At 63.7% G+C, this 115,343-nt stretch carries 101 protein-coding genes, 3 rRNA genes, 3 pseudogenes and 1 riboswitch (2 of these 108 cut by a window edge); of the genes and pseudogenes, 67 read left to right on the plus strand and 40 right to left on the minus strand.

Translation table 11 applies throughout. The features are described 5' to 3' along the window. The 4 genes and pseudogenes from KY499_RS07430 to KY499_RS18125 form a co-directional block, all read left to right on the plus strand. A protein-coding gene (locus tag KY499_RS07430) for a bifunctional diguanylate cyclase/phosphodiesterase (RefSeq protein WP_258191006.1) crosses the window boundary here: on the plus strand, positions 1-219 show its end. The gene continues 1,896 nt to the left of window position 1, outside the view; only the last 219 of its 2,115 coding nucleotides appear in the window; its start codon lies off the left edge, out of view; it ends in the stop codon at positions 217-219. A gap of 150 nt (positions 220-369) precedes the next feature. Then, positions 370-657: pseudogene (locus tag KY499_RS18745) on the plus strand (PAS domain S-box protein); the annotation flags it as partial. 112 nt (positions 658-769) lie between these two features. Further along, positions 770-2,092 carry a bifunctional diguanylate cyclase/phosphodiesterase gene (locus tag KY499_RS07440; RefSeq protein WP_219886664.1) on the plus strand — a complete coding sequence of 441 codons (1,323 nt, stop codon included), beginning with the start codon at positions 770-772 and terminating at the stop codon, positions 2,090-2,092. Then, a complete protein-coding gene (locus KY499_RS18125; protein WP_258191007.1) occupies positions 2,076-2,198 on the plus strand; it encodes a hypothetical protein in 123 nt (40 codons plus the stop codon). The genes KY499_RS07440 and KY499_RS18125 overlap by 17 nt, the downstream gene beginning before the upstream one ends. Before the next feature lie 100 nt (positions 2,199-2,298). Here the strand turns inward: KY499_RS18125 and KY499_RS07445 are convergent, their stop codons facing one another. From KY499_RS07445 to KY499_RS07480, 8 genes and pseudogenes are all read right to left on the minus strand, one after another. Beyond that, positions 2,299-2,601 (minus strand): excalibur calcium-binding domain-containing protein, encoded by a 303-nt coding sequence (locus tag KY499_RS07445; protein WP_219886665.1) that lies wholly within the window; start codon positions 2,599-2,601, stop codon positions 2,299-2,301. A 100-nt stretch (positions 2,602-2,701) separates the two neighbouring features. Further along, the gene (locus KY499_RS07450; protein WP_219886666.1) at positions 2,702-3,550 is read right to left on the minus strand and encodes an SDR family NAD(P)-dependent oxidoreductase; all 849 of its coding nucleotides are present in this window, start codon (positions 3,548-3,550) and stop codon (positions 2,702-2,704) included. Between the two features lie 277 nt (positions 3,551-3,827). Further along, a 5S ribosomal RNA gene (rrf, locus tag KY499_RS07455) occupies positions 3,828-3,944 on the minus strand. A gap of 228 nt (positions 3,945-4,172) precedes the next feature. After that, positions 4,173-7,309 (minus strand): 23S ribosomal RNA (locus KY499_RS07460). A 559-nt stretch (positions 7,310-7,868) separates the two neighbouring features. Beyond that, a 16S ribosomal RNA gene (locus tag KY499_RS07465) occupies positions 7,869-9,396 on the minus strand. The 16S, 23S and 5S rRNA genes sit together here, the layout of an rRNA operon. Before the next feature lie 582 nt (positions 9,397-9,978). After that, positions 9,979-11,610, minus strand: a pseudogene (locus KY499_RS07470) (alkaline phosphatase D family protein). A gap of 107 nt (positions 11,611-11,717) precedes the next feature. Then, complete coding sequence (locus KY499_RS07475) at positions 11,718-12,002, minus strand: DUF1540 domain-containing protein (protein ID WP_219886667.1); 285 nt, start codon at positions 12,000-12,002, stop codon at positions 11,718-11,720. 280 nt (positions 12,003-12,282) lie between these two features. Beyond that, positions 12,283-12,486, minus strand: coding sequence for a cold-shock protein (locus KY499_RS07480; RefSeq protein WP_011690916.1), 204 nt, complete (start codon positions 12,484-12,486; stop codon positions 12,283-12,285). A gap of 331 nt (positions 12,487-12,817) precedes the next feature. Between KY499_RS07480 and KY499_RS07485 the strand changes: the two genes are divergently transcribed. Together KY499_RS07485 and KY499_RS07490 are read left to right on the plus strand one after the other, a co-directional pair. Continuing rightward, positions 12,818-13,270, plus strand: a complete 453-nt coding sequence (locus KY499_RS07485; RefSeq protein ID WP_219886668.1) for a DUF4383 domain-containing protein — start codon at positions 12,818-12,820, stop codon at positions 13,268-13,270. A 191-nt stretch (positions 13,271-13,461) separates the two neighbouring features. Further along, entirely contained in the window at positions 13,462-13,839 is a 378-nt protein-coding gene (locus KY499_RS07490; RefSeq protein ID WP_219886669.1) for a TfoX/Sxy family protein, read from the plus strand. Positions 13,840-13,870: 31 nt separating this feature from the next. Here KY499_RS07490 and KY499_RS07495 read toward each other — a convergent pair whose 3' ends face one another. Then, the gene (locus KY499_RS07495) at positions 13,871-14,191 is read right to left on the minus strand and encodes a putative quinol monooxygenase (protein WP_219886670.1); all 321 of its coding nucleotides are present in this window, start codon (positions 14,189-14,191) and stop codon (positions 13,871-13,873) included. A 93-nt stretch (positions 14,192-14,284) separates the two neighbouring features. Beyond that, positions 14,285-14,551, minus strand: coding sequence for a hypothetical protein (locus KY499_RS07500; protein WP_219886671.1), 267 nt, complete (start codon positions 14,549-14,551; stop codon positions 14,285-14,287). A 91-nt stretch (positions 14,552-14,642) separates the two neighbouring features. On the opposite strand from KY499_RS07500, the gene KY499_RS07505 reads away from it, so the two are divergent. The 3 genes from KY499_RS07505 (at position 14,643) to KY499_RS07515 (ending at position 17,133) form a co-directional block, all read left to right on the plus strand. After that, on the plus strand, positions 14,643-15,008 hold the full coding sequence (locus tag KY499_RS07505) for a metalloregulator ArsR/SmtB family transcription factor (RefSeq protein ID WP_219886672.1): 366 nt from the start codon (positions 14,643-14,645) through the stop codon (positions 15,006-15,008). Beyond that, positions 15,005-16,153, plus strand: coding sequence for a cation diffusion facilitator family transporter (locus KY499_RS07510; protein WP_219886673.1), 1,149 nt, complete (start codon positions 15,005-15,007; stop codon positions 16,151-16,153). Before KY499_RS07505 ends, KY499_RS07510 begins: the two co-directional genes overlap by 4 nt. A gap of 290 nt (positions 16,154-16,443) precedes the next feature. Further along, complete coding sequence (locus KY499_RS07515; RefSeq protein WP_219886674.1) at positions 16,444-17,133, plus strand: hypothetical protein; 690 nt, start codon at positions 16,444-16,446, stop codon at positions 17,131-17,133. 608 nt (positions 17,134-17,741) lie between these two features. On the opposite strand, the gene KY499_RS07520 is transcribed toward KY499_RS07515, so the two are convergent. Then, complete coding sequence (locus KY499_RS07520) at positions 17,742-18,524, minus strand: NlpC/P60 family protein (RefSeq protein ID WP_219886675.1); 783 nt, start codon at positions 18,522-18,524, stop codon at positions 17,742-17,744. Between the two features lie 3 nt (positions 18,525-18,527). Then, positions 18,528-18,739: riboswitch (cyclic di-AMP (ydaO/yuaA leader) on the minus strand. Between the two features lie 951 nt (positions 18,740-19,690). Between KY499_RS07520 and KY499_RS07525 the strand changes: the two genes are divergently transcribed. The 16 genes from KY499_RS07525 to KY499_RS07590 all read left to right on the plus strand — a co-directional run bounded on the left by KY499_RS07525 (position 19,691) and on the right by KY499_RS07590 (position 32,757). After that, on the plus strand, positions 19,691-20,125 hold the full coding sequence (locus KY499_RS07525; protein ID WP_308813086.1) for a DUF305 domain-containing protein: 435 nt from the start codon (positions 19,691-19,693) through the stop codon (positions 20,123-20,125). Next, entirely contained in the window at positions 20,049-20,300 is a 252-nt protein-coding gene (locus KY499_RS18545; protein ID WP_308813087.1) for a DUF305 domain-containing protein, read from the plus strand. The genes KY499_RS07525 and KY499_RS18545 overlap by 77 nt, the downstream gene beginning before the upstream one ends. Positions 20,301-20,378: 78 nt before the next feature. Beyond that, positions 20,379-21,281: a F510_1955 family glycosylhydrolase gene (locus KY499_RS07530; RefSeq protein WP_219886676.1), complete on the plus strand. Its 903-nt coding sequence runs from the start codon at positions 20,379-20,381 to the stop codon at positions 21,279-21,281. Positions 21,282-21,358: 77 nt separating this feature from the next. Continuing rightward, positions 21,359-21,526, plus strand: coding sequence for a multicopper oxidase domain-containing protein (locus KY499_RS18750; RefSeq protein WP_258191008.1), 168 nt, complete (start codon positions 21,359-21,361; stop codon positions 21,524-21,526). Between the two features lie 12 nt (positions 21,527-21,538). Then, positions 21,539-22,483: a prolipoprotein diacylglyceryl transferase gene (lgt, locus tag KY499_RS07540; protein ID WP_219886677.1), complete on the plus strand. Its 945-nt coding sequence runs from the start codon at positions 21,539-21,541 to the stop codon at positions 22,481-22,483. Beyond that, complete coding sequence (locus KY499_RS07545; protein ID WP_219886678.1) at positions 22,476-23,111, plus strand: DUF3105 domain-containing protein; 636 nt, start codon at positions 22,476-22,478, stop codon at positions 23,109-23,111. The genes lgt and KY499_RS07545 overlap by 8 nt, the downstream gene beginning before the upstream one ends. Positions 23,112-23,236: 125 nt before the next feature. Beyond that, positions 23,237-24,106: a potassium channel family protein gene (locus KY499_RS07550; RefSeq protein ID WP_219886679.1), complete on the plus strand. Its 870-nt coding sequence runs from the start codon at positions 23,237-23,239 to the stop codon at positions 24,104-24,106. 91 nt (positions 24,107-24,197) lie between these two features. Beyond that, positions 24,198-24,548 carry an NADH-quinone oxidoreductase subunit A gene (locus tag KY499_RS07555; RefSeq protein WP_258191009.1) on the plus strand — a complete coding sequence of 117 codons (351 nt, stop codon included), beginning with the start codon at positions 24,198-24,200 and terminating at the stop codon, positions 24,546-24,548. Next, a complete protein-coding gene (locus KY499_RS18555) occupies positions 24,539-25,831 on the plus strand; it encodes a hypothetical protein (protein ID WP_219886680.1) in 1,293 nt (430 codons plus the stop codon). The genes KY499_RS07555 and KY499_RS18555 overlap by 10 nt, the downstream gene beginning before the upstream one ends. Then, entirely contained in the window at positions 25,828-26,766 is a 939-nt protein-coding gene (locus tag KY499_RS07565) for an NADH-quinone oxidoreductase subunit H (protein WP_219886681.1), read from the plus strand. The genes KY499_RS18555 and KY499_RS07565 overlap by 4 nt, the downstream gene beginning before the upstream one ends. A 3-nt stretch (positions 26,767-26,769) precedes the next feature. Beyond that, a complete protein-coding gene (locus tag KY499_RS07570) occupies positions 26,770-27,438 on the plus strand; it encodes an NADH-quinone oxidoreductase subunit J (RefSeq protein WP_219886682.1) in 669 nt (222 codons plus the stop codon). Continuing rightward, positions 27,438-27,740: an NADH-quinone oxidoreductase subunit K gene (locus tag KY499_RS07575; RefSeq protein WP_219886683.1), complete on the plus strand. Its 303-nt coding sequence runs from the start codon at positions 27,438-27,440 to the stop codon at positions 27,738-27,740. The genes KY499_RS07570 and KY499_RS07575 overlap by 1 nt, the downstream gene beginning before the upstream one ends. Further along, complete coding sequence (locus tag KY499_RS07580) at positions 27,737-29,764, plus strand: proton-conducting transporter membrane subunit (RefSeq protein ID WP_219886684.1); 2,028 nt, start codon at positions 27,737-27,739, stop codon at positions 29,762-29,764. Before KY499_RS07575 ends, KY499_RS07580 begins: the two co-directional genes overlap by 4 nt. A 6-nt stretch (positions 29,765-29,770) precedes the next feature. Beyond that, positions 29,771-30,250 (plus strand): hypothetical protein, encoded by a 480-nt coding sequence (locus KY499_RS18140; RefSeq protein WP_258191010.1) that lies wholly within the window; start codon positions 29,771-29,773, stop codon positions 30,248-30,250. 38 nt (positions 30,251-30,288) lie between these two features. Continuing rightward, on the plus strand, positions 30,289-31,257 hold the full coding sequence (locus KY499_RS07585) for a NuoM family protein (protein ID WP_258191076.1): 969 nt from the start codon (positions 30,289-30,291) through the stop codon (positions 31,255-31,257). 15 nt (positions 31,258-31,272) lie between these two features. Beyond that, the gene (locus tag KY499_RS07590) at positions 31,273-32,757 is read left to right on the plus strand and encodes an NADH-quinone oxidoreductase subunit N (RefSeq protein ID WP_219886685.1); all 1,485 of its coding nucleotides are present in this window, start codon (positions 31,273-31,275) and stop codon (positions 32,755-32,757) included. Between the two features lie 105 nt (positions 32,758-32,862). On the opposite strand, the gene KY499_RS07595 is transcribed toward KY499_RS07590, so the two are convergent. From KY499_RS07595 to KY499_RS07615, 6 genes are all read right to left on the minus strand, one after another. Further along, positions 32,863-33,495, minus strand: coding sequence for a hypothetical protein (locus KY499_RS07595; protein WP_219886686.1), 633 nt, complete (start codon positions 33,493-33,495; stop codon positions 32,863-32,865). Positions 33,496-33,584: 89 nt separating this feature from the next. Further along, on the minus strand, positions 33,585-33,968 hold the full coding sequence (locus KY499_RS18145) for a sortase domain-bontaining protein (protein ID WP_258191077.1): 384 nt from the start codon (positions 33,966-33,968) through the stop codon (positions 33,585-33,587). After that, positions 33,904-34,263 carry a hypothetical protein gene (locus tag KY499_RS18150; protein ID WP_258191132.1) on the minus strand — a complete coding sequence of 120 codons (360 nt, stop codon included), beginning with the start codon at positions 34,261-34,263 and terminating at the stop codon, positions 33,904-33,906. The genes KY499_RS18145 and KY499_RS18150 overlap by 65 nt, the downstream gene beginning before the upstream one ends. Before the next feature lie 23 nt (positions 34,264-34,286). Beyond that, positions 34,287-35,060 (minus strand): hypothetical protein, encoded by a 774-nt coding sequence (locus tag KY499_RS07605; protein ID WP_219886687.1) that lies wholly within the window; start codon positions 35,058-35,060, stop codon positions 34,287-34,289. Positions 35,061-35,183: 123 nt separating this feature from the next. Then, positions 35,184-35,582, minus strand: coding sequence for a hypothetical protein (locus KY499_RS07610; RefSeq protein WP_219886688.1), 399 nt, complete (start codon positions 35,580-35,582; stop codon positions 35,184-35,186). An 86-nt stretch (positions 35,583-35,668) separates the two neighbouring features. Next, positions 35,669-36,109: a cupredoxin domain-containing protein gene (locus tag KY499_RS07615; RefSeq protein WP_219886689.1), complete on the minus strand. Its 441-nt coding sequence runs from the start codon at positions 36,107-36,109 to the stop codon at positions 35,669-35,671. Positions 36,110-36,409: 300 nt separating this feature from the next. On the opposite strand from KY499_RS07615, the gene KY499_RS07620 reads away from it, so the two are divergent. Further along, a complete protein-coding gene (locus tag KY499_RS07620; RefSeq protein WP_219886690.1) occupies positions 36,410-37,123 on the plus strand; it encodes a hypothetical protein in 714 nt (237 codons plus the stop codon). Positions 37,124-37,346: 223 nt separating this feature from the next. On the opposite strand, the gene KY499_RS07625 is transcribed toward KY499_RS07620, so the two are convergent. Next, on the minus strand, positions 37,347-38,588 hold the full coding sequence (locus tag KY499_RS07625; RefSeq protein WP_219886691.1) for a S8 family serine peptidase: 1,242 nt from the start codon (positions 38,586-38,588) through the stop codon (positions 37,347-37,349). A gap of 366 nt (positions 38,589-38,954) precedes the next feature. Beyond that, positions 38,955-39,272, minus strand: a complete 318-nt coding sequence (locus KY499_RS07630) for a hypothetical protein (RefSeq protein ID WP_258191011.1) — start codon at positions 39,270-39,272, stop codon at positions 38,955-38,957. Between the two features lie 362 nt (positions 39,273-39,634). On the opposite strand from KY499_RS07630, the gene KY499_RS07635 reads away from it, so the two are divergent. From KY499_RS07635 to KY499_RS07645, 3 genes are all read left to right on the plus strand, one after another. Next, a complete protein-coding gene (locus KY499_RS07635; protein WP_219886692.1) occupies positions 39,635-40,333 on the plus strand; it encodes a TetR/AcrR family transcriptional regulator C-terminal domain-containing protein in 699 nt (232 codons plus the stop codon). 137 nt (positions 40,334-40,470) lie between these two features. Continuing rightward, on the plus strand, positions 40,471-41,160 hold the full coding sequence (locus KY499_RS07640; RefSeq protein WP_219886693.1) for a hypothetical protein: 690 nt from the start codon (positions 40,471-40,473) through the stop codon (positions 41,158-41,160). Positions 41,161-41,306: 146 nt separating this feature from the next. Next, positions 41,307-41,966: an HNH endonuclease gene (locus tag KY499_RS07645; RefSeq protein ID WP_258191012.1), complete on the plus strand. Its 660-nt coding sequence runs from the start codon at positions 41,307-41,309 to the stop codon at positions 41,964-41,966. A 262-nt stretch (positions 41,967-42,228) separates the two neighbouring features. Here the strand turns inward: KY499_RS07645 and KY499_RS07650 are convergent, their stop codons facing one another. Continuing rightward, entirely contained in the window at positions 42,229-42,504 is a 276-nt protein-coding gene (locus KY499_RS07650) for a DUF4230 domain-containing protein (RefSeq protein WP_219886949.1), read from the minus strand. Continuing rightward, positions 42,471-42,614 (minus strand): hypothetical protein, encoded by a 144-nt coding sequence (locus KY499_RS18755; protein ID WP_375141139.1) that lies wholly within the window; start codon positions 42,612-42,614, stop codon positions 42,471-42,473. Before KY499_RS18755 ends, KY499_RS07650 begins: the two co-directional genes overlap by 34 nt. 316 nt (positions 42,615-42,930) lie before the next feature. Between KY499_RS18755 and KY499_RS07660 the strand changes: the two genes are divergently transcribed. Then, a complete protein-coding gene (locus KY499_RS07660; protein WP_258191013.1) occupies positions 42,931-43,062 on the plus strand; it encodes a hypothetical protein in 132 nt (43 codons plus the stop codon). Between the two features lie 44 nt (positions 43,063-43,106). Here the strand turns inward: KY499_RS07660 and KY499_RS07665 are convergent, their stop codons facing one another. Continuing rightward, positions 43,107-43,451, minus strand: coding sequence for a hypothetical protein (locus KY499_RS07665; protein WP_219886694.1), 345 nt, complete (start codon positions 43,449-43,451; stop codon positions 43,107-43,109). A gap of 155 nt (positions 43,452-43,606) precedes the next feature. Here KY499_RS07665 and KY499_RS07670 point away from each other — a divergent pair, with 155 nt between their 5' ends. Then, positions 43,607-44,827: a transposase family protein gene (locus KY499_RS07670; RefSeq protein ID WP_219886695.1), complete on the plus strand. Its 1,221-nt coding sequence runs from the start codon at positions 43,607-43,609 to the stop codon at positions 44,825-44,827. Positions 44,828-45,015: 188 nt separating this feature from the next. Here the strand turns inward: KY499_RS07670 and KY499_RS07675 are convergent, their stop codons facing one another. Further along, positions 45,016-46,071, minus strand: coding sequence for a 2,3-butanediol dehydrogenase (locus KY499_RS07675; protein WP_219886696.1), 1,056 nt, complete (start codon positions 46,069-46,071; stop codon positions 45,016-45,018). A gap of 247 nt (positions 46,072-46,318) precedes the next feature. On the opposite strand from KY499_RS07675, the gene KY499_RS07680 reads away from it, so the two are divergent. From KY499_RS07680 to KY499_RS07720, 9 genes are all read left to right on the plus strand, one after another. Further along, positions 46,319-46,780, plus strand: coding sequence for an HNH endonuclease (locus KY499_RS07680; RefSeq protein ID WP_258191014.1), 462 nt, complete (start codon positions 46,319-46,321; stop codon positions 46,778-46,780). A 151-nt stretch (positions 46,781-46,931) separates the two neighbouring features. Then, on the plus strand, positions 46,932-47,453 hold the full coding sequence (locus KY499_RS07685) for a hypothetical protein (RefSeq protein WP_258191015.1): 522 nt from the start codon (positions 46,932-46,934) through the stop codon (positions 47,451-47,453). 1,861 nt (positions 47,454-49,314) lie between these two features. Continuing rightward, positions 49,315-50,337 carry a hypothetical protein gene (locus KY499_RS07690; RefSeq protein WP_258191016.1) on the plus strand — a complete coding sequence of 341 codons (1,023 nt, stop codon included), beginning with the start codon at positions 49,315-49,317 and terminating at the stop codon, positions 50,335-50,337. Positions 50,338-50,883: 546 nt separating this feature from the next. Beyond that, a complete protein-coding gene (locus KY499_RS07695) occupies positions 50,884-53,094 on the plus strand; it encodes a sigma factor-like helix-turn-helix DNA-binding protein (RefSeq protein WP_219886698.1) in 2,211 nt (736 codons plus the stop codon). Beyond that, positions 53,091-55,226, plus strand: a complete 2,136-nt coding sequence (locus KY499_RS07700; protein WP_219886699.1) for a DEAD/DEAH box helicase family protein — start codon at positions 53,091-53,093, stop codon at positions 55,224-55,226. The genes KY499_RS07695 and KY499_RS07700 overlap by 4 nt, the downstream gene beginning before the upstream one ends. A gap of 40 nt (positions 55,227-55,266) precedes the next feature. After that, entirely contained in the window at positions 55,267-55,428 is a 162-nt protein-coding gene (locus KY499_RS07705; protein ID WP_219886700.1) for a hypothetical protein, read from the plus strand. Next, positions 55,425-55,802, plus strand: a complete 378-nt coding sequence (locus KY499_RS07710; RefSeq protein WP_219886701.1) for an AAA family ATPase — start codon at positions 55,425-55,427, stop codon at positions 55,800-55,802. The genes KY499_RS07705 and KY499_RS07710 overlap by 4 nt, the downstream gene beginning before the upstream one ends. Before the next feature lie 106 nt (positions 55,803-55,908). Beyond that, the gene (locus KY499_RS07715; protein ID WP_219886702.1) at positions 55,909-57,483 is read left to right on the plus strand and encodes a hypothetical protein; all 1,575 of its coding nucleotides are present in this window, start codon (positions 55,909-55,911) and stop codon (positions 57,481-57,483) included. Then, a complete protein-coding gene (locus KY499_RS07720; protein ID WP_219886703.1) occupies positions 57,480-57,950 on the plus strand; it encodes a DNA phosphorothioation-associated protein 4 in 471 nt (156 codons plus the stop codon). Before KY499_RS07715 ends, KY499_RS07720 begins: the two co-directional genes overlap by 4 nt. A 629-nt stretch (positions 57,951-58,579) precedes the next feature. Here the strand turns inward: KY499_RS07720 and istB are convergent. The 4 genes from istB to KY499_RS07740 form a co-directional block, all read right to left on the minus strand. Then, positions 58,580-59,359 carry an IS21-like element helper ATPase IstB gene (gene istB, locus KY499_RS07725; protein ID WP_219886704.1) on the minus strand — a complete coding sequence of 260 codons (780 nt, stop codon included), beginning with the start codon at positions 59,357-59,359 and terminating at the stop codon, positions 58,580-58,582. Next, positions 59,356-60,897: an IS21 family transposase gene (gene istA, locus KY499_RS07730; protein ID WP_219886705.1), complete on the minus strand. Its 1,542-nt coding sequence runs from the start codon at positions 60,895-60,897 to the stop codon at positions 59,356-59,358. The genes istB and istA overlap by 4 nt, the downstream gene beginning before the upstream one ends. 163 nt (positions 60,898-61,060) lie before the next feature. Continuing rightward, entirely contained in the window at positions 61,061-62,284 is a 1,224-nt protein-coding gene (locus KY499_RS07735) for a DNA phosphorothioation-associated putative methyltransferase (protein WP_219886706.1), read from the minus strand. A 51-nt stretch (positions 62,285-62,335) separates the two neighbouring features. Further along, positions 62,336-63,466 carry an aminotransferase class V-fold PLP-dependent enzyme gene (locus tag KY499_RS07740; protein WP_219886707.1) on the minus strand — a complete coding sequence of 377 codons (1,131 nt, stop codon included), beginning with the start codon at positions 63,464-63,466 and terminating at the stop codon, positions 62,336-62,338. An 82-nt stretch (positions 63,467-63,548) separates the two neighbouring features. Here KY499_RS07740 and KY499_RS07745 point away from each other — a divergent pair, with 82 nt between their 5' ends. The 5 genes from KY499_RS07745 to dndE all read left to right on the plus strand — a co-directional run bounded on the left by KY499_RS07745 (position 63,549) and on the right by dndE (position 68,546). Next, positions 63,549-64,049, plus strand: coding sequence for a DNA sulfur modification protein DndB (locus KY499_RS07745; RefSeq protein ID WP_219886708.1), 501 nt, complete (start codon positions 63,549-63,551; stop codon positions 64,047-64,049). Continuing rightward, positions 64,039-64,683, plus strand: a complete 645-nt coding sequence (locus KY499_RS07750) for a DNA sulfur modification protein DndB (protein ID WP_219886709.1) — start codon at positions 64,039-64,041, stop codon at positions 64,681-64,683. Before KY499_RS07745 ends, KY499_RS07750 begins: the two co-directional genes overlap by 11 nt. Continuing rightward, complete coding sequence (gene dndC, locus KY499_RS07755; protein ID WP_219886710.1) at positions 64,680-66,104, plus strand: DNA phosphorothioation system sulfurtransferase DndC; 1,425 nt, start codon at positions 64,680-64,682, stop codon at positions 66,102-66,104. Before KY499_RS07750 ends, dndC begins: the two co-directional genes overlap by 4 nt. Before the next feature lie 119 nt (positions 66,105-66,223). Beyond that, positions 66,224-68,203 carry a DNA sulfur modification protein DndD gene (gene dndD / locus KY499_RS07760; protein WP_219886711.1) on the plus strand — a complete coding sequence of 660 codons (1,980 nt, stop codon included), beginning with the start codon at positions 66,224-66,226 and terminating at the stop codon, positions 68,201-68,203. Next, entirely contained in the window at positions 68,193-68,546 is a 354-nt protein-coding gene (gene dndE / locus KY499_RS07765; RefSeq protein WP_219886712.1) for a DNA sulfur modification protein DndE, read from the plus strand. The genes dndD and dndE overlap by 11 nt, the downstream gene beginning before the upstream one ends. 93 nt (positions 68,547-68,639) lie before the next feature. Here the strand turns inward: dndE and KY499_RS07770 are convergent, their stop codons facing one another. The 4 genes from KY499_RS07770 to KY499_RS07785 form a co-directional block, all read right to left on the minus strand. Then, positions 68,640-70,481 carry a DUF262 domain-containing protein gene (locus tag KY499_RS07770; RefSeq protein ID WP_219886713.1) on the minus strand — a complete coding sequence of 614 codons (1,842 nt, stop codon included), beginning with the start codon at positions 70,479-70,481 and terminating at the stop codon, positions 68,640-68,642. 10 nt (positions 70,482-70,491) lie between these two features. Beyond that, a complete protein-coding gene (locus KY499_RS07775; protein WP_258191079.1) occupies positions 70,492-73,611 on the minus strand; it encodes a DUF3427 domain-containing protein in 3,120 nt (1,039 codons plus the stop codon). 563 nt (positions 73,612-74,174) lie between these two features. Beyond that, positions 74,175-75,014 carry a hypothetical protein gene (locus KY499_RS07780; RefSeq protein ID WP_219886715.1) on the minus strand — a complete coding sequence of 280 codons (840 nt, stop codon included), beginning with the start codon at positions 75,012-75,014 and terminating at the stop codon, positions 74,175-74,177. A 597-nt stretch (positions 75,015-75,611) separates the two neighbouring features. Then, complete coding sequence (locus tag KY499_RS07785) at positions 75,612-76,283, minus strand: NUDIX domain-containing protein (protein WP_219886716.1); 672 nt, start codon at positions 76,281-76,283, stop codon at positions 75,612-75,614. A 94-nt stretch (positions 76,284-76,377) separates the two neighbouring features. Here KY499_RS07785 and KY499_RS07790 point away from each other — a divergent pair, with 94 nt between their 5' ends. The 8 genes from KY499_RS07790 (at position 76,378) to KY499_RS07825 (ending at position 92,201) form a co-directional block, all read left to right on the plus strand. Beyond that, the gene (locus KY499_RS07790; protein WP_219886717.1) at positions 76,378-77,337 is read left to right on the plus strand and encodes an ARPP-1 family domain-containing protein; all 960 of its coding nucleotides are present in this window, start codon (positions 76,378-76,380) and stop codon (positions 77,335-77,337) included. Then, a complete protein-coding gene (locus tag KY499_RS07795) occupies positions 77,334-78,848 on the plus strand; it encodes an ADP-ribosylglycohydrolase family protein (protein WP_219886718.1) in 1,515 nt (504 codons plus the stop codon). The genes KY499_RS07790 and KY499_RS07795 overlap by 4 nt, the downstream gene beginning before the upstream one ends. A gap of 40 nt (positions 78,849-78,888) precedes the next feature. Then, positions 78,889-81,426 carry a sigma-70 family RNA polymerase sigma factor gene (locus KY499_RS07800; protein ID WP_219886719.1) on the plus strand — a complete coding sequence of 846 codons (2,538 nt, stop codon included), beginning with the start codon at positions 78,889-78,891 and terminating at the stop codon, positions 81,424-81,426. 310 nt (positions 81,427-81,736) lie between these two features. After that, positions 81,737-82,699 carry a hypothetical protein gene (locus tag KY499_RS07805; RefSeq protein ID WP_219886720.1) on the plus strand — a complete coding sequence of 321 codons (963 nt, stop codon included), beginning with the start codon at positions 81,737-81,739 and terminating at the stop codon, positions 82,697-82,699. 2 nt (positions 82,700-82,701) lie between these two features. Next, positions 82,702-84,216: a hypothetical protein gene (locus KY499_RS07810; RefSeq protein WP_219886721.1), complete on the plus strand. Its 1,515-nt coding sequence runs from the start codon at positions 82,702-82,704 to the stop codon at positions 84,214-84,216. A gap of 74 nt (positions 84,217-84,290) precedes the next feature. Next, positions 84,291-87,152 carry a PD-(D/E)XK nuclease family protein gene (locus tag KY499_RS07815; protein WP_219886722.1) on the plus strand — a complete coding sequence of 954 codons (2,862 nt, stop codon included), beginning with the start codon at positions 84,291-84,293 and terminating at the stop codon, positions 87,150-87,152. Further along, complete coding sequence (locus KY499_RS07820) at positions 87,149-90,499, plus strand: exodeoxyribonuclease V subunit beta (RefSeq protein WP_219886723.1); 3,351 nt, start codon at positions 87,149-87,151, stop codon at positions 90,497-90,499. The genes KY499_RS07815 and KY499_RS07820 overlap by 4 nt, the downstream gene beginning before the upstream one ends. 22 nt (positions 90,500-90,521) lie before the next feature. Further along, the gene (locus tag KY499_RS07825) at positions 90,522-92,201 is read left to right on the plus strand and encodes a nuclease-related domain-containing DEAD/DEAH box helicase (RefSeq protein WP_219886724.1); all 1,680 of its coding nucleotides are present in this window, start codon (positions 90,522-90,524) and stop codon (positions 92,199-92,201) included. A gap of 41 nt (positions 92,202-92,242) precedes the next feature. On the opposite strand, the gene KY499_RS07830 is transcribed toward KY499_RS07825, so the two are convergent. Further along, a complete protein-coding gene (locus KY499_RS07830) occupies positions 92,243-92,506 on the minus strand; it encodes a hypothetical protein (RefSeq protein ID WP_219886725.1) in 264 nt (87 codons plus the stop codon). A gap of 287 nt (positions 92,507-92,793) precedes the next feature. Between KY499_RS07830 and KY499_RS07835 the strand changes: the two genes are divergently transcribed. Both KY499_RS07835 and KY499_RS07840 read left to right on the plus strand, forming a co-directional pair. After that, entirely contained in the window at positions 92,794-93,957 is a 1,164-nt protein-coding gene (locus tag KY499_RS07835; protein ID WP_219886726.1) for an ATP/GTP-binding protein, read from the plus strand. Then, entirely contained in the window at positions 93,954-94,331 is a 378-nt protein-coding gene (locus tag KY499_RS07840) for a hypothetical protein (RefSeq protein ID WP_219886727.1), read from the plus strand. Before KY499_RS07835 ends, KY499_RS07840 begins: the two co-directional genes overlap by 4 nt. Before the next feature lie 297 nt (positions 94,332-94,628). On the opposite strand, the gene KY499_RS07845 is transcribed toward KY499_RS07840, so the two are convergent. Together KY499_RS07845 and hisC are read right to left on the minus strand one after the other, a co-directional pair. Then, positions 94,629-96,041: an amino acid permease gene (locus tag KY499_RS07845; RefSeq protein ID WP_219886728.1), complete on the minus strand. Its 1,413-nt coding sequence runs from the start codon at positions 96,039-96,041 to the stop codon at positions 94,629-94,631. A 52-nt stretch (positions 96,042-96,093) separates the two neighbouring features. After that, complete coding sequence (gene hisC, locus KY499_RS07850; protein ID WP_219886729.1) at positions 96,094-97,191, minus strand: histidinol-phosphate transaminase; 1,098 nt, start codon at positions 97,189-97,191, stop codon at positions 96,094-96,096. 93 nt (positions 97,192-97,284) lie between these two features. Here hisC and KY499_RS07855 point away from each other — a divergent pair, with 93 nt between their 5' ends. Then, positions 97,285-97,788 (plus strand): Lrp/AsnC family transcriptional regulator, encoded by a 504-nt coding sequence (locus KY499_RS07855; RefSeq protein ID WP_219886730.1) that lies wholly within the window; start codon positions 97,285-97,287, stop codon positions 97,786-97,788. Between the two features lie 119 nt (positions 97,789-97,907). After that, positions 97,908-99,581 carry a thiamine pyrophosphate-binding protein gene (locus KY499_RS07860; protein ID WP_219886731.1) on the plus strand — a complete coding sequence of 558 codons (1,674 nt, stop codon included), beginning with the start codon at positions 97,908-97,910 and terminating at the stop codon, positions 99,579-99,581. Positions 99,582-99,724: 143 nt separating this feature from the next. Here the strand turns inward: KY499_RS07860 and KY499_RS07865 are convergent, their stop codons facing one another. The 3 genes from KY499_RS07865 to KY499_RS18155 form a co-directional block, all read right to left on the minus strand. Continuing rightward, positions 99,725-100,828 (minus strand): class I SAM-dependent methyltransferase, encoded by a 1,104-nt coding sequence (locus KY499_RS07865; RefSeq protein ID WP_219886732.1) that lies wholly within the window; start codon positions 100,826-100,828, stop codon positions 99,725-99,727. Between the two features lie 401 nt (positions 100,829-101,229). Next, complete coding sequence (locus KY499_RS07870) at positions 101,230-101,550, minus strand: GYD domain-containing protein (RefSeq protein ID WP_219886733.1); 321 nt, start codon at positions 101,548-101,550, stop codon at positions 101,230-101,232. A gap of 175 nt (positions 101,551-101,725) precedes the next feature. Further along, positions 101,726-102,025: a hypothetical protein gene (locus KY499_RS18155; RefSeq protein ID WP_258191133.1), complete on the minus strand. Its 300-nt coding sequence runs from the start codon at positions 102,023-102,025 to the stop codon at positions 101,726-101,728. Between KY499_RS18155 and KY499_RS07875 the strand changes: the two are divergent. Both KY499_RS07875 and KY499_RS07880 read left to right on the plus strand, forming a co-directional pair. Next, positions 101,915-103,173 (plus strand): annotated as a pseudogene (locus KY499_RS07875) (ISL3 family transposase). The gene KY499_RS18155 and the pseudogene KY499_RS07875 sit on opposite strands and share 111 nt — an antisense overlap. Before the next feature lie 301 nt (positions 103,174-103,474). After that, positions 103,475-103,762 (plus strand): serine hydrolase, encoded by a 288-nt coding sequence (locus tag KY499_RS07880; RefSeq protein WP_258191017.1) that lies wholly within the window; start codon positions 103,475-103,477, stop codon positions 103,760-103,762. Between the two features lie 447 nt (positions 103,763-104,209). Here KY499_RS07880 and KY499_RS07885 read toward each other — a convergent pair whose 3' ends face one another. After that, positions 104,210-104,707, minus strand: a complete 498-nt coding sequence (locus tag KY499_RS07885) for a hypothetical protein (RefSeq protein WP_219886734.1) — start codon at positions 104,705-104,707, stop codon at positions 104,210-104,212. Positions 104,708-105,055: 348 nt separating this feature from the next. Between KY499_RS07885 and KY499_RS07890 the strand changes: the two genes are divergently transcribed. Next, positions 105,056-106,645 (plus strand): serine hydrolase, encoded by a 1,590-nt coding sequence (locus KY499_RS07890; RefSeq protein ID WP_219886735.1) that lies wholly within the window; start codon positions 105,056-105,058, stop codon positions 106,643-106,645. Positions 106,646-106,750: 105 nt separating this feature from the next. Then, on the plus strand, positions 106,751-108,340 hold the full coding sequence (locus KY499_RS07895) for an SIR2 family protein (RefSeq protein WP_219886736.1): 1,590 nt from the start codon (positions 106,751-106,753) through the stop codon (positions 108,338-108,340). A 112-nt stretch (positions 108,341-108,452) separates the two neighbouring features. Here the strand turns inward: KY499_RS07895 and KY499_RS07900 are convergent, their stop codons facing one another. After that, positions 108,453-109,076, minus strand: a complete 624-nt coding sequence (locus KY499_RS07900; RefSeq protein WP_219886737.1) for a hypothetical protein — start codon at positions 109,074-109,076, stop codon at positions 108,453-108,455. Between the two features lie 103 nt (positions 109,077-109,179). Between KY499_RS07900 and KY499_RS07905 the strand changes: the two genes are divergently transcribed. The 5 genes from KY499_RS07905 to KY499_RS07925 all read left to right on the plus strand — a co-directional run bounded on the left by KY499_RS07905 (position 109,180) and on the right by KY499_RS07925 (position 112,876). Next, positions 109,180-109,764 (plus strand): histidine phosphatase family protein, encoded by a 585-nt coding sequence (locus KY499_RS07905; protein WP_219886738.1) that lies wholly within the window; start codon positions 109,180-109,182, stop codon positions 109,762-109,764. A gap of 176 nt (positions 109,765-109,940) precedes the next feature. Next, complete coding sequence (locus KY499_RS07910) at positions 109,941-110,786, plus strand: fumarylacetoacetate hydrolase family protein (RefSeq protein ID WP_219886739.1); 846 nt, start codon at positions 109,941-109,943, stop codon at positions 110,784-110,786. A 36-nt stretch (positions 110,787-110,822) separates the two neighbouring features. Next, complete coding sequence (locus tag KY499_RS07915; RefSeq protein WP_308813088.1) at positions 110,823-112,142, plus strand: alpha-hydroxy acid oxidase; 1,320 nt, start codon at positions 110,823-110,825, stop codon at positions 112,140-112,142. A 157-nt stretch (positions 112,143-112,299) separates the two neighbouring features. Then, positions 112,300-112,566 (plus strand): type II toxin-antitoxin system Phd/YefM family antitoxin, encoded by a 267-nt coding sequence (locus KY499_RS07920; protein ID WP_219886740.1) that lies wholly within the window; start codon positions 112,300-112,302, stop codon positions 112,564-112,566. A gap of 94 nt (positions 112,567-112,660) precedes the next feature. Then, positions 112,661-112,876 (plus strand): hypothetical protein, encoded by a 216-nt coding sequence (locus KY499_RS07925; protein ID WP_258191019.1) that lies wholly within the window; start codon positions 112,661-112,663, stop codon positions 112,874-112,876. Between the two features lie 60 nt (positions 112,877-112,936). Here KY499_RS07925 and KY499_RS07930 read toward each other — a convergent pair whose 3' ends face one another. Beyond that, positions 112,937-114,583 carry a serine hydrolase gene (locus tag KY499_RS07930; RefSeq protein WP_219886741.1) on the minus strand — a complete coding sequence of 549 codons (1,647 nt, stop codon included), beginning with the start codon at positions 114,581-114,583 and terminating at the stop codon, positions 112,937-112,939. Between the two features lie 340 nt (positions 114,584-114,923). On the opposite strand from KY499_RS07930, the gene KY499_RS07935 reads away from it, so the two are divergent. After that, positions 114,924-115,343, plus strand: partial view of a TerC family protein gene (locus KY499_RS07935; RefSeq protein WP_219886742.1) — the start only. The gene runs 780 nt beyond the window's last position; the window shows 420 of its 1,200 coding nt (coding positions 1-420); it begins with the start codon at positions 114,924-114,926; the stop codon falls past the right edge of the window.

Consider the following 115,343-nt stretch of genomic DNA (forward strand, 5'->3'; position numbering starts at 1 on the left):
ATCGAGACATCCGCGCAGGCGCGGTTCCTGATGGAGCATCATTGTGATGCTTTGCAGGGGTTCCTCTTTTCACGCCCCCGGCCCGCTACCGAGCTGGAGCATGCGTTACGGACGTCGGTCGCGGGCATCGCCGTCGTCGCGAAGGCTGCCACGGACGCTTTTGCGCCGGACACCGTGGCGGCGCATCCTGCCGCGGCAGGTGCCCTGCCACGGCCCTAACGGCAGGCGCCGCCGACATGTTGGCGTCCCGGCACGTTCGGGATCGTTCTGCTGCGGGCGCACAGCCTATGATTCAGGAACAGCCGCAAACCACGGACATCAGAGTGCGCCGGCTGTCCACATCCGTCGCTTGGGGGACAGAGAATAATCATGGACACCGGATTTGCACTGGCTTTACTGGAGCACAGCCCTGACGCGCTGTTGCTGCTGGATCAGGACGGGTCCATCCGCTTCCTCAATTCCGCCGCCGAGCAGCTCTTCGGCTACTCCCGCTCCCAGCTGATGGGAGCCGAGCACAGCCTGCTGCTCGCTGAAATGTCCCGGGAGCCGTTCCATCTCGTCCTGTCACGTCTGGCCACCGCCGGCGCCGCAGGCTCTGCCACTCCCCCGCCGCGGCCGCGGCCGTTCGAGGGTGCCGGACGCCGGGCAGACGGCACCCATGTCCCGGTGGAGATCACGTGTTCGCTGGTTCCGCTCGAAGCCGGGGCCGCGGTCGCGCTGTCGGTCCGCAGCGCGGCCCCACCGGCAGGACGCGCCCCAGCTGGCCAGTGTGCCGCCCGACGCCGGAACCGCCGCGGGCGGCAACAGCGCCAGCGGCGCCGCACCGGGCCGTCGTCCTTTCACCGCCGATCCCTCGGTTCCCTCGGGCGCGACCGCGCGCGCAGGAGCCGACGACCGCCGGGTCTCCGGCGCCCGGCCGGATCCGCTGACGGGTCTGGCCAATGGTCCGCTGTTCAACGACCAGCTCGCCGCGGCTTTGAGCCGCCCCGAGACGGTCGATGTCCTGATCCTGAATCTGGACGACTTCCGGAACCTCAACGAGCTCCTCGGGCATCCGGCCGGCGACGAACTGCTCATGGAAGTGGCGAACCGGCTACGCAGCTGCATCCGCCCCCATGACAGCATCGCCAGGCTCGGCGGCGACGAATTCGTGGTGCTGCTGGTGAAATGCCTCAACGCGGACGCCGCGACGAAACGGATCGCGGAGTCCCTGCACGAGCCGATCCGCGTCGGCGGTTCCCTGGTGCGGCCCAGCGTGAGTATGGGCCTGGCATCCAGAACGCCGGAGACCGCTGACGGTGCGGAGTTGCTGCGCCAAGCGCACGCCGCCATGGGCGCGGCGAAGGCTGCCGGCAAGAACACCTGGCGGCGCTTCGAACCCAGCATGCTGTATTCGGCCGCGCAGCAGGGCCAGGGCGAATCGGGACTCCGCCGGGCCGTGGAGCTTGGCCAAATTTCCGTGCATTACCAGCCCGTGGTGGCACCGGGCGTCGGCTGCGTGGTGCAGTTCGAGGCGTTTGCCCGCTGGGAACTGCACGGCCGTGTCGTACCACCCAATCAATTCCTGCCGATGGCTGAGCAGAGCGGCCTGATCCGCGAAATCGGTGATGAGGTTCTTCGCCGCGCCTGCACTGAAATCCGTCCCTGGCTGGCCGGCGATGCGGCCAACAGCGTTGCCGTAAACGTCTCCGCGCTGCAGTTCGAACACCGTGACTTTGCCGCGGACGTGCTCGCGATTGTCCGCTCGACCGAAGTGGACCCACGCCAGCTGACGCTGGAACTGACGGAAAGCGTGTTCTTCGACTCGGCCCCTGATGTTTTACGCCAGCTGCGCCAACTGCGCCAGGCCGGCGTCCGGATCGCCATGGACGACTTCGGCACAGGCTATTCCGCGCTCGGCCGGCTCAACGAGCTGCCGCTGGACATCGTTAAGATCGACAGGTCTTTCGTCGCCATGGTCTCAACCGGCCAGGAGCAACTGCCGTTCTTTGACACCATGATCGACGCCGCCCATGCCCTGGGCCTCACCGTGACGGCCGAGGGGATCGAAACCGGCATCCAGGGCCCGCTACCTGATGGACCGCGGCTGTGACTCGTTGCAGGGTTACCTGTTCGCCAAGCCGGCCCCGGCGAGCGAGCTCGCCGGGACCATGGAAACTGCCCTCATGGCCGTCGACCAGGTCGGCGCCGGGCGCTGACCCCATGGGCGCCCCCGGGCGGCACATCCCAGCGGCACATCCGGGCGCGGAAGCCGCTGCCGTGGGCAGCGGCTGTCCGGGACCCTTGACCGGCCTGTACTCAGAGTTTTTCGCAGGCGATGCCGTCGTTGTCACGGTCCAGGTCGCGCTCACCCAGGTGCCGCTTCGCACCGCCGTCGTTGTAGCTGTAGAGCGTATTGCTGACTTTGAAATTCGTGACGGGCTTTCCGGAGGTCCTGTCACGTGCCCCGCTCTTGCCTACCCCGTGCGGGTAGACCTTGTTAAGTTCCGCGCAGTTCTTGTAGGACTTCGGCGAAGGCGCTGCCGTGGCCGGCACCGCCGAGACCGTGAGCAGAAGTGCGGCCGTGGCCAGCGACGAAATTATTACTTTGCTGATGCGCATTGAAAGTTATCCCCAGTATTGAACTCCTCAACCGCTTATCGGTCGAGGGTATTGGCATGCTACCGGAGAATTTGATGCTTTCCGCATTGCGGCAGATATTTCAGCGCCGGGGATCGACCTTATCGAGGTCTTGCGCCACCATGGCCTCGCTGCGCTGCCACAGGCCGCGGGCGAGTCCGGCGTCGTAGGCCTGCTTGTTGGCCTTGGTCAGCTGGCGCTTGGCATAGTAGGCGCCGGAGATCCAGTCGTGCCCCGGGGTGGCGTTGGCGAGCCACACCAAGGTGTCCGCGCCCTGTTCCGGCGTCAGCATAAACCGGTTGAGGACCGTGGTGTAGGCTACGCGCATCAGGCTGGTCGATTCCGCCGCGAAGTTGGTGGCCACGCCGCCCGGGTGGAAGGCCGCCGTCGAGATGCCGGCCGCATTGTAGCGGTTGTGTAGTTCCGTGGTGAACAGGATGTTCGCTAGCTTGCCGTTGCCGTAGGCGCGGTTCGCGGAGTAGCCCTTGGCCAGGTCGAGGTCATCGAGATCGAGCTTGCCGAACAACGAGTTGGCCACGCTGGCGGTGTTGATCACGGTCGCGCGGCTGTCCGTGAGGACGTCCAGCAGTTCGGTGGTCAGCAGGAACGGCGCCAGGTGGTTGACCTGGAAAGTCTTCTCGTGGCCGTCCACGGTAAGCTCACGGTCCCCCATGATGCCGCCGGCGTTGTTGGCGAGGACGTCAATCCGCGGGTATTTTTCCTTGAGCTGCGCAGCCAGGGTGCGCACCTGGGAGAGCACGGCGAAGTCGCTAACGAAGAAATCCGCCCCGATCTCGTTGGCGACCTTCTCGGTCTTCTCCGCGGAACGCCCGACGACGACCACCCGCTCCCCCTGCCGGCTGAAGGTCCGGGCCGCTGAGGCGCCGATCCCGTCACTGGCTCCGGTGATGACGATGGTGCGCTGCGGCATAGGGTGTCCTTTTTTGAAGCCGGGAATGGTATCTCTGGTTCAACGACGGCCGGAGCTTTATTGTTCCGGCCGGCGAGTACGGACGCTCCCGCACATTCTGCAGTGCGGGGGAGTGACGCTTCCGTACATCCTGCCAATTCGGGAGTGACGCTTCCGCGCGTCCTGCCAATTCGGGAGTGACGCTACCGTACATCCTGCAGTTCGGGCTTCCGCGGTGAGGGTTAAAGAGGGAGGGCCTCCAACCTGGTGGTTGGAGGCTCTCGACCTGTTAATGGTTGTCCGGCGGCGTCCTACTCTCCCACACCCTCCCGGGTGCAGTACCATCGGCGCTGTGGGTCTTAGCTTCCGGGTTCGGGATGGGACCGGGCGTTTCCCCCACGCTGTGACCGCCGTAACCTTTTCTCCGTGCCGCCGGTTTTTCGGCGGGTGGGAAGTTTTTGTGGTTACAACATGTTGTCCCGCCCTGGGGCGGGGGTGGTGTTGTTATTTTGTTGTTGGTTCCGGCAACGTGACCCGTGGCGGGTTTGTTGTTTGGGAACCACATAGTGGACGCAAGCATTCTTGTTTCTTTACTTCTCCCGTGGTGTGAACGTCTTTTGAATCCGTTCACGGGGAGGAGTGTGTGGTGTAAGTTATCGGCCTATTAGTACCGGTCAGCTTCACGAGTCGTTAGTCCTCGCTTCCACATCCGGCCTATCAACCCAGTGGTCTGGCTGGGGGCCTCTCACACACAAGGTGTATGGAAATCTCATCTCGAAGCGAGCTTCCCGCTTAGATGCTTTCAGCGGTTATCCCATCCGAACGTAGCTAATCAGCGGTGCACTTGGCAGTACAACTGACACACCAGAGGTTCGTCCGTCCCGGTCCTCTCGTACTAAGGACAGCCCTTCTCAAATTTCCTGCGCGCGCAGCGGATAGGGACCGAACTGTCTCACGACGTTCTAAACCCAGCTCGCGTACCGCTTTAATGGGCGAACAGCCCAACCCTTGGGACCTACTCCAGCCCCAGGATGCGACGAGCCGACATCGAGGTGCCAAACCATGCCGTCGATATGGACTCTTGGGCAAGATCAGCCTGTTATCCCCGAGGTACCTTTTATCCGTTGAGCGACGGCCATTCCACAATGTACCGCCGGATCACTAGTCCCGACTTTCGTCCCTGCTTGAGATGTCTCTCTCACAGTCAAGCTCCCTTGTGCACTTACACTCGACACCTGATTGCCAACCAGGCTGAGGGAACCTTTGGGCGCCTCCGTTACTTTTTAGGAGGCAACCGCCCCAGTTAAACTACCCATCAGGCACTGTCCCTGACCCGGATTACGGGCCGAAGTTAGATGTCCAAAGTGACCAGAGTGGTATTTCAACGATGACTCCACCCGAACTGGCGTCCGGGTTTCAACGTCTCCCACCTATCCTACACAAGCCACTCCGAACACCAATACCAAACTATAGTAAAGGTCTCGGGGTCTTTCCGTCCTGCTGCGCGTAACGAGCATCTTTACTCGTACTGCAATTTCGCCGAGTTTATGGTTGAGACAGCGGGGAAGTCGTTACTCCATTCGTGCAGGTCGGAACTTACCCGACAAGGAATTTCGCTACCTTAGGATGGTTATAGTTACCACCGCCGTTTACTGGGGCTTAAATTCTCAGCTTCGCCTTGCGGCTAACCGGTCCTCTTAACCTTCCAGCACCGGGCAGGAGTCAGTCCGTATACATCGTCTTGCGACTTCGCACGGACCTGTGTTTTTAGTAAACAGTCGCTTCCCCCTGGTCTCTGCGGCCCCTGCACGCTCCGGACAGCTAGTGTCCATCACGATGGGGGCCCCCCCTTCTCCCGAAGTTACGGGGGCATTTTGCCGAGTTCCTTAACCATAATTCTCTCGATCGCCTTAGTATTCTCTACCTGATCACCTGTGTCGGTTTGGGGTACGGGCGGCTAAAACCTCGCGTCGATGCTTTTCTTGGCAGCATAGGATCACCGAATCCCCCCTTACGGGAGTCCCATCAGATCTCAGGCATCATGAACGGCGGATTTGCCTACCGTTCGCCCTACATCCTTAGACCGGGACAACCATCGCCCGGCTCGGCTACCTTCCTGCGTCACACCTGTTAATACGCTTGCCTCCCAGGATCAGGTCCCGCGCTCGGCCAAAACCCTCACACCACAAGGGCGATCGGGCAGGTTTCGGGCGGTTAGTATCCCCTGTTCAGCATGGGCGGTTTTTCGCCGGTACGGGAATATCAACCCGTTGTCCATCGACTACGCCTGTCGGCCTCGCCTTAGGTCCCGACTTACCCAGGGCAGATTAGCTTGACCCTGGAACCCTTGATCATTCGGCGGACGGGTTTCTCACCCGTCTTTCGCTACTCATGCCTGCATTCTCACTCGTGTAGGCTCCACCGCTGGTTTACACCGCGACTTCACTGCCCACACGACGCTCCCCTACCACTCCAGACGCCTGAACCAACCCCACAAGGGAGCGGCTTGGCTATTATCTGAAATCCACAACTTCGGCGGTGTACTTGAGCCCCGCTACATTGTCGGCGCGGAATCACTTGACCAGTGAGCTATTACGCACTCTTTTAAGGATGGCTGCTTCTAAGCCAACCTCCTGGTTGTCTTCGCAACTCCACATCCTTTCCCACTTAGCACACGCTTAGGGGCCTTAGTTGGTGGTCTGGGCTGTTTCCCTCTCGACTATGAAGCTTATCCCCCACAGTCTCACTGCTGCGCTCTCACTTACCGGCATTCGGAGTTTGGCTGACGTCAGTAACCTTGTAGGGCCCATTAGCCATCCAGTAGCTCTACCTCCGGTAAGAAACACGCAACGCTGCACCTAAATGCATTTCGGGGAGAACCAGCTATCACGAAGTTTGATTGGCCTTTCACCCCTACCCACAGCTCATCCCCTCCATTTTCAACTGAAGTGGGTTCGGTCCTCCACGACGTCTTACCGTCGCTTCAACCTGGCCATGGGTAGATCACTTCGCTTCGGGTCTAGATCACGCCACTGCAACGCCCTATTCAGACTCGCTTTCGCTACGGCTTCCCCACACGGGTTAACCTCGCGACGTAACACTAACTCGCAGGCTCATTCTTCAAAAGGCACGCCGTCACAGTAACTAAGACTGCTCCGACGGATTGTAAGCACACGGTTTCAGGTACTGTTTCACTCCCCTCCCGGGGTACTTTTCACCTTTCCCTCACGGTACTGGTCCGCTATCGGTCATTAGGGAGTATTTAGGCTTATCAGGTGGTCCTGACAGATTCACACGGGATTTCTCGGGCCCCGTGCTACTTGGGATACTCTCCAGGCGGTGCACAACATTTCGGTTACGGGGCTCACACCCTCTACGGCCGGCCTTTCAAGACCGTTCACCTATGTCCACACTCTCACCTTCCCAGCCCGGCAGAGCTGGAACGGAAAGTCCCACAACCCCGACCATGCAACGCCCGCCGGCTATCACACATGGAACGGTTTAGCCTGATCCGCGTTCGCTCGCCACTACTGACGGAATCACTATTGTTTTCTCTTCCTGCGGGTACTGAGATGTTTCACTTCCCCGCGTTCCCTCCACGCACCCTATGTGTTCAGATGCGGGTCACCAGGTAACTCGCGTCCCTGGCGGGGTTTCCCCATTCGGACACCCTGGGATCACAGTCCGGTTATCGACTCCCCCAGGCTTATCGCAGATTCCTACGTCCTTCTTCGGCTCCTAATGCCAAGGCATCCACCGTGTGCTCTTAAAAACTTGACCACAAAAGATCAATAAAACGCTATTTTCGAGAGAACCACGAAAACCACCCCAAACACCCCGAAAGGCGCCCGGGACAGATCCAGGTTCATATTCTTGGAAATTGCTTCTTATAAAAGATGCTCGCGTCCACTATGTAGTTCTCAAACAACAACCCCGTACCACACACCCCACACACACCCCCCTCAAAAGGAAAGCAACCATGTGATCGATGCAGCCAGGAAACCAGAAACACCAGCCCCGGACCCCGCAGCCGGCCAGCCCTTCCCCCGAAGGAAAAGAACACACCCGCCACAACATCCGGTCCTGTTGCCTCAGGACCCAACAGTGTGCCAAACACGAAACCACCCATCCGAACACCGCACCGTTCCAGGCCGGACCCTCCCCACAGGGAAGAGACCCACCGTACTGGGTGCCGCAAACAAACACGCGGCCGCTACTTGTTGATATTCCACCCGTGAGCACCCGCCGCAGAACTTGCGTCTGCGCAACGGGCATATACTCCTGACAACCCCCACACCCCGCACACAGCGGAACGCAGAACATTGTAGGTGCTCCTTAGAAAGGAGGTGATCCAGCCGCACCTTCCGGTACGGCTACCTTGTTACGACTTAGTCCCAATCGCCAGTCCCACCTTCGACAGCTCCCTCCCACAAGGGGTTAGGCCACCGGCTTCGGGTGTTACCAACTTTCGTGACTTGACGGGCGGTGTGTACAAGGCCCGGGAACGTATTCACCGCAGCGTTGCTGATCTGCGATTACTAGCGACTCCGACTTCATGGGGTCGAGTTGCAGACCCCAATCCGAACTGAGACCGGCTTTTTGGGATTAGCTCCACCTCACAGTATCGCAACCCTTTGTACCGGCCATTGTAGCATGCGTGAAGCCCAAGACATAAGGGGCATGATGATTTGACGTCGTCCCCACCTTCCTCCGAGTTGACCCCGGCAGTCTCCCATGAGTCCCCGCCATTACGCGCTGGCAACATGGAACGAGGGTTGCGCTCGTTGCGGGACTTAACCCAACATCTCACGACACGAGCTGACGACAACCATGCACCACCTGTGAACCGGCCCCAAAGGGGAAGGACTGTTTCCAGCCCGGTCCGGTCCATGTCAAGCCTTGGTAAGGTTCTTCGCGTTGCATCGAATTAATCCGCATGCTCCGCCGCTTGTGCGGGGCCCCCGTCAATTCCTTTGAGTTTTAGCCTTGCGGCCGTACTCCCCAGGCGGGGCACTTAATGCGTTAGCTACGGCGCGGAAAACGTGGAATGTCCCCCACACCTAGTGCCCAACGTTTACGGCATGGACTACCAGGGTATCTAATCCTGTTCGCTCCCCATGCTTTCGCTCCTCAGCGTCAGTTAATGCCCAGAGACCTGCCTTCGCCATCGGTGTTCCTCCTGATATCTGCGCATTTCACCGCTACACCAGGAATTCCAGTCTCCCCTACATCACTCTAGTCTGCCCGTACCCACCGCAGATCCGGAGTTGAGCCCCGGACTTTCACGGCAGACGCGACAAACCGCCTACGAGCTCTTTACGCCCAATAATTCCGGATAACGCTTGCGCCCTACGTATTACCGCGGCTGCTGGCACGTAGTTAGCCGGCGCTTCTTCTGCAGGTACCGTCACTTTCGCTTCTTCCCTACTGAAAGAGGTTTACAACCCGAAGGCCGTCATCCCTCACGCGGCGTCGCTGCATCAGGCTTGCGCCCATTGTGCAATATTCCCCACTGCTGCCTCCCGTAGGAGTCTGGGCCGTGTCTCAGTCCCAGTGTGGCCGGTCACCCTCTCAGGCCGGCTACCCGTCGTCGCCTTGGTGAGCCATTACCTCACCAACAAGCTGATAGGCCGCGAGTCCATCCAAAACCACAATAAAGCTTTCCACCCCCCACCATGCGATGAGGAGTCATATCCGGTATTAGACCCAGTTTCCCAGGCTTATCCCAGAGTTAAGGGCAGGTTACTCACGTGTTACTCACCCGTTCGCCACTAATCCCCCCAGCAAGCTGGAGATCATCGTTCGACTTGCATGTGTTAAGCACGCCGCCAGCGTTCATCCTGAGCCAGGATCAAACTCTCCGTTGAAGTAAAACAAAAACAGACACAACCACACGCCCCCGGGAAAACGGGAACGCCGGCTGCACAAAATTTGAAACCAGCCAAAAACACCAGACCACACCACGGGGTGGCGGATCCAGCACATTCAACCAATTCAATACAAAAAATTGGTATCAACAAACTTGGCACACTATTGAGTTCTCAAACAACAGACACACCCGGCACCACCACAACCTCAACCGTGGATCGCTCCGGAGCAACCTGACAAACTTACCCGAACCCGGCACACGAAGCAAATCAACGTTTCCGCGACCCGCCAGCACCAGCATCAAGCCCCCACCCGGCACCGGCACGCCACAAAGCGCACCATATCCCAGGCCATTCATCAAAAAAGGGGGATCGCCGCCCGTCCGTGACCAGCATTTCCAGCTGGCCCCCGTCGCGGCGACTCGAATTACTTTACGCACCCCGAACCCCTGACGCAAATCGGCCGAGCCGGCGTCCGCCCGCGCCGGAAATCGCCGGATCGACGCGAATTTGACGCGGATTCGAGGCGCTTTGGAGGGTCAGGGATGCCGTTCCGCCCGTCAGAGAAGGTTGTGAAGCCCGTCACCGTTCCGGCTGCAGCTCCTTGCTCCAAAGAACAGCACCGTTGGCATTGCGCAGACTCACGCTGAAGGTGTCCCCCTCCCCCAACTCCACGTGGCCAAAGTACTGGCTTTCGCCGCTGCGCGGGGATTCGTTGGCGTAGGCGCCCGCCTTGAAGAACGCGACCTCGGGACCGAAGGTGCCATCCAAGGCGCTGGGACCGAACGACCCGGCGTTGATGGGGCCAGCCACGAATTCCCAGAACGGATCGAAATCCTGGTACGCAGCCCGCTCCGGGGAATAGTGGTGGGCGGCGCAGTAGTGCACGTCGGCAGTCAGCCAGACCACGTTCTTCACCCGGCTGCGTTTGAAAGCGGAGAGCACCCGCGCGATCTCGAGTTCCTTGCCCAACGGGGCGCCGGCGTCGTGGTTGGACAGGGACTCCTGATGCACCGCGCCGTCGGGCACGACCAATCCGAGCGGAAGGTCGGCGGCGATAACTTTCCAGGTGGCCTTGGACTTGCTGACTTCCTTGATGAGCCAGTCGGCCTGCTCCTACCCGAGGATATGGGTGAGGTTCGGCTCCTTGCCGTCGGTGTTGGGGTCCTTGAAGCTGCGCATGTCCAGGCAGAAAATCTCCAGCTGCGGTCCGCGGGAAATCTTGCGGTAGATGCGGGCCGGTTCGAAGCCGGCGCTGCCGTCGCCGAGCTGCGCGACGGGCTAATATTCCTGCCAGGCCTGCCGGCCGCGGGCGGCGAGGACGTCCACGCGGCGCTCGGTATACCGGGGGTCGGTGAGGATCTCCCCGGGGTACCAGTTGTTGTGTGTTTCGTGGTCGTCCCACTGGGCAATGACGGGCACCTCGGCGTAGAGTGCGCGGACGTTGGCGTCCAGCATGTTGTAGCGGTGGCGGCCGCGGAATTCGTTGAGTGTTTCGGCCACCTTCGACACTTCCTCGGTCACGAGGTTTCGCCAGACTTGGCCGTCCGGTTCGGTGACCTCCGCGGCGATGGGCCCGTCGGCGTAGATGGTGTCGCCGGAGTGGAGGAAGAAGTCAGGGCGGGTGGCGTGCATGGCCGCGTAGCCACGCATGCCGCCGATCTCCTCGTTGATGCCCCAGCCCTGGCCGGCCGTGTCGCCGCTCCAGACGAAGCTCTGCCGCCGCGCCGTCCGGCCGCTGCGGACGCCGCCCTTGTCCGGGGCGGTACTGAAGGAGCCTTGGGCGGTTTCGCCGGCGTTGCCTTCGGCGTCTTCGAAGTGCATGCTGAGCGCGAACCGGGTCCCTGCCGGCAAGTGCCGGGCGTTGATCTTAGCGGTGAAGTCGGTCGCTTCGCTGGCGGCAGTCCCCCGCAGCACCCGCCGGAAGGCGCGGCCGCCGCGAAGTGGGGCTCCGTCGTCATCGACCGCCAGCAGGCTGGCCACCAGCCGTCCGGGGCCTGATGCCCGGGACCACAACACACCGGAGTCGGTGCCAACGTCGCCGGTGGCAATGCCGGAGGTCAAGGTCAGGCGGTTCCGGACCAGCGCAACTCCCGCCGGGGAGGTGCTGATCCGGGCGGCGCTGGCCGGAGTCATCGCGCCGGGAACGACGGCGGAAGTACCGGCGGCCGCAATGGCGCCTTTGAGCAGTGAACGGCGGGTGAAGGAAGTCATGGACTGATCCTTCACCGCACGCGTGAACTATCAGGATCCGGCAGGTGAACGGACCGGGAACCGGAGCCCGCCGTCGGGTGTCCTCTGGTGATGAGGTGTCCGGCGGCCTACCGGTGGGCGTAGGTGAGGCAGTCGGCGCTGTCGGCGCCCGGGCCGACGTGCACTTCGGCTGCCTGGCACATCAGATGTTCGTTGTGCGCGCATTCGGAACGCTGGCAGGCGCCGACGTCGGCCAAGACCTTGGGCAGGCCGCCGTGGGCGCCGATGTCGATGAAGGTGGCGCAGGCCGCGTGGTCTTCCGTGCCGCCGACCGTGATGGCTGAGGCGTTGCACGCGGAGTGGTCATTGAAGGAACAATTGCTCACGCTGCAGTCAGCGACGTGCGTTGTCATCGGACTCTCCTCCTGGTTTAGCCGGCCCGGGACGGGCCGTTCCCGGATTTCACCGTAAGCCTGCCCAGCCGCAGAAAAAAGACCCAGTTGTGTTCGCTATTAACGGGACGGCCAGTCCGGTTACCAGAGCGTCCAGCGACGGCAGACGGCGTGTTTCGGATAGTTCAGGGCCAGGGTGTCCTGTCACGCCATACCTTGAGGTTAAACAAAAGCAGGGCCCGTCCGAAGACGGGCCCTGCTCGAAACCTAAACCTAAACGGTCCTGGTTATCTAAAAGAAATTAGATAGCCTGGATGTTCGTGGCCTGGGGACCCTTGGGGCCCTGCTCGGTTTCGAAGGAGACCTTCTGGTTCTCTTCGAGGGAGCGGAAGCCGGAGGAGTTGATCGCGGAGTAGTGTGCGAAAACGTCCTGTGAGGAGTCATCGGGGGAAATGAAGCCGAAGCCCTTTTCAGCGTTAAACCATTTGACGGTACCAGTAGCCATTATTTTTTGTCCTTCGTGAAGGTGGAGGAAAAGTCCCGACTTTCGGGTCCTCCGGTGTGGGGTGTTCAAAACCGCTACTTCAGAAGAACAGGGTCTTTCAACCTTGCGTACTGCCTGAACTACGAACTGCATAAACACAACAACAGGCTCCACTCTACATGAGGTTTGCGCAGCTTTTGACCACCAGCCTCAATCCGGCCCACCCCGGTACCGTCTCCCGCCGTTGCAGCGATTCTTTTTGCTTTCTGCGGATCCGACACATCCCTGGCTCCGGCAGCGGCGAATGGCATGTAGCAACTACTGCAAATCAGTCCCAAACAAGGAGTCCATCATGGCTACAACCCACACCACCCGCACCGCCCGGCACACTCTCGTCCAGAAGGCAGCCTTGGCTGTCGGCGCTGTCTTCCTTCTGGTCGGTGTCCTCGGCTTTGTCCCCGGCATCACGAGCAACTTCGACCAGCTCCAGTTCGCCGGCCACCAATCCGAGGCCATGCTGCTGGGCCTGTTCCAGGTCTCAGTCCTGCACAACATCGTCCACCTGCTCTTCGGCGCCGCGGGAATTGCCCTGTCCCGGTCAGCGGCCGGCTCCAAGTCCTTCCTGCTCTACGGCGGCATCATCTACCTGGTGCTCTGGGTCTACGGAATCGTCGTTGACCAGGAGTCGGCCGGGAACTTCGTCCCGCTGAACGCCTTCGACAACTACCTGCACCTCGTGCTCGGTGTCGCCATGATCGCCCTGTCCGTCATCCTCACCAAGGGCCGCACCAGCCACGCACGCTAAGCCACGCGGCGTCCTCCGCGGCGCCGGCACAAGCACATTCGACGTTCGACGGCGGGAATCACCGGAAGGTGATTCCCGCCGTCGGCGTTTAAGCCATCGTTCGAGCACCCCTCGACCGTTCTTCCCGACGGGCATATTCTGCAGGCAGTCCACGCCAGCGATACGGACCCACCAGCGACATTGGAGCTTTCATGCAGATGCCCAAACCGTCCGACGCAGACAAGGAGCGCTTCCGGTCCGCCCTCCCGGCCGACTTGAACATCGTGGTCAAACCGATGTTCGGCAATTTGGGGGCGTTCGTCAACGGCAACATGTTCGCCGGCCTGTTCGGCCCGACCATTGGCGTGCGACTCTCCGAGACGGACCGGTCCGAGGCGGAAGCGACGGGGCGGACGGTTCCTTTCGGACCCGAGGAACGACCGATGCGCGATTACACCGGACTGCCGGCAGCAGGGCAGGACGACGACGGCGGCAGTACCGGAAAGTGGGTGGAGAAGGCCTACTCGTACGTGGCGACTCTGCCGCCGAAGGCCCCGAAACCGCCGAAGCCCCCGCGGGCCGGCAAGTAGCCGGCCGCGAGGGCGTCGCCTGCTCGAAGGACTACGGAACGGTCAGTTCGCCCATCCGGCCCCAGCCGTTGGCCTCAAGCTTCTCGCTGATGATCTGCGGGGTCTCGGCGAGGGCCTGCGGCATGTCCTGCATGGCCTTGGTGAAGTGCGCACTGTTGACGTGGTCGCCGGCGGCGTCATCGTGGAAAGCCTCGACGAGGACGAACTCGTTGGGGTTCTCCACGCTGCGGGACCAGTCGAACCAGAGGTTGCCGGGCTCGCGGCGGGTCGCCTCGGTGAAGTCGCGGGTCAAGTCCAGCCAGCGGTCCGTCCAGTCCGGCTTGACGTTGAATTTGACGACGATGAAGATCATCTCAGGAGTGCCTTCCAGTTCGGTTTTAGTGCCTGGCCAGTCTCTCGCGGAGCGTGCGCCCGGCCAAGCCGGGTTCGGCCGCAGGCGCGTAGGCTAGCTCCCCATCCCCGGGTGGACCGGGACGAACTCGACCTTGTTCCCGGGGTCGATCCGCTGCTTGGAAACGCGGGAGAATCCCTTCGCATCCATGTGGTTCTGTGCCCGGTATTCCGCCAGCGCGCCGTCGTACGCGTGGTTCAACTGCTGGCCGGAGAACTCCTCGGCGGTGCCGTCGGCAAAAGTGATGGAGATGCGGACACTTCCGGGGAAGTGTCGGTTCATCCGAATAAAGCCTTCAGCATCCTGCTGGAGATTGATCAAGGGTTTCCGCCTTTGGTGGTCGAGACTTCCAGTGTCCCCCATGTTTGCCCGCGGCTCACCTTTTCAACCATGCGTATGTGACAATATTCGTATGGATGCAGATAAGCATGTAGCGCCGCCGATGGATGGCGATTTCGTGGAGCTGGCCGTGGAGGTGTTCGCCATGCTGGCCGACGCGACCCGGGTGCGGCTGATTCTGGCGCTGAGCGAGGGCGAGATGTCCGTCAACGAGCTGGCCGAAACGGTGAGCAAGCCCCAGTCCGCGGTCTCGCAGCACCTCGCGAAAATGCGGCTGGCCCGGATGGTCTCCACACGGCAGGAAGGCACCCGGGTGTTCTACCGGCTGGAAAATGAGCATGCCCGCCAGCTCGTGGCGGACGCGATCTTCCAGGCGGAGCACTCCCTGGGCGGCACGCCGCGGCACCACCACGCCAAGACGGAAGGCGGCGCTCTATGACTCAGACCGGCAGCCACGCGCACTCCCCCGGCTCGGGGCACGAGCACGGGCACGTCCATAAGGACGGACAGGAGCACGACGACGGCCACACTCACGTACACGAGCACCACGACGGCGGTCACCCGCATCAACACCACGACCACGGGCACGGGCACGGGCACGGGCATGCTCACGCCCACGACCATCCTCACGCCCACGACCATCCTCACGACCACGAGCATCCCCGGGGGCTGAAGGGCTTCTTCCACGGCCTGTTCGTCCCGCACAGCCACGACGCCGCGGATTCGGTCGACGACGCGATGGAGTCCTCGGCCAAGGGCATCCGGGCCCTGAAAATCTCCCTCGCCGTCCTGGCCGCGACGGCACTGCTGCAACTCGCGGTGTTCCTGTTCAGCGGCTCCGTAGCGCTCCTGGCGGACACCATCCACAACTTCTCCGACGCCCTGACCGCGGTCCCCCTATGGATCGCGTTCATTCTCGGCCGCCGGGTGGCCAACCGGACCTACACCTACGGGTTCGGCCGGGCCGAAGACCTGGCCGGGCTCTTCATCGTGGCCATGATTGCGCTTTCGGCCGTGGTGGCGGCGGTCGAATCAGTCACCCGGCTGTTCAATCCCCAGCCGGTCAGCAACCTGGGCTGGGTCCTCGCGGCGGGGCTGATCGGCTTCGCCGGCAACGAGCTCGTCGCGGTCTACCGGATCCGGGTCGGCCGGGAGATCGGGTCGGCGGCCTTGGTGGCGGACGGCATCCACGCCCGGACCGACGGCTTCACGTCCCTCGCAGTAGTTGCGGGAGTGATCGGTGTGTGGCTCGGCTTCCCGCTGGCGGATCCGATCATCGGCATCCTTATTTCAGTGGCAATTTTCGTTCTTCTCTGGGGCACCGCCCGGGACATCGGCCGCAGGCTGCTCGACGGCGTCGACCCGGACCTGCTGGACCGCGCGGAAGCGGCCATCGCCCCGGTGGCACCGCCGTCGTCGACCGTTCGGCTCCGCTGGAGCGGCCACCGGCTGCACGTGGAAGTCACCGCACCGGTGGACCCGGAATGGACCATGGCAGAGCTCTCCGGACTCAGCCGCTCGGTCGAACAGGCCGTGCGGGCGGATGTACGCAACGTGGGGTCGGTCGTCGTCGTGGCCCGGTAGGGCCGGCGCCCTGTTCCGGGATGACGCACCGAGCGGTCAGTCGGCGAGTGCTCGTGATCGTCTGGCGAACGTGGCTCGGGACGTGACGCTCGCGCTGGCAGCGCGGCAGCAACGGAAAAACTGTGAGTCTGGAGGTAGCCCCGAAAGGCGTGACCCGTCGCAGTGTTGCCGCGGTGAATGATCTGCTTTCAAGGCTCGGCGAGACCGCGGGCTGCGTCGGCGGTCTCGGGGGTGAGGGCGTATGCGTTCGACACCTGTGGACGTTTGGTCAGGCAGGACTAGAATGAGCCATGCCCACGACCGGCCGAGTTGTCTCCGTTGCGGTGCTGCTGGCCGTCGAGGCAGGACTGGCGCTGCTGGCGGTGCTGGTCCACTTCGAATTTATGAGGATTTACGGCATTGTCACCGACACCGCGCTCGAGGGACTCACTTGGGGGTTGACGGCCGGCCCCTCCGGACTCGCACTCGGTCTGGTCGCGGTGGTTGCCATTGTCGGCTTGGTGCTCGCGCCGCGACTGTGGATGCGGCTGACGGCCATGGCCATTCTGGTTCTCATGCTGCTCGGCATGCTCGCCGTCACCCCCGCGGCACTGCAGCGGAAGACTGAGGCGCAGTTCGGCTCCACTCCGCAATGCGTGAGCGAGGGCTCGGCAGAGCCCATGGCCACTGCAGATCGTGAGGCCCAGCGGGCGTTCGACTCCATCAGTCACATCGGGCTGTTCAACGGTGGCGGCGTAAATGGTGTCGGCGGCTGTGAACGCCGGCTAGTGCTCTCAGAAGACATCGACGTGTTGCAGCACTATCGTGCAGCGTTGCCAGCGGCGGGCTGGGAAGTGGTCGAGGACGACGGGCGCCACCTGCGGGCCCAGCGTAATGGCCTGGCGTTCGAAGTGATGCCCTGCTCTGGAGGAGGCGGTGTCGTCTGGGCAGGAAGCGACGACGGCCCCGCGAACGAAATACGAATGGGCTGTGCCCAATAGTGAGATGGGACTGCCCCGGTTTTTGTTGACACAGTGTCTCGAAACCCAGGTGCCTCGAAGAATATGCCACGCCAGACAATGCAAAGCCTGGGAATGCAAGGCTTGGGAATGCGACACCGAGCGTTCAAATAAAACCGCCACGGGGCCCTAAAACATATAGGGTTGGGTCACGCATAGCCCGCAGTGCGATCCGGGCGGAGACCCCTGTCAACCGTCGAACAGGAGCGGTTAGCGCGGTCGTAGCTGATTTTGCCCGTCGTGGCATATATCTGATTCGGGGGCCGAAGGTGCCGCTTTGCGACGCCGCGGCCCATCATCGCAGGCGCTCCGCCCAGGCTTCAATCGGCTCGTGCACCGGACGACCATCCGGACCACCCCGGAATGACGAACCGGACCTGCGAAATCGAAGACCCGTTCTCGCCGATGACCTGACGGCTGACGATGTCGGACTGCCCGTACTTCCCTGCAGTACTGGCTGGCTATCGCCGCGTCCGGCGTGGGCTGCGGGCATCCCGGTGCCAGTGACACACCAAGGGCCGGTGAGCCGCCACCCCCAAGGCAGCGGTTTACCGGCCCTCATGTGGCTGGGTGCTGAGGCGGGTGCGTACTCAGGCGCCCGCGCGGACAAACGTGACAGGCCCGGTGGCGGTCAGCCAGGACAGCGGGTGCACAACAGTCTGGTTCTTGCCGTTCATGCCGGAGCTCAGCACCTGGCCGTTGCCGACGTAGATGCCGATGTGGCCGGGTTGGATTACCATGTCGCCGGGCTGCGCGTTGCCGACGACTTTGCCATAGCCCATGAACTGCATCGGCGCCAGGTCCCCCACTGGAATGCCGGCAGCGCCAAGGGCCTTTTCAACCAGGGCGGTGCAGTCCTGGATCATGCCCAACTGGGCGTACGCGGCGGAGACCATCGCAGCGCCGACTCCGCTTGCTGCGGCCGGGGCTGCGGCCGGAGCGGCCGCGGCAGCCGCGACCTGGCCCTTCGACTGGACGGTTACCCGCGGGGCCGCCTGAACTGCAGCGGCCGCCGTGGCCTGCGGAGCGGGCGCTGCGGCTGCCGGCTTTGGCGCTTCAACAACAGGTGCCGGCGTGGTGCTGACCGCGGTGCGGTCAAACGAAATCGCGACGGACGAGTCGGCGTTGAGCGGCGCCTGCACCTGGCCGGTCACTTCGAGGCTCGAAACGGAGGCCGAGTTCCGCTTGACGGGCGTTTCTGCGGCTTGGGCCGCCATGCCGCCGCTCAGCACGAGGCCAGAGGCGGCCACAACGACGGCGGCCTGCCGCCCTGCTCCCCCGGCGTTGTCGGCGAGAGCTTTGGAGAATACAGCGAGGGGGTTGGTGTGGACGGTGACGGCGCGACGGCGCCCGGAAATTTTTCGTGCGGACATGAAGGAACCTCTCCCTGTGCCTGCGGGGTTAGCTGTCGGATTCGGATGGGAGACACCCGGCCGTGACCTGCAGGAGCGCAATGCTGCTCCTACTGCAAGGGCACGGCTTCACCCCAAGGCCGGCGCTAAGGCCAGCCAAACGTGGTTTCCCCGTCTCTGCCAGACGATGTAGCAATCGGACCCCGGGCAGCGGCAGAGTTAGGCAATTTGCTCGGAGGTGCCAGCCTCGATGAACACCGGCACGTATTCGACCGTAGTCGGATTTTCCGCGGATGTCACATTCGGATAACGACGCCGACCCCCTGGACAGAGGCCACGCAAGCCGTTGTGCACGTATACCCCATGGGGGTATAATCATCACGTCGTCCGATCACCCTGCGGGAAAGGTAACGCCCAGCGCCGGAAGGTACGGTTGGAACTGAATGGGCGCGGCCCGCGTTAGATCTCGTGGGGCAACCGGACCGTCCCGCGGGTACGCTTGAGTGAGTCAATTTCGGCTGGAAGGAGGAAACCTGATGTCCGTTGCCCTGATCAGCCGTACTTCGGCGTTCCTTCGCCGAGTCGGCTTGCTGGCCTCCCTGCTTGCCCTAGTCGCCGGAATATTCGGGATGCACATTATTGCCGGTGCCCACCCTATGGCGGCATCCGGGGCTGCCCACACCGCGCAAGCACTTCCCGCGGCCCACGCGCCGGCAGCTGGCCACAGCGGCCACGCCATCGGAACCGGCGCCGGCCTAGTTGCCGGCCCTGCCCCAGCCGAATCGACGTCGCTCCCGGCACCATCCGGGTCTGGACTTTCATGCGTTGGACAGGGAGGGTGCGCCGAGATGGCGGCGATGGAGGCGGCCTGCATGCCGCTGCCCGGAACCGCCGCAATGTCGGCCCCGGTGCCCGGCAGCACCCCCTTCGGTGACGTAGCCCGCGGTAGCCGTCAACCGGACTTTACCGCCTACGTGCATCCGACCAGGACTCCGTCCCCCGGGGACCTTTGCATCAGCCGGACGTAAACGGGCTGCGCCGCGCCGCCTTGCTCCGGCGCGAACATGCTTCGCTATCCCCGGCGCGCACGCGCCGTTTACACGCCCCTTGCCCGGGCGTGATTCGCTGGCCGGTGACCATACCCGCCCGGCTTGTCCCCGCAACGATCCTGAAGGACCCGCATTCCCATGAAGAAATCTATGACTATTTCCGCCACCCTGTTCGCGGCCGCCCTGGCCCTGACCGGTTGCTCGGCCGGGACCGGTGCTGCCGACAGCAGCATGCCGGGCATGAACCACGGCAGCTCCGACATGCCGGCCACCGCAGCCCCGCTGGATACCGTGACTAACAACGCGGCCGACACGATGTTCGTTCAGGGCATGATCCCGCACCACAGCCAGGCCGTGGAGATGAGCGACATCATCCTCCAGAAACAGGACATCGATCCGCAGGTCACGGAGCTCGCCAACAAGATCAAAGCCGCCCAGGCCCCCGGAAATCGGCACCATGACCGGGTGGCTGAAGACGTGGAACGAACCCGAACAGATGGACGCCGGGCACGGTATGACCGGCATGATGAGCCAGAGCGACCTGGACAAGCTCAAGGCCGCACAGGGAACTGACGCGTCCAGGCTGTTCCTGACGCAGATGATCGCGCACCACCAGGGGGCCGTGATGATGGCAAAGACGGAGGAATCCGACGGCCAAAACGCCGACGCGCTCGCCTTGAGCAAGGAGATCATCACGTCCCAGGAAGCTGAAATCCAGGAAATGCAGACACTGCTCGGTTCCCTCTAGCCGGCGCCGCAGCCGCGCCGGCACCAAGCGTGACCGGCGCGGCATCCCACTTTCCTTATCCCCTGTTTGGAGCCCTCCATGCCTTTCTTCCTCCGCCGGCGACCCCATGCTGCGGCCCTCACTGTCGCGGCAGCCGCCTCGATTCTTGTTCTCTCCGCCTGCACTCCGGCAGCCACTGATTCGCGTCCCGGCACCGGATCAGACACCTCTGCAGCAGCAGCCGTGTCCGGGTTGCCGAGCGCTCATGTCCATGGGCTGAGCGTCAACGGCGAAACCGGCCAGGTACTCCTGGCCACCCACGAAGGGTTATTCGACGTCTCTGGCAGCCCTGCGGTCAAAATCGGACCGACCAACGACTACATGGGGTTCACCGCGACCATGGACCCGGACGTCTTCTATGCCTCGGGTCACCCAGGCGCGGGGTCGGACCTGCCCAACCCGTTGGGGCTGATCAAGACCACCGACGGCGGCAGGACCTGGCAGCAGCTCTCTCGGCAGAAGGAATCCGACTTTCACGCCCTCGCCGCCACGAAGTCCGGCATTGTCGCGTTCGACGGGACGATGCGGACCAGCGCGAACGGCAGCACGTGGCAGACTGTCGCCGCGGACTTCACGCCGGCAGTGCTGGCCGGGCACCCGGACAGTGACACCGTTCTGGCCACCACCCGTGACGGTGTCCAGCGCTCCACCGACGGCGGCACCACGTGGGAGTTGAATGCGTCGGGCCCCGTGATCCAGTTCGTTGCCTTCGCCGGCGCCGGCGAGGCCGTGGGCGTCGCACCCGACGGATCCGTGTACCACTCCCCCGATGCGGGCGTGTCCTGGACACAGACGGGGACGGTCACCGGCGAGGTTCAGGCGATCGCGGCGACGTCGGCGTCGGCGTCGGACGGGACGCTTCAGGTGTGGGCGGCCACTTCCTCCGGGCTGGTGAAGTCGACCGACGGCGGGGCGACGTTCCGGCCCTATGGCGCGGAATAGTCCTCCGGCCTTTCCCGCTCCTTTTACTTCCCGTATGGCCAGGCGTGCCAGCTTCGGTCTGCATCGAAGGACCTCATGTGAACAGCTTCACCAATCAGCACCTGGGCCGGCGCCGCTTACTTAGCTTGTCCGTCGCCGGTACGGCGATCTTCGACGCCGACAACCCCGGCCAATGGCTCACCCACTGCCACAACGCCTACCATGCCGAACGCGGCATGATGGGCGTCTTCTCCTACATCAAATAAGGGAGCCACATCATGAACATCCCTGTCGCTACGGAACTGTTCTTCCCCTCTCCCGTCGCCAGCGCTTTACAGCTCGGGCCGTTGACCATCCGTTTCTATGCCCTCTGCATCCTGGCCGGCATCGTCGCCGGCGTCTGGCTGACCGCCCGCCGGCTGCGTGAACGTGGCGGCACCACCTCTCAAACCCTGGACATCGTGACGTGGGCGGTGCCTTTCGGCATTGTCGGTGGCCGGCTCTACCACGTCATCACCGACAACCAGCTCTACTTCGGCCCCGGCCGTGACCCCTGGGGTGCGCTGCGGATCTGGGAAGGCGGCCTCGGGATCTGGGGCGCCGTCGCGCTCGGACTCGTCGGAGCGCTGATTGGGGCCCGCCGCGCCGGGGTCCCGTTCCCCGCGTTCGTGGACGCGGCAGCGCCCGGCCTGCTGATCGCCCAAGCCCTGGGCCGCTGGGGCAACTGGTTCAACAACGAACTCTACGGCGAACCCACAGACTTGCCCTGGAAACTCCAGATCCATGCCATGGACCCGGCCACCGGCCTGGCACTGACCGGCCCCGACGGCATCCCGGAAGTCCTGGGCTACTTCCAGCCCACCTTCCTCTACGAATCCCTCTGGACCCTCGCCGCCGCGTTGCTGCTGATGTTCCTGGACCGCCGCTACAAACTCGGCGCCGGGTCCGTCTTCGCCCTCTACATCGTCTCCTACACCGCCGGGCGCTTCGCCTTCGAACTGATGCGCTCGGACCCGGCCAACCTGATCCTGGGACTGCGCGTGAACACCTGGGTCGCCGGCCTGCTCTTCCTGACCGGGCTCGTCATCTTCCAGCGGCTACGGAGCCGCCCCCGCTCCACTGTCCCGCCAGCCGCGAACGAACCCGCCCCAGGCAACCCCTCCCCCGGCCACCCCTCCGCAGGCAACCCCGCCCCGGCAACTAAGGAATCTCCGCATGAGTAACGCACACGAACGCCGCGCCGAAAACCAGCAGATTGTTGCCGATCTCCGCAATCAGCAGCGGGCCAAACAGCGCCGCCTCAAAATCCTCCTCTTCGGCGGATTGGGCCTGCTCGTGGCCGGCATCATCACCGCCGTGACCCTGACCATCCTCGGGTCGGTGCAGGATAAGAACGCCGCCGCCGAGGCCGCCAAGCAACCCATCGAGGGGATCCAGACCTTCTCCGATCTGTCCCGAAACCACGTCGACGGAACTGTCCAATATCCCCAGCAGCCCGGCGTCGGCGGGGACCACGCTGCCCCCTGGACCAACTGCGGAATCTACACGGAACCCGTCAACAAGGAACGTGCCGTTCACTCCCTCGAACACGGCGCCGTCAGCATCACCTACGGTTCCGGTCTGGCCCCCGCCGATGTCACGAAGCTGGCAGCCCAGGCGAAAGACAAGCCCTTCGTCCTGCTCAGCCCGGGCACCGACTCCGGGACCGGGATCACCGCCACGGCCTGGGGCGCCCAGCTGAAAGTGACGGATGCCGCCGATCCGCGCATCGCCAACTTCATCCGCGCCTACGCCCAGTCCCCCGGTGCGCCGGAGCCCGGCGCTCCCTGCACCGGCGGCGTGGACGGCTGAGCGTCCGACCGCCCGGGCAGGCGCGTGCACGGCGCCCGACGAAGAGGTCGCCCTGACACGCGAAAGCTGCTTTACTCACATAGCTGCCCGCTATCCCATCAGCCCAAGAAAAGGAGCCCATCGCCATGGAGTGGATATTCAGTGTGCTGGGGTTCGTGCTCATCGCCGTCGGGCTTCATGATGTCTTCCACACCCTGTTGCATCCCACCGGGCAGGGCAGGCTGGGCCGTTTAGTCATCGACACCGTCTGGCGGATATCGCAGGCACTCGGCGCCAAGGCCCTGTCGCTGGCCGGGCCGGTGGCACTGGTCGGCGTCACGCTGCTTTGGGCCGCATTGCAGACCGTCGGCTGGGCCCTCGTCTACTACCCGCATGTGCCGCAGGGGTTCGTCTACGCCGACGGCCTCAACGAGGCCGACTATGGGGACTTCGCCGAATCGCTCTATTTCTCCCTGGCCACGCTCACCACAGTCGGGTACGGCGACGTTATTGTCTCGGACCCGTGGATCAGGACCTTCTCCCCGGTCGAGGCCCTCATCGGGTTCGGCCTGCTGACCGCGGCTGTCACGTGGTTTATGCAGATTTATCCGGCTCTGGGACGCCGGCGGGCCCTGGCCATCCGACTCACCGTCCTGGGCGAGGCGGACTACGCCGGAAACATCGGCGCCCGGGATACCGGGGCCGCGGCCTGGACCCTGGAGACGCTGGCGATCGACGTCGTCCAGATCAGGATTGACCTCACCCAAACCCCCGAGTCCTACTATTTCCGCGAGTCCACGTCCGCGATTTCTTTGGGTGCATCACTCGCCCAGGCCGTGCAGTTGACCTTTAGAGCCGCAGATTCCCAGGACCCGGGCGTCAGATTGAGTGGCGTCGTGCTCCGGAAGGCGCTTGAGGATCTGGCCGGGGTGATGGCCAGAGACTTCCGCCTGCGCGGGCCTGACATGGAAGAAGTCTTCCGCCATTTCGCCAAGGACCATCAGCACCAGTACTAACACGCTGCGCCCCGCCGCACGCTAGCAGTAAGGTAAGCCCACTGATAACCGAGGGCACCGGACGGAGGTGTTCCAGAAAGGAGAGACACACATGTCGGTGTATCTGGGCCTGGCGATGTCCCTCCTGGTGGCGGCGGCCGGTGTGGCCGGACTCTACGCGTTACACCGGCTCAGTGCGGTGGCCAACAATCCCCTGGTCAGCAAGCCTTTTGCCAGTGGCTGGATCCCCGAGCAGCACGCCCTCTCCCGCTACCACGCCCGCTACTATCCGGTGACGCTGGTTTTCCTCGCGTTCGACGTCGAGATGCTCTTTATGTACCCATGGGCCGTGGTGGTGGCACGGCTGGGGGCGTCGGCCGTGATTGAGATGTTCGTCTTCCTCGGCGTGCTGATGGCCGGCGTGGTGTGGGCTTGGCGGGAAGGGGCGTTCAAATGGGCTTGAGCGACGTTCTGGCCCGTGCCGCCGTTACCCGCTGCCATGTTTTTCTGGCGGAGGTTCGGGACGGTGCCGGTCCGCGGATGGCGGTGGAACGGCAGATGGCCCGGCGTGGGTGGGTGGAAGCGCTGTCCCCGGCGGACGCCGACATCCTGTGCGTCTGCGGAGAGGTTCCCGACGGGCAGGCGGAGGCTCTCGACCGGCTCTGGGACCAGCTCCCCGGCCCCCGGGCACGGGTAAATGTTGAGCTGCCGGACGACGTCGACCGCCTGGACGATTGCGCCGCGGAGTTGCTGGACACCGCCGCCCAGCGCCGTCGGGAAGCCGGACGGGCGGTAGATCCGGACGACGACGGCGGCAGCGAAGAGGGTGGCGGCGGTATGGACCACTCCGGCATGGACCACAGCCAAATGAACCACGGCGACGACGACCGTGGCGGCGGTATGGACCACAGCCAAATGAACCACGGCGACGACGACCGTGGCGGCGGTATGGACCACTCCGGCATGGACCACTCCGGCATGGACCACAGCCAAATGAACCACGGGGGCATGGATCACGGTGGAATGGCCATGCCCATGCCCGGCGGCATCCCACTGGCCGGCGAGGGGGCGGATCGGGACGGCCTGAACCTGGATGTCCTCAAGGTGCCGCTCGGCCCCTACCTCCCACTCTGGCCCGCAGGGCTCGTGCTGAACTGCGAACTGCAGGGCGACGTCGTTTTCAATTCCACCGTCGACTTCCCCTTCGGACCACCACGGTCCGGATCCGGGCAGCCAGCCGTCGACGACGAGCGGTCCTCACTGATACATCACCTTGACCTGGCGGAGCGGCTGCTGCGCCTCGCCGGCGCCGCCGCCCTTGCGACCCGGACCCGCCGGATCCGTGACACCGCCCTGGACAGTGCCGCCACCGACCGCGCATCGGTGGATCAGTGCCGCGCCGCCTCGCGGGCAGTGTTGGCCAGGGTCCGGAAGGACTGGCTATTGCGCCGGACCTTGCGCGGCCTCGGCCGCCTTCCGTCTGACGCGGGACTTCCAGCCTCAGAGGGTGCCGATGCGTGGGCCAGGCTGCTGGGCATGTTCCCGGCGGCAGCGGCCACCACCGCACCGGAGGCCGGACCCGCGGCCGCCACAGCAGAACTACCTCCCAATAGAGACGTGGTGGCCATCCTCCCGGACCTCATCCGCGGCCAGGAGCTTTCAGTAGCACGCCTGATCATTGCCAGCTTCGATCTGGCTCCCACGGCTCAGAAAACCGCGGCACAGCAGGCCGAGGTGCCGGGATGAGCGGCGCTGTGGTTGAACAGCTCCCGGCCTGGGGTGCCGTTGCCGCCCTAGCCATACTGCTGCTCGTGGCCCTGGCCGGTGCCGCTGCCGACGGACTCCTGACCGCCCGGGCCGAGGGACGACGCGGCGGCGGCTTCGCCCCGGTCGCGGAAACGGCCCGGCTGCTCCGTCAACGGCCCCGCGGCACCATCGCGGCGGACACGCTGCTGCGGAAGATCGGCGTCGTGGGCCTGCCGGTGGCGGCGGCGCTGAAGGTCGCGGTGCTGCCGTTCGGGGCGTGGGTGGTCTCGGACCTGGCCGTGGGGCTGGTCTGGTTTAACACCATGGACGTTATGGTCTGGGCGCTGGTGTGGCTGGCCGGCTGGGGTCCGAACAGCGCGTATTCGCTGGTGGGCGGGTACCGGTTCCTGGCCCTGGCCCTGGCGTATGAGCTGCCGCTGATGTTTGCACTCACGGCTCCGGCGGTCGCGGCGGGCAGCTTGCGGATGGCAGACATCGTGGCCGCCCAGGACGAATTGTGGTTTGTGGTCTGGATGCCTGTCGCGTTCCTGGTCTTTTGTGCCGCCGTGCTGGCGTTTTCCCTGCAGCGGCCGTTTACCGCTCCGCTCTCGCCCGACATCGCCGGCGGCGTGCTGGGCGAGCTCTCCGGGGTGGAGCGGCTCTTGCTGCTGGCCGGGCGGTACGCGCTGCTGGCCGCCGGTGCCGGATTCGGGGCGGCGTTGTTCCTGGGCGGCGGCGCCGGGCCGGTCCTGCCGGGCTGGGTCTGGTTCCTGGCCAAGACCCTGGCGCTCTTCTGGCTGCTCCTGGCCCTCCGGCGGCGCGTCCCGGCGCTCCGGCCGGAACAGCTCATGGCGCCGGCATGGATAATCGGCCTGCCGCTCATTCTCCTGCAGGTCGCGGTCGTCGCGGTTATCGCCGTCGTCGGGAAGGGCTGAACTATGTTCGAGGCAATTCTTTTCATCGTCCTGACCCTGGTGGCCATAGCCGCCGGCGTCGCCGTCTTCCGCACCGACTCGATGGCCCGGGCTACTTACGCCCTCGCGGTGTCCTTCGTGGCCGTCGGGCTCATGCTGCTGCAGTTCCAGCTTGAGTACATCGGCATCATCACCGTCCTGATGATGGTGATGGAGATGGCGATCATGGCGATCTTCATGGTCATGTTCATGGGCATGAACCCGGCGCTCATGCCCATGGACATGGTCCACAACAAAAAGGCTTCCGCCGGGATTGCCGCAGGAGTGTTCTTGCTGCTGACCGCCGGGATCCTGTTGGTGGACTGGCCGGCCCGGCGCGGCATCCCAGCCCCCGACCTCACCGCATCATTGGGCGAGGCCATTATGGGGTCAAAGATGCTGGTGATGCTCACCGTCAGCCCGGTGCTGTTCGCGACGCTGGTCTCCGCCCTGGTGCTCGCCAACCCCCGCGGCCGCTACGAGCCCTACCCGGTGGGGCCCACGCAACCGGATATGAACGACGACGGCGGCAGTCACCAGGACGGGGACAGCGAAGACCACAACGCCGGTCACGAGGGCCATGCGAACCACGACGCTGGCGGCGGGCAGACCCAGCATGGCGGCCATCACCAGCATCCGGGAGGTACCCGCTGATGACATTGGAAATGGTGTTGATCGCGGCTGCCGGCCTCTTCAGCGTGGGCCTCTATGGTGCGCTGTCGCAGCAGGTGGTGGTCATGGTGATGATGGGCCTGGAACTGATGCTCAACGGCGTGATCCTCGCCGCGGCCGGATTCTGGTGGTTCCTCGCACCGGTGCCGGACGGCCAGGTGCTGCTGCTGGTGGTGATCGCTGCCATGACCGTGGAAATGGCGATGGGCTTCGCGGTGGCCACGCTGCTGCACCGCGCCCGGAATACGGACATGACCGAGATGGCCTCGGAGCTATCCGGATGAGCGCGCTGCTGCTGTCACTGATTGTGCTTCCGGCAGTGGCAGGGACCGGCCTGGCCGTGACCGGACGCCGGGCAGACCGAGCGGCGCCAGCCGTCGCCGTCGTCGTCGGCGTGCTGGTGCTCGCGCTGGCGGGTCTGGCTGCGGCCGCGAGCGCCGCAGCACCCGAACCGTCGTTTTCGGTGCCGTTCATGGCCGGGTCCGCGTTCGGGGTTGGTGTCGATGCGTTGAGCGCGGTGCTGCTCCCGGCGGTTGCCGGCGTCACCTTGCTGGTCCTGCTCTTCGCGGGAGCCGCCGGAACCACGAATCCGGCCAGGTTCCACGGCCTGATGCTGATTTTCACCGCGGCCGTGCTGATCACCCTGACCGCCACGACTCTGCCCACCTTGTTGTTCGCTTGGGAGATCATGGGCGCGGCCTCGTACGCGCTGATCGGCTTCCACTGGTCGGAACAGCACCGGATGTCCTCCGGGCTGACGGCGTTTATTACCACCCGCACGGCGGACCTCGGCCTGTACCTCGCCGCCGGGGCCGCAATGGCCGGCGCCGCGACCGGAGCAGGCACCGCCGGATCAGGCCCCGCCGGAGCAGGCCCCGCCGGAGCAGGCCCCGTCGGAGCAGGCACCGCCGACGGAACCGAGTCCATGGTCCTGGCCGGCCTCGCCGGACTGCCCGAACCCTGGCGGGACATCGCCGCCGCCGGACTCCTGGCCGCCGGGCTGGGCAAGGCCGCGCAGCTGCCGTTCAGCTTCTGGCTCTCCCGGGCCATGGACGGCCCCAGCGCCGTCAGCGCCCTGCTGCACTCGGCGGCCATGGTGGCGATGGGCGGCTACCTGCTGCTGAGGGTCGAGCCGCTGCTGGCCGCGACCGGATGGGCGGCAAACGCCGCGGCCTGGGCCGGCGCCGCCACCGCCGTGGTGCTCGGCGTGGTGGCACTGGCCCAGACGGACCTGAAACAACTCCTGGCCGCTTCCACCGCGGCGCAGCTGGGCTACGTCGTGATGGCCGCCGGCGTCGGAAATGCTGCCGGAGGCGCGGCGCACCTGATGGCCCACGCCGCCACCAAAAGCGGGCTGTTTCTCGCCGCCGGGGCGTGGCTCGCCGCGCTCGGGACCAAGAAGCTCGCCGGGCTGCGCGGGGCAGGTCGCCGCTGGCCGGTCCTCGGCGCCGGGTTCACGGTCGGCGCGCTGAGCCTCGCCGGGATCGCCCCGCTGTCCCTGTGGGCCACCAAGGACAACATCCTCACCGCCGCCCTCGAGCATTCGGTGCCGTTATATATGGCGGGCCTGGCCGGCGCAGTTCTCGCCGCCGCCTACGCAGCGAAGGCCGCCGCCCTCATCTGGAAGCCGGCGCTGCCGGAATCCTCCGCCCTGTACGACGCCGAGGAGCATGGCAGCCGCCGGATCACCTCCGGGCAGACTGTCCCGGTGCTGGTCCTGGCCGCGGGCGCGGCCCTCGCCGGGCTGCTGGTGTTCGGCCCCGGCGGCGCCCTGCTGCGGAAGTCGCTCGGGAGCGGGGACAGCGCCGTGGAGTCCGGTCCGCTGGAACTGGCCGTCTCCGCCGTACTGGCCCTCGCCGTCGTTGGCCTGATCTGGCGCTTCCCAACCCGGCTCCCCGCACTGGGTACCGCGACAGGTTGGCTGGGCATGGAACACGCGGCGCACGCCGTCCTCGTCCGCCCGGTCCTGGCCGCGGCGCAACATCTGGCCCGTTTCGATGACGCCGTGCTGGACCGTGGCGTCGAGCGGGCCGCCGCCTTCGCGCTGCGGGCCTCCGGCGGCGCGGCAGCGGCGGACGCCGTCCTGGACCGGGGCGTGGACGCGAGCGCCGCGGCAACGTCACGGTTGGCGGGCGGGTCGGCAATCGTTGACGCCACCATCGACGACGGCGTCGAGACCCTCGCCCTGGCGGTCCGGCACGCCGGCTCCGCCGCCCCGCGTCCGCAGACCGGTCAGGTCCATCATTACTACGTCCAAGCGGCCCTGGTCCTGGTGGCCGCCGCCGTCCTACTGATCCTCGTGAGGTGAGCCTGCTTGCTCAGTCTTGTCATCCTTCTCCCCCTGGCCGCGGCGGCGCTGATCCTGGCGCTGCCCCGCGCCGAACGAACCGCCCGCGTGGCCTTCGTGCTGGTGGCGGCCGTCGAAGTGGCGCTGACCGCGGTCCTCTGGGCCGGATACCGTGATCCGGGGCCCGGCGGGTTGGCCTATGAGGAGCAGCTGCGCTGGATCCCGAACGTGGGCAGCAGCTACCATGTGGGCGTCGATGGGCTGTCGCTGCCGCTGATCGTCCTGACGGCGGTGATCTTCCTGGCCTGCGCCATTTACGACTGGAATGCCGCGGACCGGCCGCGCTCCCGTGCGGCGCTGTTCCTGTTCCTGGAGGCCACCAGTGTGGGGCTGTTCGCGGCCCAGGACCTGATCCTGTTTTTCCTGTTCTTCGACTTGTCCATTGTGGGGATGTACTTCATCATTGCCGGCTGGGGTCACGGGGACCGGGGCCCCGCTCGGCGCTGAAATTCTTCCTCTACACGTTCCTTGGCTCGCTGGCCCTGCTGCTCGGGTTCATCGGGCTCTACCTCGGCGCCGAACCGCATACCTTCGACATTCCGGAGCTGCTGCGCGCCGATGCGCTGCGGAACAACCCGGCCGGGGTCTGGGTGCTCGGCGCCATCATTGTCGGGCTGGCCGTCAAGACCCCCACTGTTCCCTTCCACACCTGGCTGCCGCCCGCGCACACCGATGCCCCGGCCACCGGGTCCGCGGTCCTCGCCGGGGTGCTGCTGAAGATGGGCACCTACGGCTTCGTCCGGATCGCGATGCCGCTGCTGCCGGATGCGTGGCGGGCCTTGGCACCGGTACTGATCACCGTCGGTGTGGTGTCCGTGCTGTACGGGGCGCTGGTGGCGCTGGCGCAGAGCGACCTGAAACGGATGATCGCTTACACCTCGGTCAACCACATGGGCTACATCGTCCTCGCGCTTGGCGCTGCGGGAGCCGCCGGCGGGAGCGCGACGGCAGCGCGGGAGACCGCGGTGACCGGGGCCGTGACGCAGATGGTCAGCCATGGCCTGATCACCGGCGCGCTATTCCTGCTCGCCGGCGTCCTGCACAGCCGCGCCGGAACCTACAGCATGGGCGCGTTCGGCGGCCTGGCCGCGCCCGCCCCGCGGTTTGCGGCGTTCTTCGCGGTGGGCGCGTTTGCCTCCCTCGGGCTCCCGGGCTTCAGCGGGTTCATCGCCGAATTCCAGATCTTCGCCGGCAGCATCGGCACGGTCCCGCTGACGGCGCTCGCGTTGCCCGGCATCCTCATCACGGCGGCGCTGTTCCTGCGGGCCCTGCAGCGGGTGTTCACCGGACCCACCACGGGCAAGGCTGCCGGTTTCGCGGACCTGCGCCCGGCGGAGGCGTGGTCCGCGGGCGGGCTGCTGGTGCTCTCGGTACTGATCGGGCTGTTCCCCGTCCCATTGCTGGACGTCATCGCCCCGGCGTCGGCCGCGCTCGTCGGCGTGGCGGGAGGCTAGCCTCCGGTGGAGTCGATGAACTCGGGCGCCGACGCGCTGGGCCTGCTTCCGGAACTGTTTTTGCTGGCCGGGGCCGTCATCGCGCTGCTGGCAGGCTCGTTCGTGGCGCGGGACCGGCAGTGGATCAGCCGGGGCATTGCGGTAGTGGCCCTGACGGCGAGCGCCGTCGCTGCCGCTCTCGCCTACGCCTCTGTTTCGTTCAGCGCAGCGCCGCCAGCCGGGTCCATGGCCGAGTCTATGGGCGGCTCCATGGCTGGGTCCCTGTCCGTCTATGACGGCAGCTATCTCCTCGACGGCGGCACCGCGGCCGGGCGGCTGATTGTGGTGGTGTCCGCGCTCCTGGTGATCTGCCTCGGGGTCGATGAGCTCCGCGGGACCGCCAGGGAAAGCGAAACGTACGCGCTGATCCTCCTGGCTTCCCTCGGCGCGGTGGTGCTGTCCGGCGCGGCAGATCTGTTGGTGCTGGCGGTGGGCTTCCTGCTCGCCAGCATCCCGCTGTACGCCCTGATCGGGATCGGCGGTACCAAGGCCGGAGCCGAAGCCGCGTTAAAGACCTACCTGTTGGGCGCCCTGTTCGGGATCCTGCTGCTGCTCGGCGTAACGGTGCTGTATGCGGTCGCCGGGACGACGTCGTACGCCGGGCTCCGCGGCGGGCTCGCCACAGCCGCGCCCGCCGTCGTCGGGGTCGGGCTGGTGGGTGTACTGGCCGGGTTGATGTTCAAGGCCGGCGCCGTCCCGGGTCATTTCTGGGTCCCCGACGCCGCCGAGGGCGCGGGCACCGCGGCGGCGGCGTTCGCCACGACGGTGCCGAAGATCGGTGGTTTCCTGGCCGCCTACCGGCTGCTGGAGATCATGCCGGGCACAGTGCGCTGGCCGCTGCTGATCGCCCTGCTGTCCGTGCTCACCATGACGCTGGGAAACCTGGCCGCGTACACGCAGACCAACCCGCGCCGGCTGCTGGGCTGGTCCACTGTCAGCCAGGCCGGGTACCTGCTGATGCCGGTCGCGGTGGCCGGGTCGGTGCCGCTGGCCCTGCCTTCGCTTGTGGTGTTCCTTGCCGGGTACGCGGTCAGCAACCTCGCGGCGTTTGCCGTGATCGGGGCGTATCCGGACCGGCGCGAACTCCGCGCGTATGAGGGCCTGGCGGCAGCGCGCCCGCGGCACGCCGTGGCCCTGGCGGTGGCGCTGCTCAGCCTGGTGGGCACCCCGCCCACCGCGGTTTTCCTCGGGAAACTGACCGTGTTTACGGCGGCGTGGGACGGCGACTTCTGGTGGCTCACGGTCGCGGCCGCGGTCAATACCGTGATCAGCCTGTTCTACTACCTGCGCTGGCTCGCCCCGGCCTTCCGGGCCGCGTCACCGGACTCCCCTGGCGCCGGCGACTTCACGCCGCAGCCGTGGGCCGGCCGGACCGCCGTCGCTGGGGCGGTCCTGATCCTGGTTGTGGGGATTGGCGCGGGTCTCGCCTGGGCTGCGGTCGCTGTGCCGCTGCCCGGATAGACCGGACGCTACCCCGATGGCCCGGATGGCCCGTGCGTAGGGAAACTAACGTGACGGGGTCCGTCGGATTGTGCACCCGCCCGCAGTGAGCAGGCAGCCGGCTCCTTAGGGGTGTTCGGTCCAGCAGGCCAGGATGGTGGTGGAGATTTGGTACGCGAATGCCGTGGGCGTGACGTGGTTCGGTCCGACAGCGCCGGGCAGGTCCGAGGCGTCCACGGACAGGGTCATGTTGTCTTTGAGGAAAACGACCGACCCGCCGGTGGTTTCGTACGCGGGGAATCCGAGGTTGGCGAGGCCCTTGATGGGCGCCGCGTCCCCGGCCTTGCTTTGCAGCGAATCAAAGTATTGGCGCGCCGATGCCGGGTCGGCGGATTCCTTCACGGAGAGCACGAAGTTTCCTTCGGCCAGATGGTAGGTACAGGTGAAGAGTTTGTCGGCCCAGCTGCTCACACTGTGCGGGGCGGTGCTGAGGGCCAGGCTGATGGAGATTTTGTCCTGCGTCTCCGTCCCGCACACCATGAGGGCTGCTTCGGACGGGCCCTCCCCCTCGGATGTGGCCGGGGCAGCGGAGCCGGCATCATGATGCTCCCCTGGATGCCCCGCCGCGTGGGACTCCGACGCCGACGCTGACTCCGACGCCGTCCCGGAGCCCGGTTCGGCCGCTCCGGCCGCTGCGCATCCGGACAGCAGCAGCGACGCCACGGCCAGTGATCCCAGCCAGGAATTCCGGTATTTCATGTCGCTTCCCATCGTCGTGGATTGTCGCGTGAATTGTCGCCCGCGGTTTGTCCTCGGCGGCCCACACACTGGCTGCCGGGGCAACACCGTCAGGTTTGTAGCGTGGCGTAGATGACGTAGTTGTCGTTGAACAGTCCAGTGGCCGGATCGTATCCGTCGCACGTGATCAGCCGCAGTTCGGCCGCCGAGGTATTCCCGTAGACCTCCAGGGTCGGGAACGTGTTCTTGCTGTACGCGGCGGCGCGGTCAACGGTGAACGTTGCGGTGGAACCGTCGGCCCGCTGGATGGTCAGGGGTGTTCCGGCGGTGAGGCTGCGGAGGTTCGCGAACACTCCGGGGCCTCCGCCGACGGCGTTGACGTGGCCCAGCAGGACGGCCGGTCCGCGTTCGCCCGGGGTGGGCGATCCGTCATACCAACTGGCCGGCGCTCCGGGACCGTCCGGTGGTACCTCCAGTGATCTGTTGTCCCGCAGGCCCCAGGCTGAGCAGTTCCGTCTGGACGCCGATCGCCGGGATCGCCAGCGAGACCGGATCTGACTCCGGCAGCACCGCGGGGAGCTGTTCATCGGCTTTGGCCGGTGACGTGCCGGCTGCCGTCGCGGAGGGGGCAGCCGCGCCGGGGCTTTGGGAGGGCGGCGAAGCGGACTGCGCGCCGGAGCCGCCGTCGGAAGTTTCCGTATTGCCTGCTGAGCAACCGGCAAGGAGCAAAAGACCGACCGCCGCGGAAGCCAGGAGGCTCCCGCGGCGGCCGACATTCGGGTTCGTCATAATGACAGTCCGGGCAGCTGTGCTTAGGCTGCTGAACCGGCGTTGCGGCGGCGAACGACGTAGGCTCCGCCGGCCACTGCTGCGAGCACAAGGCCGCCGCCGAGCGCCAGGGTTCCGGCATCCATTCCGGTGGTGCTCTGCGCGACACCGGTGTCAGCGCCGCCCACCGGCATGGACATCTGGCCGACGGTCAGGGTCCCACACAGAGCCGGCGAGGTGGCTGCCAGCGGCAGCGTGGGAGCCAGGTCGCTCTTGGCAGCCTGGCCGGCAGCGCTCAGGGTCGCGGGGTCCAGCCCATGGACCACCACTACGGCGGTTCCGGCTTCCAGGGCAGCCTTGGTTTCGGCGTTGAGATCGAAGGTGCGGTCAATCGTGTAGCTGGCGCCCTGACCGGCGACCTTCAGATCCAGCCCGGCAGCCGCGCTGGTATCTCCGCTGGTGGAGAGCGTGGTGACGATGCCGCCGTAGAACGGTGCGCCCTCGGTGGTGCTGATGACTTTGTCGCCGTCCTTATCGGCGGTCGGGGACGGGCACTCGCCCTTGGCCCCGCCGTGGATGTGCTGAACGTGCGGGTAGGGCGCGTCCATGAACGTCGGGGCAAGACCGGAGACCTTCAGCACGGCATGGGCCTGGTTGCCGGTGACGTCGACGGTGACGGTGCCGGAAGCGGAGCTGCCGTTGATCTGGCCCAGCGTGGACTGGTAGGACTCGTCCGCGGCCATGGCCGGGGCCCCGGACAGGGCAAGGGCACCCAAAGCGAGGGTCGGCACGGCCAGGAATCGAAGTGTCTTATTCATCGGACAGTCTCCTAATGCGAGAAGTGGGGGTGTATCAGGTTGATGACAGTGGTAATTCGGCGTCGATCTCGGTTTGGATTGGTTCGGATGTGAGGAAAATTACATAGACACGCCGGCGGCGGCTCAGCGGCTACTGCCAGCGCCGCTGTTGCGCCATGAGCCGCTGCGCGATGACCGGAGCCGGCCTGCGTCTTTGCGCAGTTGAAGATAGCCGGCCACGGACAGAACGCCGGCGATCCCCTCGACAACAGTTGCGACGACTTTTTCGGTAAACCAGACCGGCTCATACATCGACGGGATCGGGCCGATGTCCGGCAGCGGAACGTAGCGGGACAGGATTGCCGCCGCGAAGGCCGACAGCATCACCAGGGCTGCCGCCACAAAAGCCGGTGAATTTCCTTTGATCAGGATGAACACGGCCGTCAGCAGCGACGCGGCAGCATGGATACGGAACAGGTTGCCCTGGCCTACGCCACCCGGCGCTGCCTGCTGGTAGCCGGCAGCGAGTTGGAAATGGATCACGGCACTGGTTATCAGTCCTGCCGCGATCAGGGCTCGCAGACTGAGGGACAGGATTAGTGGCCGGCCGCCGCCCTTACCCGCGGGTCTCATTTGACGATCAGCGTCCCGGACATCCGAGGATGGAAGGTGCAGATGATGGCGTACTCGCCCGGTTCCTCGGGGGCTGTGAAGGTCGCGGTTTCCCCGGCCGCCACCTGCGCATTGAACGCGCCACCGTCCTTGGCGGTCACCGTGTGCGGGGCGGTGTCCTCATTGGTCACCGTAATCGTCGCTCCGGGAGCGACGGATGCCGGCATCTCATAAGCGAAGTCTTTGATGGTGATCTTGGTTTCGCCGGCAGCCGCTGGAGCCTTAGAGGGTTCGCTGGTCGATCCCGGCGTTGCCGCCGCCGATGGTGCTTGAGTCGAGGATGCGCTGGACGGAGTGGGTCCTTGGCTGGCTGCATCACCGCCCGGTGAGCTGCATCCGGTGAGGCCGGCAAGCCCTGCCGCGGCTGCGATGATCCATACTCGGTGACCTATATTCATGACCGTTCCCTTTCGGGGGTTTGATTTTCCAGAGACACCGGTTGGCGCAGGAATCGCTCCCCCACGTATGGCATTCGTCACACAACGCCCGAAGGACTGCCCGGGAGACCGCCATTTTCCTCTGCCGTTGGCCTCCAGCGTCCAGCGTCCAGCGTCCGGCGTCCGGCGACCGGCGACGAAGCGGAGCCGGCGGCAACATTCAGAAAACCTGCAACCCCGCACCCATCCGCCATGACATGTGATACGAATCACTTGAGACCAGCGGGACCTCCTCACTGGCCATCAATCGAGGAGTGAATTGTGAATCGAAAATTTGTCATGACCCTTGGGGGCTCAGCGGTAGCCTTACTTGCCGCCACCACCCTGGCCGCACTGCCGGCCCAGGCCCACGATGATAAAAACGACGGCAAGGACAAAGACAAGAACGTCACCCTGACCGCCACCCTCACGCAGCTCAATGGTTCCGGCGCTTCCGGAACCGCCAAGGCCGTCGTCGGCAACAAGATGATCAAGCGCATCGAAGTGCACGCCAACGGCCTGACGCCCGACGCGCCGCACGCCCAGCACATCCACTACGGCCAGCAGGCCCTGAACGAATGCCCCACCCTGGCCCTGGACAGCAACGGCGACGGCCGGCTGAACACCGTGGAAGGCATCCCCGCATACGGCCCGGTGGTCGTGTCACTGAACACCACCGGCGACACCACCCCGGCAAGCCTGCTGGCGGTGGACCGCTTCCCGGTTGCCAAGGACGGCAGCTATGACTACAAGCGCAAAAACATCAAATTCACTGACGTCGCCGGCACCGGCTATCCGGGTAACGGCGGCACCGGAACGGCGAAGGACATCGCCGAATCCATCCGGGATGGCGAAGGCGTCCTGGTGATCCACGGCCTCGACTACAACGGCAACGGCACCTACGACTTCGGAACGACCGGCGCCAGCGAGCTCAACCCGGCCCTCCCGGCCGAAGCTACTGACCCCGCAGCCTGCGGCGTCCTGAAACGGAAGTAAAGACCGGTGGGGTGGCATTGATGTAGTCCACTCCTCTTTCTCAAGTACGACGGCGGGGCCGGTCACCTTCGGGTGGCCGGCCCCGCCGTCGTGCTGTGCTTTTGGTTGGGGTGAGGTTCCCGGGCTGTTCGCCGGCTCCCGCCTGTGAGGCCATTCACCGCCTGCCCGGGCTTGCCCGGGTTGGCCCGCAAGAGGACAGGACTTCCCCCGGGGTCCGGTCCAACTACCGCACGGCGTTGTTGGCGTTCACCCTCCCATGGGCCCAGTAGGTGCCGGTGCCGGGAATTCGGTCCGCGGTTGACTCGACGTTGGCGCGGACCGAGGTGTTCGTGGCGCCGGTATGTGAGCTCCAGGCAAGCGCGGCGGTGGCAGCGACGATGGGTGAGGCCATCGACGTGCCATTACCCACGTCATAACCCTGGGAGCGACCGTTCTCGGTGGCGATGTAGAACGGGTGGTTCGGGAAGGTGGAGTAGACGTTGACGCCGGGCGCTGCGACATCCACCCAGGACCCGTAGGTGGAGAAGGAGGCCTTGGCGTCGGTGTTGTCGGTCGCGGCGACGGCGATAACGTTCGGATACGCGCCCGGGTAGATCTTCGACTGGCTGCCGGTGTTGCCTGCTGCGGCGACAAGCACGGCACCTTGGTTCCAGGCGTTGTTGACTGCCGTTTCGAGGGTCTTTGATGAGGTGCGCTGCCCGAGGCTCATATTGATGACCTTGGCGCCGTTGCTGACGGCCCAGTTGATGCCATTCGCAATGGCCGACGTGGAGCCGGACCCGCTGTCGTTAAGCACTTTGGCATCCAGGATCGTGCAATCCGGGCACATACCGGCCACGCCAATCGTGTTGTTGGCGGTGGCGGCGACGATACCGGCGACGTGGGTGCCGTGGCCGTAATTGTCTTCACCGGTGGCCGCCGTGCTGAAGTTGGCGCGTGCAACAACCTTTGCTGCGATGTCCGGGTTGTCGCTTGCGACCCCGGAATCGATAATGGCGACCTTGGTGCCGCCACCGGTGGTGACGGCCCACGCTTCGACGGCGTCGACATCAGCGTCCGCCTTGCCTCCGGCGACAGCCAGGGTGCCGGCAGTGTTGGTAAACGGTTGGCCAGTGTTTTGCAGGGCGTACTGGCGGGGGAAGTATTCGTCGGCTGTTGCGGCAGTAACCAGCTCATCCGGCTCGGCGTACTGAACTGCCGTGTTCCGGCTTAAAGCCGCGATGAGTTGCAGTTCCTTGCCGGCCGGTACTTTGATGAGGTGAGCGCCAGTGCTGCCGATACCGGCGCCCTGACTGAGGCCATGCTGGCGCAGTACGCCGGCCGCCGCGCGATCGTCGTGGAACTTGACCATAATTTGCCCGGCGATGAGTGACGGCTGGGCCGCCGCGTCGCTTGGAAGCGCAAAGGTGAGGCCGCCGAACGCCAACGTGAGCGCTGCGAAACCGGCAAGAACAAGTTTTTTCATGTCGTTATCTTGCTTCAACCTGCGCTGGCTGAATAGAGGCGGCCAACCCCTACGGATGCACCCGGCCTGGTGATCCACGGCGTCGTATTGCAACGGCAACGGCACCTACGACTTCGGTACGACCGCCGTCGTACTTCGCATTGGAACGGCAGCCCCGCTCAGTGTTGTCCTAAAGGTCCCAGGGGAATCGCATGCCGGGTGCATCCATACGGAACCCGCATCGGCACTGCATCACATGCGTGGGGACGCTGTCAGGGTTAGGGGCGCCGGAAAGTAGCGAGACCATTGTCATCGGCTCCCTGCAATGAAACAGCGCCGGCTCATTCCGGGCAGGCGAAGGAACCTGCGACGTGACGCTCATCCGCCTCACACCATCTCGGGGTAGGTGGACAGGATGTAGTCGGTGGCTGCGGGCCCCTTCATGCGGAGCCGAGTGTGTCCGGGGCGGATCCCCTTTTGCTTCATGGCCGCCCAGAAGGCGTCTTCGGGACCCGGGGTGCCCCGGGACACGAAGCACCAGCTCGTGTAGAGGCCGTAAAGTCGGTTGCGCCCGAGCGCTGCCCCGGCCTCCGGGTCAAGGGCGGTGGCCTCCTGCAGGAACTGGTCGAACTCAGAGTTGGACGGTTTTGAAGTCGTCGGTTCTGAAGTCGCCAGAGGAGCCTCTTCCGTATGGATGGATGTCATAAAAAGCTTCTTCCGCTTCGGGGATGTCTCGCTTCCGCGGCGTCGCGGCTGCTCGTGCTTGAAGGCGCACACGGCGTCAAGCGGGGATTCCGGCGTCTGCGGAGTTGCAGCCGCGGGGGTGGTCCGGTCTTGGGGGCGGAATCCGGGTCCTGCCGCATGAATTAAGTCAGCTTGGCGTGTCAGGCCAGCAGGGCCATGCGTTGTGGATTCGACGCCAGTAACGGGCGGTAAACATTTTCTCTACATTGTAGACTTTAGGCGTAGACTACAAGTTAAACAAGCCCAAACGGGCTTGCCGAGAAATTTCTCCATCGATTGGTGCCTCTGATGAGGGACCGACGCCTCCACGTGAACGGAACCCCATGCCCCCCGCAGAGACCCCGACGTCCGGCTCGCCGCACGGCACCAAGAAGCGGCTCAGCCGTGAGATTGTGCTGTCCTCGGCGCTGGAACTGGTCGATTCCGAAGGGCTCGATGCGCTCACGATGCGCCGGCTCGGGCAGGAACTGGGCCGGGATCCCATGGGGCTGTACCGCTATGCCGAAAACCGCGCTGCGCTCCTGGATGGCGTCTCGGAGCTGGTCCTGAACGAACTGGCCATCTTCCCCGATGACCCGGACTGGCAGGCCCAGCTCCGGCGCATCGCCCATGACCTGCGCCTCCTGGCGCTCCGGCACCCCAACGTGGTGCCCCTGCTGGTGACCCGCCCGCTGTCCACCCCCTTGGGCCTTCGCCCGCTGGGAACGCTGCGGCCCTTGGAACAGATTCTGTCCCTGTTGATCGATGCCGGCTTTTGTCCGGCCGATGCCCTCCACGTCTACCGCGCCTACTACGGCTACCTGTACGGTCACATCCTCAACGAGCTGCAGGAGTTCGTTGTGGACCCGGACGAGAACGAAGCCCTTCTCCGCCTGGGCCTGCACCGGTTGCCGGCCAAGGAGTTCCCCCGGCTGCGCGCCCTCGCCCCGGTCCTGTCCGACTACGACGGGATGGCAGAACTCGACGAGGGCATCACCATCCTGCTTTCCGGCCTCGCCGCCCGCCTCTCGCCTGTCGCGTAGTCAGGGCCTCTCCCCCGACCGGAGTCGGCGACGTCAGCGAACGACGACGGCGACGCGTCCCGCCGTCGGAGGTGCTTTACTGGGTGCGTCATTTGATTGTTGCCCGGCAGTGTCGCCCGGCTTTCGGAGGAGATGGCATGAACGAACCTTTCAGCGGTGCAGCCGGCGTGGCGTTCGCCGCCGGCTTCAAGGCCCTCAAGGTACTGCGGCCGGACCGGCCCATCCACCCCGTGGGGGTGGCGCTCACGGGAACCATCGACCGGCAACCGGAGGCCGGGACGAGCGGGATCCCGTGGGTCGATACGCCCGGCAGCGACGCCGTGAGCGCCCGGCTGTCACGGTCCGTCGGCACTCCCCCGGGCTGGCCGGACATCCTCGGGCTGGCGCTGCGCATCACCACGGAGACGGGCCCGGCGGACGTGCTGCTGGCCTCCACGGGAATGTCACGGCCCGGCCGCCTGGTGCTCACGGCCCACCGGCATGCCAGCAACAGCAAGCTGACCTCACTCATGCCTTACAAGGGGTCCGCGGGTGCGGTCCTGCTGGCAGCCCGCCCGGAGAAAACCGGGAAGTGGCTTCCCGCCACACCGGACGCTTTCCGCCGGGCACTGGGCACCGCCCCCTGGACCCTCGGGCTCTACTATGCACGGCCCGCGGGGCGTTGGATCCGCTTCGGCACGCTCGTGCTGAGGCTGGACCCTGGGACGGCAGACCTGCCCACCCGGTTCGATCCGTTGGAGCATTCCCTACCCGGCGCCGGCACCTACGGCTGGGCGCGCAGGCTGCGGAAGCCCTCCTACGAGGCCGCCCGCCAGCCGGCGCCGTAGCCGGCAGGGGACGTCGCCTCCCATCACAGCCGCAAAGCCCAGAACCCCGACGTGAGGCAGATCGGCCGGATATCACCGCAGGTCCCGATAGGATCTGACTATCGAGGTGCACATGCCGGACGGCAGCGCACAGGAGTCATTGGGGGATGACATTGCTGGAACTTAACCGTATTTTCTGGACGCGGCTGGCACTCGGGCTTGCTTCGGCGGCCGTGACCGTATGGCTCTTCTTCGCCGCCGGACTGGCGTTTGTGCAGCAAGCACCAGCTGTCGCGGCGTTGTTCGCGGCGATTGCCGCGGATGCGCCCGTCGCTGAAGGCCAGCAGTCGCCCGTCACCGCAGCGCTCTACGCCTTTGCTGTCCCCATGCTCGAGGCCGCCATCGTGCCGGCCATCCTCACCGTCGTCCTGAGGATCGTCGCCGCCGTTATCCGTTCACGGGATCGACGACGCCGGGATCCCCTGCGGCGGTTCACCAGCCAGCAGCGGCGCGAGGGGATGACGCGGGCCGGTGGCCGCTGTGAAATGGAGGCCGCCTTCTGGCGACGCTGTACCCGCCGCGCCGAACAGGGAGACCACTTCTATCCCTGGTCCAAGGGAGGATCCACCACCGTGCTCAACTTTGTCGCGGCGTGCCCCCGATGCAACGGCGCGAAGGCGGCAAGGATCCCCACACCGTGGACGCAGCGCAAGCTGGAAAACCGGCGGCTCGCATACGTCGCCTCACCTGACGCCGCCCGGGTTGGTGAGCGGCAGGAGCTTCCGGTCGAAACTAGGCAGGCAGCGGCTAGGTCGTTGGTGGACTAAACGGACATACCCAGGTTCCGGGTCCTCAGGCGGCATTTTTGGCGCTGTCGTTCCGGGACGGGCTGTCACCGGTCCCGCTGCTGTACGTCATCGCCCTTTTTCGCCTGCCCATTGCTCGAGCAGGACAACGACAACGTGGCCGATTCCAAGGCCAGGATGCTGGAGAACCCGAAGGCCAGTCTCGGCTCCTCACCGTCATTGGTTCGAATTACTCGGAGAACATCCGGTTCTCATCGTGACCGCGTACGTGGACGTGTGATCGTCAGTTGGTCACTGTGAGGATTTGGATCAAAATCGACTTGATCAACACGGCTTCGTCGGAGTCGTCGTTGATGAAGGTGGCGCGGATTCCGAGCGAGTCGAACATGCCGGTCAGCATGGCTTTGGTGTTCTCAGCAGCCTGTTTCCGAAGCTCCGACACCTCGGCGGCGGCGGCCAGTTTCGTCTCGGCGAGTTGGTAGAGCTCCGCCTGCTCGGGCGTCTCGAACGCATCGACGATCCGGTCTAAAATACCGCGGTCCTGATCGTATATATATATGACCGGTCAAAGTTGAGGTTGGGCTTGTCGAGCTGCGGCTCGGGCAGTTGCACAGTCACCGCCTTGCCGTCCGCAGACAGCGTTAGGTCATTGTCGGCGAGGCCGGTCAGATCGACATAGGTGAGAGCGCCTGCGCCGCTAACCTCCGTTGCGCGCCGCCCAGATGCTTGCTCAGCACAGCCACGGCGATGGCGGCGTTGTTGCCCGGAGCAGACGCCACGTCGGACCCTCGCTCAAGAGACGAGAAGCCGTGAGTGCGGCTCGGAGAACAGTCATGCGTCTCACACTAGCCAATGCCGCAGACAATAATTCATTGCCCGATGAGTCCCGAAAGTCCTCCACGGTGAACGCCATCAGCGCCTGTGGCTGCCTCTCCGTCTCAGCCCGCCCCACGGCGCCGCGCCGATACCGCGGCCAGGATGTCTTTTGCTGGATCCCGCAGGTCAACCTCCACCGCCCCGAGGCGGCATCAACGGCCTCCAGGTGGACCAGCTTCCCTCCCCCGCCGCGCGCTTCATGGGCAACCCGCTGATCTCCGGCAAAGCCGCCATTAACTAGCCCGACCACTATCAGCATCCCAGGGGGGCCGCCAGCGGGACCTGCTACTTCATGTAGGCACCCGGCCCCGCGGGGCAAACCTGCGCCAGCAGCTCGGCGTCCCTAAAGGCCTTGTCCCAGTCGTCCTTGTCACCGGCGACGTACCACCGGCGCTGGACCGACCACCGGCGCAGATAGTCCGGGGCCGGGCCCGGGACGGAGCGTGGGATGGGTCGACGGTCATGGTGGAGCTTGGCTGCCATGGCGGCGCGCTGCGCGACGCGGTGCCTGGCGCGTACGTGTTTAACGATCGCCACGGTAATGACCAGCGCGACCACGAACAGCAACGTTGCGGCGATCACGTAAACCATGACTGTCAGGAATAACAGGAACCCGATAATTCGTGCCATGGCGACATTGTTCCAATCTAGACCGGTTAAGGGAACACCCCGCGTTGACTCAGCTGATACCTCCGCGTGACCGGATACGTTGCCTCATGTGAAAACCTCCGCCTGGGTAGTGCGTGGGGCCCGGCTTCGGGTACGCCTGATCAATGGAGCTTTCGATGAGTGAGCGCAGGGCGGTGACGAGGAAAATGGCTGCTGATTATGCCCGTGCGAAGCGGGTGCGCAAGGGCCAGGTTCTGGACGAGTTGGTGGCTTTGACCGGCTGGCACCGGGACTATGCGCGTGCGGCTCTGCGGGAGGCGCTGAAGCTGAAAGTGGTTCGTGCCCGTGCCCCGCGGGCCGGTAAATACGATGATGCTGCCCTGATGCCTGCGCTGCGGATCTGCTGGGCCGTGGAGAGGGCGCCGGCCGGTAAGCGGCTGGCCCCGTTCCTGCCGGTACTGGTGCCGCTGTTGCGGGCGGAGAAGGCCCTTGACTTGACCGACCCCCAGGCTGTGTTGCTGGCGGGGATGAGCGCGGCCACGATCGACCGGAAGATGACCGCGGATCGGACCAGGCTGGTGCTGCGGGGCAAGTCCCATACCAAGCCCGGGTCTCTCCTGCGGGATCAGATCACGGTGCGCACCTGGGCCGACTGGGACAGCACCGTTCCCGGTTTCGAGGAGATCGATCTGGTCGGCCACGAAGGAGGCAACAGCTCCGGGGAGTTCTGCTTCACCCTCACGGTGACAGACATCGCCACCGGGTGGACGATCAACCGTGCCGTGCCTAACAAGGCCCGCAAATGGGTGCTCGAAGCTATCGACTACGTCCTGGGACGGTTTCCGTTTCCCGTTGTTGGGATCGATTCGGACAACGGGTCTGAGTTCATCAACCACCACCTTCTCGCCTACTGCGAGGAGCACCGCATCACGTTCACCCGGTCCCGGGCAGGGAACAAGAACGATGGCTGCTACGTCGAGCAAAAGAACTGGTCCCGGGTCCGTGAACTCGTCGGCTACTACCGCTACGACACGGCCGCTGAGCTGGCCACACTCAACGAAATCTGGGAACTGGACGCGACGTTCACGAACTACCTCATGCCCCAGCAGAAACTCCTCCTCAAGGACCGCGTCGGCGCCCGGGTGATCAAGAAACACGACACCGCCAAAACACCGCACCAACCCGCCGTTCTCCGGACCGAGATACGTCAACGCCCGGTCATCACCATGAACGCGGCATTCAAACGCATCAAGCCGCTGGCACTCTCACGGCAAATCAGCGCACTGACCGCCCAGCTGGAAACCTTCGCCCTGGCAAAGAAAGCGCCCCGCACCCTCCCGGTCCCAGCGGACGCCACAAACGGGGCCCATCCGCCACACCAGCTAGCCGGAGGTTAATAGGTGAGGCAACGAAGCGCCCTTCCCGGAGGTATTGACATGAGGCAACAGGGAGCCGACCGTTACCTAGCTCACCGGCTCTCGGACCGACTAGCTTCAACCTACGCCGCGGGCCTCGGAGCCGCGCAACACAGCCCAGCGTTACCGAAGGTCGAAAAATCCCGGCGCAACGCACTAAGCCCACGCCGCTACGGATGCACCAGCACCTTCACGGCGGTGTCCTTGTGGTTGATGAGGGTGTCGAAGCCCTGTTCCACGAGGTCTTCCAGCGCAATCCTGCCGGTGATGAACGGCTTGAGGTCCACCTTGCCCTCCTGCACCATCTTGATCACCGAGGGATGGTCCCGGACGTAGGCGATGGTGCCACGCAGGTCGATCTCCTTAAGCACCAGCTTCTGCATGTCCACGGTGGCGGGCGCGCCCCAGATGGACACGTTGACCACCACTCCCCCGGGCCGGACGGCGTCGAGCATGGTGTCCAGCACAGCGTTCACGCCGGCGCATTCGAAGGCGACGTCGGCCCCGGTGCCGCCAGCGAGTTCCAGCACCCGGGCCGGGATGTCCTCCTGGCTGGGGTCCAGCACGTGGTCCGCCACCCCGCTGGAAACGGCCTTTTCCTTTCGAGCCTGGCTCAGTTCACTGATGATCGTGGTCACGCCCATGCCTTTGAGGACGGCCGCGGTCAGCAGCCCGATAGGACCGGACCCGCCCACCAGGGCGACGTCGCCGGCCTTGGCGCCACTGCGCGCCACCGCGTGGTGGGCCACGGAGAGCGGCTCGATCAGGGCCGCCTCATCCAAGGGAATGTCGCCGATGGGGTGCACCCACCGCTGGTCCACCACAATCTTTTCGCTGAGGCCGCCACCGCCGCCGGAGAGCCCGATGAAACCCATCTGCCTGCACAGGTGGTAGCTGCCCGCCTTGCACATGTCACAGTCGCCGTCCACAAAATATGGTTCGACGACGACGTTCTCGCCCACCGCGATCCCCTCCACACCGTCGCCGACCTCAGAGACGGTCCCGGAGAACTCGTGTCCCAGGGTCACCGGCGCCTCCTCGGAGGAGAGCGGGTGTGGATGCCCGGGTGCGGGGACAAAAATGGGGCCTTCCAGGTATTCGTGCAGGTCCGTGCCGCAGATACCGCACCACGCGACGTCGATCTTCACGGCGCCGGCCCGGAGCTCGGGTTCAGGGATGTCGTCGATCCGGATGTCCTTGCGGCCATGGAAACGTGCTGCCTTCATGATGGTCCTTCCAGTCGGTGGACGTGACGCTCTTTCAAAGTCTGGGGCCAGTGGGAGGCCCGGGCATCCTGCTGATCCTCCCACCGTCGCGGCGGGTTGGTTAGGGACTACAGACCCTGAACGAGGAGGGCGGCGTCCCAGCGTTTCTTTTGCAGTCCGGACATATTGCCGCGTCAGCATCGGTACGATCTGTTGCAGTGGCCGCACAGCAACACGGCTGGAGCTCACTTGGGGGAATGAACCGATAGTGGAACTAAAGCGCGTCTACTGGAGCGGGCAGGCTCTTCGTCTTGCCTACTCGGCTGTCATCGTGTGGTTAGCCGTCTCGGTTGTCCTGTCGCTGATGCCCAAGGGGAAAGCGGACGCAGGGAAAGGCGCATCAACCGTCACCGAGGTCTTTCGGGGCCTGGTTGACAGCGTTCTGACTGCGGTTGCTCCCCCGGGGCTGATCCTCGCTGTTCTGACAATTGTTGCGATCGTCATCCACGCCCGCGATGTGCGGCGCCGGGACCAGGTCCGGCGTTTCAGCCGCCAGCAACGCAGGGAGGGCATGGCACGGGCCGGCGGCCAGTGCGAGATGGAGGCCGGACTCGGGCGGCGGTGCCCGCGGCCCGCCGAGCTCGGTGACCACTTCTTCCCATGGTCCAAGGGCGGCTCCACCAACCTGCAGAACTTTGTCGCCGCCTGCGCCAGATGCAACCGGGCCTAAGGCGCAAGGATTCCCTCGCCCGGTCAGCAGGCAAGGTTAGAACGACGACGGCGGGAGTACGTAGCGTCGGCCGGTCCGGTCAGCGTCGGCGCGCGGCGGCCGTTGTCCTGAGCTGCCTCAGCGCTACCGCGGCCAGGACCTCCTCTATTGGATGATGCAGCTTGCACAGTTCGGCCCCGAGTACGGACTGAACGGCCTCACCGTGGGGCAGTTGCTCTCCCCCGTGGTGAGGTTCGCCTGCAACCCGCTGGTGTCCGGCGCCGACTGCGGCCACGACATCCACCTGCGGGACCCCGGCCGGCACGGCGTCCGGCTGCACGGCCATTTGGACGCAGCCGACGACGGCGACTTCCTTTTCAGTGATGACCTTCCGGAACGCCTGGGCCAGGTGGGGGCCACACTGTACCAGCGAATGAAGCCGATGTTTGACAGCTATATTGCTGCCACCGGCATGCCGGCACCGGAGCCGCCGCGGAAGGAAGACTGGCTTCCTTCGGAGCCGGCGCGGCTGAACCTCGAAGCCGCCAACCTCACGTCGGTTCTCTGTGCCGCCGGCTACCGGCTGGACTTCAGCATCCTGGACATCCCGGTGCTGGACGAGTGGAACTACCCCCGGCACCACCGCGGCGTCACCGAAAACCGGGCCTGTACGCCGTCGGGCTGCCGTGGCTGACCGGGCACGGCTTGTCCATCGTGGCGGGCGTGGGCCGCGATGCCGAATACATTGCGCAACACATCGCGGGGAACATGGCCGCCCGGTGATGGCGGCTTTCAAGAAGGTGGCTACCCCGCGCAAAGCCCGTCGAAGTCCACCGGCGCGGCGAGGCCGGCCGAGCTGAACCATTCCCTGGCCCACCCCCTGGACCTCGGGTAGTGCGAGCTGCTCGGCAACAAGCTCTGGCGGCCCGCCGAACACGGACTTCCCCTCCTCCAGCAGGTCCCCGGTGCCACTGCCGGCGAGGAGATCGAAGAGGGTGGACTGGTCGAGGAAGGGAAGCTTTCCGCCGTCGCCGTCGGTCAGTACGCCCCAGCGCGAGGTGAACAGCGAGAACTCCTCCGGCCGTTCCGCGTGGTCCACCACGAGCGGGCAGGCTTCGCCGTCGATCTCGATCCGCCGGTAGTTGGGCTCCGTTTCATCGAGGGCCATCAGTTGGACCTCATCCAGCCACGAAAACCAGACCGCTGTGCACTCTCCCATCAGCGGATACGGGGTGGCGGCGATGTAGCCGGCCTTGCTCACGTGGGCGAAGTGTCCAACGGCGATGTTGTGGAGCTGCCCCCGGACCAGCGGCAGGACCGCGCTGACTGGCTGGTGGTAGTTGGCGAATTTCCGCCGCATCACGTCGGAGCTTGAATTCGAGCCGATGGAGACCACCAGGGAGCGGGCTTCCACCGGGGCCGCGCCGGCTTGAGCGAGGGCTTCATCCACGCCGACTGAAGGCTCCAGGGGCCGGAATTCATTGCCGTCCATGACACCCGAGGCCACGGGCGGGTCCCACGGATACAGCAGCGGATCGGACGTCCGGCGCCGCTCAGTCCCCCTGAGTCAGCCGGGTGAAGCCGTGGCATCGTGCTGGAGACTCATTAAGATGGCCCGCTTTCATGGTCGGGACTTCCAGTGTCCCGCACTTTGGGGCGAAGCGGACCTCCGGCGTTTAAGGAGCCGGCCAGCCCGCGCCGGAGATCGACGACGTCTCCACGGACGGATGGGACGGCTACGCCGGGTCGCGCTGCCTCGGCGCGGGGCCTTCGTGCGACCCGGCACCTGCCAACCACACCGATCGCCGTGACCGTCATGTCCATCTCCTTTCGAAACCAATCCTCACTCGTTAGTGCCCCCGGCGGACACCAAGACTCAGGAAATGGATGATCCACAGCCTCCTGCCAACGAAGCCCTAGCGTCGGATGTTTCATGTTTCACAAGCCACACCCCAAGTTGAAGGCCGCGCTTTCACTGCCAGTCTGAGCGCAGACGACATCGCGACGATTCTGGGAGCCGAAGCCGTCCGCGAATGTCGACGCCCCGAAGCTTCATCCCGGTGCTCAGCCCAGTCTGCAATTCATGTCGGAGGCTTGTGCAACAATGTCGACGACCTTGTCGAGTAGCGGAGGCCCATTTGGAGATAATCATCATCGCCGGACTGTGCTGGCTCATCGGGGCAGGTTGGAAGGGCCTTCGCCGGGCGTTTTCGAGCGGCCTCACAACGACTCAAAAGCAGCACCTCCCCGGTCCTGAGAATACTCGCGGTCAAACCCGTGATTCCGTCCCGGCTTCGTCGGCAGTGAGGGCCAGTCCCGGAAAGACCCGTCGCGCCACTCCTCACCAGACTGACCAAGGGGAGGCATGTGCGGGCGGCCTGCCACCTTCGGTGTCCGTTGCCACCCCTGACGTCACCGAATGTCAGAGGCACCTCACAGACCCTTCATGTTTCGACGGAATACGATTCTTCGCTGGAAACAACGGACATCCAGTCTCGTCGGACGACCGGGATGAATGGCTGCGTGCCAGGCGAAGTGGAGTCTCAGCCACAGATATGCGGAAGATCGTTCTCCAGAACAACCGGCCTAGCAGCCAACGCCCTCAGCTCCTCCTTGAGAAGCTGACCGGAGATGAGGGCCCTCGATTTGCCCAGTTCAAACACGGAATTGAGCGAGAACCAATCATCGCCGCATGGGTTGAAGAAAAGTTCGGGATCAGGCCAAACCGCTTACTTTGCGTTGGCATCAACCCCCGCCATCTGGCCACTCCTGACGGCATTGGTGACGGCGCAATTTGTGAAATCAAGACATCGACCAAGCCTTTGGCCAGCGCTGTGAAAACGTATCGCGATCAAATTCAATGGCAACTACATGTCACTGGGGCAGGGAAGACACTCTTCGTCGTTGAAAACCGAAATTCCCTCGAGCGCGAGCATTCATGGATTGAACGTGATGAGACGCGCATCGCTGTTCTCGCTGCTCATGCTGATCACTTCCTTGAGGAACTGGACGCCGCAAATGCCGGAATACCCTTCACCGTCCCCGTTCCCCTCGTCGACGAACCGCAAGCGGTACCGCGTACTCAGTACACCCGGACTGAGCATGCGCTTAGTCGCCCCTCCGCCACGCCAAGCCCCTCAGGAGCGGAGACGCATCTCCAAGCGCCAAACTCACCGGTTTTCGGAGTTAGTGCTCCACGGCAAACTCTGCAAGTCGCAGAGCCGATTCCTGGCTGGGCGACGAATGCATCGATCAAGTTGCTCCGCGACTACGACCGGGGCTTCTCCCTAGGGCAACTCCTCCGTGATCGATCATGGGCCACTGAAGATGAAGTTCTGCAGGAACTATCGCGGTGTCTTCTCAACGTCGAAGCGCCCCTCAACAAAAAGCCATCGCAACGCAGGAAGCGGACCTGGACCTGTGGTGAGATGGACGAAATTGAGGACAGATACTACACAGGCATGTGGCTGCCTGCCTTGGCAAGAGAGCTGCATTGCGAACAAATCGACGTTGCATATGCCCTATTTACCAGACGACTCCCCGAGGTGCCGCGGGAGTTGATTGACAATCGGCGATAGTTCGTAAGAATTGCGTGTCTCCTTAGCTGAAGTAGTCCGACGTATGGCCGATTTGTCGACGCGGATGCCGCGCGCCGGCGGCGATTACGCGAAGAATTTCGGGCAGTTCCAAAACTGTTTCAGCAAAACGAGTCCTGCTTGAGTTCCTAGCAAAACTGCTAGCCGGGCGGGTTCGTCTGCCCTAAAGTCGGCGGCGACTACCGGCGCCCGGTTCGGGACTGTGGATGATCAAAGGGTGCTCGCGCCTAGCGTCGGTGACGGCAGGGACGATCTTCGACCGCACCCGCACCGCCCTGAGGATGTGTTGCGCGGCGGCGTGGTTTGTGACCACGCATTCAGGCAAAAAGCGGTCATGCGGGGTCCAAGAATCGAAAGAAGTAACTTGGCTATTTGACTCCAATCGAATTCGTGACCATCATAAGCAAGAGCATGGCCCTCGCGGCCGAATTCCGGTTGTCCACCCTCGTTGCACTAGTCCTGGTATTGGCAAGTTTCCTGTCAGCTCCGATCGCTGCGCGGTGGTGAGACATTCGTTCAGGGGGACAAGTGACTGAGGTTTTCGATTTCGACTACCTACAACCGCGCACGTGGGGCGATGCCTTTCCTTGGCTGTCCGGCACCGCTGGGACCGGCGATTCCCTGCGGTGGAGCCGAGCAATCAGTGAAACAGATCAGGCCAATAAGCGGGACAACCTCGTGCAGATCGCCGAACTGGCGATGCAACGTCTCTCGCACTGGACGATCGGATCGATCTTTCCCGGACTGTCCCCGGAAATTGACTTGCTGCAGCTACACCTGCCAGTCCGTGCAATCAACGCCTTGACCCGCTTCGAGTGTGGGCGATCAGGCGACCTGATGGTGCTCACTCTCGATAACGTGCTGAGCTGGCGCCAAGTCGGAGTCGGCACCGTCGACGCCATCCTGCAGACTCTGGCTGACGTGTCGACGTCTTTCGTCACGCCCTCGGTCACGTCCAAGAAGGAGCGGTTCGAAGCTGCCTCTGTTCTTCCCCCCGACGAGGTTCGTCCGACGGAGTGGATGTGGGCGGTCAACGATGACCTGACCCGGATCGCCACGTGGTTTGCCACCATTGGGCTGCCCGGTCAGGCAGTCCTTGGCGACCCGCTACCGCCCGGCACCCCAGATGAAGTACTGAAGGCACGCCAGCGGCTAGAATGCCTGTCCGCCGACCAGATCCTCAACGAAGGTGAGCTCAAACTGGACATCGCTGGGCGCTTCGATGTTGCTCTGCGCATGCTAGACCCCCGGGCAGCCCAGATCCTGGGGCGCCGACTTTTCGCAGACGAGCCGGTGACCCTCGATCGGCTGGCTGGCGAGCATGGAGTTACCCGTGAACGCATTCGCCAGATCGAGGGGAAGGCCCGCGGTGCGATGCTCGCCTTCATCTCCGAGGGAGGTGCGTTGGCTGATGTGGCCGAATCGGCACGAACTTTGATCGGCACCATTCGACCGCTCAACGAGCTCCTCGAACTCATCCCCGCGCTTGGAAAAGCTGTCGAGACGGTCGGCCAACCGGCTTGGCGCGTCCTTGATCGCCTCGATGACGGCTACGAAATTGAGGACGGCTGGTGCGTCATGCCGACCATGACCGCCGCGGAGACCACCACGCAGACTTCGCTCCAGGAGCGCGCCAACCAGTACGGGGTCGTCCGTCTCGACGAGTTTGACCTCATCCAGTCCGGGCACCCTGAACGGCTCGGGGAGCTCCGTGCCGCGTGGATTGGCCACTGCGGCTACATCGTTGACGGTGAATTCGTGCTCTCCCGCACGCAGTCGGTTGGTGATTACGCCGCCGCCGTGCTGTCGATCGAGGGGTCACCGCTCAGGGCCCAAGAGATCGTCGACCGATTCGTGTTCGAACGGAGCGTACGCTCCCTCGCGAACGCCTTGAGTGGCGACGACCGTTTCGAACGGGTCGATCGGGATCGATGGGCCCTCAAGGAGTGGGGCTTGGACGCATATTCGGGGATCCGTTCGATCATCCGTCAGCAGGTTGCCGAGGGAGGTGGGCGGGCTAAACTCAGCGACATCATCGAGTTCATCACGGCCAGGTACAGCGTAAGTGGCAGCAGCGTCGCCGCGTACGCAGGGGCCGCCCCCTTCGGAATCAGAGATGGTAAGGTCCAGCTTGCCACTGCCGAGCAAGGAGCGCGGCGTGCGCCCGAGCGGACTCGTCGGCTTTTCCGCCGCCCCGATGGCTGGGCCTACCGAGTTCGTATCTCTACTGATCACCTGCGAGGTAGCGGCTCAGTCGCACCACAAGCCATCGCGACGGTGCTGGACCTTCATGCCGGAGAAACGCGGCAGCTTGATTCGCCACTCGGACCCCAGGCAGTGGCGTGGACTGGCCCGCAACCCTCATTCGGCACGATTCGGCGATTCCTGATGAAGGACGACATGGCGACTGACAGTGAAGCATTCCTCGTGATCCACGAGGACCACAGCTTCACCTTTGAGCAGACTCGCGAGTTGATCGGAGATCCCCTCGCGGACGCACTCTCGCTGGTTGGCGCCCCGCCGGAGATCGACCGTGAAGCAGCCCGAACCGCACTGGCTCGAGCTTTGTCCCTGCCCGACGAATCCCCCGCTTCGAGCATCATTGGCGGCTACCGCGAGCGGGGAGATAACGACGTCGCCGAACTCCTGCTGTCCATTCGGGAGCAACTGGAGGCCGGCTACACGCCGTCCGAGTCCAGGCACAGCGCCGACGTCAATGAAATACTCGGTCTGCTGTGACCGCTACGCCCCGGGGACTCCGGTCGCTCCTCCTCAGCGACCGCTACCGCAGCGACAAAGAAGATGTCGTACAGACATTCTTCGTGCCCGCGTTCACCGTGGCGTCGAGCTACAGCAGGGCCGTCGGTTACTTCACATCAACCAGCCTCGCGCTCTTCGCACGCGGCATCGAGACCTTCGCTGAGCGTGGTGGCGCCATGCGGCTCGTCGCCTCACCGCACCTGGATGAGGATGATCTTGTCGACATCGAGCGCGGCTATGACGTGAGGGCCGTGGTTGAGAGAGCCACGTTGCGCGAACTCGAACAGGAGCAGCCGGACACTGTCCTCGACGGGCTCGGACTCCTCGGCCGGCTAATCGCCGAAGGGCGTCTCGACATCAAACTCGCCTTCGTCCAGCAGGAGGGCCGCGTCGGGATTTACCACGAGAAAATCGGCGTCTTCCGAGACGATGTCGGCGACCTCGTCGGATTCACTGGTAGCAGCAACGAGACGTACGGCGGCCTTATGGCCAACTTCGAATCGGTCGAGGTGTATCGCGGCTGGTTTCCCGGCGATGGCACGCGAGCACTCCGGCTCGAAGCCGACTTCCAGGCGCTCTGGTCGAACCAGACGCCGCACCTCTCCGTGGAGCGCTTTCCCGATGTCGCGCGTGACCGCCTCATCAAGCTCGGGGACGAGCGTCCACACCGCCAGCTACTGGGCACGGACAACGCACTTACGCCGACGCCTACTAGGGCAAGCGAGCCCACCCGGCTAGCAATCCCCGATTGGATAAGCGTCCGCGACTACCAGCGTGAGGCAGTCACGTCCTGGCTCGGCCGCCAGGGCCGCGGAATCCTCAAGATGGCGACGGGAACAGGGAAGACCAAGACGGCCATGATTGGCGCCACCCAACTGGCCACCGTCCTCCGCCAGCGCGAACAGCCGCTGGTGCTGCTCATCGTGGCGCCGTTGACTCACCTTGTCGACCAGTGGATCACCGAGGTGGAAGACTTCGGTGTCAAACCCATCGCTGTCTACGAGTCGAGCCAGAAGTGGCTGCCGATGGTTGAAGAGCAGCTCGCGGCGGCACGCATGGGACAGCGCCCGGTCGTTGCATTGGTCGCCACGAACGCATCGTTCGCAGGTGAAAAGTTCCAGTCGGTGTTGGCGCGCATCACTCTGCCACTCCTGATCATTGCGGACGAAGCGCACAACCTAGGATCATCGACGTACCGTTCAGCGCTTCCCACCAACGCCACGTACCGCCTGGCTCTCTCGGCGACGCCTGAACGGTGGTTCGACGACGAGGGGACTGACTCTCTCACCGACTACTTTGGCCCGATAATTTTCGAGCTGGGGCTCGGCAAGGCCATCGAGATGGGTGCGTTAACCCGGTACGAATACCTGCCTCGACTGATCGAGCTGAACGATGCCGAGACCAGTCTCTACGTTGAGTTATCCGCGCAGATCGCGACCCGGATCGGGGCCGGCGACAGTCTCAAGGACGCTGATCCCGACTCCCCGCTCGGATTCCTTCTGCGTCAACGTGCGGGGGTGCTCGGCCACGCGGAGGGCAAGCTAGCCGCCGTTCGTGAGGACCTCAACGCCCGGCGCGACGAGTGGTTTCAGCTCGCCTACTGCGCCGAAGGGAGGAGGCCAGCGGAGACTGGCGCGCCTCCCGGTCCGAAGCAGGTCGACGAAGTGATGAATCTACTCGGGAATCAGTTGCACCTTTCTGCACACCCCTACGTCTCAGAGACACCGCGACCGGAGCGCAAGGTGCTGCTCCGCCGCTTCGGTGCAGGTGATGACCTCCGAGCGCTCGTTGCGATGCGCTGCCTCGACGAAGGCGTCGACATCCCGGATGCCCGGATCGGCTACCTGCTCGCGAGCAGCAGCAACCCCCGGCAGTTCATCCAGCGCCGCGGTCGCTTGCTGCGTCTTGCCGAGGGCAAAGAGCGCGCCGTAATCCTGGACTATCTCGCAGTGCCGCCCGAGAGCACAAGTGTCAACTTCAACGTCGAACGAGCGCTACTCGTTCGAGAGTTCGAGAGGGCCAATGAGTTCGGCAAGTTGTCCGAGAACTACGAAGCGACACTGCAAGCGCTGCGACCGCTCAAGGAGCGGTACCAGCTCATGGACATGTAGGAGGGTCGATGAACGACAACCGCAACAAGGGAGAAACCGAGTGAGTCAGAATCGCACCGAGAAGCAGGTGCTTGAGGAACTGAGCGATGAGCAGCGCGCTCTCCTAAAGCGCGTGCTCGAGATCGAGCGCGCCAAGCTCCACATCAAGGCCTTCGACGCGACCGACGACTTGGTCGCCGCAGTGAAGGAGATCATCCCGTGAAACTGCAATCGATCAGCCTCACGAACTTCCGTCAGTTCAAAGGCACGCAGTCCTTTGAACTGACCTCGGACGCTATCAAACCAGTCACCCTGTTGTTCGGCGCTAACGGCGCCGGCAAGACCACCTTGTTGAACGCCTTCACTTGGGCCCTGTACGGAAATATGTCCGACGACGTCGAGCAGCAGGACCGCATGGTCACCGACAGCGTGTGGCGGTCGCTTGCAGTCGGCAGTTCGGTCGATGTCTCCGTCGAGGTGTGCTTCGACCACGAGAGTCAGAACTACCGCCTCGTTCGCAAGGGGACTCTCCGCAAGGAATCCGACCACCAGGGCCCCGGCCACTGCCCAACTTCAGCTCTGGACAACCCGTCCTGATGGTTCCTCTGAAGTCAGCCAGGCGCCGCAGGAAACTATCTTTAGCATCCTGCCAGTCGGCGTCAGCCGATTCTTCTTCTTTAATGGCGAGCGCATAGAGAACCTCGTGAAGAAGGGCGCCTACGCCGAAGTCCAGAAAGACATCAAAGTGTTGCTCGATCTCGAGCAGGTCGAGCGTGCGATCGCCCACCTGCCGAGGGTGAACCGGCGGCTAACCGACGAGCTCAAGAAGCACGGCGGCGAGACCGCGAGTGCCATCCAAGACGCGATCGACACACTGACCGACCGGCAGACTAGGGCCAAGGACGAGCTCAAGCTAGTCGAAGGCGACCTTGCCACTCTCGATGAGGAACGCGATCGCACCACCGATTTGCTGCGTCAGCATGCGGAAGCGGCGCCGATCCAGGCCGAGCGCGACGCCGTAACGAAGGAGTTGACGGAGGCCCGAGCAGCGAGGGACAAGGCTCTGACCGATCGCGCCGTCTTGATCGCGACGCGGGGTTTTCAGGCATTTACAGACATCCTCGGACAGAAGACCAAGGCGATGGCGGACAGCCTCTACCAGAAGGGCGCTCTGCCGGCGCCCCTGAAGCGTGAGTTCGTGGACAAGCTGCTCGACGACGGCACCTGTATCTGCGGTACCTCGCTCACCGAACACTCAGAATCATGGGATCACGTGAAGGAGTGGCGTCAACGGGCTGGCCTCCAGGCGGTCGAGACCGCCTGGCAGCGCGTCAGTGGCCAGATCGCGCCTCTAGCCGACGCCCGGGTAGGCCTGCGCGACGACCTCGCCAACCTGCTCAATCGCATTGGGTCTGAGCGGGACCGAGTCGCCCGCCTCGAAGCGCGAAAGTCCGAACTCGACGGCAAGCTCAAGGACAGTCGCCAGGAGGGCGTCCAAGCCCTGGAAACAAAGCGTATGGACCTTGAAGGTCGTATCGCACTCAAGAACCAGCGAAAGGGTGCCATCGAGACTGACCTGGTCAACCTCACCAAGGAGATCGACCAGAAGACCACGGAGAGGTCCCGCGCCCAAGTCACCGACGAGTTGGCCAGCAAGGCGCGCTCCCGGTCTGACCTGGTGCAATCGGTGAAGCGGGCACTCGAGGAGATTCTGGCGATCCGCGAAGAGGACATGCGGCTCCGCCTCGATGCCGAACTAAAGTCGGTGTTCAAGAGCATCACCCACCAGGCACACGTGCCCACTCTCAGTGAGGGTTTCGAACTGACGCTCCACAAGAACGTCAATGGCGTCGAACTGCCCGTGCCCAAGTCGACGGGTGAGAACCAGATCCTGAGCCTAAGCTTCGTCGCTGCTGTCTCGAAGCTCGCGCGGGAGATTCGCAAGGAACGCCGAGCCGAGGGTGCGGCGGCCGACGACGCGGGAACCTTCCCGATAGTGATGGATGCGGCCTTCGGCTCACTCGATCAGGATTACCAGGAGGCCGTTTCTCGGGCGCTCGCGAAGATGGCGCCGCAGCTCGTCGTCCTGGTCAGCAAGAGCCAGGGCCTCGGCAAGGTGGTTACCGAGCTACTCCCCTATGTCAGCCACCTCGGGGTCATCGAGACCCACACGACGGCGGCAGGCAGCGTGTCCGACGATATCGAGCTGGAGGGCATGTCGTATCCCTATATCCGGTCGGCCGACTCCGACCACTCCGAGCTGAAGGTGATCAAGTGATAACCGCACCGAGTGACGTCAGGGCCCGCAGGCCGCAGCAGCACGAGGCCCTCATGAAGGAACTCCAGGCTGAGGGCAGGTTCTCGACCTTCCGCGATATTCTGCTCTTCGCAGCTGCCGTCGGGTTCCGCCAAGAGCGGAGGGTACCGTTCACCACCGCATCGGGGGATATCCGCAGCGACGTTCTGCTGGGGCCTGGGTTCAGCGACACGTTAATTAACATGATCGCCGCCAACGTAGTGACCGAGGATCCGGAAATCATGGACGACACCCGGATGGACGAGCGCTTCAAGATCTTCGAGGAGTACGCCAACGGTGGGTTGGAGTACATCCAGGAGCAGGTCAACGTCCGACACCAGCCGGCAGCCCTTGTGGTCGTCGACCTGGTGACGGAGGCGTTCGCGGATGATAGTGGGGCAAAACCCGTGTCGGTCGACGAGCTGCTTGGCGGAGTGACCTGGGGATAGCGCTACCAGATGCCGGTCTTCCGAGTATCACGCCGCCGTGCGCCGCTGGCGAAGGGATCGTTGACGAACCCTTCGCCAGCGGGATGAGGCGCGGCATCGTGAGCTCTGCCCCGGCCTGAATCAGCCCGGAATGGTGACGAGCCAGCCCCATCGGTGCGTTGCCGATAGCTGTGGCGCCAGAGAGCAGCTATACCTTGGTTCACCTGAACAAGCAGCAAGGTGCTTTTCAGATACGCCTGGATCCGCAGCTGCCACCATCCCGTTCCAGCTACCTCGTTCTTATGAGACGGTGTCCGGCTACCCTCACTCCAGCCTTACTCAACGTTGCCGCCCACCCCCCTAGGTGTCCGATTTGCTCGGGGTGGGCATAAAGCCCTGCACGCATCTCTGACCGGGTCAACCGCGAGTAGAGCTCCCTGCGGCTATCTTCTACGCCGAGAAACTCCTCTTTGCGATGCAGGAGCGGAGGGTTGTCGGACCGCCTGTAGTCACGGATGTCAATGGCCAATAGTTTGTGCCCATGGGCGGCCAGCAAAAACGCCCGCTGGTGGCCATGAAAACTGCCCACTCATGGCCACGAGATCTGCCCACCGGGTGTTTGGTGGCGTTGGCCATGTTGGGTAGCGGGGTTAGTTCATTGGGGTGACTCCTTTTCCGGCGAGGGCCTGACTGAGGCGGATTGAATCTCCTGAGGTTTGGCAGACGTGCGCGTGGTGCAGCAGCCGGTCGACGGTGGCTGTGGCCAGGGTTTTAGGCATGAGCTCGTCAAAGCCGGCGGGGTGCAGGTTTGAGGAAACCGCGACGGAGCGTTTCTCGTAGGCGGCGTCGACGAGGCGGTAGAGGCCCTCCGCCGCGTCCGTGCCCACCGGCAAGAGGCCGATGTCATCGACCACCACCAAATCTGCGCGGAGGATCCGGGCGACGACTTTGGTGACGCTGTCATCGGAGCGGTGGGCGCGCATGAGGGCCCCGAGGTCCTCGAGCCGGAACCAGGCGACCCGCAGGCCGGCTTCGACGGCCTGTTGCCCGAGGGCTTCGAGGAAGAATGTTTTGCCGGTGCCGGAGGGGCCGCAGATCACGACGTTTTCCTTCCGTCCGATCCATTCCAGCGTCCGTAGCGCCTGCTGTGTCGGGGCGGGGATCGAGGAGGCGGACGGGTCCCAGGTGTCGAAGGTTTTCCCGGTCGGGAAGCCCGCGGCCTTGCGCCGGGTGGCGAGCATGGACCGGGACCGGCCGGCGACTTCCTCGACGAAGAGGGCCTTGATGACTTCGGCCGGTTCCCAGCGCTGGGCGCGGGCGGTCGCGATCAGTTCCGGTGCCAGCGCCCGTGCGTGGGGCATCTTCAGTTGCCGCATCAGCGCCTCCAGCTCCGCCGGCAGGACTGGCGCGGTGGCCGGGACCGGGCTCATGCGCTTTCTCCCAGGGTGCCGGCGGAACTGGCGGCAGCGGGTGGTCGGCCGATCGCGGCCCACGCGGCGGTGCCCTGTGTCAGGGACCGGGTTTCCCCGGCGGCGTGGGTGGTGGTGCGCGTGCTTGAGGCGTTCAGGATTGAGGCGAGGTCCTTGTTCGCGAAGCGGCCATGGATGGCCGCGGTCCCCAGGGCCTGGTCGACTTCGGACTGCCCGGCGATCTTGGCCAGGGCGACCGCTTCGGCCATCTTCACGTTCATCCTCGCGGTGCCCGCCGCGGCGGCCTCGAGCAGCCAGGTGCGGGCGCCGGCGCCGATGCTAAGGAACTCCGCTTCCGCGGCCGTCCTGGCTTTGGCCGTGTATTCACCCGGGATCCTGGGCCTATGGTCCGGGAAGTGGGCGTCGTTGATCGCCGGGCTGCCGGGCCGGGCGCGCCGGTGCCGGGCGACTTCGACCGGGCCGCCGCTGCCGTGGTGGACGATGATGACCTGCTCATCGGGCCCGGCGCCGTGGGCTCGGACGAACACCCTCGCGCCGAGCAGATACGCCGGGACGGAGTACTGCCCGTTCTCGAACGTGACCATCGGCGTGTTCTCCGGGACGGCCCGGGAGAGCCCGAACGCGACGGTGTGCGCGGTGTCCGGGATCCGGTGCAACCGCGGCGCTTCCTCGGCCAACATCGCGGCGGGTTTACGGCGGGTGGCGCGGTGTTCACGGGTATTGACCTCGTCCATGAACGCCTGGCACGCCTGTTCGATCTCGGCGAAGGAAGCGTATTCGGCACGCAGGTTGGTGTCCTTGGGCACGATGTCGGCCTTGGCGAGCTTCACCGAGGACTCCACGCCGCCCTTGGACGCAGGGTCCGCCGGCTGGCAGGTCAACACCGTCACGCCGTAGTGGCGGGCGAAGTCGACCGTCTGCTGGTTGCGGACCGGGACCCCGGCAACATGGGACACCGTCACGGTCTTCTCGTTATCGGTCAGGACGTAGGTCGGGGCGCCGCCCAGAACACGGAAGCTGCGGTCAAGAGCTGCGAACACGCTCGGCGCCGTCCGGTCCCGCAGCGCGATCACGACTCTGAAGCGGGACCACGCCAGCCAGGCCACGAACAAAACGGTCTTCTTCCCCTCGATCACGGGGCCGTCGCCGAAATCGTACTGAAGCCACATCCCCGGTTCTGTCACCCAGGGCCGGTGCACCCGGACGTGGCCGAGCCGCCAGGCGGCGCGGACCTGCGCGACGGCCCGGCGGGTCGAGCGCTCCGAACCCTCATAGCCGAGGGCCAGGAGTTTCTGGTGGGCTTTGTCGGCGCGGATCTTGCCCCTGGAGGCCTCGATCCATTCCTCGATCTTGGGCAGGAACGCATCGGTGACCCGGCCGCGATAGACCGGTTCGGCGATCGGCTGGCCGGCGTCCCGGGCAGCGACGTGCCGGGCCACCGTGTGATGCGAGCAGCCCGTGAGTTCCGCGGCGGCGCGCAACGATCCGGTCAGATCATACGCAGCAAGTATTTCCATGATTTCTCCGTCAAACTTCATTAGGGCCTCTTCCCGGGCGACTTTGGTGCGACTAGACACCGTCATCAAACCCCGGGGAGAGGCTCCCGCCGCTTAAGCAGCAGGGTTCAGTAAGGAAGTGGGCAGATCTCATGGCCACCAACGGGCAGTTTTCAAGGCCGTCAGTGGGCAGTTCCGTGGCCGCCTACGGGCAGTTTTCCATGGCCGCTAACACACGGAAGCCAACAGTGAGATTGCGCAAGCTGACTGTCGTTGCTGACTCAAGGGTCGGGTGCGCATCTCGATCGAATCGAGGATATGACAGGTATGACACCTGCGGTTCGACAACTGACAACTTGATGAGGTTTGCGTCCGGAACACTGCCCGAAAGAATTCGTGCGCACGCTTCGTACACCTGAAGTAGCGGCGGTAGCTCCCCTAAGGCTGAAACATGAACGTACAGGGCTGTCGGCGTTTGCTTTCCGACCCTAGAACCTCGGGCGGCCAAATAGACCGAGACGGAGTTACCGGCTGCCAGCAGCAGTTTGTCTGCACGCCGGCACGCCTCGCGGTAGGTTCCGAAAAGCGACCGAATGTCAGCAGCGAGGCTTGCGCTGAGCTGCGTGAACTTTGGCCTGGAAGAGAATCGGGACAGGGCGACGTAGATCAGAAGCTCTTCCTTTCGTCGCCGGATCAGTTCTTCCCATTGGGCGTCCTCGATTACCTGCCGGATGAGACTGGCGGCAGCCCGTAGCGATCCCAGAGCGCGGCAGACTTGAGCCTCATCCGACGGGAGCAGTTCCCCCGGCCGCGGCGGACGAGCATGGTCCATTAGAAACGCTAGCAACGAGGCGAGATCGTCCGCATGTTGCTCGTATCTGACGCGAGGATCGAGTCGAATCCTGGGCCGATAGCTGTAGATCCGATTGTTCAAGAAGTCTTGTTCGGTGGCCGAGTCCCGAAACACGTAGAAAATCCCGGGCGCGGCAGCCAGAGGGCGAACGCCAATAGTTGAAGATATCCATTCGGACAGTTCCGCTTGATCGAAGAACTTCTGAAAAGTGCCTATCCGGGTCCTAATCCCATCGCCGAACGAGCTACCAGCCAGATCTCGTGCCTCCCAATTTAGGCGGGCTGAGACGACCAGAACTCTCGTAGCGAGCTCCCATGCATGCTGCAAGGCGATGGCTCGCTCGAAAGGATCTTCGATGACATTGACCACGTATCCCAAATTGACGACATCGGCGGCTATCAAAGCGCAGTCAGGCTGGAAATGAGGGTCCCAGCCGTCTGCCGTGTAACCAAGTTCTCGCAAGGTTCGGAGATCATGTCCGCGCCCGCAACCGAAATCGAACAATGTCCAAGAGGGCTTCAATACTCCGTCGCCTATCGCGGACGATACGGGCCGTGACAAGCCGACCCGGGTCATCGCAGTCCGGCCACGGTCAATTGGCGGTATCACGACGGCGCCAATCGGCAATTAGTGCTGCAAAGCCGCAATTCGCTCGTGCAGCTGGTCCAGATCGACAGATGGGGCGCCCCACCAGGAGAAACGGATTGAACCATCGATTTTCTCCCTCTCAACCGACATGGCTTCCAGAACATGGCTTGGTGCATAGCTGGCGCTAGTGCAGGCGGATCCTGTAGATATTCCTACCGCGTCTTGAAGAGTCAACACCAGCGCTTCACTGTCGACCCCCGGAAACGAGACGTTCAGGATGTGGGGCGCGGCGTTAGCTGCAGCCCCATTGACTGATCCGTTGAGGTCGCGGACCAAGGCGCTGAGGAGCTCACGGAACCGAAGGGTTTCACGAGTCCAAACCTCGCCATCTTCCAGACGTTCTCTGAGCGCTTCGCAAAGCCCCATGACGAGTGGTACGGGAAGAGTGCCCGGCCTGAGCTTTCGTTCCTGCCCTCCCCCGAACATGAGGGGTTGCAACGGAACTGGCTTCCATCCGCGCCGGCGGATGATGAGTCCCCCGATTCCTTTCGGTCCACCAATCTTGTGGCCGCTGAAGCTCACCATGTCGATGGGAGCAGCCAACTCGTTGTGTCGAACCTTTCCGAAGCTCTGCGCAGCGTCGACGTGGAAATAGATGGCCGTACTCGACAGTTGTTTCGCCAGCTTTTCCACAGGCTGTACCACGCCCGTTTCGTTGTTGACGTGCATGAGCGAAACAAGAAGTGTGTTCTCCCGTACTGCAGCCATAACTTGGTCCACTGAGTGGCTCCCGTCGGTCTGAGGCTTCAAGAAGTCCACGTCGAACCCGTTCTTGGCCAGATGCTCCAGAGGCTCCAACACGGCCTTGTGTTCTGTAGCGGAAGTCACGATGTGCATCCGTCCCGTGGAACGACCGTGGGCCGCCAATCCCAGGAGCGCGATGTTGTTGGATTCTGTAGCCCCGGAGGTGAAGATGAGCTGGTCGGGACCGACCCCAACCGACCGTGCGATATATGACCGCGCTTCGGCAACTGCTTTCTTGGCTGTATTACCCCAAGTGTGAGTCCGGGAGCCGGCATTCCCGAACTCCTCCCGCATGTAGTGGCTGACGACAGCCTCGACACGAGGCGATACGGGAGTGGTAGCCGCGTAATCAAGGTATGCTGTCATACCTGCATCATACTCGGATGACGCTTTGTATGTTATTCCTTTCATCTTGTACGTTATCGCTTTAACGTACTAGACTCATGGCATGTCCTCTCCTAAACGAACCGCCTCATCCCGGACTGGCGGCGGATTCTCAATTTCGTTTCCTGCCATGAGGGGTATCCAGGCGGGCCGAGAATTCTACGTGATCATGTGCCCACTAAGGCACCTTCCGAAGCTCTTTCTGTTCGACGAGGAACCAGTACCTGCGGAGCTGCGCGCTCAGCGGGCTCTAAATCGGAACCGGGTTCCTGCCCTGACCAAATACATCGTTGACAACCGGCACGACTACGTTTTTAGCGCACTGACGGCCAGTATCGACGGAGAGATGGCGTTCGAGGCAGTCCAAGACGACGCAGGTCATACGAATCGTCTAGGCGTTCTGAGTATTGCCATGGATGCGCGCTTCCTGATCAACGACGGACAGCACCGGCGTGCTGCGATAGAAGATGCAATGGCGATCGATCCGACGCTGATGGAGGAGACCATTCCGATTGTCATCTTCGGGGACGAGGGCCCTCAGCAGATCACAGCAGATGTTTGCTGACTTGAACAGGCACGCCATTCGGCCGGCCAAGAGCATCGGCGTTCTCTATGACCATCGCGACGACGAGTCTGCCGTGGTTCGCCTCGTTGTTTTGAAGTCCCCGTTCTTCCGGGGAGTTGTCGAGACTGAAAAGAGCAATCTGTCCCCGCGCTCGGGAAAATTATTCACCCTATCGGCACTGTACAACGCCACCCTCAGCCTCTTCTCGGGCCTGCAGTTCGACGCCATAGAAACTGCAGCCGCCGTAGCCAGAGACTTCTGGGAAGAAGCGGCTCGACATTTTCCGGAATGGCAGCAAGTCAGTGATCGGTCCGTATCCGCGGGCGAAATTCGAACCGAGTATCTCCACAGTCACGGCATCGCGTTGCACGCGCTGGGGAAAGTTGGAAATGTTCTCCTCAGGCAGAGCTTGGAGAAAGATGACTGGGTTCCATCGCTGCAAAAACTGGAAAGCATTGATTGGCGCCGATCTAACACAAAGACGTGGGAGGGTCGCGCGATGATCGGCGGACGAGTCTCAAAGGCAACCAACAACGTCGCCCTTACCACCAACTTCATTAAGACCCAATTAGGCATCGCGCTGACTCCAGAAGAGCAACGAGCCGAAGACAACTACCTAGAAGGAGCTCGATGAGCAAGGTCAGCGTTAGCCTTCCATTTGGCGGCCGCACGCTAAGCACGGCTGTGGATCACTTAGTGACGGAAATCCAGAACCTCTACCAAGAGGACAATACCCCCTGGGTTGTTGGGTACTCCGGCGGCAAGGACTCTACTGCCGTACTCCAACTCGTTTGGCTCGCCCTCAAAGGGTTACCAGCCGAAAAGCGTTCCAAGACCGTACACGTGATCAGCACGGACACCTTGGTCGAGAACCCCATTGTGGCGTCGTGGGTGACTTCGTCACTGATAACCATGGAGCGGGCGGCTCAGGAACAGGGCATCCCTATCGAACCGCACCGCCTCACTCCCGAGATCAAGGACACCTTTTGGGTGAATCTAGCAGGAAAAGGCTACCCGGCCCCACGCCCGAAATTCCGATGGTGCACCGACAGGCTGAAGATCAAGCCTTCGAACAAATTCATCAAGAGTCAAATCAAGCAGTATGGCGAGGCCATTCTCGTTCTGGGCACAAGAAAAGCCGAAAGCTCGGCTCGGGCAGCCTCGATGACGAAACACGAAAAAGGGCGAATGCGGGACCGGTTGTCCCCGAATGGAAGCCTCCCGGGCAGCTTGGTTTACAGCCCCGTTGAAGACTGGTCGAACGATGACGTGTGGCTCTTCCTCATGCAAGTCGCGAACCAGTGGGGCTACCCCAACAAGGACTTGCTCACCATGTATCAGGGGGCTAGCGCCGACGGCGAGTGCCCGTTGGTCGTCGACTCGTCCACGCCCAGCTGTGGAGACTCGCGCTTCGGCTGCTGGACGTGCACGCTCGTCGAGAAAGACAAATCGATGACGGCCATGATCCAGAATGATGAGGAAAAGGAATGGATGCTCCCTCTCCTCGAGCTTCGCAACGAGCTGGATGTTGTAGATGACCGGCCACTTCGCGACTTCCGCCGCATGGCCGGTAACGTGACCCCATTTCACGATGCAACTGTGCCGGGACCGTACACGCAGGATGCACGAGAAAACTGGCTGCGAAAATTGCTGCAGGCTCAGGAATGGGTGCGCGAGCATGGCCCTGAGTCAACAGTGGAAATCGAACTCATCACAATCCCCGAACTCCACGAAATTCGACGGATCTGGGTCTTCGAGAAACACGAAATCGAGGACTCTCTGCCGCGTATCTACCAGGAAGTCACCGGACGAGAGTTCCCAGGGCGGCCCCTTGAAGAAAACATGGTTCTGGCAAGTGACGATGTCGAGATCCTCAAGGAGATCTGCGGCGACGACAGGCTGCATTTTGAGATGACGCGATCACTTGTTGCAGTAGAGCGGAGCCACCGCACAATGGCCCGCCGCGCCGGTCTATACGACCAGCTCGAGAAATCCGTTCGCCGCGCGTTCTACGACGGTGAAGAGGATGCCACGGAGCGGGGCCCGAACCCTTAGCCAGGCGAAGAACCTCCGCAAGGAAGGATTTAAGGTCGTACGCGACGACGAATCCACGGAGGACGAGTCGTCCTTTGCGGACGTTCCCGAAGCCAATGAGAACGACCAGAGGTTGGACCGTGTTTTTTAGCGAACTAAGCATTGAAAACGTCGGGGTCTACAGGGGACGTCAGACCCTGGATTTGAGAACTGAGAAGACCCGGCCGGTTATCCTCATCGGTGGCATGAATGGCTGCGGAAAGACCACTCTGCTCGATAGTCTCCACATGGCGCTGTACGGGCGCCGCGCAAGACTGTCGAACCGGGGCAACCTTGGGTGGGAACCCTTTCTGCGTCAAAGCATCAGCCGTGGAGTTCCCGCCTCGCATGGTTCTAAACTCGCCCTTACCTTCCGGATTGACCATGAAGGGTCCGAAAGGGAGTATCGGGTCGAAAGGTCATGGCGAGTTCGGAACTCCTCACTGGATGAGACGGTGAATGTATTCCTAGACGGAAAGTTCAACCGTGCTCTCTCGGAAGGGTGGGCCGAACACGTGGAAGAGATCCTCCCCTTGGAGATCGCAAGCCTCTTTCTCTTCGACGGCGAGAAAATTGAATCCCTCGCGGACCCGGACACCGCCGCGACGGTGGTCCGCTCTGCAATAGATTCGCTTCTGGGCATCGGCACTATCAAGCAGCTTCGGGCTGATTTGAGGGCTCTGCAGCGTCGGCAGCCCTCAGTTGCCTCTGACTCAGATTCAGAAGCGACGCTACAAGGGCTCGAGACCGAACGTGCGGTAGCTTGTGATGAGTTGGACCGTCTTGCCCAGGCTGAAGCTGCCGCGTCAAATGATGTGCGTGCCGCCCAGAAACTGCTATCAGCGGCCGAGGGCCGTTTTGAGTCAGATGGCGGCACGTTGTTTCTACGGCGAAAGGAATTGGAGGACAGCCAAGCAAGGCTGCAACGAGAGATTGCTAGCGCGCGCCAACTCCTTCATGAAACCGCCGCAGGCATCTACCCCCTTGTCCATCTGTTGGATCAACTGGGCGAGCTGTCAGCGCAGGCCGAAAGCGACGATGGAAAGCGGCTTTCAAGTCGCGTAGCTCGAGTTCTAGAGACTCGGGATAGAGAAATCGTTGCGAAGATGCCTGCTGAGTTCAAGAACCTTCTTGCCGCGACCCTCGAATCAGATCGTCGTGGAAGGAACGTTGAAGCCGACTCCATTCCAATTACAGAGCTCTCCACTTCGGGGAGGGCACAGTTGGCAACCCTCGAAAGCACGCTACTGGCTGCGGAAACGGCCGCCAACGAGAAGCTGGCCTCACTTGAATCTCTGAAACGTGAACTAGATGAGGTGGACGGTCAACTGGGTGGCGTGCCTGATGACGCCACCATCGCGGTCCGTATCAACGAGGTCAATGCAGCTCGCGAGGTACTTGCTCGAAGTCAAGCGAAGGTTCATTTCATCCAAGAAGAACACGCGCGGGGCGTCGTAGTTCTCGAGTCCGTGGAATCCCGCCTCGCTGTTGCTGAGGCCAAGAGAATTGAACTCAGTGTTCAAGCCGAGGACGTGCAACGCATCGTTGCGCACACCGAGCGCGTGCGACAAACGCTTGTCACGCTTGCCGAACGTCTCACCGAGCGGCACCTGGGCAGGATCGAGGTTGCCACTCTCGATAGCCTACGGCGGCTCATGCGCAAGGATTCGCTGGTTCGCGATCTGAAAATTGAACCGACCAGTGGCCGAATCGTGCTTTTTGACTTCGAGGGTGAGGAAATGTCGTCGAGCCGGTTGAGTGCAGGTGAACGCCAGCTCCTGGCCGTCGCCCTGCTGTGGGGACTCGCCCGCGTCGCGGGTCACCGGTTGCCCACCGTCATTGACACTCCCCTGGGCCGTCTCGACAGTCAACACCGGATGAACCTCGTTGACCGGTACTTCCCCGTTGCCGGCAACCAGGTGCTTCTGCTCAGCACGGATCAGGAAATTGATGAAGACTTGATGCGACGACTGTCCGGATCAATAAGTAGGAGTTACCTGCTCTCCAATGACGCCACTACAGGCTCTACGACAGTGAAAGACGGCTACTGGTGGGACATGGAGGAATCTAATGTCGCTTGATTTTGTGCGTATTTCTCAGTCCGGGCGTGACCAGTTGATTCGCCTCAAGCGGCACACGGGTATTCAGAACTGGAATGTCTTGTGCCGGTGGGCTTTTTGTCTCTCCTTGAAGGACAGCAATCCCCCCTCGCTGTCCCCGATTGTGACTGATTCCAACATCGAGATGACCTGGAAGACTTTTGGCGGCAGCCATGAAGAGATCTACAAGGGTCTGATTCAGGTCAGAGCCGTACAGGACGGCTTCGAAAGCTATGACGCAGCCCTTGTTGCCCACGTCCATCGCGGCCTGAGCATACTCCTGGCCAAGGAAATGAATTCCATCGAGGACATATTCTCGAGCTAATTCCTCAGATGGGCACGCAGTGGGGGCCAGACCATGTCTGGCCCCACTGCGACTTGCCAATGTTCCTACGAAGTAGCCTGGTTAGTAGGCCATCTAAACACGGTTGATAAGTTCGTTGGCAATGTGTTCGATGCGTGCGTCCCCGAGCTTCGATCCCGAATTGGGTTGAAGCCCAGCCTGAGAGTCCAGATCGGAAGCCAGCCGCCGCGACGCGTCATTCTTGAGCCACGCACAGTAAGGATGCGTGCTACTCGCGTTCCCATAGTAAGTGTCGACATTTGCTTGCAGCTTCACGGTCGGCACGGCGTGCTTTGCACTGGAGTTCTGAGCGCCTGGAAGCGGCGCGAGGTTTCTCAAGCGTCGGCCCTCAGCGTACCCCGGCAAGCTGTCTTTCAGACTAGCCTCTGGGAGCACATGATCAACGGCCCAACTTGACGCTCCTCGTCCAAACTTAAGTGGAACAAACGAACCTCCGGCCGGAGCCTGGCCCCCTTGGCGAACCGGTAGCAGCATGGCGTTGAAGACCGTTCTGGCCGCCCTCTTATCAACGCCCTCAAGAGAGGTTCGCAGCCATCCAATCCCAACTAGAGTGGACACGTCCACCCCCGTCGCGTCCAGCGAAAGTCGATTGGCGGCAGCAAGCAGACTAGCCATTGAGCCCCGCAAGCAGTCAACGATGATGGGCGATTGATATCCAATCTTGCGAGCAAACATACTACGAAGACTTGCGCATAGCACGGCGTGCAATTCAGCTCGATCTTGGGCAGACGCACCGGCGGGTGTCAAAAATGTTGGTAACACGCCGGAAGATCTGAAACTGCGCAAATGACTGGCCATAACAATGCCAAAGGGGATCGCGCCGATGGACCGAACTTGATCCAGGTATGGATCTGAGCTGTTCTTGAAGCCTAGAACAAACTCCAGGAAAGGGTCGACATCTTTGGCTTTACTGAGCTGCTGTGGCCCCCATGTCGGGAACACATCCGTCGGAGCTGCCGCTGAAGCGCCGGTCAGGCACTTCAGAACGGAGTTTACGAAAGGAAGGAGATCACTGTCATTGGATCCCTTGTGCGTGAATATGTCGGTGAAGTCGTTCTCAAATGCTTCGATCTCTGAAGGTGTCCAAGAAGCCTCCGTTGCCTTTACGACCATATGGGCGCGCAAAAGGTCGACTGGTCCAAGATCGACACGGATGGTGTTGAGCCCTAGGAATGTGTGCATGAGTTCGAGACCACTGCCAAACCCATCCCAACGGTCCAGAGCGATGGGCCTGACGAGCATTAGCTTCATGAAGCTGTCCGCGAAAGTGCTCAGTTGAGTCGGTTGTAGTTGCTTGTCCAGCCACGTATCCATCGAGTCGGCGAATATCTTGTACTGGTCTTTTATCGCCTTGCGCGGATGATTCAGCAGCTGATGGTGATTGTGCAAAATGATTGGCATAAGGCCGGAGTACCGGGCTGCGATCTGCTGAAAAGAAGCTCTCGCGTTGCTAAAGGGGGCGCCACTCTCAAGAACCTTCCTTTGAATTCCCTGAAGTAAGCAAACCCCCGTGCTCAGTCGTTGCAAGCCATCAGCTAGCTCCTCGTAGTCACCCCCCGCAGCGCCCACGACAGAAGCGCTTACATAGGCTGTGGGCGTGGCACGGAATTTTCCCAAAACGACCGTTCCGATTACTGGGCTTGTCGAATAAACGAGATCATCGACTTCCTCAGGTCCCCAAGAAATACCGCGCTGGTAATTCGGGATCATCGTCGGATGTTCCCGCACCAAGGACATACCTTGCGGCCAACCTCCGCCGGCAGCTGTTGGCAAAAGGACTGTTTCTGCGATCCAATCCCCAAAGCTGGGTTCGGCCGTATTGCGCGATAGCGGCATTTTTCTCCCTATTGATTGTTGAGTCCCCATAATTACACGAATTAAGACGATAGTTGACATCGCCCTAACGTCACTGAGCCACGGCAGCAGCCGTCGCAAACACATCAGCCGGCATCGGCCGGCGCAGCTTCCAGGTGATCGCGATCGGTTTCTCCCCCGCGTGCTGCACATAGTCCACCTGGCCGAGGCACGTGTACGGAACGGTCAGGCCGGTCTCATCCTCTGAAGTATCCCTAGTGAAGATCAGAATCCTCGATCCATGCCCCGCCCGGTCCAGATACCGCCGGCCCGTCGGACTTCCGGGCGAGGTCGCGTTCTGCGATTCCCAGTGGAACAGCTCTGGGCTGATGGCGTAGTCCTTGTACATGGTGGTGGCCGAGTGCTTCTTGTCGTCCTTGTTGAGTGTGACGAAGAAGGCGTCCGTGGACATTGCCGGGCACCAAGCCACGCCCTCGCGGTGCTGTACGTTCTTGCCAAGCTCCAGCGACCCGTATTGGAGCGCCGCCAGAATCTCCTCCCGCCGGTAGGTCGCATGAGAGAGCAGCGGAACATGCTGCAGCCCGGCCCCGAGGCCCTTGGCGGCATGCCGGGAGGCTGCCACGCCGAGCTTCACGACCTGCCGGATCTCGCTGCAGATAAACTGGTAGCCGCGCAGATAGTCCAGACCGGCGTCGTACGACGGGAACCCGCCGCCGTCGTCCCACAGCGTGTAAAAGAGCATGCGCGCGAATATCTTCTCCCGCATGCCGAGCTCAGCGTAGCGGGGCGCGTCCGCCCCGACGAGCATCGAGTACGCCGCAGCGCGTTCCGGATCATCCACGTGGATCAGCGCGGCCATCCGGCCGAGGAGCTTCTTCTCGTCACCATCGGAGAGCTCCTTAATCCTTCCGCTGAGGACCGTCTCCAGCGGCGAGAACCCCCCGATCAGCCCCGCCTGGCGAAGGTAGCCGGTCCACGAATCCCTGGTCGAACGGTAAATCGACTTCACGTCGTTCCCGGACCGCTCCAGGTAGGCCTCCAGTTCGGTCTCCGCGTACGAGGCGATGTCCCGGACCAGCTGGGCGCGGTTGAACCGCAGCTGCGCCCTGATGTTGTCCAGCACAACCTTCTGCGCCACCCGGTCCAGCACAATCTGAGAGCCCGACGGCAAGTACGGGAACTCGTCCTCGACAGCTTTTTCCAGCTTCTTGCGCCCGTACCCGGTGAGCGCCCGGTAGCGCAGGTCGAAGCGGAATTCACGGTGCTGCTGGCCGATGAAGTCCATGACGGTCAGCACCGCCTTGCCCTCGGCGCGGCGCAGCCCGCGCCCCAGCTGCTGGAGGAAGATCGTGGCGCTCTGCGTGGGCCGGAGCATCAGGATAGTGTCCACCTGCGGCAGGTCCAGGCCCTCGTTGAAGAGGTCGACGGCAAAGATGCAGTTGATCTCACGTGCGGCGAGCCGCTTCAGCGCCGCCGCACGGTCGGCGTCGTCGGTGCTGCCGTCGACGGCGACGGAGGCAATGCCGGCGCGGTTGAAGACCTCGGCCATGTAGTGGGCGTGCTGGACCGAGACGCAGAAGCCGATGGCCCGCATCTGCTCGGCGCTGGTGACCTTGTCGCGGAGTTCGCGGATCACCTTGGCGGCGCGTGCGTCGTTGCCGGTGTACAGGTTGTTCAGCTGCGCGGTGTCGTAGTTGCCGCGCTTCCATTCCAGCTGGCTGAGGTCGACGTCGTCCGAGACGCCGAAGTAGTGGAAAGGCACCAGCAGATCGGCGTCCAGGGCGTCCCACAGGCGCAGTTCGCTGGCGGTGCGGCCATCGAAGAACTGCTCGGCGACGTCGACACCGTCACCGCGTTCCGGCGTCGCGGTCAGCCCGAGGAGCTGCTGCGGCTGCAGGTGGTCCAGCAGCCGGCGGTAGGTGGGCGCCATGGCGTGGTGGAATTCGTCGATGACGACGACGTCGAAGAAGTCGGGTTCCAGCTTGTCGATGCCGAGAGCGGACAGCGACTGGACGGAGGCGAAGATGTGCTTCCACTGCCGGGGTTTGTGCTCGCCGACGTAGAGTTCGCCGAAGGCGCCGTCCTGCATGACGTTGCGGTAGGTGCGCATGGCCTGCTTAAGGATTTCCTGGCGGTGCGCGACGAACAGCAGCTTCAGGTCTTTGCCCGCTGCTTCGCAGAGAGACTTGTAGTCCAGCGCCGCAATGACGGTCTTGCCGGTACCGGTGGCCGCGACCAGGAGGTTGTGGTTGAAGCCTTTGAGCCGCTCGGCTTCGAGATCTTCGAGCATCTCCTCCTGGTGGAGGAAGGGTTGGAGCTCGAGGCCGGTGGCTGCCCCGGGGACGGCTGTTCGCCGGCCGCCGTTGCGTTCCAGAGCGGCGTCGAGCTTTTCGCCGTCGCGTTCGGGATCGTAGCTCTGGAAGGCGCGCTGCTCCCAGTAGCTGTCGAACGTGACCTCGAACTTCTGCAGCAGGGTGGGCGTGCCGACGGAGCTGAGCCGGACGTTCCATTCGAGGCCGTCCAGGAGGGCTGCCTGGCTGAGGTTGGAGCTGCCGACGTAGGCGGTGTCGAAGCCGGAGTTGCGGCGGAACAGCCAGGCCTTGGCGTGCAGGCGGGTGGCCTGGGTTTCGTAGTTGATCTTCACCTCGGCGCCGTAGCGGTTGACGAGTTCGTCGATGGCGCGGCGTTCCGTGGCGCCCATGTAGGTGGTGGTGATGACCCGGAGTTTGGCGCCGCGCTCCTTGAGCTGCTGCAGCGCTGGTTCGAGGAGTCTTAGCCCGGTCCAGCGGACAAACGCGCAGAGCAGGTCTACGGTGTTGGCGGATTCGATCTCGGTTCTGAGCTCCGCGGCCAGGTTGGGATCGTCCTTGCTGTTGGTGAGCAGGGCCGAGTCGCTCAGTTTGGTGGTTGGTCGGCGCAGGTTGCGGCGCTTGAGCATATCCGGGCGGTGGAGGGACTGGAGCTGGGTGGGACCGGGTGCGATGCGGTCTGCAGTGTTCAGTTCCTGGAGGAGCTTGTTCGCGAGGGCCACGCGGTCGGTGGGCTTGGCTGCGGCGAGGGCCCGTCGGACGGCGTCGGCGACGTGGCGGGCGAGGATGTCCGAGGAGTCTTGGTCTTCTATGTTCGCGAAGACCGGCTGAAGTTCTGCCTCATTATTCAGCTGTTTGCCCAGTGCGTCCGTGTTGAGAAGTTCGTACAAGCCCTCGGGCAGCCGCTCCGCCGCCCCTCCCCCAATGAAATTAGTCACTGCGCCAGGATATCGGCTGTTAACAGTCTCCGGGGCGACTAACGTTCCAGTCCACCGTCGGGGACAAATGATCGTCGTGGCTGGAATTACTGCCGCTCCCGCAATAAGGGTGCAGTTATGCTCTAACGGGCATGGCCAGTGGGTTGGTTCAGGCAATACGTGGACCTTGGGAGAATCAGGTCGTCGCGGCCTGATTTGTCTACCGCAAGGCCCTCGTGTTGAACGCTACCTGCCATTACTTTGACCGAACTAATTCTGTTGCCTTAGCGGGCTCGATATCGAGGTGACCGGGCAGTATGTCCGCCCGAATCGTGCCGTCCTGGCCTCCCGTTCACCGATCCTGATCATGGCGTTCGAGGTGGGGTGCCGAATGTCGAGCGGAACACGGTCGCCTGGCCCGCAGGACCGCGTACCCTTGGCTTTGTAACGGCACGACCTATTCGCAACCAGCCGCTGAAGGCCGTCCATCATCGCAAATGCGCGGGCTGCGTGGCGCGAGTGAGGCACGGGATCACTCGTCCCGAAGTCTAACTAGGACGGTCCAAAGAAGCCAAGATGTCATGGACGATGTTATTCCTTACTATCTTCCTGAACTCCACGTCATCCTCGCGAGCCTTTTTTGAAACTGTCACATGTATCTCGTTAGCAATTTTCCACAACCTCGGAGCCCGCTTGTTTCTTGCATCGATTGTCATTTCAACGTCAAAGATCCCCTCGTTCATCAGGCCAAAGGTATATATCGTTGCGCCGGCTTTGCTCGAAGCCGGGACGGCCAAAAGCGATACGTATAGGCCAAGGATGCCCTTTTCATCGTCTTGCCCAATATCTGCGTGAAAGTACTGCCCGTCCCGATCATCGTCCGCTTGGAGCTTCCAAGCAATAGAACCAGTTGCGGTCAGGTCCCTCACAAGTGAAAGTATTTCTTCATCCTGGGAGTATAGGAAGTAGTCTCTGTCGCCCAGCGCATCCATGCACTCATAGAGCTCCGATTCCTTTTCGGAGTCAATTCCCTTCGGATTGCTTAAGTACTGGACTACAGCGTTGAAGGCCCGCTCCCTTACGGCACTGGAGATTTGATCTTGGACGGCCTTAAATAGACCACTAAAGTCAATGCCCTGAGCATTTTTCTTAACAGTGACTCGTTTGCGCTCTTCGAACGACCCTCCCTCCATTCGTTTGTCTAAACACAGCTCATAAGAGTAATTTCTTTCATAGCCCCAGATGCTCAGCGTGGTATTTTCGTCAATGGCGGTTTCGTAGCTTCGAGTATTATCCGGACCTCTATCTGTCGTGGACCACAGGAGTCCTTTAGATTTCGTTTTTCGAATGGCTTTGTCCACCAGAAGCTCCCAGAGGTTTGCGTCCACACCCAGATCCTTTTTGTCGCTAATAGAAACTAGAGTCATCGTACTGCTATCCGGAAGCCTTGGAGTGCCTGCTGGCCGCAGGGTGGAATGTAACGCAGTTTCGCGACGAACTTCCCACAGTTAGGCGGGCTCGGGCTCGCCGACAACCATTTTCATGACATCGTGCACGATGTAAGGCGCGCGCCCACGAACGCCCCCCAAAGAACCACCAGATGGTCACGGTGGTGTCGCACGAACCGCTCCGCAAACTGTAGTGAACGGGGAAGCTGGATATCATTCCAATGGCGAACGCACCTAAGGCCGGCGCCAGCTCGGCTGACAGGCACACTGCACTCGCAACCGCAGGAAGGCAGTTTGAGCTCTTCCTGGACGTGATGGCCGCTTACGCCATTGGCAACCATTCACGCCTGTTGCCATCTGTGTACCACCAACGCCTGGCCGGCGATGAGCTGGAGCTGCGGCGTCAACTTCTTACTCTCACCAAGCAGGACCGGTCAGCAGGAACGGCCGAAGTATGGGGCGTTCTCGACAAGGCCCTCCGGGAACTGGTGTTAAGCGGCCAGTCTAGGTCCTGCATGGGGAGACCAAGGATGCGGTTTACTCCGCTCCCCGCACCCACAACCTCGACGGCCTCCCCCGCGTCCCGTCGGACATCTGCCCCGTCCCCTGCAGCTGCGGCTCCATGAACCGCCGGAACGTGTCACGCATCAACGCCGAGGCCGCCACCGCCTCGTGCATCTCCCGCAGGTCCTTCAGCGTGAACGGCTCAGTCAGCAGCTCCCCCGGGTCCGGCGCCTCCGCGTAGACAGCCCGCAGCCACGCCACTGACTTGGCCACAATGTCTGCGTGGCCGTACGGCAGCGCCGCAATCAGCTCCGGCTCCCCAGTCACGGACGCCAGCCGAACGCCGTCGGACTTCAACGCTCCTTCCAGAGCCGCCAGCGGCACCACGTCCACGTGCGCGACCGACAGCACCCAGCCGCGGTCGTCGCGCGCCGGGTCGTCGAAGACCTGGAGCTGGCGCGGCACGCGCCCGGAGATCCCGGCCTTCTCCCGCAGGCAGCGCAGCACCGCGTCCGCCAGGGTCTCGCGCTCCCGCAGGAACGTGCCGGGCAGCGCCCACTTTCCGTGCTGGTGATCCTCCGCCCGCCGCACCAGCAGCACCCAGACGGAACCATCCGCTACCGTCAGCACCGCCGTATCCACCGCCACCGAGGGGCGCGGGTAGTCGAGCAGGGACGTTCCGGGGTCGTTCTTTGAATCCTTCACATGATTATTTATCGCAGTATTGCGCTAAAGATGCAAGCCGTGCATACTGGACCCAATTAGCGCAAAACTGATCTAAATCACCCGGAGGTTCACCATGAAAGTCCCCCAGCTTCACGTCGGCGCCGGCAGCAGGCTCGGCCCGCTCAGCATCTTTCCCGTCTGGACCTCCGGCCCCGGCAGCCTGGGCATCAGCACCGGCACCCACGCCGACGTCGCCGTGACCGAGCTCGCCAGCGGCCCCCAGGTCGCCCGGCTCACCGTCACCAACAACGGCCCACACCCGGCCCTGCTCCTGGAAGGCGAGCTGCTCGAGGGCGGCCAGCAGCACCGGACCTGCGCCCGCGACGTCGTCCTGGGTCCCGGCGAAACCCGGGACATCGACACGTTCTGCGTCGAGGCCGGCCGCTGGGAAGCCGGCCAGTCCAGCCACCGCCGGCAGGCGCGGCGCGCCCCGCTGAACGTCTGGTCCGAGCTGGCCAACGGCCTCGACGGCCGCCGCGGCGGCGACCGTCAGGGCCGAATTTGGGAGCGGGTCAGCCGCTTCGATGCGGCCCGCGGCGCCTCGGTGACCAGCTCCCTGCTGGACCACATGGACCTGTTCACGGACAACGCGCACAACCGCTTCGACGCCGCGGACGCCCCGTCACCGCTGGAGGGCCAGCGCGGCGTCGTCATCGGACTGGGCACGCAGCCGCTGCTCCTGGAGGTCTTCGGCACGCACACGCTCTTCCGCCGGCACTACCGCCAGCTGATCGACTCCGCACTGCTGGACCTCGAGCTCCTCTCACCCCAGGCACTCGCCTCCGGTCCCATGCCGGGCCAGCGGGCCCGCGACTTCGCCGCCCACGTCCAGGCGCTGGACTTCGGAACGTTCGACGGCGGCGCCGCGGCGGTCGAGGTCCGGAGCCACGGCGGCCTCCGGAGCCGCAATGTCTCCCGCGCCGCCGGTGCGGTGTCCGCGGCGGGCATCGCCGTCGAACTCCCTAGCCGCCGCCCCCAGCTGGCCCACCTGACCGGCTGGAACACCCACCACCCCCTGATGGAGCTGGCATGAAACTGACCCCCTTACAGAATGACCGCGCGGCCGGCGTCCTCGTCGCCCTGGCCTCCGGGGACGCCCTCGGCGCCTGCTACGAGTTCGGCGCGCCGCTGCCGGACGGCGCCGAGGTCACCATGAAGGGCGGCGGGCCGTTCGGCTTCGCCCCGGCCGAGTGGACCGACGACACCTCCATGGCCGTCCCGATCGCCCAGGCGTTGCTCGAGGCAGCGTCCGACGCCGGATCCTCCTCCCCCGCGCTCACCATGGTGGTCCGCGTCTGGACAGCGTGGGCGTCCGAGGCCAAGGACGTGGGCGCCCAGACCAGCTCCGTGATCGCCGCTGCTCGCCGGCTGGCGTCCGTGGCGGGGCGGAGCAAGGTCACTGCCGCCGATTTCGGTGCTGCGGCCGCGGCCTTCCATGCCCGCACCGGCCGCAGCGCCGGCAACGGCTCGCTGATGCGCACCGCTCCCCTGGCGCTGGCTTATCTGGACCGGGATCCGGCGTCGTTGATGGCCGCTGCAGGGGCACTTAGTGCGCTGACCCACGCCGACCCGGACGCGCAGGAGGCCTGCGGGCTCTGGTGCGTGGCCATCCGGGAGGCGGTCCTGACCGGGCGGCTCGACGTCCGCGCCGGGCTCTCGCTACTGTCACCCGTGCGTGCCGCCCTGTGGCTGGAGCGGATCGAGGTGTCCGAGCGATCCCGGCCGCGGGACTTCAGCCGCAACGGCTGGGTGGTCGAGGCCTTCCAGGGCGCCTGGAGCGCCATCCACTTCGCGGGCCTGACCTCGTCCGGCCCGGCGCACCTGCGCGCGGCGCTGGAGGAAGCGGTCCGCGGCGGCCGGGACACCGACACCGTCGCCGCCATTGCCGGTGGGCTGCTCGGTGCCGCCTGCGGCTACACGGCGGTGCCGTTCGAATGGCGGCGCCGCCTGCACGGCTGGCCCGGACTCCGGGCCCGCGACCTCATGATGCTCGGCATGGAGCTGGGCCGCGGCGAGGGCCGCCGGCCCGCAGCCTGGCCGCGCGCCGAACGCCAGGACTACAGCATGTGGGGCCGCACCGATGCGCTGGTTCAGCACCCGCACGACGACGGCGTCTGGCTGGGCGGCGTCGGGTCTCTCTCGCGGGTGGCCGAGTTGGGGATCGACGCCGTGGTGTCACTGTGTCGGCTGGGGACATTGGACGTGCCCGGGGTGGCGCCGGAGGAACACGCCACGTTCTGGGTCATCGACTCCCCTATTGAGAAGGACAACGCGCATGCCGCGTTTGCGCTGCGCGACGCGGCGGCCGCCGTCGAACGCTTCCGCGCGGAGGGCAAGACCGTGCTGCTGCACTGCGTCCGGGCGGAGTCCCGGACGCCGACTGTGGCGGCCTTGTATGGGGCTCGGGTTGCGGGGATCACTCCGTTGGAGGCGCTGGAAGATGTGCGCGGGGTGCTGCCAGGGGCGAATCCGAACCCGCTGTTTCTTAGGCTACTCGGCGCGGTGCCGACGGACCGAGTGAATAGTGTCACACCGGCCAAGTAGTCTGCTTTCACGAGCTTGAACAGTCCAAATGGGGGATGAAATGACTGACCTGATCCAAGAGGTAATGCATGGGGCGGACTCCGAGCCCGCCGCGGCTGCCTCTGTCCCGACGGCCTATGACTATGCCTTCCTGTACTCGTGGCAACAGGAAGCTCTGAAGGCCTGGCATGCAAATGCCCGACGAGGCGTGGTGGAGGCGGTCACCGGATCAGGCAAGACTCGCGTCGGCATCGCTGCTGCATTTGAGGCCGTCCGCCAAGGAATCAAGGTCTTGATTCTCGTCCCCACGGCAGAACTCCAGCGTCAGTGGTTGTCCTCCATCCAGCGCGATCTCCCCCGGGTCCGCCGGGGCGCACTCGGCGATGGCCGCACAGATTCACTCGATCAGGTGGACATCCTGGTGGCGATTGTCCACTCGGCGTCCAACCGCGAGACGCTGCGAAGCCACAAGGCCGGGCTGATCATCGCGGACGAATGCCACCGCTACGCCGCCCCCATGTTCACCGGGGCTCTTCAAGAAGGATTCGCCTGGCGACTCGGACTGACCGCCACGTACGAGCGGTCGGACGGAGAGCACGAGACGGTCTTGTCGCCCTATTTCGGCGGAGTCGTCTACAAGCTTTGGTACGACCGCGCGCTAAAAGACAATGTCATTGCGCCGTTCGACATTGCCCTCGTCGGTGTTGAACTCACGCCGACGGAGAGAGTCAATTACGACGACCTCTCGAACTCCATGCTTGAAGCGGCGCGCAACCTGGAGACCTACGCCGGGATCCCCCGGCGGCCGTTCCACCAGTTTATTGCCGCAGTCTCCGCGCTGGCTGGGTCAGATTCCATCACTCGGGAATCGACGATTGCTCGGAAGTACATGCGGGCGATGGCGTCCAGGCTCACGTTGCTGGCGGAGGCCCGGACGAAGTACCACGCCTTGGCGGCGCTCAAGGAAACCGTGGACACCTCCCGCGGCACGCTGGTGTTCACCCAGACCCAAGAGTCTGCACGGAGAGCCCAGGAGCTGTACACGGCAATGGGCTCAAAGGCTTCCGCCATTTTCAGCGGCATGGCCAAGGATGAACGCCGGCAGGGCATGGAGGACTTCCGCAACGGCACTTCGCAAATCCTCGCTGCGCCGAGGTTGCTCGATGAAGGCATCGACGTGCCCGAAGCTGACCTCGGCATCATCGTCGCGGCCAATCGCAGCCAGCGGCAGATGGTCCAGCGACTGGGACGCGTCATCCGCAAGAAGGCCGACGGACGGGTCGCGCGTCTCGTTGTCCTGTACTCAAGGGACACTGTCGAAGACCCCAATGTCCAAGGCGAAGAGTTCCTCGGCCGGGTGCTCCCGTTCGCCCGCAAGGTCGAGTTCTTCGACATCAAGACCGATTTGGACCGGCTGCAGAACTTCCTCCACCACGTTGTGGCCGAGCCCAAAACCGAGCCCGCGCCGCCCGTCGGTGAAATGGATCCGACTGCCTGCGTGGAGCAGCCCCAGGCGTTGCCCGAGCCACCAGTTGAAGAACCCGAAGATGATGCCGAGCTAGTAGGTTTCGATTTGAAAGACGATGAGTGGCCTGAAAAGCTTGCCGACAGCGAGAGTGTCACCGACGACGCCGTCGCGGACTACCTCCGGCGCTTGGGCCGTCACGAATTGCTGACGGCCGAGCAGGAGGTGGAGCTGTCCCAGGATATCGAGGCCGGACTCTTTGCGGAGCATCTCCTTGGCGTGAAGGATCCGACCCGCCCGCGGCGGGAAATCCGGGAACTGGAGTTTCTTGTTCTGCTGGGGAAACGAGCCGCCGAGACGCTTCTGAACGCGAATCTTCGGTTGGTCGTGTCGATCGCCAAGAACCACACGAATCGCGGGCTCGACTTTCTGGACCTGATCCAGGAAGGAAATCTGGGTCTGCACCGGGCCGTCTGCAAGTTCGACTTCACGCTGGGATTCAAGTTCTCGACCTACGCGACGTGGTGGATTCGCCAAGCCATCACCCGGGCGCTCGCTGATCAAGCACGTCTTATCCGATTGCCCGTTCACGTTGTGGAGCAGATTCAGAAGCTGCAGTCGGCGCAGCGGTCTGCTGCAATGAACGGCACGTCATGTACCGATGAAGATCTTGCCCAGCTCACTGACAACTCAGTCGAGAAGATCGATTTCCTTCTGACGCTGGACAAGGCGATCTACTCGCTGGATATGCAGGTGCCCGATGGTCGAGGCGGAACCGAAGCTCTTGCCCAGCGGCTGGCCGATCCGTTTGATATGGATGTGAATGATTCGCTCTTTCACGAGCTCATGAAGGACCAAGTGCATGCCGTTCTGGACACACTTGAAGAACGGGAGGCTGGAATCATTGCCATGCGCTTCGGAATGACTGATGGCCAGGAACAGACCTTGGACGCAATTGGTCAAGTGTATGGCGTCACCCGTGAGCGAATCCGGCAGATCGAAGCTAAGACGATGAAAAAGCTTTGCCATCCGTCGCGATCACAGGTGTTGCTTCAGTACATGTTTGACGGTTACGACTCGCAGCACACGGAAGTGATCGTGGAGACTGCAGCCACCGTTGAGGGGAGCGACTGAGCAATCGCCCAATCCGCGGTCCGCGGCCGCGGGGACAGACATCATCACCTCCCCAACAATGTCGGAAGCTACTGGTAGAAATGTGATCACGACTACAACTCCTGAACGCAGTCGGGGACAATGTCCGCCCACGATTAGGAGTCAACATGGGGGAAGTAATTTGCGGGCAGCCGAAACGACCCGTTGTTTCCGTTCGCCGGAATCAATGCACCGTGACATTGCAAGGACTGCTTATGCAGCCGGAGAACCTCTCCGTGCCACCGCCGACCATTTAGGGTGCACCGTCGATGAGCTCTGCAGTTCATTGGCTATGCAGCCAACCACCGAACTCGAGCTTGAGCGCGCCCGCTCCGTTCGGCAGCGGAGCCTGGCAACGGACGAAGTCATTTACGAAAACCGCGGCCTGCTGTATCGGTTGAACGACGCCGGGATCACCTGGTCCGATACGCCGAAGGTCCTGGAGGCGCTCGAGACCGATGTTGACGTGGAAGTCGCCATCGAGCTCGTCAACATTCCGGGGGTGCCTTCCGATCGGATAGAGAGGGCACTTCCTTCAAGGAGTTTGGGTGACCGGCTCAGCCTGCTGTATGTGGCGGGCAAACACCACGGAATCGAGCCTGACTATCAACTGGCGCTCGGCACGATGCCTATCGAGGAGTTGGCCGAACTCCGATCACTCATGCAGCCCAATGTATCGCTGCGGCGCCTGGCGGAGTTCGCGGCGGTGGCGGAAACCACCAAGCTCGCCATCCGAGCGCGAGCGGTCCAGACCATCTCCTATTCGGACTACGCGAAGACGGCGGAGACGATTTCTTCGCGGCTGGGAAACTCGAGAGTTGCCGGCACTGGCCAATGGCCTGCACCGGGAACCGTGCTGCTGCGCCGATACGGCCATGGCTTCTGGGATGATGCCGTGCAGGCTGTCGGCCTGAGCCTGCCAACTTCTGAGTCGAGATTTACGGAAAACGACTTATTCGATGCGCTCGACGGCTTCACGGAGGAATGCATCGATTTCGAGCATCCTATGAGCATTGCCATCTACGATCGGTGGGTCTTCTCCGAAGCGTCCATGAGGAACGACCGCCCGTCAGCGCTGGAAATCATCCGTCACTACGGCAACTGGGCGTCCGCAATGAGGGTTATCCTTCCGCATGAGGATGAGGATGAGGATGACGACGTGCTCGAAGAGGCTATCGAGCCGGGCGTGCTGGTCGGCTTGCCATCCGCCGTCCGGCGCGCAATCCACCCGCCGCAACAATCACCGGGGCTTTGAGCGTGAGCACACGATCATCCGAGGCTGACGTTCCCCCGCGCGACTTGGTTGGGCAGGTGACCAGATCCTTCCTGGCCGGGGATCCACTGCGCTGCATCGCGGAAGCCGCGAACACGAGCAGCTGGGAGATTCTGCGCCTCCTCGGTAGCCGGGTCGCGGACAGGGGCGAGGAGCAGCGATCCAGGGTACTCCGGAATCGATGCAATGCCACGTTGGCAACCCTTTACCAGGAGCGAGAACGCTTCGAGCAGCTCAACCGATCCGGTATCGATTTCGTGGATATTCCCAAGGTCCTCGCCGCGCTCGGAGCACCCGTCGACGTCGACATTGCCGAGGAAATGCTCCGGACCACGCACACGTTCAAGGAACTCGCGCACCGTGCCTACCAACTAGATAGGGGTGAGGTGGAGTTTGTTCCACCCATCGAAATGCTCAGCTTGCTCTACGTGATGGGCCGCCACCGCGGAGTCCAACCCGATTATGAAATGGCTCTGGGGATTATGCCGCTCTCATCGGTCGCCGAGATCCGGAACTTCCTGGGTCCGGGCGGCCCCTACGGCCAGTCAGCCGAAATCCTGGCGGTCATTGAAGCAACAGCGCAGGCCATCCGCGCCGGCGATGACGCCGGAATCTCGTACTCAGGCTACGAGGAGATAGCGGAGGCAATCTCGGCCGACCTTGGAGACGAACTGCCCGGTCGCGGAGACCTTTGGCCGATACCGGCACGCGCGGTGCGGCGCCACTTGGGCCAAGGGTTCTGGGACACCGCGTTGGTTTCCGCAGGGCTGCAGCCGACATCAGACCCACTTAGCTTCAGCGCGTCTGATTTCGTTGAGGCGGCCCGTAGGTTTAGAGACGAGTACCGCTACTTCGGCTCCCCGAAGGACGTGGCGAGCTATGACAGTTGGGTGACTGTCGAAATGGCCGCCGGCCGCCATCGCCCGTCCGTAGTTGCCATCAGAAGTCACTTCGGCGCCTGGGAGTCGGTGATCGGCGCCGTAATGCCGTCGGAAGTCGAGGATGAGTACGACGGCCTTGTCAACCACATCAGAGCCCAGAACGACGTCAAGGAAGGATGGGCGAAAGCCGGCGAACTGATCAGTGAGGTCCTCGCCAACATGCCGTGGAACTCATTCCTCAGCATTCAATACGCCGAGGACACCGAAGGACTGACACCCTACGCCCAAGCAGTTCCCAGCGCCGATGGGGTCTGGTTCGAAATTGTGTCCGAGCAGTATTTGCCAGCCGACACGTGGCCCATAGATACCGGCTACCTGACCGGGAATGGCTGGTCTGCTCCTAATAACGATTTTCCGAACTGGTTCAAGGACTGTATCCCGCACATTGAAGCGGGGCACCAGATACTTGAAGGCTTCAGATATGGCCGGGACTGCGACGACGCCAGCAAGCTTCGATGGCATACCGGCGAATTCCCAAACGGACCGGGTCCGAACGGGGGCGTCACGCTTGCCGATGCTCTTGCCGGCGCAGTCCAGACCCTTCAGAACGCGGCCTGAGCAAGTTCGCAAAGCCATTGCTCGGCGACCTGCCGCATGCACCGAAAATTTCGACAACCATTGGGGATCACAGCATGACGACACAGCACTTTGCATCGGCTCAGGCCGCCCTCGCCGAATTGAAACGATTGGTGCAGGAGGCGAAAGCGGGAGACCCGTTCGCGCCGGTGACCGTGCTCGTCCCCTCCCGGGCCAGCGCCCTCGATATTCCGCGCTACTTGGCGAGGAAGTCCGGCAGTGGTGTCGTCGGAGTCCGCGCATTCACGCTCATTGATCTGGCCATAGACCTCTTTGCACTGAGTCCGGAGGCCAGCGGCCGAGGTTTATTGGATCCCATGATCCGGCAGGGCGCTCTGACGGCAAGTCTCGCCCGCGATCCTGGTGTCTTTAAGGAGGTTGCAGACCAGCCCGGCACGGCCGCAGCCCTGACGAGGACTTCCTCGGCGCTGGACGGCGTCAACGTCGATACTGCGGCGTCACTGCCTGAACTCGTCCCGGACGTGCTTCGCCTGAACGACGCAGCCATGGCCGCGCTCAAATCGGCGTACTTCACCGAGGCCGAGGCACTCTCGGGAGCGGCGAAGCTCCTCAGCCAGCCGGGGGCTCTGGACCAACTCGGTACAATCATCGGTTTCATGCTCCCTGCGGGCCAGGGGCCCAGCGCCGAGCACCTGCTCGACACGCTGTCCGCTGCGGGCATGCAGTCGCTGACGGCAGAAGGTTCGGTCCGCGGGGTGGATAGCATCTACAGCGCTTCCGATTCCGACGATGAGTGCCGCGCCATCGTGCGCTCCGTTGCGGAGTTGCTCGGCTCCGGCGTCGCTGGGCATCGCATCGGGGTTTTCTACTCTGCGTCAGACCCGTATCGCTCCCTGCTGGCCCGCCGGCTGGATGAGGCCGGCATCGAGTTCAGCGGCCCCTCTGCTCAGCAACTTCGCGATTCGCCCCAGGCCCGCGGCTTGCTGAGACTGCTGCAACTGGACCCGAGCGCCTTGGACGTGAAGGCTGTTCTCAACACCGTGGCCGAAGGCAGTGTCCACTGGAGCAACAATGATCTTCCGTCCGCCGCCGCCTGTGAGCGCCTGTACCTGAACCCGCCGCGAGACGAGGAAGCGCCGGAGAGCGACGTGGTGCTGGACGAGAAGTCCCAGGAGCGAAAAGCCCGGAAACTGGCCGAGCTGGCCCAGTTCGTCAGTTTCCGCAACGCTCTATCCTGCGGGTTGGCTCGCGTCGCAAAGGCCTCCTCATGGGCCGGGGCGGCAGCGGAACTCCGAGACTTCATCCAGGAGTTCCTGGGCCCGCGCTCGGCTTCAGAGCACCCGCGGGTCAGCGCCGCCCGGGCTGAAGTCTTGGAAATAGCAGACAGCCTGTCCCTGCTCGACGGAGTGGCGCCCGCGCCCAGCGGTGGCGCGTTGCGCACCGCGCTGGAACAAGGAATCAACCGCCGCTCCGGGCGGAGAGGAAAAATCGGCGTCGGGATCTCGGTCGGGACAATCGCCGACGGCGTTGGTCGGGACCTCGACGTCGTGATCCTGGCAGGAATGGCTGAGGGCCTCGCGCCCTCCAAGGTCCGAGAGGATCCGTTGCTCCCTGACCACGTCAAGGTCGAACTGGGCACCGGCCTTCCAACGGCGGAACAGAGAACTGCCCTGACACACCAGCAGTTTCTCGCGGCGCTGGCCAGCGGATCCCGGACGCTAGTGTTCTTCCCGCGCGGCAATCTTCGAGGCGGGGGATCCTACGAAATGTCCCGCTGGATCTCCGCCGGCCTCGAAGATCTAAAGTCCGTGGTGGAGCTCAGGTCTTACGAGCACGGAATCCGGACGGGCGCCGGAACAACAAACGGCTTGGTCCCCACCGCACAGGAGTGGCGGCTCAGGTCCTGCCTGAGCGGCAAACGCAATGAGCTTGCATCCGACGATGGTGTCCTCCACCGTGCCCTGGAAATCCGACACGACCGCCACCACGGCGCGTTCTCGCGCTTCAACGGGGATTTGTCGCGTTTTGCTGGAAGCTTCTTCAATCCGGCCAAGGCCATCTCACCCACAAGCCTTGAGGACTGGGCGACCAACCCCTTCAGCTACTTCATGAAGCGGGTCCTGAAGGTCAGCGTGTTTGAGGACATCCAATTGGAGCTGGAGATCAGTCCGATACATCGCGGGGAGCTCATTCACAAAGCCCTCGAAACGTTTGTGCTCGGAGCAACCAAAGGTGCGCAAGCGTCCACGGAGCAGGACCTCACTGCGATAGGCGAAATCCTCTTCCAGAAGCCCGAAAACTCGGCCTGGCTGGGCCACCTCTGGGATCGGGATAGGAGCCGAATGCTCGCGGACCTGCGTCGGGTGTTCGCGGCGGACCAACGTGACGCTGCCAAGGGATGGACCTATCAGCAACCGGAGGCAGGTTTCGGGCCCGCCGAATACGGCAAGCAGTATCAGCACGAGTCGGTAAATCTGACCTTGCTTGATGGACAGGAGATTCAGTTCCTTGGCTTCGTTGACCGGATCGATCGGCATGAATCCGGGGCCGTTCGAGTCGTCGACTACAAGACTGGTGGCACCAGCAGATTCAAGGGAATGTCTCAAGAGGATCCTACGGCTGGCGGGAAGAAGTTTCAGCTGCCCGTCTATGGGCTCTTTGCGCGCAGCCTCCAGACTGACACTGCAGTTCCGGTCCAGGCCCAGTACTGGTTTGTGTCACAGGATGCAGAGCCGATTGGGTATGCAGTCGACGACGCGGTGCTCCATCAGTTGAGGACGGACGCCTCCGTGATCGTCTCCGCTCTGCATCGCGGCATCTTTCCGCACAAGCCGGAGGAGTCGAGTTTCTCCAACTTCACTAACCTGGCCGGCACCGCCGGCGCCAAACATACTTGGCAGCGGCTTTCCAAAACCTCCGAATTGGTCTCACTCGCTATCCTGAAGGACGACAAATGAGCAGCGCAACAGTTCTTCCCCCCGCTCTGGAACTGCGCGATGAAAGCCACCGCGTTATCGTGCGCACGATGCTGGACAAAACCGTTTTCGTCGAGGCGGGCGCCGGCAGCGGCAAAACCCGGGAGCTCGTGGAACGCATCTGCGCCCTGGTGGATTCCGGCGTCGAGCTCCGTGGCATCGCGGCCATTACCTTCACCGAAAAAGCAGCCGGCGAGCTGCGGGAGCGCGTCCGCAAGCGGCTCGCCGCAACTGCTGAGTCCAACGAGGCCAGGGAAAACACCGGGGCGCTGCGAGCGGCGGCCCTCAACCAGCTGGACACGGCACCTATCGGGACCATCCACTCCTTTGCGGCCCGGCTGATTAGCGAGAACCCAGTGGCGGCAGGTGTCCCGCCGATGATCGACGTCGTCGACGAGCTGCGATCCCAAATCGCGTTCACCAAACGCTGGGAGGCAGCGGTCGCGGCCCTGTTCAACGAGCCCCGCGCGGACAAGGCGCTGAGGGTGCTGCTGGCAGTCGGTGTCACGCTGGACAACCTCCGCGACCTCGGACGGGCCCTCGACTCAAACTGGGATCGTCTGGAGGACAGCCCGTCGGAGACCAGATACATCCCCGAGCTGAATGCCGGGCCGATCATCCGGCAATGCTCTGACGTCCTGGCCTTGCGGGAACACTGCACCAATCCGAACAACGTACTGCTGGCCAAAGGCCTGAGCGGGCTTGAGGCCTGGCTATTGCAACTCCAGGAAGCACAGTCCGCTGACGATCCGAACATTCTGATGGGTGTCTTGCGCAAAGTTCCGACCGCCCATCTCAAGGGCGGAGCCAAGGGAGACTGGCAGATTCCCGTCGACCAGGTGCGAAGTGCCGCACAGGATGTCGTGGCAAATGTCGCGGAGCTCATTGCGAGCATTGTGGGCCCCGCGCTGGATACCGTTACGTCCATCATGTCCGGGATCTTCCTGGACGAGGCCGGGAAACGTCAGCGGCGGGGTGAGCTGGAGTACCACGACCTGCTGGTCCACGCCCGCAACCTGCTGGTTGGCGAGGAGCGACGCGAGATCCAGGCCGCCGTTCACCGCCGCTACCACCACGTCATGCTCGACGAGTTCCAAGATACTGACCCCATCCAGGCTGAGATTGCCCTGCGGATCTGCTCACACGAGGTGTGCGGTCCCAACGGCTGGGAGAAGCTCCCGATACCCGCCGGGCGACTCTTCACCGTCGGCGATCCAAAGCAGTCCATTTATCGGTTCCGCCGCGCTGACATCGCCACATATATGACGGCCAGAGGGCGTGCCGGAGCAGATACGGCGGCGGAGGTCGCACGGCTCAACACGAACTTCCGGTCCACTCCCGCCGTTCTTCGCTGGGTCAATCACACGTTTGCGCAATTGATCGAGGCCAACGGAAGCATCCAGGCCGACTATCAACCACTCCATGCCGACCCGTCCAGGCCCGAGGTAGACGACTCCACTGGTCCCGCCGTAGCCGTCATCGGACGAAGCGGAATGATGCCGGGCGCCGACGGAGAGAAGCCCAGCGCCCAGGCCCGGCATGCCCAGGAAGCCGCGGACGTGGCGGCAGCCATTGGTTTGGCCCTGGGTCACGGGGGCACGCCGTGGCAGAAGCAGTCCGGAGCCCCCTGCTACGCGCTCTCCAACCTGGAGTCCCGGGACATCTGCATCCTCCTGCCCGCCCGGACGTCCCTGTCTCACATCGAACATGCACTGGACTCGGCGGGCATCGAGTACCGGGCTGAAGCTTCCTCATTGGTTTACGGAACACAGGAGGTCCACGATCTGCTCCTCCTGCTCCGGTCCCTCGCCAACTCGGCGGACCAGGCGTCCCTGGCGCTAGCGCTGCGGACGCCCTACCTCGGCTGCGGTGACGACGATCTGTACGAATGGCACGCCGGAGGCGGGTATTGGAGCATTCATGGAACGGCTCAGGAGGCCTTGGCGGGATCGCCTGTCGCCCGTGCGCTGAGCTATTTGAAAACGCTCTCTTGGGATCTTTCCTACATTCCCCCGTCGGAGATCATGGAACGCATTCTGGCTGACCGCCGGGTGCTCGAGTCCGCGACGGACTCGCCACGCTACCGGGACGTCTGGCGCCGCTTGAGGTTTGTGGTCGATCAAGCGCGCGCGTGGTCCGAAGCGACCCACGGCAGCCTGCGCGACTACCTATTCTGGGCCGCCGTTCAACAAGACGAAAATGCCAAGGTCAAAGAGGCGGTGGTCCCCGAAACTGACGCCCAAGCCGTGCGGATCATGACTATCCACGCCGCCAAGGGGCTCGAGTTTCCAATGGTGGTACTGGCTGGCGCGGGCAGCACGAGAGGCGCCTCGTCGGACAAGGCCCTTTGGGACGCGTCCGGTCAGCTCCAGGTGCACCTTTCGGGCGACATTGAGTCGGCTGGATACGCCGAGGCCAAGGACGCGGAGGCCGAGCTGCTTGCTGCGGAGAAACGCCGGCTGCTCTACGTGGCCTGCACACGGGCCACCAGCCACCTTGTCGTGTCCCTCTACAGCGGGGGTCCTTCAAGCCTCAGCGGGCTGCTGGGCTCAGTCGACGATCCCGAAACCGTGCCGGAACTGCAATTCCCCGATGATTTCCCGCTCCGCTCGGAAAAGACGCGGCTTGAAGTGTCTCCAGTGCCGGCGTTCGAGGAATGGCTAAGAATGCGTGCCCGGTGGGTGGAGCAATCGATGATTCCTGCCAGTACATCGGTAACTGCATTGACCAAGGGAGGCCCTTTGCCCGCCACCGGATCAACAGGTACGCCCGAGGACTCGGTGCCGGAACTTAGTTTCGCCGACGACTTCGCTGGTTCGCCATTCGCAAGCGGCGCGGTCGGTATGCACGGAGCTGACTTCGGCACGGCATTGCACCGCCTCATGGAAGTCTCAGGTCTTCAGGCCGATGACGGCTTCGGAGGACTGGCCCGGACCGTTGCCCTGCAATTCTGGCTGGAGGCCGCGGCTGACCTTGAAGCCTGCGCCCGATCGGCGATGTCGGCTGTTCCCGTCCGACGAGCAGCCGAGCGCCGGCATTGGAACGAGCTGCCCGTTGCAGTCGAACGCGACGGGGTGGTGATCGAGGGCATCATCGATCTGTTGTACCGGGAGGACGACGGCAGCCTGGTCATCATTGACTTCAAAACGGATGTGCAAATGTCGGAGGCGACTCAGTCCGCATACTGGCAGCAGCTCAGCCTGTATGCCGAATTGCTCGCCGAAACCACCGGCGAGCGAGTGAGCGAACTCGTGTTGGTGCTGTGCAGGCCCAGCTTCGCTGACGTCCGCCGGCAGAAGCTCGAGAATCTGTCAGTGCCGGTTTCCTGATGCGGCAGAGAGAGGTACAGCGATGAGATGCATTCCAGCCGAGCCTGAATTTGGCGATGGCCAGTTGGCCGAGAAAGCCGTTTGGGAAGCACTGAAGGCCAGCCTGCCGGAGGAGGCGGTGCTGGCTCACTCCGTCCAGGTTCGGGACGGCAGGTCAGAGCACGAAATTGATCTGCTGGTCCTTTGGCCCGGAGTCGGCATGGCCGCCATTGAAGTCAAAGGCGGCCAGATCTCCGTTGGAGATGCCCAGTGGTACCAGTCGGACAGGAGCGACAAGCGCAAGATTCAGAGCCCGGTTGCCCAGTCGCAGGGTTCACAGCACGCCTTCAAGAACTGGATCAGCGGCCAAATCGGGTCTCGTCTGACTAGTCGATTCGCTTACCTCGTGGCCTTTCCATACACAAAGGTTCATCAGACGTGGAACATCGCTGGTTGCCCGCGAACCTTGGTCCTGGACCAGACGGATATGCGATCCGCCGCTGAACTCGTCCGTCGGGCAATCGAACAGGAGGGAGGCGGCGCTACTCCACTGGCCGCGGCCTTCACTGAGCGGATCGTTCGCCAGCTAAGCGGAACTCTTGAGCCCGGCGGCGACCACCAGGACCCTGCGCAGGACGAGTACGTGCAGGACCATCTGACCGAAGGACAGGCCGTGCTGCTCCGCGCAACGCGGTCACTGCGCCGTGTGCAGTTCACCGGGGGCGCCGGCAGCGGAAAGACGTGGCTGGCTGTGGAAAAGGCGAAGATGCTCGCCAAGTCCGGGAAACGGGTTGGCCTGTTCTGCTACAACAAGGGCCTCGGTCAGTACCTTCAGGACCAGGTAGCGCCCTGGCGCCAAGCCAAGCCCGCGTTCACCGGGGAGTTCCACGACTACGCCCGCGGGCTCGGCGTGCCGGACGGCGCCGGGCAGGCCTACTTCGATGAGGAAATGCCCCGGCAACTCAAATCGCTCGCCGCCACCATGGACGCGTCGCTGAAGCTGGACGCCGTCGTCGTGGATGAAGCTCAGGATTTCGCGCCGCTGTGGTGGGAAGCGCTGTTAGCTTGCACGAAGGACCCGGACACCAGCGAAGTCTTCGCGTTCCAGGACGATCATCAGGACGTCTACAGCCGTTGGACCGGCGCCTTGGGAGATTCCGGTCATCCGGCGGTTGGTCTGGTGCCCATCCACATTGACGACAATCTCCGGAACACCCGAAAGATCGCCGATACATTCAAGTCGTTCGCCGGCGAGCACTTCACTCCGAGAGGCAGCACGGGACTGCCTGTCCGTCGAGTTGAATGTGCCACCGAGGAGGCCCTGGACGCGGCTGAGGATTGTGTCGATGCCCTTATCGAGGAGGGGTGGTCGAACAACCAAATCGCCCTGTTGACGACCAAAGCACGGCACCCTATCCATCGAGAGTTCTTCGAGACCGGCACGACCGCGGACTATTGGCGCGAGTTCCACGCGAACGAACGGGAATTCTATGGCCATGTCCTGGGCTTCAAGGGTCTGGAGCGCTCCGTCGTGGTGTTGTGCGTGAACGGATTCAAGGAGCCTAAGCGTGCGGCGGAGCAACTGTACGTGGGGCTATCTCGGGCACGGAGCCTCCTGATCGTGGTCGGCGACTCCGGGTTACTGGCGGAGGCAGGCGGTTCTGAACTGGGTCGGATTCTGTCGAGAGCGCAGATCTGGAGGCCCGCTGACGTGTCGAGATGACCGGCCGCATATGCCGGTCCTGACCGCAAAATGTCCGACCCTCACCACCATCGGTGGCGGCACTCCGGATTCTGGCACGCCCATTTAGGTGTGCCCCATTCGACTTTTCCAGTGGCCGGGTAGATGCGCTGTTCTTCGACGATCACGCAGCCAGCAAACTCAGTCTTGGACATCTTTTGGCGCGCCGACGGCATGACCATCCCGTAGGCAATCCGCCATCCCTCGTGGCCGCACACCGGGCACCGCCGCGTGGCAGCCCGTCTTGTCGTCGATTCAGAGGTGGGGGTTGTTTCATCGGGAGTCATGGAAGCACTGTAGGCGGACGCTCTGACAGAAAAGGCATCAAGTGGCTTACAAAAACTTCTGGGTTTTCATTTTTTGTAACCCAGCCAACGAACGACAACCTAGGAGCCGGGGGCTACCTGGCCCCGCCCCCTCGTTTGCTATAAAGTTCAGCGGATTGTGGCGGCGTTCTGTGATCGTTTGGCGTCAACCGGGCTTTGAGTTGTGCTGCATGCCATGTTTTTCCGACACACTATTGGTTACCGCACACACGCACTCCTATCACGCGGTCGTGCCGTAAGTTCGTCCTATGGAGCAGAATAAGGTCGCACGAGAGCAACAGATTGCCGTATTCGGCGAGAGCGGAAGCGGCAAGACGGTGCTTTTGTCCTCCTTCTACGGATTAGCGGTGGAGCAGCTGCTCTCCGGCACGAAGCAATTCGACGTTCTCGCAGGCGATAACGCTCAAGGTCGACGTTTGCATCAGAACTACCTCGGCATGAAGAATTCAGCCGCGCTACCGATGCAGACTCGGTTTTCCGCGACGTCTTACGCGTTTTCGATCAAACGCAAGCCGGGGACGGCTTCCAGGGCGAGGACAAAGGCTCCCGAAGAACTTCGCCTGGTGTGGCACGACTACCCCGGCGAGTGGCTCGAAACGGAGCCGCAGCCGGAAGAAGAAGATCGCCGGATACACACGTTCCGAGCTCTGCTGGGTTCCGATGTCGCGCTCGTGTTGGTGGATGGCCAGCGGCTTCTCGACAATGCGGGCGAGGAGGAGCGATACCTCAAAGCGCTTCTCACCAACCTCAGCAATCAGCTGCTCAAGCTGCGTGACAACCTTTTGCAAGATGGCAAACCGCTGGTGACGTTCCCGCGGATCTGGCTGATGGCACTGTCGAAAGCCGATCTGCTGCCGGACATGGATGTGATCGATTTCCGGGACCTGCTCGTAGAGAAAGCCGGAGCAGAGCTGAACAAACTGCAAGAGGTGATCGCAACGTTCGTGGAAGTTCCTGAGGCGTTGTCAGTGGGGGACGATTTTGTGCTGCTGTCCTCTGCCCAGTTCGAGCCCGGGAAGATTGAGGTGAGCAAGCGTGTGGGATTGGATTTGATCCTGCCGATTGCGGCAATGCTTCCCTTCTCTCGTTATGTCCGCTGGGCACTCGCAATGCGAAAAGGCGCAAACGTGGCCGAGCATTTGCTGCGCGTGGCCAGGCCGGTGGCCGATTTCATTAGAAACGATAGACTGCCCGCTCTCCTAGTACGACTTCCTGGCCCGTTCGGCAACGCTGTGGCCCTGATAGGCCCATTCCTTATACAGACCGTGCTCGATCTCACCGGGACCAAGGTGCTGGATTTGCATGCTGAAGCGAAAGCAAAGCACGACTTCCTCACCGAAACGTTGACCGGCTTCCAGCTGGAGCTAGACCGTGGTGACGGTGAGAAGGTCCTGCTGAGGAGCCGCTCGTGACCTCCGACACCAGTTCCACAGACCATGAGATTGCCTTCATTTGGGCTACCCGCGGGAGAAACTGGGGCTTCCGTTTCCTGCGCACTGCAGGTCAGTCGAACCCACTTGAGATTTACGAAGCCGCGTTTTCCGGAGTCGAGGAAACCACGGAAGCCTTCCGAGCAAGCGCGGATACGGTTGCGTTTCGGTTTCTAGATCCGGAGAAACGTCGCGATTCAGCAGGCAGAGTGATCCCGCACGAGTTCGTGCTGCTTCCACCACTGCCTGGCACGGTCAGCTCAGTAGACGACGGGCGCCATCTGGTCTGGCCTCTCGTCAAAGATGACTTCGCCCGTGACTGGCAGCAACCCCGTCCGCGCACCAACGGTTCTTGATCATCAACGGCGGCTGATCGAGCGCGGCTCCACCGCGCTGCCTCGTCCGACACGGGCGACCCGACGGCAGCTGACACTTCGGACACCACGCTGCTCATCGCATGGTGTGTTCCGCACATGGCCACGGCTTCTCGCTGGGCACTCAAGCCGATTCAGCGGTGCATAGCCTTCGACGCACCCGTCCCCCGGCCCGTTCATGCGCCTGGCCAGCCCAGCAAGGCGGAACGGCGCGCCCGGCCAGGCCGGACGCGCCCTCCGCGTGCGCCGAACCGCGAACGGGTGCGGCTTCCACATGACTTAGTCGATCAGCGCCGGCTCCTTGGCGCGCTCCGAGGACTCCCCAACCGGCGCAGCCTTCCGGTTCCGGTGATTCATCCAGTTCGCCACCGCGAGGACCCCTACAAGAATAAAAGTGCTCAGGAGCTGCGGACGGGAATCCTCGCCGATGAAGCCCACCGTGAAGATCGCCGCGAGAATCACCAGACCAAACACCGTCAGCCAGGGGAAACCAGGCATCCGCAGGGGAAGCTCCGTGCCCTCACGGTTGGCGCGGAGGCGCAGGGCGAGCTGGGCCAGGAGTGCGGATGTCCACACCAGCAGGCACGTCGACCCAACGATGTTGAGCAGGACGGCAAGGACCAGTTCGGGGAAGGCCAGCTCCAGCACAACCGTGACAACGCCGAAGGCAACGCTGGCCAGGACTGCAACAACCGGGACCCGCGCCTTGGACACCGAGGCAAGCAGGCGTGGTGCTTCACCGCGCTCTGCGAGGGAGTATGCCATGCGGGAGGCTCCGTAGAGGTTGGCGTTGAGAGCCGAGAGCAGCGCAGCGACGGCCACCAGGGTGATGGCGGTGGCGGCGCCGGGCATGCCGGCGGCCTCCAGCACGGCAGCGAACGGGCTCTTCAGCCCCGCCGAACCTACCGGAACAACCGCCGCGATCACGAAGATCGCACCGATGTAGAAGACCAGGATGCGCCACAGCACCGTGCGGACAGCCTTCTTCACGCTGCGGGCAGGCTCTGCGGTCTCGGCTGCCGCCACGGAGACGATCTCAGTGCCGCCGAACGCGAACGCCACCACGAAGAGCGCCGTCGCAATCCCGGCAAAACCGCTGGGCGCGAACCCGGCACCCGCAAAGTTGGACAGCCCCGGCGACTGCACGCCCGGCAGCCAGCCGAAGAGCAGCGCAGCGCCCACCATAAGGAACCCGACGATCGCCGCTACCTTGAGCAGGGCGAACCAGAACTCGAATTCACCGAAGTTCTTGACGCTGGTGAGGTTCACGGCGGTGAGCAGCACGATGAAAACGAAGGCCATCAGCCACACCGGCAGGGCCGGGAAGATGGTGGCCAGCAGGACTGCCGCGCCGAGTGCTTCGGCGGCGATGACCACCACGAGCTGCAGCCACCAGAGCCAGCCCACCGTGGCGCCGGCCACCGGGCCGTACGCCTTGGCGGTGTAGACCGAGAAGGCGCCGCTGTCCGGGTTGGCGGCGGCCATCTCGCCGAGGGCCCACATCACCAGGATGATGAGGGTGCCGGCCACGAGGTAGGAGATCAGCACGGCCGGTCCGGCAGCCTGGATGCCGGCGCCGGAGCCGAGGAACAGGCCCGCGCCGATGGCGCTTCCGAGGCCCATCATGGTGAGCTGGCGGGGTTTGAGTGCGGCGCCGAGCGGGCGCCCAGACGTCATTGTCTGTTGTTCCATGGGGTGTCCTTTGGTTTCGGGTGGAACGGAAGGGGTTTGGGTCAGTCGGGTGTCAGGCGGCGTGGGCTTCCAGGATCCGGAGCACGCGATTGTTGGCGGCGGAATCGGCAACGGTGATCCGCACGCCGTCGCCTTGGTATCCCCGGACCAGGACGTCTGCGCGGTCGAACGCGTCCACCAGCCTTGCCCGAAGGCTGTCATCCGCGCGAATCCAGAGGAAATTGCCCTGGCTTGGCTGCAGTTTCCAGCCCTGCGCTTCCAGCTGCGCGGCCATCCGGGCGCGCTCCTGCTTGACGGCTGCCGCCCGGGATTCCATCTCTTCCCCGGCATCCAGGGACGCGATCGCAGCCTTCTGGGCGAGCGCACTCACCGAGAAGGGCAGGGCGGTGCGGCGCAGTCCCTCGGCGATGGCCGGCGCGGCCACGGCGTAGCCCACGCGCAGGCCGGCGAGTCCGTATGCCTTCGAGAAGGTGCGCAGGATGCAGACGTTCGGGTACTGGCGGTAGAGCGAGAGGGAATCAGGGCCGCTGCCCGCGTCGGCGTACTCCACGTAGGCCTCGTCGATCACCACGAGGATGTCGGAACGGACGGACCGCAGGAAGACCTCGATGCGCTCGTGGCTGATCGGTACGCCGGTGGGGTTGTTGGGGGTGCACAGCAGGATCACTTTGGTGCGGTCAGTGACGGCCGCGGCCATGGCCTCGAGGTTGTGGCCCTCGGCGGCGTCCAGCGGGATGCGGACCGGCCGGGCGCCGGCCAGCTCCACCAGGATGGGGTACGCCTCGAAGGAGCGCCAGGCGAAGATCACTTCATCGCCGGCGTCGCACAGTCCGGTGATGATCTGTTGGAGGACCCCCACACTGCCGGGGCCCACCGCGACCTCCCCGACGGTGACGCCCAAGTGCCGTGCGAGCCGTTCGCGGAGTCCGACGGCGGCACTGTCCGGGTATCGGTTCATGGTGCCGGCCGCTTCGGTCACTGCAGCGGCGGCCGCGGGCAGCGGCTCGTAGTGGCTTTCGTTGCTGGCGAGGGCTGCAATGTCCAGGCCGGCACTCCGCCGTCCCGGAACGTAGGACGGAAGTCCGGCCACAGCGCCACGAAGGGTGGGGAACGCTGTCTCCGGCGCGGTCAGGAGCTGATCGTGGGTCATGAGGACCGATCATGGTTGTGACCCGACCCACAATGCAAGATACCCTCATCCCATTGGGACTTCTGCTCAACTTCTACTGACTGCGGTGAAAATATGACCAACCCGAACCCTCGCACCCTGGATTCCCTCGACGGCAGGATCATCCTGGCCATGGACAAGGACCCCGAAGCCAGCGCCCTGGCCCTCTCGCGGACGCTGAGCGTTGCGCGGAACACCGTCCATGCCCGGCTGGCGCGGCTCGAGCGCAGCGGAGCGCTCAGGTCTTTCAGCCGCAGGCTGGACCCCGTCGCGCTGGGCTATGAGCTGATGGCCTTCCTGTCGTTGTCCATCAGCCAGACGCGCACCGGGGCGGTGGAAGACGGGCTCGCCGCGATCCCGGAAGTCATCGAGGTGCACGCCACCACCGGCGATGCTGACCTCATGGCCAAGGTGGTGGCTCGCGGCACGGCCGACCTTTACCGCATTACCAACGAGATCCTGGAAATCGACGGCATCCAGCGGACCAGTACCGCCATTTCCGTGCTGGAACTCGTGCCCCCGCGCTACGACGGGCTGCTGGCCCGGCTCTCCGAGCAGGACTCCCGCCCGGCCCAGTAGGGCGGATGGGCGCCGCTCCCAGTGTGCAGATTTTCACTCCAACCGCGCTCTGACTGCCAAAAGTCCCAGTCAGAAATAAGGCTCTTGCCAATTCGTGACCCAGCACACACGCTTCCTTCATGACTTCCCTCACCGTCTCCGGCCGCGTGGCACAGGTTCTCGGCAGCTACCTCACCGATCTCTTCGGTGTCATGGGCAACGGCAACGTCCACTTCCTGGACGCCGCCGAGAAGCTGGGCCTCCGCTTCTCCGCCGTCCGGCACGAGGGCGCCGCCATCGCCGCAGCCGACGCCTACTACCGGACGTCAGGACGTCTCGCAGCGGGTACCACCACCTACGGCCCCGGCTACACCAACGCCCTCACCGCCCTGGCCGAGGCGGTCCAGGCGCAGATCCCCGTCGTGCTCGTCACCGGGGACGCCCCCACCAGCGGCGCCCGCCCGCAGGACGTGGACCAGGCAGCAATCGCCGCGGGCCTCGGCGCGGCCACCTTCACCGTCACCCGCGACGCCGCGGGTTCGATCACGCAGCAGGCGGTGGAGTACGCACTCACCAAGCGCACCGCCGTCGTGATCGCCATCCCCTACGACCTCGCGGCACTCGAGGCGGCAGATGAAGAGCTTCCGGCGCCGTTGGCACCGGCCGCGAGTGAGAACGCCGACGGCGGCCTGGCGCAGGTTGCCCGCCTGCTCGCCGGGGCGAAGCGCCCGCTGATCCTCGCCGGCCGCGGCGCACATCTCGCCGGCGCCGGCCCGGAGCTCCGGGAGCTCGCCGACCGTCTCGGCGCGCTGACCGCCGGAACCGCGCTGGCGCTCAACCTCCTCCAGGGCGACGGGTATCTCGGCGTCGCGGGCGGCTTCGGCACTGACACCGCGGCCGGGCTCATGGGCGAGGCCGATGTCGTCCTCGTCGCCGGAGCAAGCCTGAGCCCCTTCACCATGCGGTTCGGGCACCTGCTCGGCCCGGACAGCACGGTCATCCAGATCGACGCCGCCCTGCAGCCGACGCACCCCCGGGTGGACACGTTCGTCAGCGCGGACGTGAAGTCTGCTGCGGGACGCATCCTTACGATGCTGGATGACCCGGCCTCGCCGGCCGCCAGCCCCGCAGAAGTCTGGCGCGCGGAAGCCCGCAAACGCCTGGCCGAAGGACCGGCCCACCATCCAGGCTCAGCGGAGACGCCGGACGGCCGGCTGGACCCGCGCACCCTTGCCACGGCACTGGATGTGGTGCTGCCGGAGCGCCGCACAGTGGTCCAGGACGGCGGGCACTTCGTCGGCTGGGCACCCATGTACTGGCGCATCCCGAGGCCACAGGACCTGGTCATGGTGGGGACCGCCTACCAGACCATCGGGCTGGGCCTTGCCAGCGCCGTCGGGGCAGCCCGCGCAGTGGAGGACGGCCGGACCCTGGTGCTGGCCTCCGGCGACGGCGGTTTCCTGATGGGCCTGTCCGACCTTGAATCGCTGATCGGCGCGGCCGGCAGCGCCGTCGTCGTGATCTACAACGATGCCGCCTACGGAGCCGAAATCCACCAGTACGGGTCCCAGGGCCTGACCGAAAAGCCCATGCTGATCCCGGAAGTGGACTTCAGCGGGATCGCCCGGGCTCTTGGTGCCGAGTCGGCGATCATCCGCTCACTGGAGGACTTGTCCGCGCTTCAGGACTGGATCGACGCCGGCGCGAAGGGAACCTTCGTGGCCGACTGCCGGATCACCTCGAGCGTCCGGGCCCCGTGGCTGACGGAGTGGATGGAAGCCTCGCGGGCCGCGAAGGCGGCGGTGGCGGGGTAGGGCACCTTGGACGGATCCGTCGCCGTAGCCAGCAGTCGGCCGGCCACCTCGCCCTCGGAGGGATGCTGGCATCGGCCCCGAGGCTGGTTGTAGTCTTCCCGCCAGGATTTGGTTCTCCTAATACTCAGAGATCCCGCAGGCAACTAGCGGGGAACAAGCCGCCATAGGGACGTGACCTCGGCCGCGCGCGCCTCGAACAGAGGATCGTCCCGGTCCGATGCCTTTGGATGCGTTGGCTTGGTGTCGAGCCGTTCCAACACCTGCAGCCCGGCCGCCTCGATGGCGGCCAGCAGATCCTCCCGCGACCGCAGGCCAAGGTGCTCGGCCAGGTCGGAGAGGACCAGCCAGCCCTCCCCGCCCGGCTCAAGATGATCGGAGAGTTCGTTCAGGAACCGGAACAGCATCCTGCTTCCGGGGTCATAGACGGCACTGTCCAGGCTGGAATGCGGCGTGGCCGGAATCCAGGGCGGGTTGCACACGATCAGCGGCGCGCGTCCGGGCGGGAACATATCGGTCAGGACGGCCTCGGCACGGTCCTGGACACCGAGGTTCCGGAAATTCTCAGCGGCACAGGCGATGGCACGCGGTTCATTGTCCGTTGCCACCACACGGCGGACTCCGCGGCGCGCGAGGACGGCAGCGAGCACCCCGGTGCCGGTGCCGACGTCGAACGCCAGCGTCTCAGCGGGCAGCGCAGCGGCGGCCACGAGGTCCACATACTCACTCCGGGTGGGGAAGAACGTGCCGTAGTGCGGGTGGATGCGGTCCTGCAGGGCATCGACGTAGACGCCATTTCGTCGCCACTCGTGGGCGCCAATGGCCCCGACAAGCTCATGCAGGGACACAACGGACGATTCGCCGATCTCTCCGTACGCTTCAGCCGCGGCCTGCCGGATGTCCGGTGCGCGGCGCAGCGGCACCACCGGGCCCGGATCAAGAGGTATCAGCAGCAGGCCGAGAACGCGCGCACGGTGCGAGCGGGACTGGCGGTGCCGGTAGAACTTATCGGCCGGAGTTGCCGGGCTCCCTTTCTTTCCGGCACCTATCCGCCGGTCCAAGGCGTTGAGGATCTGCCGTGCGTTGTGGAAGTCGCCGTGCCAGAGCATCGCGATCCCCTGTGACGCCATCCGGTTCGCTTCATCGGCGGTGAGCGAGTCGGACACCACTTCGACGCGCGTCGGCGCCGGCCTGCCGTTCGCCGAACGCCATCGAGCGCTCCTGCTCTCACCAGCCTCGGCCCAGGTCACGAGGGCACCCTCAGCCGCCGTGGCTCTGCTAGGAGGCGTGAGGACAGACGTCGGGGTTTGGACGGGGGCTGGCGTGTCAGAGATAAAGATCCATTCCAAGAGTCCGGGGGATCGTCGGCAACGTGGCTGGCTACGTCCAGGATTCCGGACCGTCATCCCGCCGCGACCCGAGCTTGGTTGATGGCCCCTGGAACCAGTCAACCTGCATAGTCAGGATACAGGGGTGCAGCAGCGGCTCCACCGACGGCATCAGCGTGCACGGCACGTCTGCCGCTTCCCAATCCGCCCTCCCCTCGGCTCGTGCATTCCTCCTCCCCAGAGCCGGCGGGCCGCCGTCGTAAATTTACGACGGCGGCACCCGCTGGCCGGGTGCCGGCCTGCCCCTACTATCGCTGCTGCCCCTACTGCCCCGGAGCCCGGTAGGACGGCGTCTTCTTGGCGGCTTCGTCGAGGTCTTCGACCGTCAGGAGGGGCTTCAGGCGAACGTTGACGTTCCCCGTCGAATTGACCATCAGCGACAGTGCCGCGGCACTCGCATCGTCCGGCACCTCAAAAACGCCCAGGACGTCGTAGTAACCAAAGGCGTAGTAGAAGCTCTCGAGCGATCCGCCTACAGACTTGAGGGCCTCTGCTAGGGCTTCACGCCGCTTGGTGCCGCCTTCCTTCATGAGCCCCTTGATGCCTTGGCCCACGTACGTCGCCTCAAACAGATACTTCGCCATGACCTGTCCCTTTCCTGCAGTCTCATTTCAGTTGTCGCCTCGGGGGCAGGTGCCACACCGGGCGCAATCGCAGCCACCACAACGGAGCGCGCGAGTAGACCCCGCCTATATTCGGTGCGGGATGAAGTCCATGGGTGAATCCGCGAAAACGGGGACGACCCCGTTGAAGCCGACGCTATTCCGGCTCTTCCGAATGCAGAGTGTAGCCGGGGTTGGCGCGCGTGACTTCCGAGGCCGGGAAGTTGGTTCGGCATAGGTGAGGGCCTTGGGTAAGAATCGGAGTGTCTAGTTCTGATTTTTCTACCGCAAGGCCCTCGTGTTTAAAACTACCTTTCAATGCCCTGACCTGACTACTTTCTGCCGCTTGGACGAGCTTGGCTTGGAAGCGACCGGGCAGTTCCTTGCTGCCGATCGTGCCGTGATCGCCTGCCGTGTGGTGGCCACGGACGAATGGTGCCGCAAGTGCGGTTGCCAAGGCATCCCGCGGGACACAGTGACCCGGGAACTTGGCCATGAACCCTTCGGCTGGCGGCCAACCACCTTGCTGGTACGAATCCGTCGCTATCGATGTACCGGGTGCGGGCATGTATGGCGGCAAGACACGTCCCAGGCGGCCGAACCACGGTCAAAGCTTTCCCGTCGCGGCCTGGTGTGGGCGTTGGAAGGCATCGTGTGTCAGCACCTCACCGTGGCCCGCGTCGCCGAGGGCCTGGGTGTGTCCTGGAATACCGCGAACAAGGCTGTACTGGCTGAAGGGCGGCGTGTGCTGATCAATGACCCCAACCGCTTCGACGGGGTGAAGATTATCGGCGTTGATGAGCATGTGTGGCGACACACCAGGCATGGAGACAAGTACGTCACCGTCATCATTGACCTGACCCGGTTCGCGACAAGACCGGCCCGTCCCGGCTGCTGGATATGGTCGAGGGCCGTTCCAAACAGGTCTTCGCTACTTGGCTGAAACAACGTCCTCAAGCGTGGCGGGACGGGGTGGAAGTCGTGGCCATGGACGGCTTCTCCGGGTTCAAGAGTGCCGCGTCCGAAGAGCTGCCTTCCGCTGTTGCGGTGATGGATCCGTTCCATGTCGTCCGTCTTGCCGGCGACGCACTCAATGACTGCCGTCGCCGGGTTCAGCAAGCCACGTGCGGGCACCGGGGACGGGCCGGGGATCCGCTCTACAAGGCCCGGCTGACGCTGCATACCGGTGACGGGTTGCTGACCGAGAAACAACAAAAGCGAATTGCTGACCTCTTCGCCGAGGAGAAGCATGTCGAGGTCGAAGCGACGTGGGGCGCGTATCAACGCATGATCGCCGCCTACCGGGAGAAGGACCAGGATCAAGGTAAGAAGCTCATGCAGGCCCTCATTGACTCCCTCAGCTCTGGGGTCCCCGCCGCCCTGAAAGAACTGAAAAAGATGGGCGGAACACTCAAACGCAGGGCAGCAGACGTGCTCGCGTACTTTGACCGACCAGGCACCTCCAACGGCCCAACGGAGGCAATCAACGGACGTCTGGAACACCTGCGCGGCTCTGCCCTCGGCTTCCGCAATCTCACCAACTACGTCGCCAGATCACTGCTGGAATCTGGAGGATTCAGACCGAAACTACACTCTGCATTCTGAAGAGCTGCTATTCCTCCGGTCAGAGGCAGTCAATATGCCGGGATATCCATTTCCCGGAGCAGAGGAATCAGCACGGCAGGCGCCCGTGCCGCATTGTCTTCCCCCCACCCCCGGCCCTACCGTGAAGGGACTCTCGGCCGAAGTGCAGGTGCGGGCATGCGGATCTTATCCAGGTCATTGCTCTGGCTCCTGTTGTGCTGCTTGGCCGCGGGCTTCCTCGGCGGCGCCACACCTCTTTCACTTGCCGCTCCTGCTGTGCCGGCCGCCGGAACCCTGAATCCGGAGCAGGCCCTACGCGGAGTTGGACTCCTACCTTCAGGACCGAATCGCTACTCACGGAATTCCGGGCGCCGCTATCGCCGTCGTGAGGGATGGGGTGCCGGTGCACGTCGCCGCCTTCGGCCGCGCGGACGACACCGGGCGGCCGATGACCGCCCGGACGCCGGTGCTGCTGGCCTCCACCAGCAAGAGCCTCACCGCGATCGCCGTCATGCAGCAGGTCGAGGCCGGCCGGCTGCGGCTGGATGAGCCCGTGCAGACCTACCTGCCCTGGTTCACGCTGGACAGCAGCCGCTCGTCAGCCATCTAGTCCGGGCCGGTCTGCGGCAGCGGCTGCTCGTTCTCGCGGGTCGGGAGCGGTCCTGGTCCTACGGCAATCTGGGGCGTCATCTACGCCGCCGTCCGGGAGTTGGGCTTGAGGTCCGACGGGGTCACGCATAACCCGATTTTGGCTGCGGATCCAGACCTTCTATACACAAGGGTTCTTCCGCGCGACGATCCGTATCACTCCGGCAGGCTCTCGCCCGCCGTTACTTTGGTTCCCAGAGTCAGGCCCTGGAGCAATCTGACATGTCACTTGATGGGGTCGATACGTGATCCACAGCGGGTTTGTGGCCCAGATCTGTAGTGGTTGCAGGCCGCCATCACTGCGGCGGCCTGCAACCTGCAACCGTTTCAGGAATACAAATACATCGCGGTAAACCGCCCCTTGCCTGCTCTCACTGTCGATTTATCGGGCCCTGCAATGTTGAGGCGTTTAAGCCAGAGCATCGCACAGATTCCGCTGCTTCCCGGAGGCGCTTTGGAATGTGGATATCCCTTCTGGGTTGTTGGTGATCACAGCCCTCCCTGTGTAGAGAATCGTGCGGGCACCACCCGTATCTCCCCGAAAGAAGATAAACACGTTTTGACCGGTGAGGGTAAAGGTTGTCGTTCCGCTGGCGGGTGGCTTCGGCGCCAATGTGTGCGTCACGGACCCATTCGTCGGCACAGTGATGCTCTTACCTGTATCCACGTTGGTAAAGGTAAGGACAAAGCCGTCCCCGCCTGCAACGGTGCGTATGAAGCCGTTCTTCTCGCGGGTCACCTTCGTCGTTTGGTTGCCGTTGGTCCCGCTGACAGTGATGTCGAACAGGGGGCATCCGGGAAGGGGGTCCGAGGTAGGAAAATCGGCAGCGAAAGCCGGTTGTGCTCCCGCGAGCATCAACGCCGCGAGCATTGCCGCAGGCGCGAGGCGCCGCATTCTTTTGTTCATGATTTTTCTCCATCAAGTATGAAGCTGGGCTTCTGCGTTGATGGCGCGCTACCAGTAACTACCGGAGGAGACCGCACGCCTGTAACCGTACGGGCCATGCCCTGACTGCCATCCCAAGAACGGGCTGCGTGCAACTCCCATGCCGAGCCAATCGGCCGAGCCAACAGAGCGTATCCCGCGGATCCAGCGGACGGCAAGGGTGGACTGCTGTCGGCCCCGGGGCGGAGCATGAAAGCGATTGACCCCCCAGCCCCGCCGATGACTTCCTAGCCGGCACGGCAGGCCATTGTTTCCCTCGCGCCCCGGTCATACCGTGAAGGGACTCTCAGCCGAAGTGCAGGTGCGGGCATGCGGATCTCATCCAGGTCATTGCTCTGGCTCCTGTTGTGCTGTTTGGCATTGGGCGTCCTCGGCGGCGTCACACCTCCGTCACCTGCCGCTCCCGCTGCGCCGACCGCCACAATGCCGAATCCGGAGTATTCCTACGCGGAGTTGGACTCCTACCTGCAGGACCAAATCGCTACTCTCGGAATTCCGGGCGCCGCCATCGCCGTCGTCCGCGACGGGGTGCAAGTGCACACGGCCGCCTTTGGCCGCGCGGATGACTCTGGTCGGCTGATGACCGCCCAGACGCCGGTGCTGCTGGCCTCCACCAGCAAGTCCCTCACCGCGATCGCCGTTATGCAGCAGGTCGAGGCCGGCCGGCTGCGGTTGGATGAGCCAGTGCAGACCTACCTGCCCTGGTTCACGCTGAACAGCAGCCGCTCGTCAGCCATCACCGTCCGCCACCTGCTCCATCAGACCAGCGGCATGGCCTCGAAAGACACGGCCTTCGAAGCCTCCGACGCGCAGGGCCCGGAAGCCCTCGGAGGAGGGGTGCGGGCCCTGGCAGACTCCCCGCTGGCCGGCGAACCGGGCGCGGCTTTCCGGTATGCCAGCGCCAACTTCAACATACTGGGCCTTCTGGTGCAGACGGTTACCGGCCAGCCGTTCCGCGACTACCTGAAACAGCACGTGTTCGGGCCTCTGGAGATGGCCGACAGCCATCCGACGCGGGCTGAGGCCCGCGCCGGCACAGCAGCGGCCGGCTACTCGCGGTGGTTTGGCGCCTGGTGGCAGCAGACCGACGTGCCCGCGCCCACCACCGGAATGCCGTCCTCCACGATGTACTCATCGGCCGAGGACCTGAGCCACGAACTGATGGCACTGCTCGACGGCGGCGCATTCGACGACGCCCGGATTCTCCAGCCCGGGAGCGTTGAGGCGATGTTAGAGCCACGGGTGCAGGTGGACGGCTCCAAGCGGTACGCGATGGGCTGGTTCGCCCGGCCGCTGGTGGAGGCAACCGATCCGGCAGCGCCCGCAGCCCCGGAGGCGGCGCTGCCGGTGCTTCTGGAGCATCAGGGTGAATGGGGCAATAGCCACACGTATTTAGGCCTCGTCCCGTCCACCCGGCTCGGCGTCGCCCTGGTCATCAACGGCAACGACACCGGCGCCCCGTCACGGCTGCGGGCCATCGACGCCAACGTCCTGCGCATTCTCCACGGCCAGGCGCCGGCGCCCTGGGTGGTGCATGAGGATTGGCTGCAGCGCTACAGCTGGGCGGTCGCGCTGGGACTGCTGCTGGCGGAGCTGCTGAGCCTGTGGCTGGCGCTCCGGTTCCTGTTCCCGCGCGGACCTGCCCTTACAAGAAAGCGGTGGGCCTCCTTGGCCTTTGCCGCCGTGGCCCTCGCCCTCGACGGGTTTGCGCTGTGGCTGTGCCTCATCTACGCCCCCGCCCGGTTCGACACCCACCTCTTCGTCATCATCCGCCAGTTCCCCGACGTCGGCGTTTTCCTCGTGCCGGTTCTCGCCCTGGCCATCCTGTGGCCGGTCCCGCGAACAGTGTGGCTGCTCCTTGGGATGCGGGGACGCGCCGCCCCGCCGCCACGCAACTGATGCTTCCGGCTTCTTCGTCATCGCCGACACAAATCCAACCCACAATCCACCCAAAATTCTTGCAACTACTAGGAAACCGCCAGCGCCGCCTGATAGACAGACTCCATGAATGCCGGGCATATTTTCGTCACGATGGGCAACATACTCAACTTCAAGTCTGACGCGTGGCTGCTGCCAGTCGATCGGAAGGCTTCACCGGGAACCGGTTGGACAACTGCTCTGCCCCGGCTACGAAAGTCATTGAATGCCAATAATCTGGAGCCACTCCGAAACGAAACCGCTTTCGCCGTCGCCCTTGGAGACTGGCCGGACAACGAACCTATGCCGGTCCTTACTGCTGTTCCGTTCCACGGGGTCGAGGCCGCGGAAGATCTCCGGCCTAGATTTCGGGCGTTTCTCGACGTTGCAACGGACGGCCTTGTTGACCGTCCCCGCCGTGATAGAAACGCATCGGGCCGATCACTTCTTGCCGTCCCCTTCTTTGGCACCGGCCATGGGGGCGGCAACATCTACCGCGGCGAGATCCTGCGCGTGCTGTTCGAAGAGGCGTACGCAGAAGCCGCACGATCCGGCGTCGACGTCGTCTTTGTTTTTCAGGACCAGGCAGGCTTCGCACTGGCTCAGCAGCAGCGCCGGGGCCGCCCCGCCGCCTGGTCCTCGCTGCGCGATTCCCATTTGGCAGAGGCCAGAAAGCTCGCCGAGCTTGCCCAAGCTGGAATACTCGTGCCATTTCTTGGTGCAGGCGTGAGTATCAGCGCCGGCGCTCCAACCTGGGAGCGACTGCTGGAACACCTCGCAGAAGAGGCGGGTCTGAGTGAACTTGAGAAAACCGCGCTCAAAGGACTAGGCAACCTAGACCGGGCGTCCGTGCTCAGAACGTTTTACGCGGACCGGTCACAGGCTGCGGGGAAGCTCACCTTGGGCGAGGCAGTGAAGTCCGCCGTCGACATGAAAAAATACGGACTCGCGCCTTCACTTCTCGCCTGCTTGCCCTCCGAAGGCGCCATCACGCTTAATTACGATTCTCTTTTTGAGACGGCTGCCGAGGACGCAGGCAACCCTAGAAACGTCATTCCGGGAAAGGGTAGAGACACAGTTGCCAAATGGGTACTGAAGCTCCACGGTTCAGTCGAAGAGCCTGAGTCAATTGTGCTGACCCGGGACGACTACCTTGATTACAGCGCCACGAAAGAGGCTCTTTCAGCCCTCGTCAAAGCGCACCTAATCACCCACCACCTCCTCTTTGTCGGGTTCGGCTTGTCCGATGACCACTTCCACGAGATCATGCACGACGTGCGGCGAGCCCTGCCCGCAAAGGAGGCCGGCGGTAACTTCGGGACGGCACTGATGCTTGACAGCGATTCGATGCGACAACACCTGTGGGGCAAACACTTGAGTTTGGTCAGCATGGCGGATCCAGACTCTTCGGAGCCTGATGTGGAGCAAGCGGCGCGCACCCTGGAGATCTTCCTAGACGCCCTCATAGCCTATTCATCGGACAGCCACTCTTTCCTTCTGGCTGACGCCTACGACGGCGGTCTCTCGCCCGACGAGCGAAAACTGCGGGAGGCTCTCCTCACGCTCAAGTCGCTGCCAGCCGCTAACGGAGCCAGCAGCGCCGCGCCTGTTATCGACCGGATGTTGCGAGAACTTGGTTGGGATGGGAAGGCTCCGAAGAGCGAGCCGCTACCCTGAGCGAGGCTGACGCCCGCCTGCGAATCACTTAGTCATTGCCTAAGCACAATCAACCACCGTCACGGTGGGAATGCGGTGGTGTTCACTGAATCTCGGAGGCGCGCCCTCACGGTTAAGACACTATCCGGCTTTCGATCAGATCCACCAACGCCGCCCGGCTGCACTCAACCCGTCCGTCAAGTACTTCGTGGAGCTCGGATTCACCGACGCGGTCATACATTGAAACGCGAGCAAGCGAAACGCCCGGAACGAACAGTGCGTACACATCGCGAATCGCATCATAGAACGCCCGCTGTTTCCACCGCGGCGAGCCTTTTCCAGCGAAGCTTCTGAATGGGTCAGGTGGCCCGAACATTTTTTCGGTAGCCGGTGACGTCCAATATCCTCCACGTCCGCCCTTGCGCAAGCATTCGGGCTCGAAATCCGCACTGAACCTTAGATAGCGCTCGGCCCACGGCAGACGACCCGCCCACGGTTCGAGAGAAGTTCGTCGGTACCTGTTGAAGTGCTGCTCCTCGTCAAGCTCCAACAAGACCTTTCCCCGGTATAGGAGATCCCAGGGGCCCGCTGCAAAATCGGGTTGAGACTGGATGCCACCTAGTTGCACAAATAAACTCAGAATTTCCAATTTAGCGTTGCTCGGCAGCAACCTGGTGGACGCCCGCGGGATCAGGGATCCTGCGTCTTTTGCTTCAGGTCCCAGCAGTTCCAGTAGCTTCGCCTCACGCTTTCCCATTAAGTGAGCCTACGGCCGGCAAGTTTCTTCGCATAGGGACGCAATCAACTTTCGTGCGCAGCACCTCGTGCCGCGCCAATCGGCGATCAGGGACAATGGAGCCATGACCCTCACAACGTTCGCCCTCATCCGTCATGGCCAGACCGACTGGAATGCGGAGCGCCGGCTGCAGGGATCCACCGATATTCCGCTCAACGACGTCGGCCGCGGCCAGGCCCGGGAAGCGGTCGCCGCCGTGTCCGGCTACAAGTGGGACGCAGTCGTTTCCTCTCCGCTGGGCCGCGCGGCGGAAACCGCGGACCTGATTGCCGGCGGGCTGGGGCTCAGCGTAGCCCGGCACATCCCAGAACTCGCCGAGCGCAGCTTTGGCCGCGCGGAAGGACTGCAGGACGGCCCCGAGCTGGACGCGCTGCGCATCCCCGGCGGCTTCCTCGGCGCTGAGACTGAGGACGAGGCCGCACTCCGCGGTCTGGCCGCGCTTGAAGCCTTGGCCGAGGAGTTCCGCGGCGGCCGCATCCTCGTCGTTGCCCACGGCACACTCCTCAGGCTGAGCCTCAACCGTGCGATCGGGCGCCGGCTGGAGCGCATCGACAACGCGCTGCTCAACCTGGCCCACCACCACCCGGCCGACGGCTGGCAGCTCGAATACCTCAACGGCCAGCCGGTGGGCGCCGCGGCCATGAACTGACGGCGGCCTGATTGGCAGGAAGGGGTGGCGACCTTCGGGGGTCGTTCTCGGGGCTGCAGTAACAGTCGGTTCCCACGCGGGTGCGACCTAGACTGACGCAAAAGCACCTCTAGAACCGCCGGCCCGGGGCTGTGGCATCAATGCCCGATCCGGCCTTCCGAGAAAGAGCTGAAACGATGAAGTTTGCACGCCTTGGTACACCTGGCTCCGAAATCCCCGCCATCCTGGACGGCGGAAAGTACTACTCTCTCGCGTCCGTGACTGCGGATCTCACCGCGGACTTCTGGTCGTCCGGCGGACCAGCCCGTGCCGCCGCAGCCCTGGCCGCCGGCGACTTGCCTGAGCTGGAGGCCGACGGCCTCCGGATCGGTGCCCCCATCACCAGGCCTTCCTCGGTGTATGGCATCGGCTTGAACTACGCCGCACACGCTGCTGAGTCCGGCTCCGCTCCCCCCGCCTTCCCGCTTCTGTTCCATAAGGCACCCAACACCGTGGTGGGGCCCGATGACGCCGTCACGATTCCCCGCGGCTCGAGCAAAACGGACTGGGAGGTCGAGCTCGGCGTCGTCATCGGTGCGCGCGCTTCCTACCTCTCGTCCCCGTCGGAGGCCATGGACTACATCGCCGGTTTCGTCACCGTCAACGATCTGTCCGAGCGCGAATTCCAGCTCGAAGTGTCCGGCGGCCAATGGTCCAAGGGCAAGAGCTGCGCCGGGTTCTGCCCCACCGGCCCGTATCTGGCCACTCCGGATGAGGTCGACGCCGGCAACCTGCGGCTGCGCAGCTGGGTCAACGGCGATCCGCGCCAGGACTCCACCACCGGGGACCTGATCTTCGACGTCGCCACCATCATTCACCACCTCAGCCAGTATCTTGTATTGGAACCAGGGGATCTGATCTGCACCGGCACCCCGGAAGGGGTGGCGATGTCCGGGCGCTTCCCGTATTTGAAGGCCGGCGACGTCCTCGAAATTGAAGTGGAAGACCTCGGGCGCCAGCGCCAGGAGTTTATCCAGGCCTAAGAACCATGCAGGCCTAAGAAAGGGCACGGTCAGCACATGGAGTTGGAACGTCTCAGGGCACTGGTCACCGGCGGTGCCGCCGGCATCGGAGCGACGACGTCCGACGTCGGGCAGTCCGGTGTTGTTCCTGCCGCGCTCAAGCGCCGTGTTCCGAAATACGCCGACCTGGCGCCGCTGATGCAGTTCAAGAAGCCCGGCTTCAGCAAGGCCGCCCGGCTGCAGCGGGCCAACACCATTTGGGATCTGCGCGAGATCGCCAAACGGCGTACCCCCAAAGCCCCCTTCGACTACACCGACGGCGGGGCGGAAGCCGAGATTACGTTGCGCCGGGCCCGCCAGGCGTTTTCGGACATCGAGTTCCGCCCCGGCATCCTGCGCGATGTCTCCAGCGTGGACCTGTCCACTGAGGTGCTGGGCAAACCGTCGCGGCTGCCGGTGGGGATCGCACCCACCGGGTTCACGCGGATGATGCAGTCTGAGGGTGAGTACGCCGGATCGCAGGCAGCGGCAGCGGCGGGCATCCCGTACACGCTCTCCACGATGGGCACGGCGTCCATCGAGGACGTGGCCGCCGCCGCGCCCCACGGCCGGAACTGGTTCCAGCTCTACCTCTGGACGGACCGCGACCGCTCGCTCGAGCTGATCAACCGTGCCGCCGCGGCCGGCAATGACACCCTCATGGTCACGGTGGACACCGCCGTCGCCGGCGCCAGGCTCCGGGACGTGCGCAACGGCATGACCATCCCGCCGGCCCTGACCCTGAAAACCGTGCTGGACGCGTCCTACCGGCCGGCCTGGTGGTTCAACTTCCTCACGCACGAGCCGCTGACCTTCGCCTCGCTGTCCCGGTACACCGGGACGGTGGCGGACCTGATCAACTCCATGTTCGACCCCACCCTGACCTTTGACGACCTCGACTGGCTGCGCGAGACGTGGAAGGGCAAGCTCGTGGTCAAGGGAATCCAGACGGTCGAGGACGCCCGGAAGGTAGTGGACCACGGCACGGACGGGATCGTGTTGTCCAACCACGGCGGACGCCAACTGGACCGCGCCCCGGTCCCGTTCCACCTGCTCCCCGAGGTCTCCGCGGCCCTGAAGGCGGACCACAGCGACGCCGCAATCATCCTGGACACCGGGATCATGAGCGGCGCCGACATCATCGCGGCCCTGGCCCTGGGCGCGGATTTCACCCTGATCGGCCGGGCCTACCTCTACGGCCTGATGGCCGGCGGCCGCGCCGGTGTGGACCGGGCACTCCAGATCCTGGAAAAGGACATGGCCCGCACCATGGCCCTGCTGGGTGTCAACCGGATCTCCGAGCTAACGCCGGATCACGTGAGGATCCTGCGGGCGTAAAGGCTCCGCCGGCATAGCAACGCGGGGTCACTCCTGGCCCATCCCACGCGCCGGGATGGGCCATCTCTGACCTCGAGTTGCGGTCTATCATCCCAACGGGCGAGCGGTTCATAATGGAACATCCGTCCTCAGTGCTCCGATTGCTACGGAGGCAACCATGACAACAATTGGCCACCGGCAACTCCGGAACCAGAGCAGCAAAATTCTGGAACGCGTGAAGAACGGCGAAATCATTGACGTCACCAACAATGGCGAAATCGCCGCCACCTTGATACCGCCGTCGGCGTCGCCGTTCAAACGCTTGCTGCTGTCCGGCAATGTCCGGCCGGCGGCCACGGACGCCGTCGACTTCGTATCCCTGCCCCGCGCGAGCAGCAGCGCCGCGACGTTGGAAATAATCGCCGATCTGCGTGGCGATCGTTGATCATCTACGTCGACCCGTCCGCGGCGCTCAAACTGGTGATCGCGGAGACTGAATCGGCCGCCGTCGCGGACTGCCGGCCGACCTGATCAACAAAGTGCTGGGCGGAATCAACCTCGTGGATGTGGCGCGCTCGGACCTCATGTATGCGGCCGCACTGCCGGGCGGACGCCGGAGCGCTGACGCCATTCACCTGGCCACCGCGATCCGGCTGCAGGCCGACGTGCTGCTGGCCTACGACCGGGAACTTGTCAGCGCTGCGGCCGATGCCGGAATCACCGTCCTGACGCCCGGCGTGCGGCCCGAGAAGTAGCGCCCGTCAGCTTCACGTCAAATCTTTCGGGCGGGCTGCGGGGTCAAGCAGTAATGCGTCCTAAGTGGCCCTGGTGAAAGTCCCGAGTCCGGTGGCGTCGTAGACGTCCAGGGTGACGGCTGGCGAAGAGCCGTCCCCGCCTTCGGCAAAGAGTGCACCGGCCAGGCCGTTGCCGTTCTCGCCGATGGATTCAAAACTGAAGGTGTCGCCGTCAAAGTGTGTGAGTGGGAAAGTGGTTGGACTGCTGGCTGGTCCCATTCTCATGGCGAGTTTCCCTCCCTGTTCGAGGACCACAAGCGGGCCGTAGTAGGTGTTGTCATAGGTGCCGGTGTAGGCAGTGTTTGCCTTGGCCGGTGAAGGGGTGGACGGGGCCTTGGTGTAGTCGATCGCCGGTTTCCCGGAAGCATATATCTGTTCGAATATGCCCGCGGTGAATCCGAGCCAGTCGACCGTGGGTGACCCGTGCTGGGCTGCGTCCAGGAAACCGGAGGTGATTGCCTCGGGAATGCCCTGCGGGCGCCCGTTGGTCAGTGCCACGATGGCCAGTTGTTCGCCCGGAAGCATGGCGACGGCCGTGGCGGTGCCAAGGTTGAAGGCGCCGGAGTGGCCGAGCTGGACGCGGGCCTGATCATCGTAGGAGACGTTCCAGCCCAGCCCGTAGAAATGGGAGCGGGCAGCCGGCGCCGACGCCGGCCCGGAGACTGCATGGGGAACGTGGGTTGTTTGGAGGGCCGCCGGATCGATGACGGGCTTGCCGTCGTAGGTGCCGTTGCCGAGTTGCAGCCGGAGCCATTGCGCTATGTCCCGCACGGAGGAACTCGCGCCTCCGGCCGGGGCCTCGGAATCTGCATTGCGGCGGAATTTCGCTGACCACTGCTTGTTCCCGAGAGGCACGTGAATGGAGGCCTTATCCGTTGCGTTCTCATAGCCCGAGTGGCGATAACTACTCGCGGACATGCCCAGCGGCCGGAACAGGATCTCCTCCGCCAGGTCCTCCCAGGTCATTTTCATGGCGTCGGCTGCTGCCTGGCCGGCTTCCGTGTAGCCGAAATTGCTGTAATTGTAGCTGGACCGGAACGTATCAAGGGGCTCCTGATTGAGGTGGCCGAGGATATATGCGCGGTCGAATCCGAGGTCTTCGAGCAGATCGCCCGCCCCTGTTTTCAGCCCGCTGCGGTGCGCCATAAGATCCGCGAAGCTGGCGTTGCGCGTGACGAAGTCGTCATTGAGCGCGAAGCCCTTGTTGTGTTCAATGACCGGGTCGGTCCAGTTGATGACCTGCCGCCCCACAACCCCCGCCACCACCGTTGATGCCAGGGGCTTGGACACCGAAGCCAGCAGGAAGACCGTGTCCGGACCGATCCGCTCGGGCTTACCGACCTCACGCACCCCGAACCCTTCGGAGTACACGACCTCGTCCTGATACACCACGGCTACGGCCATCCCCGGCAGCCCGGTCTGGTCCATGGCGTCCCGGATGAAACCGTCGAGCCAGGCCAAAGCGGCGGTGACTTTCGGCCGGTCCAGCAGTGGTTCGATCTGTCCCGGCGGGGCCGGGAGCAGCGACGCCGACGCCGACGCCGCAGACTTCGCGGATGCGCCTGTGCACGCAGACAGAAGGGGGATGCTGGCAAAACCGGCCGCTCCGACCCCGATCGTCTTCAGCAGCGCGCGTCGATTCGGGGGAACGGAAACGATCTTGTCCATGAACGCCCCTTTGATCCGCCACGATGTGGGTGCTACCAGTCGATGCCAGCTTCCCGATATTCCCTATGGTGGACCTCGCGCTCGAAATAGGAAAGCGTCGTCGAGGAGGTCTGTACATGGAGGCCAGGGCCAGCCAATAGTTACGAAGCTATTTGCTGATCATCTGATGGTGCATGGGACGTAGCCGGCGGAGCTGAGGGGCAGTTGACCGGTTCGGCGACCTGCCCGACCCTGAGCTCCTTGATACGGCGGTGGAATCCGCTTCCGAAATGCGCGGCTCTCGCCGCGCAGGTAATCTAATTTCACCGCCCGGCAGCGAAGCAGCAGTGAAAGGCACAGCATGGAAACTCCCACCCACGTCTGGATCCTGACCATCGTCGGGATTGGTGGCCTCCTGGCCTTCGACTACTTCGCCCACGTCCGGAAGGCCCACTCCCCTACCCTGCGGGAGTCGGCTGCCTGGTCCTCCCTGTACGTGGGCATCGCGCTGCTGTTCGGCGTCGGGGTCCTGATCTTCGGCGGCCCCACAATGGGGACCGAGTACTTCGCCGGCTACATCACGGAGAAGGCTCTGTCCGTGGACAACCTGTTTGTCTTCCTGATCATCATGGCGAGCTTCCGGGTCCCCCGCGCCGACCAGCAGAAGGTGCTCCTGTTCGGCATCGTGTTCTCGCTGATCGCCCGGACCGGGTTCATCTTCCTCGGCGCAGCCCTGATCAACACCTTCGCGTGGGTGTTCTACATCTTCGGCCTGATCCTG

Source organism: Arthrobacter sp. PAMC25284 (assembly GCF_019443425.1).
Lineage (GTDB): Bacteria > Actinomycetota > Actinomycetes > Actinomycetales > Micrococcaceae > Arthrobacter > Arthrobacter oryzae_A.

Coding starts and splice junctions, on each gene's coding strand:
- KY499_RS18125 (WP_258191007.1), top strand. CDS start 2,076: ATGGACCGCGGCTGTGACTCGTTGCAGGGTTACCTGTTCGCCAAGCCG.
- KY499_RS07445 (WP_219886665.1), bottom strand. CDS start 2,601: ATGCGCATCAGCAAAGTAATAATTTCGTCGCTGGCCACGGCCGCACTT.
- KY499_RS07450 (WP_219886666.1), bottom strand. CDS start 3,550: ATGCCGCAGCGCACCATCGTCATCACCGGAGCCAGTGACGGGATCGGC.
- KY499_RS07475 (WP_219886667.1), bottom strand. CDS start 12,002: ATGACAACGCACGTCGCTGACTGCAGCGTGAGCAATTGTTCCTTCAAT.
- KY499_RS07480 (WP_011690916.1), bottom strand. CDS start 12,486: ATGGCTACTGGTACCGTCAAATGGTTTAACGCTGAAAAGGGCTTCGGC.
- KY499_RS07485 (WP_219886668.1), top strand. CDS start 12,818: ATGGCTACAACCCACACCACCCGCACCGCCCGGCACACTCTCGTCCAG.
- KY499_RS07490 (WP_219886669.1), top strand. CDS start 13,462: ATGCAGATGCCCAAACCGTCCGACGCAGACAAGGAGCGCTTCCGGTCC.
- KY499_RS07495 (WP_219886670.1), bottom strand. CDS start 14,191: ATGATCTTCATCGTCGTCAAATTCAACGTCAAGCCGGACTGGACGGAC.
- KY499_RS07505 (WP_219886672.1), top strand. CDS start 14,643: ATGGATGCAGATAAGCATGTAGCGCCGCCGATGGATGGCGATTTCGTG.
- KY499_RS07510 (WP_219886673.1), top strand. CDS start 15,005: ATGACTCAGACCGGCAGCCACGCGCACTCCCCCGGCTCGGGGCACGAG.
- KY499_RS07515 (WP_219886674.1), top strand. CDS start 16,444: ATGCCCACGACCGGCCGAGTTGTCTCCGTTGCGGTGCTGCTGGCCGTC.
- KY499_RS07520 (WP_219886675.1), bottom strand. CDS start 18,524: ATGTCCGCACGAAAAATTTCCGGGCGCCGTCGCGCCGTCACCGTCCAC.
- KY499_RS07525 (WP_308813086.1), top strand. CDS start 19,691: ATGAAGAAATCTATGACTATTTCCGCCACCCTGTTCGCGGCCGCCCTG.
- KY499_RS18545 (WP_308813087.1), top strand. CDS start 20,049: ATGGACGCCGGGCACGGTATGACCGGCATGATGAGCCAGAGCGACCTG.
- KY499_RS07530 (WP_219886676.1), top strand. CDS start 20,379: ATGCCTTTCTTCCTCCGCCGGCGACCCCATGCTGCGGCCCTCACTGTC.
- lgt (WP_219886677.1), top strand. CDS start 21,539: ATGAACATCCCTGTCGCTACGGAACTGTTCTTCCCCTCTCCCGTCGCC.
- KY499_RS07545 (WP_219886678.1), top strand. CDS start 22,476: ATGAGTAACGCACACGAACGCCGCGCCGAAAACCAGCAGATTGTTGCC.
- KY499_RS07550 (WP_219886679.1), top strand. CDS start 23,237: ATGGAGTGGATATTCAGTGTGCTGGGGTTCGTGCTCATCGCCGTCGGG.
- KY499_RS07555 (WP_258191009.1), top strand. CDS start 24,198: ATGTCGGTGTATCTGGGCCTGGCGATGTCCCTCCTGGTGGCGGCGGCC.
- KY499_RS18555 (WP_219886680.1), top strand. CDS start 24,539: ATGGGCTTGAGCGACGTTCTGGCCCGTGCCGCCGTTACCCGCTGCCAT.
- KY499_RS07565 (WP_219886681.1), top strand. CDS start 25,828: ATGAGCGGCGCTGTGGTTGAACAGCTCCCGGCCTGGGGTGCCGTTGCC.
- KY499_RS07570 (WP_219886682.1), top strand. CDS start 26,770: ATGTTCGAGGCAATTCTTTTCATCGTCCTGACCCTGGTGGCCATAGCC.
- KY499_RS07575 (WP_219886683.1), top strand. CDS start 27,438: ATGACATTGGAAATGGTGTTGATCGCGGCTGCCGGCCTCTTCAGCGTG.
- KY499_RS07580 (WP_219886684.1), top strand. CDS start 27,737: ATGAGCGCGCTGCTGCTGTCACTGATTGTGCTTCCGGCAGTGGCAGGG.
- KY499_RS07590 (WP_219886685.1), top strand. CDS start 31,273: ATGAACTCGGGCGCCGACGCGCTGGGCCTGCTTCCGGAACTGTTTTTG.
- KY499_RS07595 (WP_219886686.1), bottom strand. CDS start 33,495: ATGAAATACCGGAATTCCTGGCTGGGATCACTGGCCGTGGCGTCGCTG.
- KY499_RS18150 (WP_258191132.1), bottom strand. CDS start 34,263: ATGACGAACCCGAATGTCGGCCGCCGCGGGAGCCTCCTGGCTTCCGCG.
- KY499_RS07605 (WP_219886687.1), bottom strand. CDS start 35,060: ATGAATAAGACACTTCGATTCCTGGCCGTGCCGACCCTCGCTTTGGGT.
- KY499_RS07615 (WP_219886689.1), bottom strand. CDS start 36,109: ATGAATATAGGTCACCGAGTATGGATCATCGCAGCCGCGGCAGGGCTT.
- KY499_RS07625 (WP_219886691.1), bottom strand. CDS start 38,588: ATGAAAAAACTTGTTCTTGCCGGTTTCGCAGCGCTCACGTTGGCGTTC.
- KY499_RS07630 (WP_258191011.1), bottom strand. CDS start 39,272: ATGACATCCATCCATACGGAAGAGGCTCCTCTGGCGACTTCAGAACCG.
- KY499_RS07635 (WP_219886692.1), top strand. CDS start 39,635: ATGCCCCCCGCAGAGACCCCGACGTCCGGCTCGCCGCACGGCACCAAG.
- KY499_RS07640 (WP_219886693.1), top strand. CDS start 40,471: ATGAACGAACCTTTCAGCGGTGCAGCCGGCGTGGCGTTCGCCGCCGGC.
- KY499_RS07645 (WP_258191012.1), top strand. CDS start 41,307: ATGACATTGCTGGAACTTAACCGTATTTTCTGGACGCGGCTGGCACTC.
- KY499_RS07665 (WP_219886694.1), bottom strand. CDS start 43,451: ATGGCACGAATTATCGGGTTCCTGTTATTCCTGACAGTCATGGTTTAC.
- KY499_RS07670 (WP_219886695.1), top strand. CDS start 43,607: ATGAGTGAGCGCAGGGCGGTGACGAGGAAAATGGCTGCTGATTATGCC.
- KY499_RS07675 (WP_219886696.1), bottom strand. CDS start 46,071: ATGAAGGCAGCACGTTTCCATGGCCGCAAGGACATCCGGATCGACGAC.
- KY499_RS07685 (WP_258191015.1), top strand. CDS start 46,932: ATGATGCAGCTTGCACAGTTCGGCCCCGAGTACGGACTGAACGGCCTC.
- KY499_RS07690 (WP_258191016.1), top strand. CDS start 49,315: ATGCGGAAGATCGTTCTCCAGAACAACCGGCCTAGCAGCCAACGCCCT.
- istB (WP_219886704.1), bottom strand. CDS start 59,359: ATGAGCCCGGTCCCGGCCACCGCGCCAGTCCTGCCGGCGGAGCTGGAG.
- istA (WP_219886705.1), bottom strand. CDS start 60,897: ATGAAGTTTGACGGAGAAATCATGGAAATACTTGCTGCGTATGATCTG.
- KY499_RS07735 (WP_219886706.1), bottom strand. CDS start 62,284: ATGACCCGGGTCGGCTTGTCACGGCCCGTATCGTCCGCGATAGGCGAC.
- KY499_RS07740 (WP_219886707.1), bottom strand. CDS start 63,466: ATGACAGCATACCTTGATTACGCGGCTACCACTCCCGTATCGCCTCGT.
- KY499_RS07745 (WP_219886708.1), top strand. CDS start 63,549: ATGTCCTCTCCTAAACGAACCGCCTCATCCCGGACTGGCGGCGGATTC.
- KY499_RS07750 (WP_219886709.1), top strand. CDS start 64,039: ATGTTTGCTGACTTGAACAGGCACGCCATTCGGCCGGCCAAGAGCATC.
- dndC (WP_219886710.1), top strand. CDS start 64,680: ATGAGCAAGGTCAGCGTTAGCCTTCCATTTGGCGGCCGCACGCTAAGC.
- dndE (WP_219886712.1), top strand. CDS start 68,193: ATGTCGCTTGATTTTGTGCGTATTTCTCAGTCCGGGCGTGACCAGTTG.
- KY499_RS07770 (WP_219886713.1), bottom strand. CDS start 70,481: ATGTCAACTATCGTCTTAATTCGTGTAATTATGGGGACTCAACAATCA.
- KY499_RS07790 (WP_219886717.1), top strand. CDS start 76,378: ATGAAAGTCCCCCAGCTTCACGTCGGCGCCGGCAGCAGGCTCGGCCCG.
- KY499_RS07795 (WP_219886718.1), top strand. CDS start 77,334: ATGAAACTGACCCCCTTACAGAATGACCGCGCGGCCGGCGTCCTCGTC.
- KY499_RS07800 (WP_219886719.1), top strand. CDS start 78,889: ATGACTGACCTGATCCAAGAGGTAATGCATGGGGCGGACTCCGAGCCC.
- KY499_RS07805 (WP_219886720.1), top strand. CDS start 81,737: ATGCAGCCAACCACCGAACTCGAGCTTGAGCGCGCCCGCTCCGTTCGG.
- KY499_RS07815 (WP_219886722.1), top strand. CDS start 84,291: ATGACGACACAGCACTTTGCATCGGCTCAGGCCGCCCTCGCCGAATTG.
- KY499_RS07820 (WP_219886723.1), top strand. CDS start 87,149: ATGAGCAGCGCAACAGTTCTTCCCCCCGCTCTGGAACTGCGCGATGAA.
- KY499_RS07825 (WP_219886724.1), top strand. CDS start 90,522: ATGAGATGCATTCCAGCCGAGCCTGAATTTGGCGATGGCCAGTTGGCC.
- KY499_RS07830 (WP_219886725.1), bottom strand. CDS start 92,506: ATGACTCCCGATGAAACAACCCCCACCTCTGAATCGACGACAAGACGG.
- KY499_RS07835 (WP_219886726.1), top strand. CDS start 92,794: ATGGAGCAGAATAAGGTCGCACGAGAGCAACAGATTGCCGTATTCGGC.
- KY499_RS07845 (WP_219886728.1), bottom strand. CDS start 96,041: ATGGAACAACAGACAATGACGTCTGGGCGCCCGCTCGGCGCCGCACTC.
- hisC (WP_219886729.1), bottom strand. CDS start 97,191: ATGACCCACGATCAGCTCCTGACCGCGCCGGAGACAGCGTTCCCCACC.
- KY499_RS07855 (WP_219886730.1), top strand. CDS start 97,285: ATGACCAACCCGAACCCTCGCACCCTGGATTCCCTCGACGGCAGGATC.
- KY499_RS07860 (WP_219886731.1), top strand. CDS start 97,908: ATGACTTCCCTCACCGTCTCCGGCCGCGTGGCACAGGTTCTCGGCAGC.
- KY499_RS07870 (WP_219886733.1), bottom strand. CDS start 101,550: ATGGCGAAGTATCTGTTTGAGGCGACGTACGTGGGCCAAGGCATCAAG.
- KY499_RS07885 (WP_219886734.1), bottom strand. CDS start 104,707: ATGAACAAAAGAATGCGGCGCCTCGCGCCTGCGGCAATGCTCGCGGCG.
- KY499_RS07890 (WP_219886735.1), top strand. CDS start 105,056: ATGCGGATCTCATCCAGGTCATTGCTCTGGCTCCTGTTGTGCTGTTTG.
- KY499_RS07895 (WP_219886736.1), top strand. CDS start 106,751: ATGAATGCCGGGCATATTTTCGTCACGATGGGCAACATACTCAACTTC.
- KY499_RS07900 (WP_219886737.1), bottom strand. CDS start 109,076: ATGGGAAAGCGTGAGGCGAAGCTACTGGAACTGCTGGGACCTGAAGCA.
- KY499_RS07905 (WP_219886738.1), top strand. CDS start 109,180: ATGACCCTCACAACGTTCGCCCTCATCCGTCATGGCCAGACCGACTGG.
- KY499_RS07910 (WP_219886739.1), top strand. CDS start 109,941: ATGAAGTTTGCACGCCTTGGTACACCTGGCTCCGAAATCCCCGCCATC.
- KY499_RS07915 (WP_308813088.1), top strand. CDS start 110,823: ATGGAGTTGGAACGTCTCAGGGCACTGGTCACCGGCGGTGCCGCCGGC.
- KY499_RS07920 (WP_219886740.1), top strand. CDS start 112,300: ATGACAACAATTGGCCACCGGCAACTCCGGAACCAGAGCAGCAAAATT.
- KY499_RS07930 (WP_219886741.1), bottom strand. CDS start 114,583: ATGGACAAGATCGTTTCCGTTCCCCCGAATCGACGCGCGCTGCTGAAG.